We start from the raw sequence: 113,214 nt of genomic DNA on the forward strand, positions 1-113,214 counted from the left end.
CCCCAGCCTCGTCAGTCGCCGTCGCTTCGCTCCGGCGACTGACTCCCTCGCGCGTGCTGCTCGGCCGCGAGGCGGCCTCGCAGGCACGCGCCACCGCACCGCCGGTGATTTATAAATGGATGTGCGTTCGGTTCCCCGGCGAGCGCGTCGGGTACTCGCCCCGTTTATGTCGCTCGCGCCCGTGTTGATCGTATGCGAAACGTGGACGCCGCTGGGCTGGGGATCGGCGACGACCACCCACCCCGGATCATGGGCGTACTCAACGTCTCGGAGGAGTCGCCGTACGACCCCAGCGTGTACGACGACCCCGGCGAGGCCGCCACCTACGTCGACGAGGAGCTGATCGGCGAGGGCGCCGACATCGTCGACGTCGGGCTCGAATCGGCGAACAAGGACCTCGACGTACTCTCCGCCGAGCAGGAGTTGGATCGGCTCGACACCGCGATCGAGACGCTCGAATCGACCTCCGGCGACGCCGTCTGGTCGATCGAGACGCGCTACCACGAGGTGGCCGACGAGGCGATCTCGCGCGGCTTCGACATGGTCAACGACATCTGCGGGTTCGCGGACCCCGAGATGCCTCGCGTCTGCCGCGAACACGACGTGGCGGTGTCGAAGATGGCCTCGCCGCCCGACCTCGAACGGCCGGGGGCGATCGAGGACGTCGACGACATCTACGAGGCGCTCTCGATGAACGGCTTCACCGACAAGACGATCCTCGACCCCGCGTTCGGCGGCTGGTCCGAGGCCAAGACCCACGCGGACGACCGCGAGACGTTCCACCGCCTCAGGGAGTTCCGCGGGTACGGCCGCCCGCTGCTCGTCTCGATCAACCGCAAGAGCTTCCTCAAGACCGTCGCGGGGCGCAGCACCGAGGAGGCCCTCCCGGTCTCGCTCGCCGCCACGTCGATGGCGGTCGAGCGCGGCGCCCACGTGATCCGCACCCACGACGTGGCCGAGACCCGCGACGCCGCCCTGATCGGCGCCGAGTTCGCGCGGGACCGACACCGCTCGCGGGGTGAGTCCGGCACCGTCGAGATCGAGGAACTCGACGTGACGACGGTCGGCGAGGCCGAGCGCCACCTCGACCGGATCGGCGCGTCGGGGGCCCAGCAGGGCGACCGCGCCGTCGCCGGCAGCGCGGTCGTCCGCACCTACGAACTCTCCGGCCTCGACGAGGCGGCGGTCGGCGCCCTGCGCGCCGCGACCGCGCGCGGCGACGCGAGCGGCGCGGCGTTCGCGCTGGGCGACCCGGACCGCGCGGGGACCCCGTCGGCCCCCTCGGCGACCGACGGCGGCGCCGGCGGCTCGGCCGGTCCCGCGGGCGACGGATACCCCGACGACACCCCTGCGGGCGGCCGTCGCGGACTCCTGATCGGGACGCCCGCCGCGATCGAGTCCGTCAGGGAGTCCGTATCCGACGTCTCTGACCCGCTCGACGCCGCGCTCGCGGGGATCGATCACCACGTGAGTTAAGAGAAAGTTTATGCCCTCGTGTAAACAACCGATCGACCGGACGCCGGAGGGGCACGCGGGTAGGGGTACTCTGTGCCACTCCGGCCCATACCATAATTCGCCCGGCGAGCGGCGGCGCTGTCCTGTGCCCGGCGCGACGGCCTCACGGAGCGTGGTCCGGCCGTGAACTTCGCGACCTTCGAGCCCGTTTACGAGGCGATCCTCGCCGACTTCGGGTTCGACCGGGCGGCCGACGAGCGCGCCCGCGACGTCGCCGCCGACCTCGCGACGCCGTTCCCGCTCGACCGCCTCGGCGACTGGGAAGACGCGACGGTCGCCGTCGCGGGCGCGGCGCCGTGCCTCGCCGACGAGGTCGCGCTCGCCCGCGACGCCGACGTCGTCGTCGCGGCCTCGACCGCCGCCGACGTCCTCGCCGACCGCGGCGTCGCCGTCGACTGTATGGTGACCGACCTCGACAAGAACCCCGAGACGGCGGCCGAACTGACCCGCGATGGCGTCCCCGTCGCCGCCCACGCCCACGGCGACAACGTCCCGGCGGTCCGCGAGTGGCTCCCGCGCTTCGCCGACGACTGGACGCTGGCGACGACGCAGGCGGCCCCCGCCGGCCCGGTCCTGAACACGGGCGGGTTCACCGACGGCGACCGCGCCGCGTTCCTCGCCGACCACGTCGGGGCCGGCGAGCTCGTCTTCCCCGGCTGGGAGTTCGACGACCCCGCCGTCGACCCGCTGAAGGCGCGGAAGCTCGACTGGGCCGCCCGGCTGCTGCGCTGGCTCGAACGCCGTCGCGGCGAGCGGTTCGCGGTCTTGGACGGCCGGCGCGAGGCGGCCGACGCAGCGCTCGGGGAGAGTCTCGGAGACGACGGTTAACCGCGGGTCTCTTCGCGCTCGACTCGCGGCTCGGGGAAGAGTTCCTCGTCGTCGCGGTCGCCGATCCACTCCGCCAGCTGGACGAGCTGGTCGGTCGCGGCCTCGAACAATCGCTCGCTCTTCTCCGGAGTCACGTCGGTCGGGTCGCCGAACGCGCCGTTGGGGGAGTTGTCGACCGCGTCGTAGAACGTGCGGGCGCCGTGGACCATCGTGTCCGCGTCCTCGAGGTCGACGAGCCCGCCGTCGCGCGCGTCTTCGAGCCGGTCCTCGCGGACCAGCTCCGGCGCGAGGTGTGTGACCATCGCGGTCTCCTTGGGGCCCGCGTGGGGCCCGTTGCGCTCGAAGAGCTCGTCGACCAGCTCCGGGATCGACTCGTCCCACATCCACTCGACGGCGTAGGCCACCTCGTCCTCGTGGAGCCGGCGGCCGACCTCCCGGAGGTGCTGGACGTTGCCGCCGTGGGCGTTCACGAACACGACGCGGTCGATCCCGTGGTACGAGAGGTTCCGCGCGAACGACTCGACGTAGTCGCGGAACTCGGGCGGATCCACCCACATCGTCCCCGGGAACTGGCGGTGATGCGGACTGACGCCGACGTTGATCGTCGGCGTCCGGAACGCGTCGGAGCGGTCCGCGGCGGCCGTCGCCAACCCCTCGGCGATCAGGTGGTCGGTTGCGAGCGGGAGGTGCGGGCCGTGCTGTTCGGTCGAGCCGAGCGGGACGAGCGCGACGGAGCCGGGAGACAGCGCGTCGCCGAGTTCTGGCCACGTGTGGTCCGCGAGGTACATACTCCCGCCTCGCGCGCGACACGTATCAACCCCGCCGTCGCGGTCGGGTTCGCCGCCACCGTCCGGGAGCGGTTCGCCCGAGCGGCGGGCTCTCGCCCCGTGTCGACACCCTTTTTGTATCGTCCGGCCGAACGTTCGGGCATGTTCGGAGGCGGCGGCATGAATCCGCGGAAGATGAAACAGATGATGAAACAGATGGGGATCGACGTCGAGGAGCTCGACGCCGAGCGAGTCGTCATCGAGACGGCCGACGGCGACGACCTCGTCTTCGACGGCGCCCAGGTCACCAAGATGGACGCGCAGGGGCAGGAGACCTACCAGATCGTCGGCTCGCCCGACTCGGTAGCCGACGCGGGCGCCGGCGGCGGTAGCGCGGCCGCGGTCAAGGGCGGCGATGCGGACGCGGCGGCGATCGAAGCCGAGGACGACGGCGAAGACGAGGGTATTCCGGAGGAGGACGTGAAACTGGTCGCCCAGCAGGCGGGCGTCTCGAAGGAAGACGCACGCGAGGCGCTGGAGGCGGCCAACGGCGAGCCCGCGCGGGCGATCTCCGAGCTGCAGTGACGGACGCCGCGTACCTGCTCGTCCACGAGGACCGCGAGTACCTGCTGGAACCGGGCGAGGAGTTCGGCACCGACCTCGGCGTGATCGAGGTCCCGGAGGACGTCGCGGCCGGCGACGAGGTCGAGACCCACCTCGGCACCGTCTTCGAGGTCCGCGCGCTCCGGGGCCCCGACCTGTTCAACCACCTCGAACGCACCGGCGCCCCGATGATGCCGCGCGACGTGGGGCTCGTGATGGGCCACACCGGCGCGTTCGGCGGCGACCGCGTCCTCGACGCGGGCACCGGCACGGGCATCCTCGCGGCGTACCTCGGCCGGGCCGGCGCCTCAGTCACCACCTACGAGGTCGACGCCGAGTTCGCCGAGGTCGCCCGCGACAACATGGAGACCGCGGGCGTCGCCGACCGCGTCGAGGTCCGGACCGGCGACCTCACCGAAGAACTGGACGCGCTCGCCGGCGCGGAGCCGTTCGACGCGCTCACGCTCGACACCGGCGACGCCCCGGCGGTCGTCGAGCGCGCGGACGAGCTGCTCGCCCCCGGCGGCCGCCTCGCCGTCTACTCTCCCTTCGTCGAGGGGACCCGCGAGGCGGCGCTCGCGGCCCGCGACGCCGGCTTCGACGAGCTCGAGACGCTCGAAACGATCCAGCGCGAGATGGACTTCTCCGACCGCGGCTCCCGCCCCTCCACCGCCGGCGTGGGCCACACGGGGTACCTCGTGTTCGCGCGGGCGCCCTGAATCCGGCGCTCACGGCGCTTTCCCTTCGGTCGCTTTCCTTTCCGTCACTTTCCCTTCCGTCACGTTCTCTCTCCTGTGGCGCCCGCAGCGACCGGCGCAACGCTCATTCGGATCGCGGTCGTCACCGACGGATGTGACCGCGGACGACGCTGGAACTGAGGCCGACGCCGATACCGACGCCGAGGCCGGCAGCGACTGGTCCGCGCCGCAGAGCGACGGCGTCGGCGACCCGCGCGAGGTCGCCGACGTCCACCCGCGTCCCGACGACCCGCTCGCCGAGGCGGTCGAAACCGCGCTGGCGGGCCGGTCCGGGGTCGTCGCCGTCGGCGTGCCGATCCGGCTGCTCCCGGCGGTGCTCGCCGCTCGCGAGCGCACGTCCGGGGGCCCGTGGCGGATCGCGTGCCGCCCCGGCGTCGTCGACGCCCTCGGCCGAGCGCTCGTCCTCGGCACCGCGGTCGCCGAGGCGATCGAAGGCGACGAGATACGGGTCCGAACCGGCGATCACCTCGGTCACGGGACTGGGGGCACGCTATTCGCGAGCCCCGACCGGGCCGACGCCGTCGTCGGCCCTCGCGGGGACCGGACGCTGGCGACGACGGCGGTCGACCCCGATTCGGGAGCGGCCGACATCGATTCGGGAGCGGCCGACCCCGATTCCGCGTCGGTCGACGGCGCCCTCGCGACGGCCGAGTCGCGCTTCGCCGGCGCGACGGCCAAGCCGGTCGAGATGCCCTCGCGGACCAGACTGCTCGCCGCCGCGCGCGAGGTCCTCGACGACCGCTTCGCCGACGACTTGGCGACCGTGCTCGCGTCGCAGGACACCGGCGAGTTCGGCCGCACGACCGAGGTTTCGGACCGGACGCTGCTGGTCGCGCTCGCGGCGCGACACGACCTCCTTTTCCGGGACCTCCGGACGTGGGTCGGGACCGACGGCGTCGGCATCGCCCCGGCACAGGAGTTCACCGGTGACCGACAGGCGCTCGTCGACCGGGGCCTGATCGAGTCGATCAAGGTGCCGATGGGGCCGGGGCGGCCGATGCTCCGCCTCCGCGCGGTCGAGGACGCGCTGTTGCGTGCCCGGCCGGAGGAAGTGCCGAGCGTCCTCGAAGGGTGGTTCGCGTTGCCGACCGACCCGGATGGGCGGATCCGGGACGACGCGCGCCGCGAGGGACGGCGGCCGGTGTGGGAGCGGCGGCGGTCGTGACCCCCCGAGCCCGATTCGGCGTCGGGTCCCCCGGATCGGCGACACGTGGCAAGAACTAACTCGCGGCGGCGCCCCCACACGGACATGACGACGTTCTCCGACAGGGTCGAGCGGATCTCCATCAGCGGGATCCGCGAGGTGTTCGAGGCGGCCGGCGACGACGCGATCAACCTCGGGCTCGGCCAGCCCGACTTCCCCACGCCGGACCACGCTCGACAGGCCGCGGTCGACGCCATCGAGTCCGGGAAGGCGGACGCCTACACAGAGAACAAGGGCACTCGGTCGCTCCGGGAGGCGATCGCCGAGAAACACCGCGCCGACCAGGGGATCGACCTCGACCCCGGCAACGTCATCGCGACCGCGGGCGGCAGCGAGGCGCTCCACGTCGCCCTCGAAGCGCACGTCGACGCCGGCGACGAGGTGTTGATCCCGGACCCGGGGTTCGTCTCCTACGACGCGCTGACCAAGCTGACCGGCGGCGAGCCGGTCCCCGTGCCGCTCCGCGACGACCTCACGATCGACCCGGCCGCGATCGAGGCGGCGATCACCGAGGACACGGCGGCGTTCGTCGTGAACTCCCCCGGAAACCCCACGGGCGCGGTCTCTTCCGAGGAAGACGTGCGAGAGTTTGCCCGCATCGCCGACGAACACGACGTCCTCTGTATCTCCGATGAGGTGTACGAATACACCGTCTTCGACGGCGAACACTACTCGCCGATCGAGTTCGCAGAGTCGGACAACGTCGTGGTCGTCAACTCCGCCTCGAAGCTGTTCTCGATGACGGGCTGGCGGCTCGGCTGGGTGTACGGCGCCGACGAGCGCGTCGATCGAATGCTGCGCGTCCACCAGTACGCCCAGGCGTGCGCCTCCGCGCCGGCCCAGTACGCCGCCGAGGCCGCGCTCCGGGGCGACCGCGACGTGGTCGACGAGATGACCGCCTCCTTCGAGCGTCGCCGGGACATCTTACTGGACGGCTTCGACGAGATCGGAATCGACTTTCCGACGCCCCAGGGGGCGTTCTACGCGATGCCGCGAGTCCCGGACGGGTTCGTCGACGAGTGTCTCGACCGCGGCGTGGTCGTCGTCCCCGGCGAGGCGTTCGGCGAGGGCGGCGCCGGCCACGCGCGGATCTCGTACGCGACCGACGAGGAGCAGCTCCGCGAGGCGCTCGACGTGATGGCCGAGGCGTACGCGGCGGTCCGCTGAGCCGTCGGCGAGACGCTTCGACCGATCAGTCGTCTCCTTCGCCCGCTTAGTCGTCCTCTCCGCCCGCTCAGTTCTCTCCTCCACCCGAAATTCGGAGGTAGCGCTCGTAGTACTCGTCGCCGTACCGGATCATCTCCTCCTCGGTCTCGCCGACGCCGGCGTCTTTGCGGACGTTCCCGTCGATGTAGGGGCGCGCGTCGATCGCGCGGAGTAGTTCGACGTACTCCTCGGAGTAGGGGTGCGTCTCGGCGTACTCCGCCGCGTCCGCCTGCTCGACGATCCGCCGGGCCTCCGCGGAGAGCTCGTCCGACGCGACTCTGGGCCCGACGAACGTCGCCCGGAGGATCGCCTCCATCCGCTCGGAAGACTCGGCGACCGCCTCCGCTGTCGGCCGATAAACGGCCTCGTGAAACCGCTCTCGCTCGATTTCCACCCGATACGTGGTGTCCCGGTAGACGACGCGTTCGGGGCCGTCGTCGCCGAGCAGCGCGCTCTCCGCCCGGGCGGTCTCGTTGCGGTACGCGTAGCCGCCCCGCTGGACCAGCCCGACGGCGTATCCGCCCACGTTCCCGCGGGCCCGCGCCGCGAAGTGCGCGATCCGGACCGCCCGTTTATCGGCGTCGGGGAGGTCACCGTCCTCGCCGGCGTCGACCGCCGACTCAGTGTCGTCGTCCGTTGCGCTCGGATCGCTGTCGCCGTCGACCGCAAACAGGCGGAGGACGTGATACGTCTCGCCGACCTCGTCGACGACCACCGAGCCGAGCCGGTAGTAGGTCCCACCGTCGACGACGTACGCCGGGTCGTCCGGGGTCGCGAAGAACGGTTTGCGCCACTGGGTCGTGTACGATTCGCCGGCCATCGCGGCGTCGAGCGCCGCCCCGTCCCAGTTCTCGGGCGGGTCGTCGCGGCCGTGAACGTAGCGGTCGCGCAGCGACCCCTCGACACGCGAGAGCGAGAACCTGAGTTCCGATCCGCCGCCGCCCTCCGAGTCGCCGTCGACGCCTACCCCGAGACAGCCCGCAGCGGCGGCGACGCCGCCCGCAACCGCGCCGGCGAGGAGGCGACGGCGAGAGGGTGTGGGTTCGTCCATGCGGACAGTACAGACAGACGGCTGAAAGGTATTGTCGAAACGCAAACGATCCCTTGTGCGACGGCGACGCGGACCTTTCTGATGCCCGTCGAGAGCAAATAAAATTACTATAGGTAATTCCCCACCGCTGAAGAGTTTCCGCAAGTTATACCGTCGCCCGCGGAGTATCGCGCGGTAATGGACCGGAACATACAGGTCAGCCGCCTCGACCGGCAGGCGGTCGAGGACCAGGAGGTCGAGATCGTCGAGCGAAAGGGGATCGGTCACCCCGACTCCATCTGTGACGGCGTCGCGGAGTCGGTCTCGCGGGCCCTCTCGCAGCTCTACCTCGACCGCGTCGGCAAGGTGCTCCACTACAACACCGACGAGACGCAGCTGGTCGCCGGGCGCGCGGCCCCCGCGTTCGGCGGCGGCGAGGTCGTCGAGCCCATCTACATCCTCATCGTCGGCCGCGCCACGAAGGAGTACGACGGCGAACAGCTCCCGGTCGACTCGACCGCGCTGGCGGCCGCCCGCGACTACCTCTCCGAGGCGATCCCGGAGCTGGAGTACGGCACCGACGTCGTCGTCGACGTGAAACTCGGCGAGGGATCGGGCGACCTCCAGGACGTCTTCGGCGAGGAGACGCAGGAGGTCCCGATGGCCAACGACACCTCCTTCGGCGTCGGCCACGCGCCGCTCACCGAGACGGAGACCATCGTCCACGAGGCCGAGCGCGCGCTCAACACGACCTACCACGACGACCACCCCGAGCTCGGCCCCGACGTGAAGATCATGGGCAAACGCGAGGGCGACCGGATCGACATCACCGTCGCCGCCGCGATGGTCGACGCCTACGTCGACGGCCTCGGCGAGTACGACGACGCGGTCGAGAGCGTCCGCGGGTACGTCGACGACCTCGCCCGCGAGTACACGGACCGCGAGGTCAACGTCGACGTGAACACCGCCGACGACTACGACGAGGGCTCCGTCTACCTCACCGTCACCGGCACCTCCGCCGAGCAGGGCGACGACGGCTCGGTCGGGCGCGGCAACCGCGCGAACGGGCTCATCACGCCCAACCGCCCGATGTCGATGGAGGCGACCTCCGGCAAGAACCCCGTCAACCACATCGGGAAGATCTACAACCTCCTCTCGACCCGGGTCGCCGAGTCCGTCACGAGCGAGGTCGACGGCATCCGCGACCTTCAGGTCCGCCTACTCTCGCAGATCGGCCGCCCGATCGACGAGCCGCACGTCGCCGACGCGCAGATCGTCACGGAGGAGGGCGTCGAACTGGGCGACATTGAGGCGGATGTCCTCGACATCGTCGACCGCGAGCTGGCCGACGTGACCGACGTGACCCGCAGCGTCATCGAGGGCGACGTCTCGACGTTCTGAGCCGGGAACGCCGACCGCGACCGTCGCCGAGGACGCGCGACCGCAACGGATTTGCGCCGCCCGCTCCGAGGTGGGCGCATGACGCGGGTGTGTCTCCTCGGCGACCCCGACGTGGAGCTCTCCTACGAGCTGCTCTCCCGCGAGACGGCTCGCGACGCGCTCGCGACCTACGACATCGAGGAGCCGTTCGAGAACAGCGTCGCCGTCGACACCGTGAGCCTCGGCGCCGCCGTCTCCCTCCTCAACGACCTCGACTGGTACCTCGTCCGCTTCGTCGAGGAGGCGCTCGTGCTGGAGCCGTCCGTCGCCACCGACCAGTGGCTCTCCCGGGACCTCGCCCGCGAGGTCCGCGACGGCGACGTGCCCCCCGAGGAGACCGACCAGCGCCTGAAGGTGTTCGGCCTCGTCGACGGCCGCCCGGTCGAGCCCCTCTTCGTCCGACGGCGACAGGGCGAGACGCCCGAGTACGACCTCCGCGACGTCGACGAGACGGTCGTCGTCCGCGTGAGCGAGTCGGAGTTCTCCGGGTGAGCCGGCGTCGGCCGCCGCCCCGACCTCCCGACCCTCACTCGTCGACTTCCGCGAGGATCCGCGTTCGAATCGGGTCGACGTCGACCGGCGCCCACGCCTCCACGTCGTAGGTCACGTCGGCGAGCGTTTCCAGCCGCTCGGCGTCGCCCGCGTTTATCGCTTCGACCGCCTCCTCGCGGAGTTGCGCCAAGACCGCGTCCGCGAGCGTCTCGCGGTCGACCCCGCGGTCCGGCACGTCGAGGATGTGCGGGAGGTCCTCGGCGCCCTCCGGGAGCGTCGGGAACGCGGCCGGACCGACCGCGAGGGCGGTCCCGCCCTCGCCGGTCCCCGCCGCCGCGCGGTCTGTCCCTCCGTCGGTCGCGTCCGCGTCGCCGGAGAGCGCGCCGTCGGGAGCCGGCACGAGCGCGTACTCGGCGACCGCGAGGTCGATGGCGGCGTCGATGGCGTTCTCGTCGACCTCGGTCCGCTGTTTGAACGCCAGCTCGGAGAGCGCCCGCGAGAGCTCCGCGCGGGTGAGCCACCCGAACAGGTCGACGACGCCGGCGAGGTCGTCGCGCGCGGCGACGCTCGGGCCGTCCGCCATCTCAGTCCTCCCCCGGCGCCGGCTCCGCCTGCGCGTCCCCCGTCACCGAGCCGTCGATCCGGTCGCTCCCACGGACCGCGTCGAGGTCCTCGCGAGCGGCCGCCCGGACCTCGTCGGGGTCGACCCGGGCCGACTCCCACGCCGGGAGCCGGGTGTCGGGGCCGGGCTCGCCGAGCGCCTCGGCGTACGTCGCCACCTGCGAGCGCTCGTCGGGGGCGTCGTACGAGAGGCCGTTGAACGCGGCGTCGGTCGCGTAGCCGTCGACCAGCGTCTCCGCGGCCTCGCGGTACCCCTCGGCGAGCCCGTCGTAGTCGACGTCGACGCCGGCGTCCTCGACCGCGCGCAGCGTCGCCGCGCCGACTGCCCGGCTCATGTCGGCGAGGCCGGTCGGGCCCTCGACGGAGCGGTGGTCGTGCTCGTAGCTCCCCAGATCGACCTGCGCGCTGTCGGCGAAGCCGGCGTGGCCGAACGCCTCGCCGAGCGTCCCGACCTCCAGCCCCCAGCCGCGCTGGACGCGGAGCCGGGAGACGAGGTCGCTCGTCGCCGCGAACTCGCCGGCGAGGGCGTAGCGGAACGCGGAGAGGTACTCCAGAACGTCCGGCTCTCGACCGGGCGCGGCGTCGCCGAGCGCGCGGACGAGCGGCCGGAAGAACAGCCTGAACAACCGGCCGTACAGCGAGCCGTCCTCGACGCGGGCGTAGTACCCCTTCGAGAATCGGTACCCCTCACCCAACGGGAACAGCAGTCGGTTGACGAACGCCGGCGAGTAGGTCTTCGTGTCGGCGTCGTGGACGACGACGAACTCCTCGTCGAGCGCGCGGCCGAGGGCGAGCCACACGTCGCGGCCCTTGCCGCGGTCGCCGTCGAGCCCGCGCGCTTCGAGCAGCGAGGCGAGTTCGGGACCGTCGCACCACAGCGTCTCGACGTCGAGGTCGAACCCGTCGAGCCAGTCCGCGAACGGGCCGGCGCGGTCGGCCGACGCCCGGAGCGGGACGATCACCCGAGCGGGGTCGACCGTCTCCAGCGTGGAGAGCACGCGCTCGGCCGCGAGCGTCCCGTACTCGCGCTCGGTCATCGGCACGACGACCGCCGCTCGGTCCGTCGGGGCGTCGGGCCGGTGGTCGGTCAACGCGTGGAGGGTCGTCACGCGCTCCTGAACGTACTCCATTTACAAATTACACGGGAGCGACAACCAAAACAGGTGCGGTACCACACCCCTATGCCGGTCCCGGGCTGCGAGGTCGGGATCGGCGTCCGCGTCGTCGCCTCAGACGGTCCGGCTCGCGCCCGCCGCGCCCCCGGGAACGCGTCCGAACCGGTACAGCACGGCGTACGCCGCGACGAGGAGCGCAAGCCCCCCGGCGAGCCCGAGGAAGACGGCGTCGTACGTCGCGCCCGCTTCGATCGCTTCGCCAACGACCCACGAGCCGGCCGCCTGCGTGGACATCATCCCGGCGGAGAACATCGCGTACGCCGACGCGCGCGACTCGTCGGGCAGCGACGCGAGCAGGTAGGTGTCGCCCGCCGGGAACAGCATGTGAATGGCGAAGCCGACGACGACGCTCGCAGTGATCACCGCCGCCAGCCCCTCGGCGACGACCACGAGGACGACGCCGCCGACGAACGACGTGACGATGCCGAGCAGGTACGGGACGTGGGGGAGCCGGTCCGCGAGGTCGCCCGAGACGAGGAAGGCGGGCACGCCGGCCGCGAAGATCACCGTCAGGAGGTTCCGCGCGGTCGCCCGGGGGAGCCCCTTGTCGATCATGTACAGCTCGTAGAAGTTGAACAGGCCCTGCCAGACGAAGCTCGTCAGGCCCATCAGCACCACGCCTGCGAGGATCAGCTTCCACTCGCCGCGGGCGGCCGCGAGGAAGTCCGTGTCTCCCGCGCCGGCGTCCGGGAGGTCGGTCCGCTTCGCGAGCGCGACGAACAGGACCGTGCTGGCCGCCGCGGCGAGCGCGAGCGCGTAGAAGGCGTACCGCCAGTCGTACCACAGCGCGACGGTGACCGCGGGCGCGGCGATGACCGCGGAGAGCTGGCTGGCCATGCCGTGGACGCCCATCACGCGCCCGACGCGCTGCGGGAACAGCTCCGAGATGAACGGGTTCGCGGCGACGAAGTAGACCCCGGAGGCCAGGCCGACCGCGAAGGCGGCGACCATCAGCGCGAGGACGCCCGGCGCGAGGGCGACGCCGAGCGCGCCGGCGGTCAGCATCGCGCCGGAGACGACGATCACGCTGCGCCGCGTGAAGCGCGTGAGCGCCCAGCCGGCGGGGAGCCGCGGGGCGGCCGAGCCGAGCCACGCGAGCGTGACGATGAGCCCGGCGGTCCCCTCGCGGATCCCGAACGCGTCGATGAACTCGCCCACGAGGGGGGCGAACACGACCCGCGCGAAGTTGACGAGGAAGACCAGCGCGCAGAGCGATCCGAACAGCCTGGTCCGTGACACGGCGGCGCTTCTCCGCGCCCGGACACAAGCGTTGCGAAAGCGCCCCGACGCGCCCTCCAGAGACGGATCGCGGGGAACTACGCGTGGAGGTGCCCGCTTGCCGTCGATTTCGTTCGTCGCGTCAGACCGATGTCGTACGGGGTTTTTATCCGCCCCGCCCCCGAACGGCGGGGTATGAAATCCACGCGCAAGGGGCTCCGCGACGGCGACCTGATCAAGGACACCTACGAGCGGCTGAACTGCGCCGACTGCGAACAGGTGTTGAAAAAGGAGAACGACCCCGACGAGGTGTTCTCGGTCCGCATCTGCCCGGAGTGCGGCGCGCGGTTCAAGGAACTTCGCTGACGCCGTCCCGCTCCGTCGTCGCCCCTCCGTCCCACCCCGTCGTCGCCCCTCCGACTTCTCTCCGCCGTTGTCCCTCCGCTATCCTTTTCGCTTCTCCCGTGCGGTCGATTCGTCCGGGTTCGTCCGCCCTCGCTCATCCCTCGAACGAGTCCCTGACCGACTGCGTCACCGTGCGCGCCTCGACCGTGACCGCCTCGATCCACCGGTACGCGGTGTACGCCTCGACCGTCGACCGGGCGCTTCGGTCGCCCGCCGCGAGCGCCCCGTCCGGCTCCGCGAACAGCGGGAGGAACTCCGTCGCCAGCCACCGGTCCAGCGGGTTCTCGCTCTCCGCGAGCGACGCCGCCGACTCGACCGCCGCGCTCCGCGCCGCGCCGACCGCCCCCGGACCGTCGGGGAACATCGTCTCGCCGTCCTCGACGCGCGCGGCGACGTCGTCCAGCGCCCGGAGCCGCGTCCACGCGAGCGCGGTCCGGATCAGTCCGGTCGCCGGGTGGTCGGGCTCGTAGTCGCCGAACGCGACGGGGTCGAACCGCATGTCATCGAAGCTCCGGTAGACGGCGGTCGACAGCAGGGAGGCGCTCGGCGCGCCGCGCGCGACCGCCCGGCCGTCGACGAAGGCCTCCGTGCCCGGGTAGCGCCGGAGGTCCTCGACTCCCTCACCGTGGAGGTCGCGGAGCCGGTCGCCGACCGCGCGGCCGAGCCGGTTCATCTCGCGGCGGAGCGGTTCGGCGACCGACACCGGGTCGTCGAGCGAGGCGGCGTACCGGTTCCGGAGGTGCCGCCCCGCCTCGATCAGCGACTGGACGCGCTCGACGTCGCCGGCCCCCTCACCCGTCCGGAGCGGGTTCGCCCGGTCGGTCGGGCCGCTGCCGACCAGCGTCCGTCGCCTCGCCTCGTCGTACCAGCGCTCGATCGGGCCGTAGACCGCGGCGCCGGCCGGCGGATCCGCCGCCGGCCCCGGCAGTTCATCCAGCGTCTCGGACGCCCGTCGCCGCACCGTCCCGACGTCCGGAGCCACCGCAGTCGGGTCGCCCTCGACGGTCACGGCGGCCCACGTGCCGACGGCTGTCGCGGCGTGGCCGCGCGCGGCGGCGTAGCGCTCGGCCGCCCGCAGCGGCGGGAGCGACTTGCCGGGGCCCGGCAGCGCGTCGCGCGCCGCCGTCCGCTCCGTCACGATCTGTTCGCGGATCTCGCCGTTCGGGAGCCGCTCCGCGGTCAGCGGCTCCGGGACAGGGGAAAGCAGGCGGTCGACGCGGTCGGCGAACGCGCCCTCGACCGCGGGCTCGACGTCGACGGGGACGAGTCGCGGCGAGTCGGGGACCGGCTCGTCGAACTCGCGCGGAACCGCCTCCACGTCGAACGACGGCGGGTCGTCCCAGAACCGCGGCTCGCCCCGGCCCGAACAGCCGGCGAGGGACCCGAGCGCGACGGCGCCCGTGGCGGCGAGCGCGTCGCGCCGGGTGAGGCGCCGCGTCACGTGCCGTCACCCCCGTCGTCGTCCGCTCCGCTCAGGGCAGTGTCGTTCCCGGGCACTGTCGCATTCCCGTCGATCACGTCGTACTCGGTGTCCGTCGTCCGACACGGAGAGTGCCCGCTCGAACCGGACCCGGTGAGACGGTCGTCGAGCGCGGCCGGGAGCCGGAAGAGCAGCGCGAGGGCGACCCGCGCGTCCGCCTCGCAGGCCTCGTCGGGCGGGCGGAGCTCGCTGCAGTACTCGTACTCGACGCGCCCGGGCTGCCACGACACCGAGTGGATCACGAGTCGCTCACACGACCGGACGCCGGCCGGCGAGACGTACACGGTCTCCGCGTCGTAGTCGGTCTCGTCGAGGAAGGATCGGACCCGCTCGCGGTCCGCGTCGGAGACGGCCTCGGCGACCAACAGTTCGTCCGCTCGCTCGGCGCTCGTCACGAGTTCCCGACCGATTCGGTTCGGTTCGTTCTCGTCGTTCGCTTCGCTCCCGTCGAGGAGGACGCTCTCGCCGGTCGGATTGCGCGGCTTCACGACCGTCGGGTCGGTCTCCGCGCCTCGCGTCTGCGGCTGGACGGACTCCGCCTCCGGGCCGCTCGCGCCGGAACAGCCGGCGAGCGCGCCGACGACGCCGAGCGCCGCGCTGCCGAGGAGGGCTCGTCGAGTGGGGGTCATGAGACGATGTTGGACGGGTCCCGACAAACGCTTTCTGGCGTCCGGTCGCCGGTGCGCTCCTCCGTCGTCGCGGCCGCAGCCCCCCGGCGTCGCAGCCGTCGCCCGCGCTCACTCGAAGACGGCGTCGAACGCCGATGCGCCGAGCGGGTCGAAGGTGCCGGCTGCGACGTTCTCGCGGACGTGGTCGGGGTCGGTCGTCCCGACGAGCGAGGAGGTGACGCCGGGGGCGCTCCGCGCGAAGTTGAGCGCGCGCTGGGCCGTCGTCTCCCCCGCGAGCGTCGCGTCGACGTCGGCGGGGATGGCGCCCTCGACGGTCAGGTCCCCCTGCCCGACGCTCGCGCTCGTCACCACCGAGAGCCCGGCCTCGTGGGCGAATTCGAGGGTCGAAACGGGCCCGTCGGCGTCGGCGCCGGGCGGCGCGGGCTGGTTCCGCCGCGTGAAGGCGTCCGCCATCGCGACGTTGAACGGGAGCTGAATCGCCTCGAACCCGTGGCCGTCGTCGGGGCCGACCGCCTCGCCGGCGGCCTCGGCCCGGGCGAGGACCTCGGCGAGCGAGAGGGAGTCGTCGGCCTCCTCGGGGACGCGGAACGCGCTCCACGACGCGACGCCGTACGCGCCGATGTCGCCCGCGGTCCGCCGGCGTTCGAGGGCCTCGAACGCGTCTTCGAGGGCGTCGTACACCTCGTCCCGCGAGCGGGCGGCGAGTTGCGTCTCGGGGTTGTGGACGTAGAAGCAGTCGACGGCGTCGAGGCCGAGGCGCTCGAGCGAGCGGTCCAGCGACCACTCCAAGTACGCCGGCGTCATCGCGTGCGCGCCGTTCGCGAGGTCGTCGGGGGCGACGATCCCGGGTTCGACGAACCGCTCGCGGACGTACGCGCCGGGGTCGTCCGGGCGCTCGCCGTCGAACGGAGGGAAGCCGCCCTTCGTCGCGACGACCACCGACTCGCGGTCGACGGGCGCCGCCCGAAGCGCCTCGCCGACGACGCGCTCGGCGCGGCCGCAGCGGTAGTTGGCCGCGGTGTCGACGTGATTCACGCCCGACCGGAGCGCCAGTTCGATCGACTCGCGGGCCGCCTCGTCGACCGCGGGCGTCGGCTCGCCGAGGTACGTCCCGATTCCGACGCTGGAGACGACGCCGGGACCGAAGCGGCGGAAGTAGGTGCGCCCGAAGGCGTCGCCGAACCGGTCCCGGTACCCCCAGAGGGCCTCGCGAGTCGCCATGTGGTCGGGGTAGTCGGCTCGCGGATAAAAGTCGCGCGGGAGGTCGGGTCGCCGTCGACCGTACCGCCTCCACCGAGGGCCCCGTCAGTCGGAGGCGCGCAGTCCGTCGGCGGCGTTCCGATCAGTCGGTCGCGAGGAAGGTCCGCGTCGTGTCCCTGTCGCCGCGGACGACGTCGACCTCGTCGAGCCCCAGCGAGGCGAATACCTTGCGCCAGTCGCGGTAGTAGAGGGGCGTGTCGTCGTCGACGAAGTTCACGTCCGGGTCGGCCGGCGCCGACTCGACCGTCGGCTCCTCGATCTCGGCCGTGACGAGGACTTCGTCGGTGACCCGGGCGATCTCTCCGAAAACCGACTCGGCCTCGGGGGGGACGTGCTGGAGCGTCTCGACCGAGTACACCGCGTCGAACGCGCCGTCGTCGAACTCCCCGAGGACGTCCGTCAGGGAACCGCAGTGAAACGTCCCGGCGGCCGCGAGGTCGGGATACGTCTCTCGCATCGTCTCGAAGGCCCCGGGGTCGATGTCGATCCCGGATAGGTTCCCGAAGCCGTGCGCCGCGAGGTGTCGGAGGTGACGGCCAGAGCCGCAGCCGAGTTCGAGGACCCCGGCGTCGCGGTCGAGGTGCGCAGCGAGGGCCGCTCGGACCAGATCGCTCGTCTCGTTCGGCCCGCGGTAGGCGTAGTACGCCGGCGAGTACTCTCCCGCCCGGTCTCGCCACGCGTCTCGCACGGTGTCGGGGTCCACGGCTAACGACTCCGACAGCGAGGGATAACGCCGTCGAACGCCGCGCGGCGGCGCGGCGGTCCCGAACCCTCGGCGGTCGCGGACCGGGCACAGTTAATTGCCGGTGACTCGCATGGTTGTCTATGATAGACACGGAATACGACTACGTCGTCGTCGGGGGCGGATCGGCTGGCTGCGTCCTCGCGAACCGACTCACCGCGGATTCGGAGACGAGCGTCCTGCTCTTGGAAGCGGGCGCGCCCGACGACGACCGGAACATGCGGATCCCGGCGGGCTTCCCGGAACTGTTCGAGACCGACGCGGACTGGGAGTACCACACCGAGCCGCAGGACGGCTGTGCCGGTCGACGGCTCTACTGGCCGCGCGGCAAGACGCTCGGCGGGTGTTCCTCGATGAACGCGATGATCTACATCCGCGGCCACCCGTCGGACTACGACGACTGGGCGACCCTCGGCAACGACGGCTGGGGGTACGAGGCCATGCTGGAGTACTTCAAGCGGGCGGAGACGTTCACCCCCTCTGGGTCGCCGTACCACGGGACCGCCGGACCGCTCAACGTGACGGATCAGTCCTCGCCCCGGCCGGTCTCGCGGGCGTTCGTCGACGCCGCCGCGCAGGCTGGGTACGCCCGCAACGACGACTTCAACGGCGCGGCGCAGGCTGGGGTGGGGACGTACCACGTCACGCAGAAGAACGGGAAGCGCCACAGCGCGGCCGACGCGTACCTCAAGCCGGCGCTCGACCGGCCGAACCTCACCGCCGAGACCGGCGCGCGGGTGACCGAGGTGACCATCGAGGGCGGTCGCGCGGCGGGGGTTCGGTACAGGCAGGACGGGAACAGTCGGTCCGTCGAGGCCGCGGAGGAGGTCCTCCTCAGCGCCGGCGCGGTCAACTCCCCGCAGCTGCTCATGCTCTCTGGGATCGGTGACCCGGACCACCTCGCGGACCACGCTATCGACGTCGAAGTCGACTCGCCCGGGGTCGGCCGGAACCTCCGTGACCACCTGTTCGCGTTCACCGTCTACGAGACCGACGACGACGTCAGCACGCTGGACGACGCCGGCGGGCTGACGGACGTCCTGAACTGGTTCCTGCGCAAGCGTGGGAAGCTGACCTCCAACGTCGCCGAGTCCGGCGGGTTCGCCCGCAGCGACGCGGACGAGCCCCGGCCGGACCTGCAGTTCCACTTCGCTCCCTCGTACTTCATGGAACACGGCTTCGAGAACCCCGAGACCGGGCGCGGGCTGTCGATCGGCGCGACGCAACTGCGACCGGAGAGTCGGGGGCGCATCACGCTCGCCTCGGACGACCCGTTCGACGACCCGGTCATCGACCCGAACTACCTCGACGAGGAGGCCGATATCGACACGCTCGTCGAGGGAGTCAAGCGCGCCCGTGAGATCGCCCGGCAGGACGCGCTTTCGGAGTACGTCGGGCGGGAGGTGTGGCCCGGCGAGGACGCGCAGACCGACGAGGAGATCGCCAAGCACGTCCGTGACACGTGTCATACGGTGTACCACCCCGTCGGGACGTGTAAGATGGGCGACGACGAGGCGGCGGTCGTGGACGACGAGCTCCGGGTCCGCGGCGTCGAGGGGCTCCGGGTCGTCGACGCGAGCGTGATGCCGACGCTCGTCGGCGGGAACACGAACGCCCCGACGATAGCGGTCGCCGAGCGGGCGGCGGACCTGATCCGGGACGAGCGAGCGACGACCGTCGAGGGGCAGGCCTCGGCCGCCGGCGACTGAGCTGGCCGGCTTCGACCGGCGACTCCGTTCCGGGGCGCGCGATACGCCGACCGCGGCCCGCGGTCAGACGCCCGCACGACGCAACGACTATACGGACTCCGGGAGTCAGGTGTGACAATGGCCTCGCTCACCGACCACCTGGCGGACCTCGTCGCCGAGGTCGATGCCGCACTGCTGTTCTCTCCGACGAGCTCCTTCTACGAGCGGTTCGCGGACGACGGGAGCGAGGTCGTCGTCGTCGCGCCCGACAACGACGTCGACGCCGAGACGTTCGTCGATCTCCCGCTCCCCTTCGACAACGTGAAAGACCGGATCCGGTTCGGCATCGAGGGGGCGATGGACGCGGACCTCGTCTCCGAGGGCGACGAGGTCGCGTGCGTCGCCTCAGTGTTCGATGGCGGCTCGGACGCGGTGATCCGGGCGACCGTCGACCAGGGGGTCCACACCGGTATCTACGACCTGTTCGCCAACTCCCGGGCGGAGCCGAGCGTGATCCGCGACGTGTTCGAGGTCGCGATCGAACTCGGACAGAAGGGGCAGAAGGGGAAGCCGGTGGGCGCGCTGTTCGTCGTCGGCGACGCGGGGAAGGTGATGAACAAGTCGCGGCCGCTGTCGTACAACCCCTTCGAGAAGAGCCACGTCCACGTCGGCGACCCGATCGTGAACGTCATGCTCAAGGAATTCTCGCGGCTCGATGGCGCGTTCGTCGTCTCCGACTCCGGGAAGATCGTCTCGGCGTACCGCTACCTCGAACCCGCCGCCGAGGGGGTCGACATCCCGAAGGGGCTCGGCGCGCGCCACATGTCCGGGGCGGCGATCACCCGCGACACGAACTCGACCGCCATCGTCCTCTCCGAGTCCGACGGACTCGTCCGTGCGTTCAAGGCCGGCGAACTCGTCTTGGAGATCGATCCGGAGGAGTACTGACCCATGTCCGCGGCCCAGATCACCGTCCCCGAGTTCCTCGTGAACGTCCCGTACCGGATCTGGCTGGCGCTCGGCGTCCTCCTGCTGGGGCTCCTCTTGGCGTACCTCACCGGCGTGATAAACCGTCGACTGCTCCGGCGCGCCGGCGTCCCCGAGGTGATCGAGGGGACCGCCTTCGAGCGGACGGCCCGCGAGTTCGACACCTCCACGGTGCGGATCTTAGCGCAGCTTTCGAGCTACTTCATCGTCGCCGTCGCGGTCATCGTCGCGCTCACCGTCGCGGACGTGAACTACCTCGAACAGTTCTGGTCCGGGGTCGCCGCCTTCCTCCCGCGGCTGTTCGTCGCCGCCGTCGTCGTCATCGTCGGCGTCGTCGTCGGCGACAAGGCGGAGCTGCTCGTCGCCGAGCGCCTCCGGGGGATCAAGCTCCCCGAACTCGGCGTGCTCCCGACGGTCGTGAACTACAGCGTCGTCTACGTCGCCGCGCTCATCGCGCTCGGACAGGTGGGCGTCCAGACGCTCGCGCTCATCGTGCTGCTCGCGGCGTACGCGTTCGCGCTCGTGGTGTTCGCCGCGCTGGCGACGAAGGACCTCGTCGCGTCGGCCGCCGCCGGCGTCTTCCTCCTGCTCCGACAGCCGTACGGCATCGGCGAGGAGGTCCGTGTCGCCGGCGAGCGCGGCGTCGTTCAGGAGGTGGACCTCTTCGTCACTCACATCGAGACGGACGGCGAGGAACACGTCCTCCCGAACCACGTCGTGTTCCGCGAGGGGATCGTGCTGATCCGCGAGTAACGCCGCCCCTCTCACGCATCTCGAAATAAAAACGGACCCCCGTCACCCGTTCCCACGCTGTGAAAGTCATCGCCCCGCTATAACCCGCCGCGTCGCCAACGTCGAGACATGACCCCCGATACCGCGAACGTCGCCTGTGACGGCTGGGACGGTAGCGAGTGCGAGGGGACGCCCCACTGTCCGCCGCGCTGTCCGCGGTTCGTCGACAAGGTGGGCGCGCGCTGGACGATCCGCCCCGCGCTCGACGCGGACGAGCCGTTCCTCGCGGAGATGTACGAGCGGTTCGACCGCGCCGACCGTGCGCAGGGGCTTCCCCCGGTGAGCCGCAGCCGGTGCGCAGACTGGCTCCGGTCCATGCTGTCAGAGGGGAACAACGTCGTCGCCGAGCGGGACGGCGAACTCTTCGGCCACGCGATGTACACGCCGACGGACGCCGAAATCCCCGAACTCGCCGTCTTCGTCCACCCGAACGCGCAGGACCGGGGCGTCGGGACCGAGCTGTGCCGGCACGTCATCGCGAACGCCGCCGCGGCCGGCCGCGAGGGGATCGAACTCCACGTCGAGACCGGCAACCGCGTCGCCCGGAACGTCTACCGGACGGTCGGGTTCGAGGTCGTCGAGCGCCGCGGGGACCTCCGGATGCGGCTCGACCTCGACCAGCCGATCGCGACCGAGGTCCGCTGGCCGCCGCTCGCGCGAGAGGGGCCGACGGAGCCCGCGGTCGACCTCTCACCGGGGGACGGCGGGGCCGGGCGATCCCCCGCGGACGACTGATCCCCAGCGGTCACGCACCCTCTCCCGTCCTCACCGCAACCGTTAGGGCCCGCCGACCATAGGGTACCGTAACCGTGGACGACGCCATCGAGTGGCTACGGGACCGCCCCTTCTACGAGGGACAGATCGCCGACCATCGGCGGCTCCCGGCCCGGGACCCCGAGTTCGCCGACGTCGACCTCGAACCGCGGCTCGCCGACGCGCTCGCCGACCGCGGGATCGACCGGCTCTATCGACATCAGGCCGACGCGATCGAGGCGGTCCGCGACGGCGACGACGCCGTCCTCGCGACCGAGACGGCGAGCGGGAAGTCGCTCGCGTACACCGTCCCCGCGTTCGAGGCGGCGATGGATCACGGCGGGAGAACCCTGTACATCGGCCCGCAGAACGCGCTGATCGCCGATCAAGAGGAGTCGCTGTCCGAACTCGCGACCGACCTCGGCTTCGGCAGCCGGGTTTCGGTCGACTCGTACACCGGCCGGCTCTCGCGCTCGGAGAAGCGCGACGTGCGCGACCGCCGCCCGACCGTCCTCCTCTCGAACCCCGACATGCTCCACTACGCGCTGTTGCCGTACGCGGGGCGGCTCTGGGACTGGTTCTTCTCGTCGCTGGAGTACGTCGTGATCGACGAGGTCCACAGCTACCGCGGCGTGTTCGGCTCGCAGGTCGCGTTGACGCTGCGCCGGCTCGCGCGGACCTGCGAGCGGTTCGGCTCGTCGCCGCAGTTCGTCTGCTGTTCGGCGACGATCAACAACCCCGTCGACCACGTCGCGACCGTCACCGGCCGCGACTCGGACGGGATCGAACTCGTCGACGAGGACACGTCGGGGCGCGGGCCGCGCGACTGGGTGCTGTGGAACCCGCCCGAGTACGACGACGACTGGCAGGAGCGCGGCAGCGGCCGCCGGAAGTCGAGCCACACGGAGAGCAAGCGCCTCTTCGTCGACCTCGTGACGGCGGGCCAGCAGACGCTCGCGTTCACCCGGGCGCGACAGACCGCCGAGCAGTACGCGACCGATAGCGCGAGCGACCTCCGGGAGCGCGGCGAGCGCGACCTCGCGGGGAAGGTGGGCGCCTATCAGGCGGCGCTCACGGACGACCGCCGCCGCGAGATAGAGGCCGACCTCCACGCCGGCGACCTGCGCGGCGTCTGGTCGACGAGCGCCCTCGAACTCGGCGTCGACGTGGGCGGGCTCGACGCCGTAGTGCTCGACGGCTACCCCGGCACGCGGATGTCCGCCCACCAGCGCGCGGGACGGGCCGGCCGCGGCGACGACCCCGCCCTCGTGGTGATGGTCGGCGGCGAAGACCAGCTCGACCAGTACCTGATGCGCAACCCGAGCGACTTCTTCGACGCGCTGCCCGAGGACGCGATCTGCGACCCGGAGAACGGACAGCTCATGCCCGGCCACGTCGCCTGCGCGGCCGACGAGAACTGGCTCTCGCCCGAGGACGAGCGCTTCTTCGGCGACTCGTTCCCGAGCGTCGTCGCGGACCTGACCGACCAGGGCGTCCTGAACCGGCGCGAGGCCGCGGCGGGCACGCGCTGGGTCCACGCCGGCGGGTCGAGCCCGCAGCAGTCCGTGAACCTCCGGACCGCCGAGGAGCGGGAGATATCGCTGATCGAGCGGTCGAGCGGCGAGACGGTCGCCACGCTCGGCTTCGCCGACGCGCTCCGGGACGCCCATCCGGGCGCCATATACCACCAGCAGGGGCGCACCTACGAGGTGGTCGAACTGGACCTCGACCGCGACGTGGCCGAACTCCAGCAGTCGTGGGCGGACTACTACACGCAGGTGCGCTCCGACAAGGACATGGTCGTGAACGAGGACCTCGACGAGCGGGCGCTCTCGGCGCGCGCGGACGTGCCCGTCCGGTTCGCGGACGTCACGGTGACCGAGCAGATCACGGGGTTCGTCCGGAAGGACGCCGCGACCGGCGAGTCGCTCGGCGAGTCGACGCTGGACCTCCCTGAGACGACGCTGCGCACGAAGTCGCTGTACTTCCCCGTCCCCGCTGATGTCGAACGCGAGATGCGGCGCCTCGGCGACCCGCTCGACGACGACGACGCGGGCGACCCCCAAGTCAGCGCCGACGGCGGCGAGGTGCCGGACAGCGAATCGGACACGGACGACCCCACCGACGATGGGTCGGGCCCCGGGGGCGACGGCGAGCCGATCCCGGGCGGCGAGTACGCGTTCAACGGCGGCATCCACGCCGCCGAACACGGGATCATCTCGCTGTTCCCGTTCCACCTGCTCTGCGACCGCGCCGACGTCGGCGGCATCTCGACGCCGCACCACCCCCACACCGAGGGGCCGGCGGTGTTCGTCTACGACGGCTACCCGGGCGGCGTCGGGCTCACGCGCCGCGGCCACCGGCGGATCGAGGAGCTGATGACCCGGACGGCGCGGCTCATCGACACCTGCGACTGCGAGGGCGGCTGCCCGGCCTGCGTCCAGTCGCCGCACTGCGGCAACGGGAACGACCCCTTAGCGAAGGCGCCGGCCGTGCGACTGCTCGAATCGCTGACCGGGACCGACGCCTGACCCAAAGTGACTTCCCCCCGGCCGTCGACCGGTCTGTCGATGCGGCTCGACCTCGACGAGGCGGCTGACCCGGCAGCCCGCGCGATGGAGTGGCTCGTCCTCGGCGCGGCGTACTTCCTCCTCATTTTGTTCCTCATCGGGGTGTTCGACCTGTTCGTCTCGCTGTACCGGCTCCTCGTCGCGGGGAACTTCACCGACCCGGCCGAGGTCGTGGCACTCCTCGACAGCGTCCTCCTTCTGCTGATCATCGTCGAGGTCCACCGAACGATGGTGGCCTACGCGCGCGGCCAGCCCGTCCTCAGGATCGTCGTGAGCGCCGCGATCATCGCCGTCTCCCGGCGGGTGATCAGCTACCGGCTGGAGGACTACGGCTCGGGGGACGAGGCGCTGCTCGCGGCCGCGGCGCTCGGCGTCCTCGTCCTCGCGCTCACGGTCGGCTACTTCCTGCTCGACCGCGTGAGCGTTCCGGGGCGGCTGGAGCTCTGACGACTGGGCACGTCCGGAGGTCCGCGCGTCCCCCGCGGCGGTCCCGGTGGTTTCACGGTGGACGCGCCCGTGTCGATCCCATGGAGCTGTTCTGGCACCGACGGGACCTCAGAGTCGCGGACAACGTCGGCCTGGCGGCCGCGGCGGGGGCCGGCGGCGAGGACGCGAGCGGTGACGCCGACCGCGGGCCCGCCGCGCCCGTCTTCGTCTTCGATCCCGGGGTCCTCGACCACGCGAGCGACGTGCGGATCCGCCGCCTGCTCGACGGACTGGCCGCGCTGCGAGACGACTACCGCGAGCGCGGGAGCGACCTGCTCGTCGCGCGCGGCGACCCGGAGACCGTCCTCCCGGAGCTCGCGGCGGCGCTCGACGCCGAGCGCGTCGTCTGGAACCGCGACTACTCCGGGCTCGCGAGAGAGCGCGACGCCGGCGTCAGGCGCGCGCTCGACGCGGTCGACGTCGAGCGCGAGGCGCACCACGACGCGGTCCTCCACGACCCCGACGCGATCCGGACGAACGCCGGCGACCCCTACTCGGTGTACAGCTACTACTGGAAGAAGTGGACGGACCGCGCGAAGGACGACCCGGCGCCGACGCCGGGCGGCGAGGGCCTCGCCGACGCCGACCGACTGGCGGAGGCGGCCGACGCGATCACCGAGAGCGACGGAACCGACGCGACGCTCGCCGATGGCGGCGTCGACGAAGGGCCCGTCGCCGCGGCCGGCGACCTGCCGACGCCCGCGGACCTCGGCTTCGCGGAACCGGATGCGGATGTCGGGCCCGCGGGAACGGCCGCCGCCCGCGAGCGCCTCGACGAGTTCCTCGACGAGGCGGTGTTCGCCTACGAGGCCGAGCGCGACTACCCGGCCGAGGAGGCGACCTCCCGGCTCTCGGCGTTCTTCAAATACGGCGAGATCGGCGTCCGGGAGGCGTACGCGGCGACCGAAGAGGCCATGGTCGAGGCGGAGTCGGATTTGCGCCCCGAGGACGCGCCCGAACAGGTCGAGGAGTTCCAGCAGCAGCTCGCGTGGCGGGAGTTCTACACGCAGGTCCTCTTCCACAACCCCGAGGTGGTGGCGGCGAACTACAAGGAGTACGAGGAGGGGATCGACTGGCGCGACGACGGCGAGGAGATCGCGGCGTGGAAGCGGGGCGAGACGGGGTACCCCATCGTCGACGCCGGGATGCGCCAACTGCGCGAGGAGGCGTATATGCACAACCGCGTGCGGATGATCGTCGCCTCGTTCCTGACGAAGGACCTGCTCGCGGACTGGCGGCACGGCTACGACCACTTCCGGGGGCATCTGGCCGACCACGACACCGCGAACGACAACGGCGGCTGGCAGTGGGCGGCCTCCACGGGGACCGACGCCCAGCCCTACTTCCGCATCTTCAACCCGATGACGCAGGGGGAGCGCTACGACCCCGACGCCGAGTACATCACGGAGTACGTTCCGGAACTGCGCGGCGTCGACGCCGACCTGATCCACGAGTGGCACGAGCTCTCCCCCACCCAGCGCGCGAACGCCGCGCCGGAGTACCCGTCGCCGATCGTCGACCACTCCGAGCGCCGCGAGGCGGCGCTGGCGATGTACAAGCGGGCGCGCGGCGAGGATCCGGACGACTGACCGCGTCCGCCGGCAGCTGATCGCCTCAGACGGTTACTGGCCGCGTCCGACCGTTGGAGCCGAAAGCGAGTCCGTTCGGTCGAGAAAGTCAGTTCGACCGAGAAAACTCGCGCGGCGAGGGGGACTCAGTCGGCGACCGCGGCCACCATTCCCTGCTTGTAGTACCGCTGGAGGGTGACGAACAGGAGGATGGGGACGATCATCGTCAGCACCGAACCGGCGGCGACGAGCCCCCAATCGATCTGGAGGCGCCCCTTCATCAGGGGGAGTACCTGCGGCGCGAGCTGGTTCTCGCGGGACCGCATGAACACGAGGGGGAAGAAGAAGGAGTTCCACACCCACGTGAACTGGATGACGGCCACGGAGACGAGCGCCGGGGCCGAGTACGGCAACACGATGGACTTGAAGATCTGGTAGCGCGACGCGCCGTCGATCCGCGCCGCCTCCTCGAGCTCCTCGGGGAGCCCGAGGAGGAAGTTCCGGAGGAACATGACGACCCACCCCATCCCCCAGCCGATGTGGACGAGGATGAGCCCCATGTACGTGTCGAACAGGCCGGTCGTCCGCAGCGTGTTGTAGTTCCCCATCGCGACCAGTTCCGGCGGCGCGGCCATGACCACGATGAGCAGGAAGAACAGCGCCTTCTTCATCGGGAAGTCGAAGCGGGCGAACGGGTACGCGACCATCGTCCCGAGCAGCGTCACGGCGAGGACCGCGGGGATGGTGACGATCGCGGTGTTGTACATCGCCTGCCGCATCGGCCCGGACTGGAACGTCCACGCCTCGGCGTAGTTCTCGAAGGTGACGGTGAGCGTCTCGAAGTTCCACCAGCCCTGAATGATCTGGTCGAGCGGGCGGACGGAGGCCATGAACAGCCCGATAAGCGGGACGAGCCACAGCAGCGCGACGCCGATCGCGATCACGTACCGCAGCGCGCGCGCGCCGCTCGGAACCGCCGCGCGGAGGCGCTCGGGGAGGGGTCGGTCGGAGAGCGGTGCGGTCTCCGGCGGCTCGTGGTACACGCGCCCGCCGTCGGTCTGCGGCTCGCTGTCGGCGTCGGTCGGATCGTCTGCGTTGTGTGTGTCGGTCATTGTGGGTCAGTCCATTGACGCGATGTACCACGCCATCGGCAGCGCGATCACCAGTTCGATGAGCGCGACGACCATCGCTTTGCTGTACTCGATCGGGACCGAGAACGCGGCCTGGTACACCTCCAGCCCCAGTACCGAGAACGCCCCGCCCGGACCCCCGGACGGGCCGCCGGCCGCGTAGACGATGGCGAAGATCCGGATCACCCAGATCATGCTCATGATCACCACGACAGCCGTCACGGGCTTGACGAGCGGCCAGATGATGTCCTTGAACCGCCGGAACCGCCCCGCGCCGTCGACGCGGGCGGACTCCAGCAACGCCGGATCGATCCCCGCGAGCGCGGAACTGTACAACAGCATGCTGAATCCGGTCTGGACCCAGACGCCGCCGGCGACCAGCGCGTAGATCGCGATCTGCGGCTGTTGGACCCAGTTCCGGACCAGCGACTCCAGCCCGATAGCCCGGAGCAGCCCGTTGAAGATGCCGGCCTGCGGGTCGTAGACGAAGAGCAGGACGAGGCCGATCACGACGGTGGGCGTGGTGAACGCGAGGAACACCATCGAGCGGAGGATGCTCCGCCCCCGCAGGTCGGCGAAGAGCAGGGCGAGCCCGAGCCCGATCAGCGTGCTCAGCGGGACGTGGACCACCATCCAGATGACGTTCTGCGGCAGCGCCCCCATTGGGTACTGGAACGCGAGGAGGTTGTCCCAGTTGATGATCGCGTCGTCTTGGAACGTCGCGATCCACGTCTCGAACCCGGCGAACTGCCCGATCGTGAACCCGTCCCAGGTGAAGAGGCTCCCGACCGCCGAGTACAGCATCGGGCCGACGGAGAAGATGGCGAACAGCGTGAGTCCGGGGAGCATGAACACGAGGATCGCGGTGAGCTTCTCCCGGTCCACGTCGCGGTCGAGCCGGTCTTCGAGGTACGATCCGACAGACATGGTATCAGGCCACCAGTTCCCCGTCCTCGTCGTAGAGGTACGCGTCGGTCGGGTCGAACGTGAGGTGGACGTGATCCCCCGCCGCGGCGTCCGTCTTCGGGACCTTGACGTTCACCACGGAGCCGCCCACCTCGACGTTGACCAGCACGTACTCCCCGAGCGGTTCGACCGTCTTCACCGTCCCCGGCACCGTCCAGTCCGTGTCCGACGGTTCCGTCGACACGGCGATGTCCTCGGGACGGACCCCGACGGACACGGTCGTCGACGACGTCTCCGTCGGCAGGGGGAGGGTGTTGTCCTCGGAGAGCCGAACGATTCCGTCGCGGTTCTCGCCCTCGAAGAGGTTCATCGGGGGCGATCCGATGAACTTCGCGACCCACGTGGTGCGCGGTCGCGCGTACAGCTCCTCGGGGTCAGCGACCTGCCGGATCGTCCCGTCGTTCAACACGACGATCTTGTCGCCCATGCTCATCGCCTCCTCCTGGTTGTGCGTGACGTAGACGGTGGTGATCCCGAGCTCGTTCTGGATCCGCTTGAGCTCGGAGCGCATCTCCAGGCGGAGCTTCGCGTCGAGGTTACTGAGCGGCTCGTCGAGGAGGAAGACGGACGGCTCGCGGACGATCGCCCGCGCGAGCGAGGTCCGCTGACGCTGCCCGCCGGATATCTCGCCCGGGTCGCTCTCCATCTGGTCCTCGATGTGGAGCAGTTCGGCGACCTGCGCGACCCGCTCGTCGCGCTCCTCCGGCGGCACGCCCCTGACCTTCAGCGGGTACTCGATGTTCTCCCTGACGGTCATGTGGGGGTACAGCGCGTAGTTCTGGAACACCATCGCGACGTTGCGATCGGCGGGCGGGGTCCCGTCGACCCGGTCGTCGTCGAAGTAGATTTCCCCCTCTGACGGGTCCTCCAACCCCGCGATCATCCGGAGCGCGGTCGTCTTCCCGCAGCCGGACGGCCCCAGGAACACCACGAACTCCCCGTCGTCCACCTCCATGTCCAGCTTGTAGTTGGCGACCGTGTCACCCCCGTCGAAGTACTTGCTCACCGATCGCATGCTAATGCGGGTCATCGACTACCCGCCCGTATTCATTTATTACACTTATAATTAATCATAGAACATGGATAACAGGACGGCTGCCGCTGCGCGGTATCCGTTCTCTGCCCCGCTAATTCAATAATTACTTAGCGATCCTTTCACTACGTGGGGAAGATGAGTTCCGGTCTCTTCGACTACACAAATTTTCCGCAGATCTCCGGCGAGCTCTTCCGCACCGTCCAGCGTCGGGACCTCTTCGACGACGACAAGCGGTTCGTCGACGCCGAACCGCGCGTCTCCCCGGACCTCGTGGTCGAGCGGTACCTGACGGGACGCGACCGGCCCGACTTCGATCTGGAGTCGTTCGTCGAGGCCCACTTCCGGCTGCCGGAGCCGGTCGCCGCGGCCCCGGACCTCACCGCGTCGCGGTCGATGGAGGACCACGTCTCGTCGCTCTGGGGCGCGTTGACTCGGACGTTCGAGGACGCCGATTCGGCGGGGTCGACGCTGATCCCCCTCCCGAACCCGCACGTCGTGCCGGGCGGTCGCTTCCGCGAGATGTACTACTGGGACAGCTACTTCACCGCGGAGGGGCTGGCGGCGGCCGACCGGGCCGACCTGATCGCGGGGATGGTCGAGAACATCGCCTCGCTCGTGGACCGCTTCGGGTTCGTCCCGCTCGGGAACCGGGCGTACTACGACAGCCGGTCGCAGGTCCCGCTGCTCTACCGCATGCTCCGCGTGCTGGAGCGCGAGGAGGGGTTCGACGCGGTCGCGCCCCACGTCGAGGCGCTCCGGACGGAACACGAGTTCTGGATGGACGGCGCCGACCGCGTGGGCGAGGCCAACGGCCCCGCGGCGCACCGCCGCGTCCTCGGGCTCGGGGACGAGACGGTCCTCAACCGGTACTGGGACGACCGCGCCCGGCCGCGGCCGGAGTCGTACCACGAGGACCGACGGCTCGCCGAGCGCGTCAACGTCGACGACCGACCCGGGCTGTTCCGCGACGTCCGAGCGGCCTGCGAGTCCGGGTGGGACTTCAGCTCTCGCTGGCTCGCGGGCGACGACCTCACGACCATCCGGACGACGGAACTGGCCCCGGTCGACCTCAACGCCGTCCTCTTCGGCGTGGAGTCCGCCCTCGCGGAGTGGCTCCCGCGCGTCGGACGGAGCGAGGCCGGCGAGCGGTACGCCGACCTCGCGGCCGACCGCCGGGCGGCGATCAACCGGTACTGCTGGGACGCGGACGCCGGGTTCTACGTCGACTACTCGTGGCGCGACGACGAGCGGTCGGAGCGGCTCACCCTCGCGGCCGTCGCGCCGCTGTTCACCGGCGTCGCGACCGACGACCGGGCGGCGGCGGTCGCGGACCGGCTCCGCCGCGACTTCCTCCGGCCCGGCGGGCTGGTGACGACGCTCGAAGCCACCGGCGAGCAGTGGGACGCGCCGAGCGGCTGGGCCCCCCTCCACTGGATGGCCGTCACCGGCCTGCGCCGGTACGGCCACGACGACCTGGCCGACGAGATCGCCGGCCGCTGGGTCGACCTCGCGCGGAGTTCCTTCGAGGAGACCGGCCGCATGGCGGAGAAGTACGACGTCCGAACGGTGAGTGAAACGACCGACTTGGGCGAGTACGAGCCCCAGTACGGGTTCGGCTGGACGAACGGCGTCGTCACGGCGCTGTCCGCCAGACGGTAGGCTCCGAGCGGACGACGAACCGGCCGCGTCGCGGTTCTGAACGCTTATCCCCGACGACCGACTTCTACCGGGTATGAGCGACGACGACGCCGTCGATGTCGAGTCTCCCGACGACGCCGAGGGCGACGCGGCGAGAGCGAACGGCACGGCGGAGGCGACCGCCGAGGAAGCGAGCGGCGGGCCGGCCGCCGACTCCCGGCGGGACGAGGAGGCGCTCGCCGCGGCCGTCGCCGAACACGACGAGGCGCTCGCCCGGGAGGTCGCGGCGCTGGAGGCCGACCTCGCTGACACCCGAGCGGCACTCCGCGAGCGCGACGAGGAAGTCGACGAGCTGACGAGCAAGCTCGCCCGCGCGAAGGCGGACTTCAGCAACTACAAGGAACGCGCGAAGCGGAAGCAGGAGGAGATCCGCGAGCGCGCCTCCGAGGCGCTCGTCGAGCGCCTCACCCCGGTCCGGAACGACCTCCTGCGCGCCCTCGACCAGGACGAGGGGAGCGACCTCCGTCCCGGGGTCGAGTCGACGCTGGAGAAGTTCGACGACGTGCTCGCCGAGGAGGGCGTCGAGTCGATCGAGCCGGAGCCGGGCGAGGAGGTCGACCCCGCGCGCCATCAGGTGATGCTCCGCGTCGACAGCGATCGGCCCGAGGGAACGGTCCACGAGGTGTACGAGCCCGGCTACGAGATGGGCGACCGCGTGCTGAGCGAGGCGAAGGTGACCGTCAGCACCGGCGACGGGGAGTAGCGCGGCCAGCTTTTACGACCGGACCGCCGCTTCGTAGGCGTCCGCTAACTCGTCGAGCCCCGCGTTCGGCTCCGCCGCGTGCGGTACCGACAGCGGCGAGACCGACACCTCGCCGTCGACGACGGCCCGCCGGTCGGTCCCCACGGGGTCCGGCACGTCGCCGTCGTTCATCCGGCCCCAGATCGGGTCGGAGAAGCCCACGCGGCCGTCGCCGTTCCGCTCCGCGCGCAGCCCGTACCACGTCGAGGGCGTCGTGACGCGGAGCGGCGCGCGGTCCGCGTCCGCGATGGGCGCGTTGACGTTGAGGTAGTCCGCGCGGTCGAACACGCCCGCGCCGACCGCCTCGTCGATGATGAACCGGGTGGCGCGGACCGCGTGCGCGAAGTCTGGTCCCTCGAACTCGCGTTTCCACCAGTCGTCGCCGCCCGGCACGTACATCGACGTCGCCACCGCGGGCACGCCGAAGAACGACGCCTCGACCGCCGCGGAGACGGTTCCCGACCGGCCGAGCGTGTAGGCGCCGAGGTTCGCCCCCTCGTTACAGCCCGCGACGACCGCGTCGGCGTCGGGGACCAGCTCGTCGAGCCCCGCGACGACGCAGTCCACGGGGGTGCCGTCGACGACGTACCCGAGGTCGTGGTCTTCGACGCCGACGTCCTCGGAGAGCAGGCGGCCGACCGAGGACTGGTCGTCAGCCGGCGCGACGACTGTCACCGCGTACTCGGCCGCGAGCGCGTCGTACAGCGCGCGCAGCCCCGCGGCGTCGACGCCGTCGTCGTTGGTCAACAGGATCCGGTCGACGCTCATACCCGGATCACGGGCGAGTCGGGCAAAAGTCCACCGTCGGTCAGAGGCGCAACGGCAACGAAGCGGCGGGGAACGCCGAACCGAACGGAAAAGCACACATATCGCCGGACCGACCTGTCGGTATGGGATTCGGGGACACCGCGAAGAAGATCCAGACGCTCGCCGACCGCGCGGAGCGCACGTACAAGAAGATCAGCGAACTCCGCGAGGAGGTCGACGAGACGCAGGAGACGGTGATAGACACCTCCGAGCGCGTCAAGACGCTCGAAAACGAGATGGCCGAACAGCGCGCCGTCCTCGACGCCGTCGCCGAGGAGGTCGGCGTCGACTTGGAGCGCGTGAGCACCGAGGCGCACATCACGGACGCCGAGGAGTCGGCGGCCGCCGAGGGCGACGGCAGCGGCGCGGACACCGACGCCGCAGACGGCGCCTCGGACGACGCCACCGACGCCGCGTAGATCGCCGTCGCGTTCAGTCGTCGCTCGCCGCCGCGTCCGTCCGGGAGACGACCTCGGCCGGGACCCCCGCGACGGTCGCGCCCGGCGGCACGTCGTCCGCGACCAGCGAGTTCGCGGCGACGCGCGCGCCCTCGCCGATAGTGACGCCCGGGAGCACGACCGCCCCCGCGCCGATCATGGCCTCGTCCTCGACGACCACGTCGCCGAGCCGATACTCCTCGTGGAGGAACTCGTGGCACAGCAGCGTGGCGTCGTACCCGATTATCGCGTCGTCGCCGACGGTGATCCGCTCGGGCCAGAACACGTCCGGCGTCGACTCCAACCCCCACGCGACGCCCTCCCCGACCGTGACGCCGATCCGCCGCAGCAGCCAGTTCTTGAGCCGGAGGCTCGGACAGATCCGCGCGAGCACGATGACGACGTAGTTGCGGGCGACCGCGAGCGGCGACTTCGCGTCCGGCCACGACCACAGAGAGTTTCGCGGCCCCGGCGTCGCAAATCGGTCGAGGCGGTCGCTTCGGGACGGGTCCTCGGGCGTCGCGGCCGCGTCGTCGTCTGTCACGTCACGGCGTTCGGACGGCGGGGATAAAAGGGTCGCTCCGGATCGCCGATCGACCGACTGGGCCGGATCAGCTCCGCAGTTCGTCCATGTGGTCGATCCGGCGCTGAACGAGGTCCGCTGTGCCGATGTCGTGGCGGATCCGGACGCGGTCGCCCGCGGCGGCCAGCGCGTCCTCGGCCTGCGCCTCGGCGGCCGTAACGGAGTCGCCGCGGCCGACGACGGCGAACGCCCGCGAGGTGGTGGTGTACAGCCGACCGTCGCGCTCGTCGACGCTCGCGTAGTAGAGGAGGGCGTCGCCCGCGCTCTCCTCGTCGACGGCTATCTCCGCGCCCGCGTCCGGGTCGGTCGGGTAGCCGTCCGGCACCGCGTACTTACAGACGGTCGCCGCGCCCGAGAACTCGAGTTCCGGGAGCGAGTCGCCGTCGCGGGCGGCGGCGAGCACGTCGACGAACGGCGTGTCGAGGACGGGGAGCGTGTTCATGGCCTCCGGGTCGCCGAAGCGCGCGTTGAACTCCACCACCTTCGGTCCCTCGTCGGTGAGCATGAACTGGCCGTAGAGGACGCCCTTGTAGTCGGGGAGCGCGTCGACGACGGCGTCCAGCACGTCGACCGCGGCGTCGTAGTCGCCCTCGGTCATGAAGGGGAGCGAATAGCCGGTGTCGGTGTACGACCCCATCCCGCCGGTGTTCGGGCCCTCGTCGCCCTCGTAGGCGCGCTTGTGGTCCTGGACGGCGGGCGTCGTCCGCACGTCGCCGTTCGCGACGAACGCCTGAATCGTGAACTCCTCGCCGACGAGCCGCTCTTCGAGGACGACCCGGTCGTAGTCGACGTCGCGGAGATACGCCTTGGCCTCCTCCGCGGTCACCTGATCGCCGATCACTTTCACGCCCTTGCCGCCGGTGAGCCCGGCGGGCTTGACCGCCAGGTCGCCGTCGTACTCGTCGATGTACTCGCAGGCGGCCCCCATATCGTCGAACACGGCGTAGTCGGGACAGCCGGGGATCGCGTTCTCCTCCATGAATTCGCGCTGGTACGCCTTGTCCGTCTCCAGCCGGGCCTCCTCGGCCCGCGGGCCGAACGCGTAGACGCCGGCGTCGTCGAGCGCGTCCGCGACCCCGGCCTCCAGCGCCGATTCGGGGCCGATGACTGCGAGGTCCGCGCCGACCTCGGTCGCGTAGTCGGCGACCGCGGCGGCGTCGGTCTCCTCGATCGCCTCGAACCCGTCGGCGAGCCGTCGGATCCCCGGGTTCCGGACGCTCGCGCAGGCGTACAGCGCGCAGTCGTCCGCCACGGCGCGGGCGATCGCGTGTTCGCGGCCGCCGCCCCCCACCAGCAGTACGGTCTCCGTCATGTCCGACGGATATCCGCACGGTAGTGTAAACCTTACTCTCTGTCGAACTCGATATATGCGCGTTCGTGGGTATTCATGGGGTTGTGTCGGTGGCGGGAGCGGCGGGAGCGGCCGGAGCGGCGGGCGTTCGTCCCGGCCCGGACGCCTTTTGCCCCGCCGGGCCGAATCGGGGGTATGTCACAGCCGACCGAGCGGAACCGCCTCGACGGGGAGGCGAGTCCCTACCTCCAACAGCACGCGGACAACCCCGTCAACTGGCAGCCGTGGGGCGACGAGGCGTTCGAGCTCGCCCGCGAACACGACGTGCCGGTGTTCGTCTCCATCGGCTACTCCTCGTGCCACTGGTGTCACGTCATGGCCGAGGAGAGCTTCGAGGACGAGTCGGTCGCGGGCGTCGTGAACGACTCGTTCGTCCCGGTCAAGGTCGACCGCGAGGAGCGCCCGGACGTCGACAGCACGTTCATGACCGTCTGCCAGCTGGTCACGGGCGGCGGCGGGTGGCCGCTCTCGGCGTGGTGTACGCCCGAGGGGAAGCCGTTCTACGTCGGGACCTACTTCCCGCCCGAGCCGCGGCAGAACCACCCCGGCTTCCGGGGGCTCTGCGAGCGCATCGCCGACTCCTGGAGCGACCCCGAGCAGCGCGAGGAGATGAAGCGGCGCGCCGACCAGTGGACCCAGAGCGCGCGCGACGAACTGGAGTCCGTGCCGAACCCGGACACACCGGGATCGGACGGAGAAGCCGCCTCACCGCCCGGCGACGACCTGCTCGACACGGCCGCCGCCGCGGCGCTGCGCGGCTACGACGAGGAGTACGGCGGCTTCGGGGGCGGGGGCGCGAAGTTCCCGATGCCCGGCCGGATCGACCTCCTCATGCGGGCGTACGCCGGCCGCGGCCGCGACGCCCTCCTGTCGGCCGCGACGGGGACCCTCGACGGGATGGCGAACGGCGGGATGTACGACCAGATCGGCGGCGGGTTCCACCGCTACGCGGTCGACCGCCAGTGGACCGTCCCCCACTTCGAGAAGATGCTGTACGACAACGCCGAACTGCCGATGGCCTACCTCGACGGCTACCGGCTCTCGGGCGACCCCGCCTACGCCCGCGTCGCGGGCGAGTCGCTCGCGTTCCTCGACCGCGAACTCCGGCACGAGGGCGGTGCCTTCTTCAGCACGCTCGACGCGCGCAGCCGACCGCCCGAGAGTCGGCGAGACGGGAGCGATTCCGACGAGGGCGACGGAGAAGGGGACGTCGAGGGCGCCTTCTACGTCTGGACGCCCGAGGAGGTCGACGCCGTCCTCGACGAGCCGGCGGCGTCGCTGGCGAAGAAGCGGTACGGGATCCGGTCCGGCGGCAACTTCGAGCGCGGCACGACCGTCCCGACGCTCGCCGCGTCAGTCGAAGAGTTGGCCGCGGACCGCGATCTGTCGCCCGAGAAGGTTCGAGAGATCCTGACGGAGGCGCGGACGACGCTGTTCGACGCCCGGGAGTCGCGCCCGCGTCCCGCCCGCGACGAGAAGGTATTGGCCTCGTGGAACGGGCGGGCTATCTCCGCGTTCGCGAGGGCGGGGGACACCCTCGGCGAAGAGTACGCCGAGATCGCCCGCGAGGCGCTCGACTTCTGTCACGAGCGACTCTACGATGCCGAGAACGAGACCGGCGCCCTCGCCCGGCGCTGGCTCGACGGCGACGTTCGGGGCCCCGGATACCTCGACGACTACGCGTTCCTCGCGCGCGGCGCGCTCGACGTCTACGCCGCGACCGGGGACCCGGAGCCGCTCGGGTTCGCGCTGGAGTTGGCAGACGCGCTCGTCGACGAGTTCTACGACGCCGACGACGGGACGATCTACTTCACCCGAGACCTCGACGGAGAGGGGGCCGGAGGGGGGAGCCGGAACGCCGATTCCGGTCCCCTCATCGCGCGGCCGCAGGAGTTCACCGACCGGTCGACGCCGTCGAGCCTCGGGGTCGCGGCCGAGACGCTCGCGCTCCTCGACGGTTTCCGGACCGACGGGGAGTTCCGGGAGATCGCCGAGCGCGTCCTGACGACCCACGCCGACCGGATCCGCGGGAGCCCGCTCGAACACGCCTCGCTCGTGCGCGCCGCGGACGTCGTCGAGACCGGCGGTATCGAGGTGACGATCGCCGCCGACGAGGTGCCGGACGAATGGCGGGAGACGCTCGGCGAGCGGTACCTGCCAGGCGCCCTCGTCGCGCCGCGCCCGGCCACAGAAGACGGACTCGACGCGTGGCTCGACGCCCTCGGGATGGCCGAGGCGCCGCCGATCTGGGCGGACCGGGACGCGACGGACGGCGAACCGACCGCCTACGTCTGCGAGGGGTTCACCTGCTCGCCCCCGCGGACCGACCTCGATTCGGCGCTGGAGTGGCTTGAGACGCGGGACGCGTCGGCGTAACGACGTCGCCCCGGACCGCCTCGGCTCCCGGCCCGCGAATCCGGTCGGAAAGCCACCGCGTCGCAATTAAATATCCCCGTCACCTCGTTCCCTCCATGTACGACTTCGTCGTCGTGGGCGCGGGGCCGCCGGGCTCCCGGTTCGCCCGGCGCGCGGCCGAGGCCGGCCACGACGTCGTCGCCTTCGAGAAGGGGGCGGTCGGCGAGCCGCTCGCCTGCTCCGGACACGTCTCGGAGGACGTGTGGGAGTACGTCCCCGACGGCGCCCGCGACGCGCTCCTCCAGAACCTCGTGTACGGCGCTCGCTTCCACGTCGGCGGTCCGGGATCGACGGCGTATCCGTTCTACAAGCGAGAACCGGTGTCGAACGTGATCGACCGCGTCGGACTCGACCGGACGCTCGCCGACTGCGCCCGGGACGCGGGCGCCGACGTCCGAGAGGATCACACGGTCGTCGGTGTCGAGGAGCGCTCCGACCGGGTCGTCGTCGAAGTCAAGACCCCCGCGGGCGACGTGGAGCAGGTCGAGGCCCGGATGGTCGCCGGCTGCGACGGGCCGACCTCGAGGGTGCGCCGCGCGCTCGACCTCCCGGAGCCGGACGAGCTGCTCCACGGCGTCCTCGGGTTCGACGACGAGGCCGACGCGGGCGACTACGTCGACGTCCACCTCACCGCGCCGACGTTCTTCGAGTGGCGGATCCCCCGCGGCGACGCGGGCGTCGAGTACGGGCTGGCGGCGCCGCCGAGCGAGGACGTCTCGGGGATGTTCGACCGGCTCACGGTCGCGTACGGTGCGACGACCGACCGACGCTGCTCCGGGGCGATCCCGGTGGGGCCGCCGTCGCGGACGACGAGCGACCGCGGCTTCCTGATCGGCGACGCCGCCGCGCAGACGAAGCCGTTCACCGGCGGCGGCATCCTCTACGGGATGCGCGCGGCCGACGTCGCGGTCGAGACGATCGACCCGCGCGACCCGGCCACGCTCGCCGACTACGAGTCCGGGTGGCGCGACGAACTCGCCACGGAGATCCGGCTCGGGAAGGCGATCCGGCGGTGTTACTCGCTCCCCGAGCCGGTCCAGCGGGTTGGACTGCGGACGCTGTCGGGCGAGATCGGCGTCCACATGGACGAGCCGTCGTCGTTCTTCTCGCCGTCGAACCTGCGGGCGCTGTTCTCGCGGGGCGAACCGCCCGAGTGAGAGGGGACGCGCGACGGCGGTCGGTGAGAAAAGGGACGCGCGGTCGGTGACGCGGAGTTCTGGAACGCGGCGCTACTCCTCGACGATGTCCGCGAACGAGACGTTCTCGCGGACGCTCGTGATCTCGACGGTCGGCTCCTCGCCGGGTTCGGCGTCGGGGACGATGACGACGTAGCCGCGCTCGATCTTCGCGATCCCGTCGCCCTTGTCGCCGAGCGTCTCGATCGTCACGTCGCGGACCTCGCCCTCCGAGACGGGCGGGTCGGGCTGGACCGCGCCGGCGGCCCCGCGAGAGGTGGGACGCCGCCCGTCGTCGGACGGGGTACCGTCCGAGCCGGCGTCGGCGTCGGAGACGGACGCGTCGTCGTCGGACGCCGCCTCGCCGTCGGATTCGGCGCGGTCCAGGACGGCGATCCGATACGTTTCGCCGACGCTGACGCTTCCGTGTTCGATCTCCGAGGCGGGAACGGTGACGACGTAGTCATCGCCGCGGGACTCAACCCGCCCCGTGTACAGACACGCGAGAGAATCGGTGATTTCGACCATGGAGACCAGTAGCGCGTACGGGGATGAAAAGCCACCTGTTCGGGCGTCCGCCGTGCGAAGGTAAACGTTTACCCTGTTCCGAATGAATCACCCGGTCATGAGCCGAAACTATGAGTCGCTCCACGATCCGAACGCGGAGTACACGATGCGTGAGCTCTCCGCCGAGACGATGGAGACCACGGGGACGCGCGGCGGCGGCCGCGACGTCGAGATCACGGACGTCCAGACGACGATGGTCGACGGCAACTTCCCGTGGACGCTCGTCCGCGTGTACACCGACGCGGGCGTCGTCGGCACCGGCGAGGCGTACTGGGGCGCGGGCGTGCCCGAACTCATCGAGCGCATGAAGCCGTTCGTCATCGGCGAGAACCCGCTCGACATCGACCGCCTCTACGAACACCTCATCCAGAAGATGTCGGGCGAGGGCTCCGTCGAGGGCGTCACCGTCACGGCCATCTCCGGCATCGAGGTGGCGCTCCACGACGTGGCCGGCAAGATCCTCGACGTTCCCGCCTACCAGCTGCTCGGCGGCAAGTACCGGGACGAGATGCGCGTCTACTGCGACTGCCACACCGAGGAGGAGGCCGACCCCGAGGCGTGCGCCGACGAGGCCGAGCGCGTCGTCGACGAGCTCGGCTACGACGCCCTGAAGTTCGACCTCGACGTGCCCAGCGGATTCGAGAAGGACCGCGCGAACCGCCACCTCCGTCCCGGCGAGATCCGCCACAAGGCCGAGATCGTCGAGAAGGTCACCGAGCGCGTGAAGGATAAGGCCGACGTCTCCTTCGACTGCCACTGGACCTTCTCGGGCGGCTCGGCGAAGCGCCTCGCGGACGCCATCGAGGAGTACGACGTGTGGTGGCTCGAAGACCCCGTGCCGCCGGAGAACCTCGAAGTGCAAGAGGAGGTCACGAAGAACACGACCACGCCGATCACGGTCGGCGAGAACCGCTATCGCGTCACCGAACTGCGCCGCCTCATCGAGAACCAGGCGGTCGACATCGTCGCGCCCGACCTGCCGAAGGTCGGCGGCATGCGCGAGACCCGCAAGATCGCGGACGTGGCGAACCAGTACTACGTCCCGGTCGCGATGCACAACGTCGCCTCGCCGGTCGCGACGATGGCGGCGGCCCACGTCGGCACCTCGATCCCGAACTCGCTGGCGATCGAGTACCACTCCTACGAGCTCGGCTGGTGGGAGGACCTCGTCGAGGAGGACGTCATCGAGGACGGGTACATCGAGGTGCCGGAGAAGCCGGGCCTCGGCCTCACGCTCGATCTGGACACCGTCGAGGAGCACATGGTCGAAGGCGAGACCCTATTCGACGAGGCGTAAGCCTCGTCGTGCTCGACTGACGGAGTCAGGCGTTGTTTGATTGAGCGGAGCGAAATCAAACGCGAAAATCTCTGACTTTCGCAGTTCGACGAAGCGCAGCTTCGTCGGGCAAGCGAATCTTCGATTCGCGTTGTTCGATCCGGCGTAAGCCGAAGTCAAGCGCGGAGACTATTCGCTCATAACGGTCGACTGCCCGGCCGGCCCGATCAGGCCTCCGCGACGACCCCGTCGAGTCGAACCGGCTCCAGCCCGCGCCGGTCGAGTTCGGCCTCTATCTCCCGCATGCGGGCCGCGATCGCGTCCGGTTCGTGGCTGTCGGTTCCGACGGTCACACCGACCCCGGCGTCGAGGAGTCGGTCGAGGAATGCGGGCGCCGGGTGGAACTCCCCGTAGTCGTCGAGCAGCCGGCCGGCGTTGATCTCCGGGACGGTCCGCGAGTCGCGGAACGCCTCGGCGACCGCGGCATAGTGGTCCTCGGTCGCGAACCCGCGGAGGTGCGGGTTGCGCTCGATAAGGTCCGGGTGCGCGGCGATCGCGAACAGCTCCGATTCGACCAAGGCGACCAGCTTCTCGAAGTACCGATCGACCAGCTCCCGGCGCTCGGACTCCGGCTTGTCGGCGAAGTGCGAGCGCGTGTGGACGTTCGCGCCGTCGAGTTCGTGGACGCTGCCGACGGCGTAGTCGAAGCCGGCGTCGTCGAGGAACTCGGCGATCGCATCTTCGTGAGCGGGATCGTAGTCCATCTCGACGGCGTCGAACACGTCGATCGCGACGTCCTCGCGGACCGCCTCGATCGCCTCGCGGCGCCGCTCGTAGGTCAAGTCGAGGTTGAACCCGAGCGCGCGCTTGTAGCGCTGCGCGCTCGCATCCGGCGAGACGTTACAGTGGTCGGCGAACCCGATCCCGTCGAGCCCTGCGTCCGCGGCCGCGTCGACCATCCAGCGCAGGAACGCCCCGTCCGAGTAGTTCGTGTGGGCGTGGTGATCGTACACGCCCCTCTTTCGTCCCGGGTCGACTCGAAGGTTCGGGTCGCACGGAGAACCCACGCCGCGATCCGTCGACGTCCGCGGTACCGCGGGTCACCGCCCTTCGCCGACGAGCGCGTTCGCCGAGATGACGAGGAACGCGAGCCCCGACATGCCGGCGATGACCGCGAACGACGCCGCCCAGCCGAGCAGGTCCGCGACGAGTCCGACGCCGACGGAGCCGGCGGAGCCGATCACGGTGTAGACGGTCCGGATCAGTCCGAAGCCGGCCCCCCGCTCGGCGTCGCCGAGCGCGTCCATGAACCGGGGGTCGATGGCCGAGAAGAACGAGGAGCCGAGGCCGGCGAGGAACACGGCGACTCCGAGGCCAGCGAGGGCCGGCAGCGCGGGGAGCCCGACCGCGGTCGGGAGTTCGACGAGGTCGGGCAGCGCGACTAACCCGCCGAGCCCGAGCGCGCCGCCGAGGAGGGCCGCGGCGATGCTCGCGTCTCGGCCCAGTCGGTCGGAGAGCCGCCCGAGACCCACCTGCGCGCCGGCGCGGACGACGAAGAATGCGGAGAAGACGCCCCCGGCGAACGCGGGCGAGTACCCTCGAAGCTCGACGAGGAACGTCGGGAGGAAGGAGATGACGCCCTGCGCGACGTACGTGCCGAGCGTCGCCACGACGAGCGGGACGAGGACCTCGCGCCGCCCGACGAGTTCCAGCAGGGGGCCGATCCGGAGCCGCTCCGCCATCGGCTGGTCCGGGCGCCGCGGCTCGGTCGGCCGGACCCGCCGCGCGAAGAGGACGAAGATGGGCACGCCGACGAGCGCGGCCAGCGCGACCCCGGGACGCCAGCCGTAGCGTACGCCGACCCACGTCGCGGCGACCGGCGCGATCAGACCCGCGAGCGGGCCGCCGAGCGAGTGGATTCCGACCGCGGTGCCGAGGTCGTCGAACGTCCGCGAGAGCAGCGTCGTCGCCACGGCGTAGTGTAGTCCCGCCGCGAGCCCGAGCAGTACCGCCGCGAGGACGAACGCGGGGAAGACCGGCACGACGGCGAGCAGGAGGCTCATCGCCGTCGTCCCGCCGACCGCGACGAGGATCACGCGGCGCTCCCCGTAGCGGTCCGCGAGGATGCCGCTCGGGAACTGCGAGAGCCCGTAGGCGAACCACATGCCGGAGAGCGCGACCCCGACCGCCGTGTTCGAGACCCCGAAGTCGTCGATGATCAGGGGGACGACCGGGCTGATCGCCAGTCGGGCGAAGTACGTCACGAAGAAGGCGAGCATACACAGCGTCAACACCGTGTGGCGGTAGCGCCAGTTCATCCGGCTGTCACTGGCAAGTCATCGGAGCGGTCCGCGGTCAACCCTTACGGTTCCAGCAGAACGCCACCCGACGGGTGAGATCAGCGCACGGCCGCCGGATCGACGCGGCTGCCGACCCACAGGAGCGTGACGAGGAGCCCGGCGACGGACGCGGGCAGGAACCACTGAAACGCGGCGAGCAGTCCCGCAGACGCCTGGACGCCGATCACCGCGAGCAGCGTCGGGCCGCAGCAGGCGAACCCGGAGAGGATCCCGGGGACGCCCGCGACCGCGCCCGCGCCGGCCCCGATCCGGCACGCCGAGGGGCCGCGCCACGTCACGACGGAGACGGCTATCGTGACCCCCACGAGCGCCGCGAGCGCGAGGCCGAGGGCGGCGTTGACGGGGGCGAAGAGGTACTCGACGGGCCCGACCGACAGCAGGGCGACTGGCTCGTACTGGAACGGCGCGGCGCGCCGCGCCGCGAGCGCCACCGGGTCGTCGGCGACGACGAGGTCGAACCGGGGCGCCGAGGCGCCCGCGCGCCGGCCGAGGTGCCCGAGCCCGAGGTGGTACGCGACGAGGTAGCCGGCGGCGACGGCGGCGGCCGTCGCCCGACCGTCGCGGCGGCCGAGCGACGCGCGGACGGCGAACAGCGTGCGGCGGACCAGCCCGACGACCCGGGCGCGCGGCGACCCCGACGGCGCGGCGGCCTCAGCGGCCATAGCCCGCCCCCGTGTGCTCGCCGACGAACGCGGTGTCCGGGTAGAAGCCGAACCACGCGAACCACATCGCGTCGAACGCGAGGACCCGTTCGAGCGGCAGGTCCGCCGCGGCGACCCCGCCTTCGCCGTCGACGCGGTACCCGTCGTCGTCCGGTTCGACCACGGCGCCGTTCGGGTTTCGGTAGACGTAGCCGGTCGAAAGGCCCGGGTCGGCGACGGCGAGGACGCTCGCGTCTCCGTCGCCAACGGTCCCGGTCAGGACGCGCTCCGAGAGCAGCGTCGCCTTGTCGAACGCGACCGCGCCCGCGTCGGTCCGCGCGCCGAGGACGACCGACTTCGGGTGGCCCTCCTCCGCGGACGCGAGCGGCGGAAACATCGTCCCGTCCCGCGAGTAGTAGCCGTTCAGCGGCGCGTAGCTCCCGTACGGGTCGCTGTCGTAGCGGCGGACGTAGCCGGTCTCTTCGGTCATCGCGAGCGAGTCGGGGCGGCGCGCGGCCCACTCGCTCGCGGTCGTCCACACGACGCGGAACTCGTCTAAGGTCTCTCCGGTCATCGGACCGTCGACACCGGCGGCGAGCATCTGCGGCCACCAGCTGTCGGTGGCGCGGTCGTACATGACCAGGTTCGAGTTGACGAGCCGGCCCGACACCCCGAAGGTCGTGTCGCCGCGGCGGAACCCCTGGGCCGTCCCGGTGAGCGGACAGTACGTGACCGCGACCGGCTCGCCGCCGACCTCGTCGTTCACGATCTCGTGGTGCGAGAGGATCCGCCGGGGGTACGCCTTCGCCTCGCCGCCGCGGACGACGCCGAACACCGGCTCATCGTCTGCCAGATCCGCCTCCGAGATCGGTTCGAAGGTGGGGTCGTCGACGGAGGGGATCCCGTCCTTACCGACGCCGCCGTCGAGCGACTCCGAGGCGAGCGCGCCGGCCTCGTACGCGAGGAGGTAGTCGGCGTCGACGGTCGGCGGGGGACCGTCGCCGCCCGATTCTTCCTCGCTCGACTCCCGGTCGCTCCGGTCGGCCGTGCCCGTCGCTCGCCCACCGAGGCAGCCGGCGAGCGACGCGGCGCCGACCCCCGCGATACCGACGAGCGCCGCGCGACGGGTTCGCTTCATGTCGTCGTGTCCGGTTTCGAGCGTCTAAAGCCCGAAGCGCGGGTGTGAATTTCACGCACACCCGCGTTCGGAGAGAAAAAGGCCTCGTATGGGGGAGAAGGCTACTCGTGGCCGCTCGTCGATCGCTCCCGCAGCCTGTCGGCGATGGCCGCGCCCGCGGTCCGGGGGTCGGCCTCGCGGATCCGCACCGCGTCGCCGACGGCGACGCGCCCGGGTTCGACCACGTCACAGCAGAGGCCGCCGCGGTTCCGCAGCGCCGACGCGAGTCCGTCCTCGCCGGCGAGTTCCTCGACGCGTGCGCAGGGCGGGCGCCGACGAGTCGGGCGCAGGAGCGCGCCGCCGACCGCGACGGTCGCGTCGAGGAGCGCGTCCATCCCCGCGCCGAACCCGGAGACGACGACGTTCCGGCGATGGCGGCCGTCGCGCACGTCGATGCCGGTCTCTTCGCGGACCGCGGCGAGCGCCCCCGCGGCGACGAGGGTGACCGCGCAGCCGTCGAGTTGGAAGTGGCCGTCGCCGCTTCGGTAGCGGTCGCCCTCGACGCCGTCCGGCAGGATCTCGACGGCGTCGCGGCGGACGGGCGGCGCGCCGCCCTCGGGCGCCGTGACGAGCGCCTCGACCGCGCCGGTCGTCGAGTCGGGCTCGGCAGCGGAGTCGTCGTCGTTGTCGGACCCAGCGGGCGATCCGTCGGTCGGCATCACGGTCCCCCGAGGAGGTTCGACTCGTCGGGTTTCAGCCACTCGCGGTGCGCGTAGTAGAGGACGGCGACCGGCGGCGCGGGGAGCGCGACGAGCGCGTAGATCCACTTGAAAACCCCGAGGTCGACGACGCGCCGCTCGGCGAGCGAGAGCGCGTCGAGCAGGATGGTCGCGGTCGCCAGCGGCGCGAGCAGGTAGCCGTGCGCGAACGACACCGCGGCGCCGAGCGGCGTTTCGGGGGTCAGAAACGCCCAGTCGAGCGCGTACAGCAGCGTCCACGCCGCGACGGTCGCCGCGAGCGCGGCGAGCCACGGCCCGTCGAAGCGGCGGTCCGGGGCGCCGGATCGGTCGCCCGACTCCTCCTCCGACGCCGCCGATTCTGCGCGCGTGTTCACGTGCGAACTGCGCGCCGGACGCTAATCAACTCCCGGGTGGCCGCGGCGTTCACTCCTCGTCGAGTCCGCCGAAGGTGCCCGCGGTCAGGTAGCGCTCGCCGCTGTCCCAGAAGACGGTGACGACGAGCGGGTCCGCGCCCGCGAACTCCCCGCTCTCGCGGAGTTCGGCCGCCACGTCCTTCGCGGCGAGGTTCGACGCGCCCGACGACTGACCGACCAAGATTCCCTCTTCGCGGGCGAGCCGGCGGCACTCGGCCTCGGCGGCGTCGAGTTCCACGGTGTGGACCTCGTCGATCAGGTCGACGTCGAGGTTCGGCGCGACGAACCCCGGCCCCATCCCCTGGAAGCCGTCGACGCCCTGCTCCCCGCCGGAGAGGACGGCGTTGTCGGCGGGTTCGACCGCGTCGATCCGCACCTCCGGGAACGCCTCGCGCAGGCGGCGGCCGATGCCGGAGAGCGTGCCCCCGGTGCCGACGCCCGCGACGAGGGCGTCGACCGGCCGGTCGCCGACCTGATCGAGGATCTCCGGGCCGGTCGTCTCGTAGTGCGCGCGCGGGTTCGCGGGGTTTTCGAACTGGCGCAGCTGGACGGTGTTCGGGTCCGCTTCGAGTTCGTCCGCGCGGTCTTTCGCGTCCGAGATGTCGCCGTCGACGAGTTCGACGGTCGCGCCGTACGCCGTCATGACCTGCCGGCGCTCGATCGACTTCCCCTCGGGGATCACGAGCGTCACGTCGTAGCCGCGCACGGCGCCGACCATCGCCAGCCCGATGCCGGTGTTGCCGGAGGTGGGCTCGACGATGCGGTCGCCCGGCGCTATCTCGCCCGCCTCCTCGGCGGCCTCGATCATGTACCGCGCCGGGCGGTCCTTCGCCGAGCCGCCCGGGTTCCGGGACTCGACCTTCGCCGCCACGGTGGTTCCCGCGGGCGCGTCGACCCGCACCAGCGGCGAGCCGAGCGTCGACAGGATGTCGTCGTCCATTACCCCGTACGAGGCGGTCGCGACAAAAAGGCCTCGCGGACTCCGGCAAGGGATGTCGACCACGGGCGAGCTCGGGACCGGCCGTCCCGATATTCGGCGCTCCGAGCTGGTCGGCGGAATCGGTCATGGATACTCGGCGATCTCATCACGCCGCCAGTGCTCGTATGCGATGGGCTCTCAGATGGGATTTTTAATCGCTTGCTGACACGGCAGACCCATGGAAAGCGATGAATCTGTCGAGGAGTATATCGAGACGCTCGCGGGGAGACTCGACGGGTTCGAGCGGTCGACGACGACGGTGGACGACCAGCGTGTACCGGTGTTCCACGACCGTTCGCTGTCGCTCTCGAAGTTCGGATTGGTCGACACGGTGTTCGTGGTCGGCACCGCGGACGCAGCCTCTCAGGCGCGAGCGTTCAGCGAGGCCGCCTTCGAACACGGCCTCTCCCTGAAGTCGAAATTCCCGCGGGGATTGGGCGGCAACCTCGTCGTCTACCCGGTCGTCGTTAGCGAGACGGACCTCGCCGATTGGGTCCGACAGTACGGCCCGAAACACTGGTCGTCCTTCGAGTTTCCCGTCGTCGTCGACCCGACCGAGGGGACCGCCGACTACGACGAGTCGTCGCCGCTGTGGGGGGGGATCTATTACAAGGGGTTCAGGAAGACGGCCGAGACGACGATCAAACCGTAGGTCCGCGAACGGGCCGTCATCACGCACTGCCGGACTCGACGAGAGAGTTCCCGGCTTCCCGCGATCGCAACTCGGTCCCCCTTTGCCACCGACGCGCCGTTTACGTGTCTCGACGGCCTACCGAACGGTATGACGCTCGAAACCCTCGCGCCCGCCGGTGACCTCGACGCGGACGCGTTCGACGACTCCGTCGTAGAAGCGCTCGCGGCCGACGAGTACGTGTTCAAGCTGTGGGGCGGCGACTGGTGCGGCGACTGTCAGCGACAGCTGCCCGAGTTCGGCGCCGCGCTCGCGGCCGCCGGCGTCCCCGACGGCCGCATCCAGGCGTACCCGGTGACGAAGGGCCCGGACGGAAAGGAGGGTGAGCTGGTCGAGGCGTACGACATCGAACTGATCCCCACCGTCGTCGTCGAGTCGCCCGACGGCGAGGAACTCGCGCGGTTCGTCGAGGAGGAAGACAGCTCTATCGCGGAGTACCTGGCCGAGCGGCTCGCCGACGTCGAAGCGACAGCCTGAGCCGCCCTTTCTACCGCGGCCGCGCGGTCTCAGTCGTCTTCGGCGTTCACGTCGAACGCGTAGTAGAGGACGGCCATCGTAACGCCCATCGTGACCGCCTGAACCGTCGTCGAATCGTCGAAAATGACCCCGACCGCGAGCACCGACGCGGTGACGATCACTCCCGTGAGCAGGGCGTAGCGTAGGCGCGAGAGGCCGCGCACCCAGTCGTCGAGTCGTCGAGACAGCTCTCGGGGACCTGCCATACCCCCTCGTCCCGCGTCGCGGACAAGTGCCTTCGGATCGGTCGGCGACGGCCGCGGGGGCGAGCGCTCAAGTCGGTTCGGCGACGACCCGAAGTATGGCAAACGTCACGGTCTGGAACGAGTACCGGCACGAGCGCGAGAGCGACGTCGTCGCCGACGTCTACCCCGACGGAATCCACGCCGTCGTCGCGGACGCGCTGGAGGAGGGCGGCCACGAGGTCCGCACCGCGACCCTCGACGAGGGTCCCGAACACGGGCTCACCGAGGCCGTCCTCGACGACACCGACGTGCTCGTCTGGTGGGGCCACGCGGCTCACGACGAGGTCCGTGACGAAGTCGTCGACCGCGTTCACGAGCACGTTCTCGACGGAATGGGCCTCATGGTCCTCCACTCCGCGCACTACTCGAAGATCTTCAAGCGGCTGATGGGGACCAGCTGTTCGCTGAAGTGGCGCGAGGCCGCGGAGCGCGAGCGGCTCTGGACGATCGAGCCGAGCCACCCGATCGCCGACGGGATCGGCGAGACGATCGAACTCGCCGAGACCGAGATGTACGGCGAGCGGTTCGACGTGCCCGCCCCGGACACGCTCGTGTTCACGTCGTGGTTCGAGGGCGGCGAGACGTTCCGCTCCGGCTGTTGTTACCGCCGCGGGAGCGGGAAGGTGTTCTACTTCCGACCCGGCCACGAGACGTACCCGATCTACTACGACGAGGACGTTCGGCAGGTGCTGCGGAACGCGGTCGACTGGGCGGCGCCGGGCGACGGACCGACGCCCGAGTTCGGCAACGCGGATCCGATCGAGGATATCGACACGAGCGACGACCGTAGCGTTCACTGAGTGGAATCGTCGGTCGGGTACGCCGTCCGGTGAGAATGCCGCGAGCCGTCCGCACTCACCCCACGTCGCGAAGTCGCATGAACGCGTTCATCATCGCCGATTCGGCCTTCCTGAGGTGTTCGGACGCGGTGCTCGGCGAGGCGCCGATCCGATCGGCGACCTCCGAGACGGACGCCGCGCGCGGGGACTCGTAGTAGCCGCACTCGACGGCGGCCGCGACCGCGTCGAACTGCCGGTCGGTCAGCCCCGGGTCGAAGAGGTGCTGGCGCCAGTCGTACTCGCCGATCCGGAGGACCTCGCTTTCGATCCGGTCCGGGAGCGCGGCGAGCGCCTCCCGAAGCGGCCCGTGGTCCCCGAGGACGGTCAGCCTCGCGACGCCGTTCGGACGGAAGTCGATCGGCGGGACGACGACGATCCCGGTCCGCCGGAGCGAACCGAACATCGCGTCGTCGACGCCGTCGCGTCGTTGCGTGAGAAAGACGTAGTAGCCCGTCTCGTCGATCCGGGTGACCTCGAACTCCCGGATGCGGTCGACGGCGCGCAGCGCGTCGACGTACACGTCGATGTCCCCTTCCACGTAGAACAGGAAGGTGTCCGCGGTCTCGTCGAAGAGGCTGCCGTGAAGGAGCACGTCCCGACCGATGGCGTCCGACTCGTCGACCAGTCGGTGCATCGGATGTATGAGTTCCGGCGGGTACCGGAGTTCGAGGCGCAGGTACTTCACGCCGGACAATGACGACGGCGGTTTTATAAATATCCGTACTGAGCCGGCAGAAGCCTCGGGTCGTGCGCCCGCGTTGCTTCCGGTATGTCGACAGAGCTGCTGCGCGAGCGCGACGACGGGGAGACGGCGGACGCGTTTTCGTCGATCCGCGAGTTGGTCACGGCGCGCGAGACCCACGTGAACGCCCCCGCGGCCAGGATTCGACCCGACGCGGTGCAGGAGGCGCTCTCCACGCTGCGAGACGAGGCGGGGTACGACCACCTCGCCTGCGTCACCGCCCAGGAGTACGAAAACCGCTACGAGTCGGTCTACCACCTGCGTTCCTACGACGACCCGACCCGGGAACTCAGTGTCGTGGTCCCCGCCGACAAGGAGGACCCGGTCTCCGAGTCCGCCGCGTCCGTGTTCCGCACAGCGGACTGGCACGAGCGGGAGGCGTACGACCTCGTCGGGATCGAGTACGACGGTCACCCGGACCCCCGCCGGATCCTGTTGCCGGAGACGTGGCAGGGCCACCCGCTCTCCGCGGACTACGACAAAGATCAGCCGCAGATCGCCGCGCTCTCCGAGAACGAGCCGATCGAACCGGGGTCGTCGACCGCGACCGGCACCGACACCATGCTGCTCAACATCGGGCCGCACCACCCGGCGACCCACGGCGTCTTACACCTCCAAGTCACGCTCGACGGCGAGACGGTCGTCGGCGTGGAGCCCGACATCGGCTACATCCACCGCTGCGAGGAGCAGATGGCGCAGTCCGGGACGTACCGCCACCAGATCATGCCGTACCCCGACCGCTGGGACTGGGGCGGCGCGGGGCTGCTCAACGAGTGGGCGTACGCCCGCGTCGCCGAGGACCTCGCGGACATCGAGGTCCCCGAGTACGCGCAGGTGATCCGCACCATGAGCGCGGAGCTCAGCCGGATTCTCTCGCACATGCTGGCGATGGGCGCGTACGCGCTCGACGTGATCGGCGACTTCACGGCGACGTTCATGTACGCCATCCAGGAGCGCGAGCGCGTTCAGGACATCGTCGAGGACCTGACCGGCCAGCGGCTGATGTTCAACTACTTCCGGCTCGGCGGCGTCGCGTGGGACCTGCCCGAGCCCCGGGAAGCGTTCCTCAGGAGCATCCGGGAGTACCTCGACGGCCTCCCGCGCCGCATCGAGGAGTACCACGACCTCCTGACGCGGAACGAGATCCTCCAGCTCCGCACGGTGGACACGGGGACCCTCCCGCCGGAGGTCGCGAAGAGCTACGGCGCGACCGGCCCAGTCGTCCGCGGTTCGGGAGTCGAGTACGACATCCGCCGCGACGACCCGTACGGCTACTACGACGAACTCGACTGGGACGTGATCACCGAGGACGGGTGCGACAACTACAGTCGGCTGCTCGTCCGGATGCGCGAGGTCGAGGAGTCGGCAAAGATCATCGAGCAGTGCGTCGACCTGCTCGAAGACTGGCCCGAGGACGAGCGGACCGTTCAGGCGAACGTGCCGCGGACGATCCGGCCGGACGACGACGCTGAGATCTACCGCGCCGTCGAGGGCGCCAAGGGCGAACTCGGCATCTACATTCGCTCCGACGGGACGGACAAGCCCGCCCGGTTCAAGATCCGCGGGCCGTCGTTCTCGAACCTCCAGACGCTGCCGGAGATGGCCGAGGGGGAGTCGATACCGGACCTGATCGCCGCGCTCGGCAGTCTCGACACGATTATGGGAGAAGTCGATCGGTAATGCGGCGCGACGAGCCGGCGGCTCACAAGTGTAGGGCGACCGCCGCTACGGCGCGGACGTTGAAAGGCGGCCGCCTCGCGCGAACGCGAGACGACCGGTTGTGTCGCACGCCGGCGGCCGGTCGAGTAGGCGTCGGCCGCGGCCCTATATAAACCCTCGCTCACGGGGCCGCGAGGGGACGGTCGACGCGCCCCGTCAGTCCGGTCGGTGGACCTCGCCGTCGCGCGAGTCGGCGTCCTTCCGACGGACCGCGGCGGCCGCGTTGTTGGCGTCGTAGCCGAAGAACACGTCCTTCGCGTACGTCTCGGCGACCTCGGTCGCGTGGATCAGGTCGTCGACGTCGACGTCGACGGCGTACAGCTCCAGCGAGAACGGCGTCTCCGGCGGCGCGCCGTGGAGGTCGTAGTCGCCGCCGAGTCGCGAGCGGAACCCGCGGGCGATCGACTCCAGCCAGTAGGTCGTCGCGTACTCGGTGTCGTACAGCGGGACGACGAACTCGTCGACGTGGTCGGCGAGCCGGTCGAGGTCGAGGCCGGCCCGCTCGTAGAGGTGGTCGGGGTAGGGGTCTGGGTACAGCGTGAGCAGGAGCCGTCCCGGGATCAGCTCGGCCGCCTCCGCGACGAACTCGGTGATCACGTCCGCGCGCCAGTCGGCGAACTCGTCGCGGTCGCTCTCGGCGAACAGGCGCTCGCAGCGGTCGCAGTGACAGAACCCCTCCCGGGGGAACCCCACGTCGTCGAGGCGCACGTCCTCGTTCTCGGCGGCGCAGTCCGCGATGATCTCCAAGAGTCCCTCGCGGTACTCGGGGTGCGTCGGGCAGATGTACGCCCAGTCGAAGTAGTCGCGGTCGCGGGTCGCGGGCTCGCCGCGCTCGTCGACCGGGACGAGGTCGTCGTCCTCGCTCGCGGCCGCGTTGTCACCGAAACACGACACCATGTTCACGGCGTTCGGCAGGGGCTCGGCCGCCCGGCCGGTGACGTCTTTGACCTCGTAGAAGCCGAGGTCGAACGGCTCCATCGCGACCTCGTCGGCGTTGCGCGTGACGACCCCGTACATGGAGTCGGCTACGGGACTGGTCGGTAAAAACGGACGGTATCGCGGCGGTCGAACGCGGACGCGCTCGACGACGGGGTTCGGTTCGGCGCGCGACGCGGTTCGCGGAGGGCGCGAGCGAGGCGTCGCGTCGCTACTCGACTTCGACCGGCTGCTTGTCGCCGGCGAACAGGAAGTACGCGAGTGCGACCAGCGACAGGACCAGGACGAGCTTCAGTTTCTTGCTCATGTCTGATATATCGGGCGGCGGGCGCTAAAATCTACCGGAGCCCTCGTCGATCGCGGCCGGGCGTCCCCGTCGATCGCGGCCGGGCGGTCCCGCCGTCAGACGTCGATGTGCTCGGCGATGTCGGACCGGAGGATCGTCGCGCAGTAGTCGCAGCGCACGCCGTCGGCGACGACGTCGAAGCGGGTCTCGATCGGCTCGTCGGCGTTCGTGATGCAGTTGCGGTTCGGACAGGAGAGAACCCCCGTCACGCCCTCGGGGCGGGTGACGCGGTTCTTCTCGACGACCTCGAAGTCGCGGACGATGTTGATCGTCGCCTCGGGCGCGATGAGCGAGAGCACGTCGACCTCCGACTGCGACAGCTCCCGGTCTTCGACCTTCACGATGTCCTTGCGGCCGAGACGGTCGGAGGGGACGTTCATCCCGACGGAGACGCCGAACCCCTCGGCGCCGTCGATACCTAAGATCGCGAGGACGTTCAGCGCCTGTCCCGCCTCGACGTGGTCGATGACGGTGCCGTCGCGGATCTTCGAGACGCGCAGTTCGTGCTCGCTCATCGGTCCACCTCCGTCCCCTCGTCGCCGTCGGGGTTCGCGTTCTCCAAGAGGGTGTCGAGCAGCGCCATCCGCACTGGGATCCCGTTGTGCGCCTGTTCGAAGTAGCGCGCGTGGTCGGTGTCGTCCACGTCGGGCGCTATCTCGTCGACGCGCGGGAGCGGGTGCATCACGGTGAGGTCGTCGGCGGCGGCGTCGAGCGTCTCGGCGTCGATCCGGTACTCGCCCGCGACGCGGTGGTACTCGTTCTCGTCCGGGAACCGCTCCTTCTGGATCCGGGTGACGTACAGCACGTCGAGTTCGTCGATGATCGGGTCGAGCTCCTCGTGTTCGCGGATCTGCGCGCCCGTCTCGTGGAGGTCGAACCGGACCGACCGCGGGAGCCGCAGCGACTCGGGGCTGATGAAGTGTTGGTTGGCGTCGAACTCGGTCAGCGCGGCCGCCAGCGAGTGGACCGTCCGCCCGTACTTCAGGTCGCCCATGATCCCGATCGTGAGGTCGTCGAGCCCGTGGTCCTCGCGGATCGTGTGGAGGTCGAGGAGGGTCTGGGAGGGGTGCTGGCCCGCGCCGTCGCCCGCGTTGACCACGGGGACGTCGACGCGCTCGCCCGCCAGCGTCGCGGCGCCCTCGCTGGGATGACGGAGGACGAGGGCGTCCGCGTATCCCTCGATGACGCGGACGGTGTCCGAGAGCGACTCCCCCTTCGACACCGACGAGGAGTCGACATCGCCCATGTCGATGGTGTTCATTCCGAGGCGCTTGGCCGCGCTGTCGAAGCTCATCCGGGTGCGCGTGCTCGGCTCGAAGAAGCAGAGCGCGAGCACGCGCCCGGCGTGCCGGTCCGCGTAGGCGGCGGGGTCGTCGGCGACCGCCCGGGCTCGGTCGAGAACGGCCTCGATGTCATCCCGCGAGAGCTGGGTCGCGGTGATGAGGTGGTCCTGTCGCATCGTCTGAGATGGGACTCGGCAGTATCTTGAATCCCCCGGCTCGGCCGTCGAAACGGGTGTTCACGTCCGTGTCGATCCCCGAGACCGACGACTTCGAGATTCGTAGAACACGGGGACGGTTCGCACTCTCACCGGCCGCCGCTTCGTGGCCGCGCTTATAAACCGATTCGGACCCAACGAGCGGACATGTCCGAGAACGACCCGGCCGATCTGCTGCCGAACGACCGCGTGAAGCAGGCGGCCCTCGACGGCGACGTGACGCAACTCCACCGCGGAAACCGGTACGGCGAGGAGGGCGACAGCTTCGAGATCGACGGTGTCGCCTTCGAACTGGTTGAGGTCACCGAGCGTACGCTCGGCGACATGACCGACGCAGACGCGAAACGCGAGGGCTCCCCCTCGCTTGAGGCGTACAAGGAGCGGATGGTCCGCGCGCACGGCGGGAACTTCGACTGGGACGACGACGCCGACGTGGTCAGACACCGCTTCGAGCGCGTCGAGTAGGGCGCCGCCTCGCGCGGTCGGTACTCTCGCGAGTCCGGGTGCCGAACGTGTCATGCGATGTGCCTGTTTCCCATTATTTATAATGTGTGATACTGGATACGGCGTGTATGGCGGCAAGTGACGAGGCAGGTGTCATCGAGCGTATCGGATTCCGAATGTCTGAGGCCGTCGAACGGTGGATGCCGAGTCCGTTCGTCTTCGCCATCCTGTTGACGTATATCGTATACGTGGCCGGGCTGGTGACCACGAACTCCGGGCCGGTAGAACTGTTGGAGTTCTGGTACGGCGGCTTCTGGGCGTTCCTCGGCTTCTCGATGCAGATGGTACTCATCCTGATGACCGGGTTCGTCATCGCGTACCATCCGCGGGTCAACGCGATCCTCCAGCGACTCGCCGAGATTCCGAACTCCGGCGCGCAGGCCGCCGCGTTCGTCGGCTTCATTTCGATGTCGCTAGCGTGGGTTCACTGGGGGTTCAGCCTCATCATGGGCGCCATCTTCGCCCGCGAGATGGGAAAGGTCGCCCACCGGAAGGACATCAATATCCACTACCCCCTGCTGGCGGTCGCCGGCTACATGGGGCTCGGCCTGACGTGGCACTGGGGTATCTCCGGCTCGGCGCCGCTCCAGTTGACCGACGCGAACAACATCGGCGAGGGGACCGGGTTCGAGTTCCTGACCTCGACCGTCCCGGCCGCAGAGACCATCTTCCACCCGTACACGCTCACGCTCACCGTCCTCTCGATCCTCTTCGCGAGCGCCGTGCTGTACGTTCTCGCGCCGTCGGGCAGCCGCGCGAAGGGGATCACGGAGTACGTCGACGAGGCGGAACTGTTCGATGCGAGTGCTGACGGGGGCCGCGCAACTGACGACGCGGTCACCGATGGCGGCACCGACGCCGCCGAGGCCGCGGACCCGGTCGACGAACCGCCGGCGGCGGTCGACGACGTCCCCGCCGAGCGGCTGAACAACAGCCGGATCATCGGCGGGCTGGTCGCGCTGTCCGGCCTCGCCATCCTCGCGCTCCAGTTCGCCGGGCAGGGGCTCGGCGCGTTCACGCTGAACGCCGTCAACTTCGGCTTCCTCTTCGCCGGGCTGCTCATCTACCAGCGCCCGGCGTACTACCGCGACCGGTTCAACGACGCGGCCGGCGCGGCGGCCGGCATCGTCCTGCTGTTCCCCTTCTTCGCCGGGATTCAGGGGATCATGGCCGACTCCGGGCTGGCGCTATTGCTCGCCGAGGGGCTGCTCGAAGTGTCGACGGCGGCGACGTACCCCGTCGTCGCGTGGGTCGTCGGCTCCGTCGCGAACCTGTTCGTCCCCTCCGGCGGCGGCGAGTGGCTCGTCGTCGGCCCGTCGGTGCTACAGGCCGCGCAGGAGCTCGGCGTTCCCTACGGACAGGCCACCGTCGCGTACGCGGTCGGCGACGCGCACACGAACCTGCTCAACCCGTTCTGGGCGCTGCCGCTGCTCGCGATCACGAACGTGAAGGCCCGCGAGATGTTCGGCTACGCCATCGCGATGCTGATCGCGCTGATCCCGTTCCTCGCGATTGCGCTGTACGCGGTGCCGTACTGAGCGAGTAAGAGTCGCTTTTCAGTCGTCGTCCGCGGCCGCGCCGTCGCCGTCCGCCGCGGAGACCGCGGCGTCGTCCTCGATGCTCGGCGGGTACTTCCCGCGGTCGAGCTTCAGGTCGGACTGCGGGCGGGCCATACAGGTAAGCGCGAACTCCTCGGCCTCCTCGTCGGTGAGGCCGCGGGCCGCAGGCTGGGTCACCTCGCCCTCGACGATTTCGGCGGAACAGGCGAGACACATCCCGACCCGGCAGGAGTACTCCTGAGCGATCCCCTCATCGAAACAGGAACTGAGGATCGTCTCCGTGTCGGCCACCTCGATCGTCTCGCCGGTGCCGACGAACTCGACGGTGTACTCGGTCATGGCGCGGAATCCCCGCCGACCCGTCAAAAAGGGTTCCCCTCTATCGCGTCGCCGTCGCGGGGACGAAAGGAGACGGAGCGGACCTGGAACAGCATTGAAATTGATAAGAGAATAACTTGTACAGAGACCGATCAAAACGATCACGCTCGACGAGGAGGCCTACGAGCGACTCGAATCACACAAGCGAGAGGGGGAGTCTTTCTCCGACGTAGCGATGCGGATCGCCGGCAAACGGTCGTGGACGGAGGTCGCCGGGTTCCTTTCGGAAAGCGAGGCCGACGAACTCGAATCACTCGTTCGAGAGGGACGAAACCGTTCCGTTGACAAGCGTGATCGGCCAAGCGGCTAATCCACGAGGCGACCATCGCAACGACTAATCCCCCGCCGGACGCTTCCCGAGGTATGACCGGCAAGGCCACCGCGCGAGCCCACCCAATTCAGGGGCTCGTCAAGTACCACGGGATGCGCGACGAGGAACTGCGACTCCCGTACCACGACAGCATCAGCCTCTGTACCGCCCCGACCGCGACGACGACCACCGTCGAGTGGCAGCCCGACGCGAGCGAGGACGCGTACGTCATCGGCGGCGAGGAAGTCGACGGGCGCGCGGCCGAACGCATCGACATGGTCGTCGACCACGTCCGCGATCTGGCCGGCGTCGACGCCGCGGTTCGGCTGGAGAGCGAGAACTCCTTCCCGTCGAACATCGGCTTCGGCTCCTCATCGTCCGGGTTCGCGGCCGCCGCGCTCGCCCTCGTCGAGGCCGCGGGGCTCGACATGTCGCTGCCGGATGTCTCCACCGTCGCTCGACGGGGCTCCTCCTCCGCGGCCCGCGCCGTGACCGGCGCGTACTCGCGGCTCGACGCCGGGCTCAACGACGAGGACTGCCGCTCGTACCGTCTCGACGTGGGCGTGAGCGAGGACGGGTTCGACCCCGAGGAGGACCTCCGGATCGTCGCCGCCCACGTTCCCGCGTACAAGGAGACGGAGGAGGCGCACCGCGAGGCCGCCGCGAGCCACATGATGCAGGCGCGGACCGCGCACGTCCAAGACCAACTGGTCGAGATGACCGACGCGCTCCGCGACGGCGACTTCGACCGGATCTTCGAGACCGCGGAGCACGACTCCCTCTCCCTGACGGCCACGACGATGACCGGCCCCGCGGGCTGGGTGTACTGGCAGCCCGAGACGATCGCGGTGTTCAACGCGGTGCGCGAACTCCGCGAGGATGGCGTCCCCGTCTACTTCTCGACGGACACCGGGGCCTCGGTGTACGTGAACACGCTCGCCGATCACGTCGACGAGGTCGAGAGTCGCATCGCGGAGGTGGGTATCGACACGGACGTCTGGGAGGTCGGCGGCCCGGCGCGGGTCCTCGACGAGAGCGAGGCGCTTTTTTAACGAGACGAGCGGTGCGGCCGCGTCGCCGGCGGCTTCCGTGGCGACTTCGGCGACGGCCCCGAGATGACTCCGAACCGGATCTCTGACGAGACAAAAGAATACGCGATTCGGCCGTCTCAGTACGGCAGCACGCCGGTCGTGGTCCCGAGAAGCGACACGCCGATCGCGAGCACCTGCGCGACGAAGAACGCCTTCGAAGAGGCCCACCCGAAGTACAGCAGCGTCGCCATCGGGACCAGCCCGATGACCGACGGCCAGAGCCCCATGGTGAACAGGATCGCGAGGAAGCCCGTCGTCACGAGGATGAGCACGTCCATCCCGAGCGAGACGAGGTTGCGTCGGCGGAGCTCTTCGGGGTCGAACATCCGCGCCAGCGACCCGCGCCGGTCGCTTCGGTCGTCCGCGGTCGACGTCGACTCCATCGTCAGTTACTCAGCGTCTCCTGATGCGCGTCGTCGAGCGGCCCGACGATATCCTCGGTCGGGGTGTCGGGCGTGGCCCACAGGCCCTTGAGCACCGACCAGAACTCCTGCTGGAACGGGTTCCCGAGCGCGTCGTCGAGGTCCGGCACGACCGTCACTTCGGCGGCGAGGTCCGGCAGATTCGCCATCACTTCGATCTCGTAGGCGTCGTCCGGCACCTCGGTGTTGGAGGCGATGAACCCGCCGTCCTCGACCCACACCTGCTGCCCCTCGGCGGAGACGAACGAGCTCAGGGCGTCGCGCGCGGCGTCGACGTTGTCGGAGTATTTCGGCACGGTGAACCAGTTGACCGACGAGGAGATGCCGTCGGTACCGGGCAGCCGGAACACGCCGAGGTCCGACGGGTCCTCGACCGCGTCCTGCGCCGGCGTGAACGAGCCCATGAAGTACAGCGGGAGGCTGTTGTCCCAGAAGTACTCGTACTGAACGCCGAAGTCGCGGGTCTGGCTGAAGTACCCCTCCTCGTGGAGCATCTTGATCTCGTCGAACGCCGTCGCGACCCGGTCGTCGGTGAAGGAGGCGTCGCCGTCGATGAGCCCCTGCTGGAGCGACGCGCCGTCTTCCTGCCGCATGAAGAAGCCCTCGGTGAGGTCGCTGAGCGGCCAGCCCGTACCGTTCCCGGAGGCGACGGGGGCGTCGACGCCGTCGATCCCCGAGATGTCGTCGAGCAGGGTCATGAACTCGTCCCAGCTCTCGGGCTCGGAGAGGTCGTGTTCGTTGAAGAACGACTTCCGGTACCAGAAGCCGGGCTTGAGGTCCATCTTGAACGGCGCGGCGTACACCTCGCCGTCGACGGTGACCCGCGAGGGGTCGACCGCGAAGTTGTCGGCGTCCCACGCGTCGCCGACCGGCGCGAGGTGGCCGTTCTGGGCGTCCGAGATGATGCGCGCCGGCGAGGGCATCACGACGATGTCCGCGGAGGCGACGCCGGACTCGTAGTCCATCAGCGTGCCCGTGAGCAGGCTGTCGGTGTCGCGCGGGAAGTACTCCAAGCCCATGCCCGTCGACTCCTCCACGTAGTCCATCACCTTGCTGAACGACTCCTGCTCGCCGCCCGACCAGACGCCCGTGATCTCGAGGCTGTTGCTCCCGCCGTCGGAACCGTCCCCGCCGTCGCTGCCTTCTCCGCCGTCGCTGCCGTCCCCGCCGTCGCCGCCGTTACCGGAACAGCCCGCGAGCGCAACGCTCCCGAGTACCGACGCGGTGCCGGTCGTCTTCAGTACGCTCCGCCGCGTAGTACAGGATCGATCATCGGACATGTCGTCCCAACCCAGTTTGCCCACTTACTTCAAATTTGCTTATTAATTACCGCTATAGTTACTAACCACAACCGAACGGTCACGGAACGCGATCACGGTTATTTATGGGTGTATCGGGGGGTAATGGTGGATATGACGGACAGCGCCGACTCACCTTCCGACGCGTCGGACCGCCCGAATCTCGTCCTCGTTCACTGTCACGACCTCGGCCAGCACCTCGGCTGTTACGGCGCCGACGTCGACACGCCGAACATCGACGGGCTCGCGGCCGACGGCGCGCGGCTGGCGAACAGCTTCTGTACGGCCCCGCAGTGTTCGCCGAGCCGGTCCAGCATGGTGACGGGCACCTACCCGCACGAGAACGGCGTCATGGGACTCGCGCACATGGGCTGGGCGCTCGGCGACGACCGGGAGACCCTCCCGAAACGCCTCAAAGCGGCGGGGGACGAGACGGCCCTGCTCGGCTTCCAACACGAGGTCCCCGACGAGCCCGAGCGGCTCGGCTACGACCACGTCGACAGCGGGACGAAGCGCGCGCTGGAACTCGTCGACGTCGTCGACGACTTCTTCGCCGAGCGCGCCGACGCCGACGACCCATTCTTCGTCTCGATCGGCATCGAGGAGCCGCACCGCCCGTTCCGTCGGGAGTACCTTCCGGACGAGACGTACGACGCCTACGACCCGGACGAGGTCCCGCTCGACGACTTCGCGTACCTCCCGGACGCGCCCGGGGTCCGCGAGGACGTCGCCGACCTCCGGTCGGTGATCTCGGAGGTGCTTGACCCGGCGGTGGGTCGCTACCGCGAGTCGCTCGCGGACGCCGGGCTGGCCGAGGAGACGGTGTTCGTGTTCACCACCGACCACGGACTCGCGATCCCGCGCGCGAAAGGGACCTGTTACGACCCGGGAATCGAGACCGCGCTCGTGGTCCGCCAGCCGGGGGCCGTCGAGGGCGGCGAGGTCCACGAGTCGCTCGTCACCAACGCCGACTTCACGCCGACGATGCTGGACCTGCTCGGGATCGACCCGCCGACGGACCTCTCGGGGGAGTCGTTCGCGCCGCTGCTCCGGGGCGAGCCGCACGAGGGCCGCGACCGGATCTTCGCCGAGATGACGTGGCACGACCGCTACAACCCGATCCGCGCGATTCGGACGGAGCGGTACAAGTACGTTCGCAACTTCTCCGTGCTGCCGAAGGTGTTCGTCCCGATGGACGTCGCGCCGACGGCCTCGGGCCGCGAGGTCCACGAGGAGTTCCACGTCCCGCAGCGCCCGGCGGAGGAGCTGTACGACCTCGAAGCCGACCCCCACGAGTCGGAGAACCTCGCCTCGGACAAGAAGCCGTTCGAGCCGGCGGCCGAGGCGAGCGACCCCGACCCGGCCCACGCCGACGCCCTCGACCGACTGCGCGACGAACTGGAGGCGTGGATGGAGTCGACCGACGACCCCCTGCTCGACGGTCCCGTCCCGTACCCGGACGTGGAGTGAGGCGTCCGACGCGACGGGTCGGTGCGGCGCGAGGCGGACTCGGTGATTTTTAAACACCGAAGTAGTTAATCGATCGTCATGGACACCGAGGAACTCCTGGAGACGCTCCAGGCCGCGGACCTCTCTTACTATCAGGCGAACGCGTACGTCACGCTGCTGGAACTGGGGACCGCCTCCGCGACCGAGGTTGCGCAGGCCAGCGACGTGCCGGACGCGCGGATCTACGACGTGCTCCGCGACCTCGACGACTTCGGGTACGTGGAGCTGTACGAACAGGAGACGTTCCAAGCGCTGTCTCTTATACACATCTCNNNNCCCAGACGGTCAGCATCGTCAAGCGGTTCGACACCGTCCTCGAGGCGGCCCGGACGTTCGTCCGCGACGCCGACACCCAGATCCACGCGACGCTCACCCGCGACCAGTTCGACGCGCTTCGGGGCGACTTGGCCGACGCCCGCGACCGCGGCGTCACGGTCAACGTCACGATGCTCGCCCGCGACGGCGACGAGCCGCTCGACGACGCGGAGTACGAGGGCGCCGTGAGCGTCGCGCACCGACTCTCCCGGCCCGCGCCGTTCGTACTCACCTCCGACCTCCGCCGCACGGCGTTCGCGCCGAACCCCGCGGCGGTCGAGGACTACGGGCTCATCCTCCGCAACCGGTCGTTCACCTACGTCTTCTTCTGGCACTCCCTGCTCTTCATGTGGCTCCCCTCGCGCGTCGTCTACGAGGCCGACGCCGCGGGCCCGAAGCGGTACGCCGACATCCGGCAGTTCCTGCTCGAGAACCGCGAGCGGATCCGCGGGGACGACCCCCTCCACGTCGAGATCGAGGGACGCGAGACCGACAGCGATCGGTCCGTGACCATCTCCGGCGAGGTCGTCGACGCGGAACACCTCTCCGAGGGCGACGGCGACGGGGACCGCGCCCCGACCGTGATGGCGCTGACGGGCACCGCCTCTATGACCGTCGACGACGGGGAGACCCGGTGGACCGTCGGCGGGTGGGGCGCGACCTACGAGGACGTGGAGGCGAACCGGATCCGAGTGACGGGCGTCGGCGCCGAACTCGGCGCCGAGGCGGCGGAGTAACGGCGACGGGGCGATCGACGGCCCGTCGGCGTCGTCGGACGAGCGGATTTATGATCGCGGCGGTCAACGATCGTTTCAGCATGCCACCTCGACCCTCGACGTTCTCGATCGCCGGCCGAGACCCCGAGACCGACGCGGTCGGCGTCGCGGTCCAGTCGAAGTTCGTCAGCGTCGGCTCCGTGGTCCCGTTCGTCAGCGCGGACGCGGGCGCGGTCGCCACGCAGAGCTTCGCGAACGTCGCGTACGGCCCGGACGGACTCGACCTGCTTCGCGAGGCCACGCGCCCGCCGAGGCGATCGACCGGCTCACGGCCGCGGACGACGAGGCCGCCTCGCGACAGGTGGGCGTCGTCGGCGTCGACCCCGACGAGCCGCCCGCGGCGTTCACCGGCGAGGAGTGCCACGACCACGCCGGCGACCGGCAGGGAGACAACTACACCGTTCAGGAGAACATCCTGGAGAACGCCGAGACGCTCGACGCGATGGCCGAGACGTTCGAGGAGACCGACGGCGGGCTCCCCGAGCGCCTGATCGCCGCGCTTCACGCGGGCAACGAGGCGGGCGGCGACAAGCGCGGCGAGCAGGCCGCGGCGCTGTACGCCGCCAAGCCCGAGGGCGGCTACGACGGCGAGAACGACCGGTGGGTCGACGTGCGCGTCGACGACCACGAGCGCCCGATCGAGGAGCTGGAGCGCGTGTTCAAGATCTACGACGTGACGCTCCTCGAACGGGAGGCGCCCGACGAGACGCGGGAACTGACCGGCGAGACGGCGACCGCGGTTCAGTCGGCGCTCGCCGACCTCGGGTTCTACGAGGGTGAGCCGTCAGCCGAGTTCGACGGGGCGGCCCGCGTCGCGAACTCGGCCGTTCGGACCGAGCTCGGTCCGGGCCGGTCGACTTTTGCCCGTCCGCGACCGATCGGCCGGTCGACTTTTGCCCGTCCGCGACCGACCGGGACCATGTCCATCGAACCCGATACGGTCGCGGACCTCATCGAGGAGAACCTCCCGGACGCGGTCGCCAGCGTGACCGCGCCCCGGATCCACAACGACGAGGACGAGGACGCCCACTTCGCCGCGGTCGTCGTCTCGCCCGCGTTCGAGGGCGAGTCCCTCGTCGACCAGCACCAGCGCGTGTACGACGCGGTCGGCGACCACATGACGCGGTCCGTCCACGCCCTCGAGATCAAGACCTACACCCCCGAGGCGTACGCGGAACACGGTGACGGGAGCCTCGCCGCCGACCTCCGCGAGGCCGGGCTGTTCCCGGTCGACGGGGCCTGACCGCTCGGCTACGTCTCCGTCTCAAAGGACACCCTCCACCCGATCCTCCACGCCGATGCGATCAGAACTCGTTCGCGCCGTCCGCGGGATCCTCGCCGCGGTGTCGCTGTTGGCGTTCGTCGCGCTCTTCCTCGCCCTCCAAGCGCGGATCACCTCGCCGGCCGTCCTCGGTGGACTCGCCGCGCTCGGGACGGCGACGCTGCTGGCCGCCGCGGGCCGCTCGGGAGTCCGTCGGTTGCTCGGGCGCGGGGAGTCGGTCCCCGCGAACGGCGACGACCCGACCGCCGAGGGCGACGCGTGGCTCGACGAGTCCGCCGACGAGACGCCGTGGACCGACCGCGCCGACCGCGCCGCCCGTGACTCGGACTCCGACTGGGCGCTCGCGCGGCTCGACCCCGCGCTCGACGACGCGTGGAACCGGTGGTCGGACGCCGCGCTGACGGTCGGGCTGGCGGTCCTCGGCGTCGGGTCGCTCGCCCTGTTGGCCGCCTACCCGGGCGGGGACCCGCCGCTCGGGCTGGCCCTGCTTGGCGTGTTCGGCCTCAACGGGGCGCTCATGACGATCCCGTTTCTCTTCAAAGAGGACTGACGAAGGGCGTCCGATCAGCTGCTGTCGTCCGTCTCGGTTGTTTCTGACATCTCGTCCGTCTCGGCCGTCCCTGCCGAGGTCGACCCGCCGGACTCGTCCGCGGTGTCGTCGGCGCCGACGCTGCCCTGATTCGCGGCGCTGTCGCCGCCTGCGGGGTCGTCGCCCGCGACGCGGTCGGCGACCAGCTCGGCGAGCGGGTCGACCGTGACGGTCAGGCGGGCGACGAGGAACACGACGGGGACGAGCGCGACGAACAGGAAGGCGGCGTCGTACGCCCACGCGGCGCCGCTCAACACGGGCACCGCGACCCCGCCGAGCCCGCGGTACGCGACGAGGACGGCGCCGAAGACGACGAGCCAGTGGACCACGCCGCCCGCGTTCTCGACGATCCGGTCCGACCGGGCGTCGCCCTCGGCGTCGGCTCCAGCGAGCGCCAGCCGCGTCAGCAGCGCGAACTTCGGCGCGGCGTACAGAAGGATACCGGCCACCGCGAGCGCGACGACGGCCGTCGCGACGGCGGCGAACGTCACCGGGGCGAAGGGGACGAGCCGCTCGACGCCCGGTAGCATCGTGACGACGGCGAGGACGCCGACGACCGCCAGCGCGCCGATCAGGAGCTTGCTCGTCGACCGGACCGTGTCGCGGTCGAGCGCCGTTCCGATCGCTGCGTCGTTCGAGCTCATGTGCGCCCGACCGTTGCCGACGGACCGACATATAAGGCCCAAGCGTTTGCGCCGATTTTCGGCCGTTTTTCCCCATTTACTTCCCCGCCCCGTCATCGTCGTGTGTTATCAATTAATTCGGTACAAGTCCCCATATTCCCGCGCGCTGGCGGCTTCCAGTACCTTTTACAGCGTCTCGCGGGAAGGTCGACGCATGGGTGACGACTACCGCACGGAGGAGGACAGCCTCGGCGAGATGCAGGTGCCGGCCGACGCCTACTGGGGCGCACAGACCCAGCGCGCCGTCGAGAACTTCCCCGTCTCGGGGATCCCGATGAGCCGACGGTTCATCCGCGCGCTCGGCGTCGTGAAGAAGGCGGCCGCGCAGGCGAACCGGGACCTCGGCCTCCTCGACGACGACACCGCGGACGCCATCGTCGCCGCCGCCGACGAGGTGATCGCGGGCGAGCACGACGACCAGTTCCCGGTCGACGTGTTCCAGACCGGCTCGGGCACCTCCTCGAACATGAACGCCAACGAGGTGATCGCCAACCGCGCCGCCGAGATCGCTGGCGCGGAGATCGGCGACCGCGTCGTTCACCCCAACGACCACGTCAACTACGGCCAGTCGAGCAACGACGTGATCCCGACCGCGATGCACGTCGCCGCGCTCGAAGCCGTCGAGAAGGACCTCGTGCCGGCGCTGGAGACGCTCCACGCCGAACTGGAGGCCAAGGAGGCCGCGTTCGACGGCGTCGTCAAGACGGGCCGAACCCACCTCCAAGACGCGACGCCGATCCGCCTCGGACAGGAGTTCGGCGGCTACCGCACGCAGGTCTCGAAGGGGATCGAGCGCGCCGAGGGCGTCCAGTCGAACCTCCGCGAACTCGCCCTCGGCGGGACCGCGGTCGGGACCGGGCTCAACACCCACCCCGAGTTCCCCGAACTCGCCGCGGAGTACATCTCCGACGAGACCGGCACCGAGTTCCGCGAGGCGGAGAACCACTTCGAGGCGCAGGCCGCCCACGACGCGATGGCGGAGGGCCACGGCGCGCTCAAGACGATCGCCGGCAGCCTCAACAAGATGGCCAACGACCTGCGGCTGCTCGCCTCCGGCCCGCGCAACGGCCTCGGCGAGGTCGAGCAGCCGGAGAACCAGCCCGGCTCCTCGATCATGCCCGGGAAGATCAACCCGGTCGTCGCGGAGTCGGTCAATCAGGTCCACAAGCAGGTCGTCGGCAACGACGCCGCCGTCTCTGCCGGCGCCGCCCGCGGCGAGATCGACTTGAACCTCTACAAGCCCGTCATCGCGCACAACTTCCTCGAATCGGCGCAGCTGCTCTCGAACGTCGCCGCGACGTTCGGCGAGCGCTTCGTCGGGAAGCTGGAGGCCAACGAGGAGTACTGCGAGACGCGCGTCGAGCAGTCGATGGCGCTCGCGACCGCGCTGAACCCCGCGATCGGCTACGACAAGGCCTCGAAGGTCGCGAAGAAGGCGCTCGCCGAGGACAAGTCGGTCAAAGAGGTCGCCGTCAGCGAGGGGTACCTCACCGGGGACGAGGCCGCCGAGGTGCTCGACCCCGAGGCGATGACCCACCGCGTCATCCTCGGCGACGAGGACTGAACGCTCAGTTTTCCCCGTTTCGCCCGACTTCGTCGGGGGCGACCGTCCGCGCCGAATCGGAACCATTTAAGATGACGTCTGTCCCGATCCTACACGGATGAAACTTCACGAGTATCAAGCGAAGTCGCTCTTCGCGGACGCCGGGATCCCGGTTCCGGACTCCCGGCTCGCGACGAGCGTCGACGAGGCCCTCGACGCCGTCGACGAGATCGGCTACCCGGCCGCGGTCAAGGCGCAGGTCCACGTGGGGGGCCGCGGCAAGGCCGGCGGGATCAAGATCGCGACCGACCGCGAGGAGGCCGAGCAGTACGCCGAGGAGATCCTCGGGATGGACCTGAAGGGGTACACCGTCGATCAGGTCCTCGTCGAGGCGGGCGTCGACTTCGTCGACGAGCTGTACGTCGGCGTCACGATGGACCGCGGCGAGGGGAAGCCGGTCCTGATGGTGTCGACCGAGGGCGGCGTGAACATCGAGGAGGTCGCCGAGGAGAACCCCGACGCGATCGCGCGCGAACACGTCGACCCCGCGTTCGGGCTCCACCCGTACCAGGCCCGCAAGGTCGTTTACGAGGCCGGCGTCGACGCCGACGTCGCGCTCGACGTGGCCTCGATCCTCTCGACGCTGTACGACCTCTACGAGGAGAACGACGCCTCCGAGATCGAGGTCAACCCCGTGATGATCACGGGCGACCGCGACGTGGTCGCCGCCGACGCCGTGATGAACATCGACGAGGACGCGCTGTTCCGCCAGCCCGACCTCGCAGAGATGGCCGAGGCGTCCTACGAGGACGACCTCGAACGCAAGGCAGGCGAGTACGGCTTCGACTACGTCCGCCTCTCGGGCAACGTCGGCATCATCGGCAACGGCGCCGGCCTCGTGATGACGACGCTGGACCTCGTCGACTACTACGGCGGCGCGCCCGCCAACTTCCTCGACATCGGCGGCGGGGCGAAGGCCGAGCGCGTCACGCAGGCGCTCGACATGGTGTTCTCCGACGACAACGTCGACGCCGTCGTCTTCAACATCTTCGGCGGGATCACCCGCGGCGACGAGGTCGCCAAGGGGATCAACGAGGCCCTCGAAGGGTTCGACGAGATCCCCAAGAAGGTGGTCGTCCGGCTCGCCGGCACGAACGCCGAGGAGGGGATGGAGATCCTGAACACCGACCTCGTCGAGGTCGAGAAGACGCTGGAGGACGCGGTCCAGCGCGCGGTGAAGAACGCGGATGAGGTGACCCAATGAGCATTTTCGTCGACGACGACACCAGAGTGGTGGTCCAGGGGATCACCGGCGGGGAAGGGAAGTTCCACGCCGGCCAGATGATCGAGTACGGCACGAACGTCGTCGCGGGCGCGGTGCCCGGGAAGGGCGGGCAAGAAGTCGACGGCGTCCCCGTTTACGACACCGTCGACGAGGCCGTCGAGGCGGAGGACGCGGACGCCTCCGTCATCTTCGTGCCGCCGGCGTTCGCCGGCGACGCGATCTTCGAGTCGCTCGACACGGACCTCGACCTCGCGGTCGCGATCACCGAGGGGATCCCGACGCAGGACATGGCGAAGGTGAACAAGCGCTTGGGCGAGACCGACACCCGCCTCATCGGCCCGAACTGTCCCGGGATCATCACGCCCGGCGAGGCGAAACTCGGCATCCTCCCCGGCAACATCTTCTCCGAGGGGAACGTCGGCCTCGTCTCCCGCTCCGGCACGCTCACCTACCAGGTCGTCGACAACCTCACCGAGCGCGGGCTCGGCCAGTCGACCGCCATCGGTATCGGCGGCGACCCGATCATCGGCACGTCGTTCGTCGACGCCCTCGAGGCGTTCGAGGCCGACCCCGACACGGACGCCGTCGTGATGTGCGGCGAGATCGGCGGGGAAGACGAGGAGCAGGCCGCGAAGTTCATCGGCGAACACATGGACACGCCCGTCGCCGGCTTCATCGCCGGCCGCACGGCGCCCCCGGGCAAGCGGATGGGCCACGCGGGCGCCATCGTCTCCGGCTCCGGCACCGGCACGGCGCAGTCGAAGATCGACGCGCTCAACGACGCGGGCGTCCCCGTCGGCGACACCCCCGAGGAGGTCGCCGACCACGTCGAGGACTTCCTGTAGCGCTTCCCACCCCGCGCCGGCCGGCTTCGACCGTCGGTCTCGGCTCGGGCTCCGGTTTTCAATATCGGTAGCCGGAGCGAAAGCTAAAATTAGCGGTAAGGTAACACATACACATGAATTCGGGTCCCGACGACACGCCGCCCGACGCCGGCGCGGCTGAGAACGACGCGTCGGGACCGACCGACTGCGGCGCGAACCGCGTCCTGTTCGTCGACGACGAGCCGGGGGCGGCGGACCTCGCGGCCACCCACGTCGAGCGGCTCGTGGACGACATCGAGACGGTCACGTACATGTCACCGGACGCGGCGCTCGACGCGGTCCGGAGCGAGCGCGTCGACTGCGTCGTCAGCGACTTCGACATGCCGGGGGCCGACGGGCTCGAACTGCTCGGTTCGGTCCGCGAGATCGACCCGGGGATCCCCTTCGTGCTGTTCACCGGCAAGGGGAGCGAGGAGATAGCGAGCGACGCCATCTCGGCCGGCGTCACCGATTACCTCCAGAAGGGCGCGGGGCGGGACCGCTACGAGATGCTCGCCAACAGCGTCGCGAACGCGCTCGGCCGGCGCCGGGCGGAGCGCGACCTCCGCGAGGTGAACGCGAAGGTCACGGCGATCCACGAGTTCGCGCCGGAACTCTCGTCGGTGACCGACGTCGAGACGGTGTTCGACCGGACGGTCGACGCGGCCGAGGATATCCTGGAGTTCGACCGGTGCGTCACCGCCCGCCGACGCGGCGACAAAATCGTTCCCGTCGTCCTCTCCGAGAGCGTCACCGACGAGGAAGTGCGGACGTTCGAGGTCGGCGAGGGGGTCGTCGGGAACACGGTTGCGGAGCAAGAGACAATCGTGATCGACAACCTCAGCGTCGACCCCGCGGACCCGGACGAACTGGAAGACCCCTCCTCGCCGGGGCGGACGTCGACCGGGGACGAGCGCCGGACGGGATCAGAGGTGGCGGACCCGGTCGCCGACGACATCCGGTCGGCGATCAGCGTCCCGATCGGTCCGCACGGCGTGTTGCAAACCGTCTCCGACGGGTACGCCGCGTTCGACGAACGCGACGTCGAGTTCGCGGAGCTGCTGGCGGCCCACGCGGCCGACGCCATCGAGCAGATCGAGACGGAGAACGCGCTTCGTCGGGAGCGGGACCGACTGACGGCGCTGTTCCACGACCTCCCGCTGCCGGCGGTGCGGACCGTCGCGCACGGGGACGGCGAAGGTCGCCTCGACGCCACCAACGATGCGTTCGAGGAGCCGTTCGGGTACGACGCGGAAAGCGAGTACGAGGAGGTCCGCGGCGAGATCATTCCGGAGAGGGCCGACCGACTCGATCCGAAGCCGGTGCTCGAACGCGACGATCCCTCGCGCCTCGAGGTACGGCGCCGGACCACGGACGGACTTCGCGACTTCATCCCCAACGTCATCCCCGTCAAGCGGCCAGAAGAGACCGTCATCTACAGCGTCTACGCCGACATCGACGACCAGAAGCGCGTCGAGCGGACGCTGCGGCGACTCCACGCGACGACCCGGGAGATGTTCGGCGGCGAGGGCCGCGAGGACATCGCGACGGTGGCCACCCGCGCGGCGATCGACACCCTCGGGTTCCCAAGCAGCGGCGTCAGGCTGTACGACCCCGAGGCGAACGTCCTCCGGCCGACGGCGATAAGCGAGGAGGCGACCGCGGCGTTCGGCGAGCGACCGGCGTTCGGTCCGAGCGACGGCCGTCTCTGGGAGGCGTTCGACTCCGGCCAGCCGATCGTCGTCGACGACCTCGACGCGGTCGACACCACGATCGGGTACGGCGACCTCCGGAGCCTCCTCGCCGTGCCGCTCGGTGACCACGGCGTGATGCCGCTCGGGTCGGAGGAACCGAATTTCTTCGACGAGACCGACCTCCAGTTGGCCCGCGTCCTCGCCGCGAACGTCACTGTCGCGCTCGATCACGCCGAGCGGACCGAACAGCTCCGCGACCGCGACGCCGAGCTCCAGCGGGAGATCGACCGGCTGGAGAAGTTCGCGGGGCTCGTCTCCCACGACCTCCGGAACCCGCTCAACGTCGCCGCCGGTCGGACCGAGCTGTCCCGGTCGCTGACGGACGACGCCGCCGTCGTCGAGGAACTCGACCGAGTCGAGGATGCGCACGACCGGATGAGTCAGCTGATAGACGACCTCCTCGCGCTGGCGCGGCAGGGGCGGACGGTCGACGAGATCGAGTCCGTCCCGCTAGACGAGGCCGCTGAGCGCGCGTGGCGCACCGTCGACACCGGGGAGGCGACGCTCGACGTCGCCGAGGCGACGGCCGCGGTCGAGGCCGACACGGAGCGGCTCCGCACGCTGTTCGAGAACCTGTTTACCAATAGTGTCGAGCACGGCCGAGACGAGGATGACACCGCCGACGGACTCACCGTCTCCGTCGGGTCGCTTCCGGACGGGTTCTCCGTCGCCGACGACGGGGTCGGCTTCGACATCGACCCGGAGGAGGCGACGGAGTACGGCCGTTCGAGCGCGTCGAACGGGACGGGGTTCGGCCTCCCGATCGTGCGAGAGATCGCGGCCGCCCACGGCTGGGAGCTGTCGATCGGCGGCGACGACGGCGCGCGGTTCGAGTTCCGCCAGCGAAGTGGTATATAAAAACCGGGTTGGCGTGCGCAGTCGGCGCACAGGCGGGCCACGGTTATGCGCGGTTCGCCCCTGTAGATGACGTATGGACGAAGGAACTCGCGAGCTGCTCGAACCGCTCCCGCCGAGCGCCAAGCTAGTCTATTACGTGCTCGACGCCGAGGGTCGGTTCGACCAGACCGGCCTCGCCGAGGAGACCCGCCTCTCGACGCGCACCGTCCGGTTCGCAGTCGAGAAGCTCACCGAGGTCGGGCTCGTCGAGGAGGGGCTGTGCCCCCGCGACGCCCGCCGCTCCGTCTACCAAGCCGTCCCGCCGGCGGAGCGCGACCCCGTCGACGAGCCGGAGGCGACCGCCGAATCGGCCTCCGAGGCCGACGCGCCGACCGCCGCCGTCGCCGAAGACTGAGTCTGACGGTCGCCGGTCAGCCGCCCCGCCGAATCCACACTGACGCCCCGCTCCGACGCCCCGATCCGTCGCGCTTTTGCCCTCGGGACCGGTAGTGAGGGCACTCCGATGGCGACGTACCACATCGAAACCTACGGCTGTAGCTCGAACCGGGGAGAGAGCCGGGAGATCGAGCGCGCCCTCCGCGACGGGGGGCACCGCCCGGCCGACGGCCCGAAAGACGCGGACGTCGCCATCCTCAACACCTGTACCGTCGTCGAGAAGACCGAGCGGAACATGCTCCGCCGCGCCGAGGAGCTGTCCGAGACGACCGCCGAACTCGTCGTCACGGGCTGTATGGCCCTCGCGCAGGGCGAGATGTTCGCCGAGGCCGACGTCGACGCCGAGATCCTCCACTGGGACGAGGTCCCGACCTACGTGCTCAACGGCGAGTGCCCGACGGTCACGCCCGACGCCGAGCCGGTCCTCGACGGCGTCGTCGGCATCCTCCCCATCGCGCGCGGTTGTATGAGCAACTGTTCGTACTGTATCACCAAGTTCGCCACCGGTCGGGTCGACTCCCCCTCGGTCGAGGAGAACGTCGAGAAGGCCCGCGCGCTGGTCCACGCCGGCGCGAAGGAGATCCGCGTCACCGGGCAGGACACGGGCGTGTACGGCTGGGATAACGGCGACCGGAAGCTCCCCGAACTGCTCGACCGCATCTGCGACATCGACGGCGACTTCCGGGTCAGGCTGGGGATGGCGAACCCCGGCGGGATCCACGGCATCCACGAGGAGCTGGCCGACGTGTTCGCCGAGAACGAGGAGCTGTACGACTTCGTCCACGCGCCGGTCCAGTCCGGCTCCGACGACGTGCTCGAAGACATGCGGCGGCAGCACCGCGTCGAGAAGTTCCGCGAGGTCGTCGAGACCTTCGACGAACGGCTCGACCACTGGACGCTGTCGACCGACTTCATCGTCGGCTTCCCCACCGAGGACGAGGCCGACCACGAGCGCTCGATGGACCTGCTCGCGGAGGTCAGCCCCGAGAAGATCAACGTCACCCGCTTCTCGAAGCGGCCCGGGACCGACGCCGCCGACATGAAGGGCCTCGGCGGAACCGTCAAGAAGGAGCGCTCGAAGGCGATGTCCGAGCTGAAGATGGAGGTCGTCGGCGAGGCGTACGAGTCGATGGTCGGCGAGACGTTCGAGGTGCTCGTCGTCGAGGAGGGGACCGGCGACTCGGTCAAGTGCCGCGACGGCGCGTACCGACAGATCATCGTCCAGGGGGCGACCGACCGCGGCGTCGCGGTCGGCGACTTCCTCACCGTCGAGGTGACCGGCCACAACACGGTGTACGCGTTCGGCGACCCGGTCGACGAGGCGCGTTCCGACGCCGGCGGCGTCGACGGCGACTCGGTCGAGCGCGACGACCGGCCGGAGTCGACGGCGTCCTCGGCGTGACGACCGGTGAGTCTCTCGCCCGCGTCGAGGCGTCGCCGAGCCGACTCAGACGGACTCGTCCGGGCGCGGCCCCGCCGTCTCGGGATCCCCTGACCCCGCCCCGCTCGGATTCGACTCCGTCCACCCTCCCGTCCGGGCGACCTCCGACACCCAACCCGGCGAGCCGACCGGATCGGGCCGATCCGGGAGCCGGATCCTGACGACAGTGCCCCATGGCTCGTCGTCCGCGAACTCGACCGTTCCGCCCGGCCGGGTCACGGTCCAGTATATCAGCCACAGCCCGAGCCCCTCGGTGTGTTCCAGCGGCGTCTCCTCGGCGTTTCGGAGCGTCTCTCGTTCGATCTCCGGGATCCATCGGCCGGTGTCCGCGATCGAGAGGGTCGTCGCGTCGTCGTCCCGACCCACGTACACCGTGATCGCCACGTCGCCGTCGTTGTGTTCCACCGCGTTCCGCAGCGCCTCCTCCAGCGCGAGCGGGAGCGACGGGTGCGCCCGGACGACGTAGCTGTCCGGGAGCTCCGTCCGCACGGTGACGCCGGGCGCGTCCGCGGTCAACTGCGCCACTCGCTCCTCGACGACGGCGACGAGGTCGAACGACTGGAGCGCCTCGGTCCGCCAGATCGACGCGATCCGTCGGGTCCGCTCGCTCGTCTCGACGAGGTCTTCGAGGTGCGTCCGAACGATATCCGCCCGGTCCGCGACCTCCGCCTCGTCGTCCACGTATTCGATCCCGTCGAGGTAGCCGAGCGCGACCGACAGCTCGTTGCGGATGTTGTGTCGCAGCACCCGGTCGTTGATCGAGAGCAGGGTGGCGAGTTCCTGCGCCTCGGCGAGCTGTTCGTCGGCCTTCACCGCGTACGGCCCCGCCCGCGATCCGACCGCCGCGCCGAGGCACGCGGCGAACGAGAGCAGGAACGAGAGCTTGAACCCGTGGTGATCGAGCAGCCAGATGATCCAGACAATTCCCGCGAGCGCGGCGAACGAGAGGGCGGTCAGGGCGGCGATCCGAACCGCCCGCCACCGCCCAGAGACGGAAATTCCTCAGTCGGGAAGGTCGGACACCGTGTAGAAGACGAACCCGGATATCCCGAGCATCAGCGCCGACTCGAGGAGCGCGCCCACGTTTCCCCCTGAAGCCACAAGTGCCCTGCGCCGAGGTCGACACAGAGGACGCCGAGCGCAGCGAACCCGGCGCGCGGAGTGAGGGAGGTCATCGAACACCGTACTCCGACCGGACGTTTATGGCTTTCTCGGCGGACGGAGCGGTCCGGACGAGATCAGTCCCCCTCGTAGATCACCTCGACCTCGTCGGCGAACCGGTCTAAGATGTTCCGCCGCTTCTTCTTCATCGTCGGCGTGAGCAGGTCGTTCGCCTCGGTGAACTCCTCTTCGACGAGCCGGAACTGCTTGATCCGCTCGTACACCTCGAACTCCTCGTTTACTTGGTCAACCTCCTCCTGGATGCGGTCGCGAACGCGGTCGTCGCGGCAGACCGCGGCGCGCTCCTCGGGCAGGTCGACGCCGTCGGCCTCGGCCCACGCGGTCAGCTGTTCGAAGTTCGGGACGATGAGCGCCGAGACGAACTTCCGGCCGTCGCCGAGGACGACGCACTGCTCCACGAACTCGTTCGCGGCGAACCGGTCTTCGATCGGTCCGGGGGCGACGTTCTTCCCGGTCGAGAGCACGAGCAACTGTTTGGCCCGCTCGCGGAACGCGACGTAGCCGTCCGGGCGGAGCTGGACGATGTCGCCGGTGCGGAACCACGGCTCCCCGGCCGCGGCCGCCGCGTCGGTCGCGCCCTCGCCGACCCGCTCGTCCGGCGGGGTGCCGGCGGTCACGGCGTCTTCCGGGAGGTCGTCAGCGTCGACAAAGGCGTCCGCGGTCGCGTCCGGCCGGTTCCAGTACCCCTCCGTCACTTGGGGGCCGCGGACGAGCAGTTCGCCCACGTCGCCCGCCAGATCGGCGACCTCCTCGCCGACGACGCCGTCGTCGATCGCGATCTCGGTGTCGACGACCGGCGGTCCGATGGTCCCCACTTGGGGCCGCTCGGGCGGGTTGACGCAGATGACCGGGGATGTCTCCGTCAGGCCGTACCCCTCCAGGATCGGGAGGTCCATCGCGTGGTACAGCGCGCACAGCTCCGCCGACAGCGACCCGCCGCCCGAGATGAAGAAGTCGATGTTCCCCCCGATCGCCTCCCTGACCGACGAGAAGACGAGGCGGTCGGCGACCGCGCGCTTGGCGTCGAGCAGCGCGCCGGGGTCGTCGGCCTCGTGGTGGGCGCGGCCCACGTCGACCGCCCACTCGAAGATGCGCTCCTTCACCGACGACTCGCTCGCCTGCTCGCGGATCGCGTCGTACAGCTTCTCGTAGACGCGCGGGACGCTCGTGGTCGTCGTCGGCCGGACGAGCCCGAAGTCCTCGCGGAGCGTGTCGGGGCTCTCCGCGTACGCGACGGTGGCCCCCGCGGCGAACATCATGTAGTGGCCCGCCATCCGCTCGAAGACGTGCGCGAGCGGGAGGAACGATAGCGTCGTCGACTCGGCGGAGATACCGGGGGCGTCCGAGTCGCGGTCGGGTCGGTCGGCGAACCGCCGGTAACACTGCGAGACGTTGTCGCGGAAGTTCGCGTGCGTGAGCCGGACGCCCTTCGGCTTCCCGGTGGTCCCGGAGGTGTAGATGAGGCTGGCGAGGTCGTCGACGCCGACCCCGTCGAGCCACCCCTCGTAGGTCGCCTCGTCGAACGCGTCTTCCCCGAGGGCGTGGACATCGCCAAGTCCGTACACGTCGTCCGCGTCGCCGTCGAGGTCCTCCGCGTCCACGTCGTCGACGGTGACGATCGCGTCGAGGTCGTGTTCGAGGTCGCCGCGCACCGCCAGCACGTCCGCGAGCATCTCGCGGTTCTCGGCGACGACCACGGTCGCCTCGGGGTCCTCTAACAGGTACCGCAGTTGGCTCGGCGAGGAGGAGGCGTACACGGTCGTCACGACCGCCCCCGCGGACAGCGCCGCGAAGTCGGTCTGCGCCCACTCCATGCGGGTCTGCGAGTACATCGCCACCCGGGTGTCGCCGTCGACGCCCAGCTCGCGGAACCCCGCCGCGAGGTTGCGGACGATCCCGCGCATCTCGGCGTACGTCAGGTCGGTGTACCCGCCCGCGGGCGCCGGTTCGACGACGCCCTCGGCGACGAGCGACCGGTCGTAGATTCCCCCCTTGTACCGCTGCGCGATCCGGTCCGCGTGTCGCTCTGCGGTACGTTCGAACAGCTCTGGGAGCGTCTCCCGGGCGACCGCGTCGTCCGTGAACGCCCGTTCCGCCTCCTGCCAACTCATACACCCTCAGTTCCGCCCTACCGTCATAAACAATCCGGTAGTTTGGAGTTTCTCTCCCGCCGGGACGCTCCCGATCGGTCAGCGGCCGCCGGCGATCCGCCCGCCGACCCGGTCCTTGTCGGTGCGGATCCCGTCGGCGACCTCCGCGATCTGCGCGAGTACCGGGTAGCGCGGCCCGTCGACGGGGCCGTAGAGGTAGTCGTAAAACGGGCGCTCGCGGTCGGCGTCAAGCGATGTCTCGGGGGTCAGCGGCGGGTCGTCGAGCGAGCGCTGCCGATCGGCGGCGAGGTCGTCGCACTCCCGTTCGAGCTCCGACAGCCGGTTCCAGACGTCGATCGCCGCGTCCGTCTCCCGGCCGGACCGGATCCCGTCCAAGTGACCGAGCAGCCGTCGGCGACGGCGGTCGATCGACGACAGCGCCCCCTCTCGGTCGCTCAGCTCGTCGATCTCTTCGTCTATCGCGTCGGCGAGTCGGTCGCGCGCTCGGGCGGCGCGGCGACTCCGGTCGACGAGCGCCGACCGGGCGCCGCTGGACAGCCCCCCGTCAGACGCCAGCGCGGTCGCCGTGTCCGGTCCGAGTTCAGCGGCTAGGCTCTCCGCGGCCGACTCGTCGTACTCGGCCCGGTAGTGGGGCAGCGACAACACGGTGTCGTGGTACGCGGCCATCACCCGCCTGAGCGTGACGTTCTCGGCGGCCGGTCCGCCCCCGGGCCGCCGTCCGCCGCCGGCGCCGTCGATTCCGCGCAGCGCGCCGGCGGGCACGCCGGACGGCGTCGCGTCCGTCGCGACGGAGACGGTGTCGATCTGCGCGACCCGATCGGCGAACGACTCGAACGCGTCCCGCTCGTCGAGGACGCGGCGTCGCTCGCTGCGGCAGGCCGACTCGGCGTCGCGGACGTACGCGAACGCGAGCAGCGCGACCACGCCGGCCAGCGCGACCGCCGTGATCACTCCCGGCTCGGTCGCGACCGCCCACAGCTCGCACCAACCGGTCGAGCAGTTCGCACCCGTCACCCCCTGATCTGGAATCTGAAAGACCGCCGTCGAACCCGGATGAACGCTCATTGTATGCGTTAACACGGTACACACACAAAGCGTTTTGGGCCGTTCGGCCGCGTTCGGCGCGGTAGGCGGCGTTCGAGAGGGTATCGTGGTTCTCAGTTCGGTGCCCGCGCGGCTCCGCCGTGTCCCGATCCGTTCCGTGCGTCGTCGTCGGCGATCGGTCTGACGCCGTCGTCGGTGATCACGATCGGACGCCGTCGTCGGTGATCACGATCGGACGCCGTCGTCGGTGATCACGGTGTCGATCATCCCGATCGGGGTGGCGTCGTAGCTGGGGTTCTCGATCTCGACGTCCTCGACGGGCTCGCGCATCACCTCGACGGCGTCGCGGAACTCGTTCTCGAACCGGAACTCCTCGATGGTCTTCGCGCCCGAACCGACCGCGGTGACGGGGACGCCGAGTTCGCGGGCGGTCACCACGAGCGGGAACGTGCCGATCCGGTTGTAGTAGGTTCCGCCGGTGATACACGTGATGCCGAGCAGGACGCGGTCGCAGTCGCGGAGCGCGTACCCCATCGCGCTGTCGACGACCATGTGGACGTCGACCCGAGAGACCCCGGCCAGCACGCGCGCGGTCTTCCGGCCGAGGGTGCGCGGGCGCGCCTCGGTGACGTAGACGGTCAGGTGCGCACCGTCGCGCGCGGCGTTCTCGATCGCCTCCAGCACCGTGGTCGAGTAGTCGTGGACGAGCAGCGTGTCGCCGTCCTCGATGCGCTCGGCCGCGTTGGCCGCGGCCTCCCCCTTCGCCGTCTCGATGTCCTCGGTGACGCGGGCGATCACGTCCTCCAAGAGTTGTTTCGCGCCCTCGACGCTCGTCGCCTCGCCGACGATGGAGCGCTCCACGTCGCGCATCGCGTTGTGGAGCGCGGCGTGGGAGGGGTTCGACCGGCGCAACACGCCCGCGTTGTGTTCGAGGTCGCGCTCGAACTCGTCGACGGTCACGTACTCGCGGTCCAGCAGGTCCGCGAGCGACCGCGTCGCCTTCACGGCCACCGCCGACGTGCTGTGGGTCCGCATCGCCCGGATCTCGGCGACGGTCTCGTCGATCATGCCCGAACGGTCGACCGCGCCGGTAAAAGGGGTTCCGGGGACGAACCGGCGGCGAGGGGTCCCGCGGCACGTCGACGGACTACTCGAGGCCGATCCGGTCGACCGCCCGGGGCAGACAGCCGGCGTCCGGTTCGAGGTACGAGTAGTGGTCCGCGACCAGGTCGGTGACGCCGACGTCGGTGTAGTTGTCCGGCGTGGTCGCCGACTCGGCCGCTCCGCCGTGTCCGACCGCTCGGGTCCGGTCGGAGGCGCGGTACACCCAGCCGAGGACGCGGTCGTTCCGGCTGTGGAAGTTGTAGACCGGGGCGTCGAGCGCCGCGATCGCGGGCCCGTACCTCCCGCCGGTCCCGACGCTGTCGTGCGGGATCGCGCCGCCGAACAGCGACGCCGACGCGAGGACGTCCGTCCGGCTACGGTCTGCGAGTTCGCGGAGCGCCGCCCCGGTCACGCGGGCACCGAGCGAGTGCGCGAAAAGGTGGACCGGCCGCCCGTCCTCCTCCGCCCACGCCGTCAGCCAGTCGGCGAGCGGGACGGCGTTGTCGTCGGCGGTGCGCTTCGCCGGCCCCCAGTCGGCGTTCGACGACCACGAGTAGCCGACGACGGGGAGCGCGCCCGCGGCGTCGGGCGCTTCCGAGGCCGCCTCCAGCCCCAGCCGGGCGGCGTACGCTTGGTCGCGGGCCGACGCGGCGTCCGCGCCGAGCCCGTGGACGTACAGCACCACCGCGTCCGCCCCGCCGAACTCCCACGAGCCCGAGCGCGCAGTCGGATCGTCGTCGAGTCGGCCCCGAGTCGAGGCCATCGGCTGCGCCTCGGGGGCCTCGTACCCGCCGAAGTCGCCGGAGAGCGCGTTCGCGACGTAGAGCCCGCCGCCCCCGAGGAGGCTGACGCCGCCCGCGACGCCGTACAGGAGCCGGCGGCGCGTGACGAGGGCGCCCGCGTCGTCCGCGGATTCAGGTTCGCCGGGGTCGTCCGAAGTGGAGTCCGATGAGATACCGACACGTCGGTCCGAACGATCAAATAGCTGACGCGGCGGCGACGGCTGTTTATCGGTCGGTCCCGTACGAGGCGTATGAGCTACCCGGTCACGTACTACTGTCCGCACTGCGGGACGCTCGTCGCGCTCGAACGCGAGGGGTACCTCGCGGACAAGTCGGTGACGCCGTACCCGCTTGAGGGGTGGACGTACGTCGCGCCGACCGAGCCGTTCGACGCGGAGGAAGCGAAGGGCGGCGAAAGAGAAGATGGCGATGGAGAGGGCGACGAGGGAGGGGGCGGCGAGAGCGACGGCGACGCGGTCGACGCCGACGGCGTCAGGTTCGTCTGCGGCGAGAGCGACGGCGTCGAGTGGGACCCCCACGACGGCGTGCGCGGCACCGACGTCGGCGGGGACGAACCGTACCGGGAGCCGGACGCCGAGGGCGTCGGCTGCGGCGAGCCCTTCTACCTCTCGTTCGTTCGGTTCGAAGCGGGGAGAGAAATTGATCCGGCAGCAGCGGCGGAGCCCGTCGAGATCAACCCCGATCCGCGGCCGAGCGGCCCGCGCGGACCGGGCGGTCCCGGCGAGGCCGGCGGCCCGAGCGACTCAGACGGCGGCTTCTGGTGACTAATTGAGTAGTCGTTTATAAATCGTTCACAGTAGATCCGTGGCGAACACCGCCAAAGCCCCAGTCGCGAGGCGGGCGCACGCTCGCTGCGCTCCTCGGTCGCTCACGCCGTTCGCTCCCTGCGGTGCTTACGTCACCTGCGCCCGCCTCGCGACTGCCCCTTTGAGTCCCGCCCCGCACCGCACAGCGACCGCACCTCACGCCCCCCCAGCCTCGTCGGTGGTCCGGAGCGAAGCGGAGGACCACCGACTCCAGCGAGAATCGAAGATTCTCTGGCAGCCGGCGCGTAGCGCCGGCGACCTCGCGCGTGCGATTCGCGCCGCGCTGCGGCGCTCATCGGCACGCGCCACCGCCTCGTCATTTTATAAGTGGCTCACTCCGGATCTCCGGCGACCCGCCGAGTCGAACAGCCAAACCCCTTAAACGGGGAGCCAGTAGGTTCGCCCATGGAAAGCATCAATCGGACCGCGATCGAACTGGTCGACGAGGCGCTCGACTTCGCCGGCGAACTGGACGTCGTCGGCTACGAGCTGGACAACGGCGCCACCGTCGTCGACTTCGGAATCGACGCGGCCGGCGGGGTCGAGGCCGGACTGCTGCTCGCGGAGATCCAGACCGCCGGGCTGGCGAACCTCCAGACGCGGATGGGCGAACTCGCGGGCGCGCCGCGCCAGTACGTCGAGCTGTCGACCGATCACCCCGCGGTCGCCTTGCTCTGCTCGCAGAAGGCCGGCTGGGAGCTGACGACCGAGGGCGGCTTCGAGGGGCTCGGCTCCGGGCCGGCCCGCGCGCTCGTCGGCCGCGAGACCGAGTTCGAGCGGGTCGGCTACTACGACTCCTCCGAGTTCGCGACGCTGGCGATCGAGTCGACGACCTTGCCCGACGAGGAGGTGGCCGAGCAGGTCGCCGAGCTGGCCGAGGTCGACGCCGACGGCGTGTTCCTCCCGACGTTCGCCACCGGTTCGACCGCCGGATCCGTCACCACCGCGGCCCGCGCCGCCGAACTCGCCGTCTTCCGTCTGCTGGAGGTCGGCTACGAGCCCACGGACGTGCTCCACGCCTCGGGCTCGGCGCCGCTCGCGCCCCCGACCCGCGACGAGACCGAGGCGATGGGCCGGACAAACGACGCGCTCGCGTACGGCGGCGAGGTCCACCTCCAGGTCGCGCGCGACGACGACCGCTTCGGCGAGATCGTCTCGACCGCTAGCGAGGAGTACGGCACCCCATTCGTCGACGTGTTCGAGGACGCCGATTGGGACTTCTACGAGGTCCCGGAGAGCGTGTTCGCCCCGGCGCAGGTCACCGTCGACGTCGTCGACGGCCCCGTCTACACCGTCGGCGAGACGGACGAGGAACTGCTCGCGGAGTCGTTCGGTTACCGCTGAAACCCGGACAGACGCGGACCTCACGCACCAGTGCGACTCAAACCCGTCCCCGAACCCCCGGCTGACTTCGACGCGCTCCGCGAGTACCAGCGCGCGGTGCCGCTCGTCCCCGGCGACACCGACGACTGCTGTGCCCGACTCCGTCGCCGGTGTGACCTCCCCGACCGACAGACCGCGAACGACTGGCTCGCGTTCCTGCGCGCGCTCGGCCTCATCGAGGAGACCTCGCGGGGGTTCGTCCGGACCGACGTCGAGCCGACTCCCGAACGCGTCCGGGAAGGGCTCCGCGATGGCGTCCTCCTCGTCCCCGAGGCGCTCGCGGCGCTGCGGGACGCCTCCCCCGACGACCCGCTGACCCCGGACGACCTCTTCGCGGCCACTCGCGACCGGGTTCCCCGCCACGACAGGGCCCGAAATCCCGACTGGGAGGCCGCGTGGCGGAACCGCGCGGCCCGGCTGCTGGGGTGGCTCGCGCTCGTCGACCTCGCCGCGCCCGTCGCCGGTGACCCGGGGGGCTCGGAGGTGGCCGCTTACGTCGCCGGCGACGGGCTCTGACCTCGCCGTCGGGGTGACTCCGCCGGCCCGTCGCCCTCGCAACAAGCCTTTTACTCGGTGCCGGAGAGGGAGGCACATGGGACGCTCCGACGAGCGCACGGTCCGCTACGAGCCGACGAGCGTCAAGGACCTGCTCGTCGAGATGAAGGACACCGCGGAGCTGCTCATCGACCTGTCGTACTCGGCGGTCCTCCACGGGAGCCCGACGGTCGCCCACGAGGTCGTCGAGCTCGAACACCGGATGGACGTGCTCCAGATGCGCGCCCGGATGAGTCTGATGCTCGCCGCGCGCAACCCGAACGAGGCGGAGACGCTCGCGCCCGTTCTCGGCGTCATCGCGGCCGCCGACAAGGTCGCCGACGCCGCGGGCGACATCGCGAAGATCGTCACCGAGGAGATCGGCCTCCCCGAGGCGATGCGCGGCGCGCTCTCGGCGGGCGTGGAGACGCTCGTCCGCGGGACCGTGGTCGCCGACTCCCCGTACGCCGGCCGGACGCTCGACGACATCGACCTCGAATCGGTGACCGGTGTCCGCGTCATCGCGGTCCGCCGCGACGAGGACTGGATCCTCAATCCCGGGCCGACCACCCGGCTGAAGGCGGGAGACGTGACGCTGCTTCGCGGCCCCGAGGCCGGCGTCGCGACGGCCTACCCCGAGCTGAGCGGGGAGCCGTACGAGCCGGAGCCAGAGGCCGAGCCCGCGATCGACGACCTCGAACGCGCGGTCGACTCGATCGTGTTGATGAAGAACCTCTCCGAACTCGCCGTCGACCTCGCGTACGGCTCGGTCCTCTTCGACAACGAGGAGCTGGCGGAGGAGGTGAGCAACCTCGAGATCGAAGTGGACGCGCTCCAGTCCCGGTTCGAGGCGTGGACGCTCCGGGCCGCCGCCGAGGCCGACGACCCGGTGTCGCTGCGCGGGCTCATCCATCTCGGCGTCGCGACCGAGGAGATTTCCGACGCCGCGCTCGCGATCACTGAGGGGGTCCGCCGCGACCTCGACGTCCACCCGGTCGTGGAGATGGCGGTGCAGGAGTCCGACGAGATCATCACCCGCACCGTCGTCGGCGCGGGGAGCGACCTCGACGGGACCGACGTCGTCGACGGCGTGCCCGCGACGGACATCTCGACGAGCGTCCTCGCGATCCGGCGTACGGGCGACGAGTGGCTGGTCGGGCCCGACATCGACACCAGCCTCCGCGGCGGCGACGTGATCATCTCGAAGGGGACCCGCACCTCCGCCGAGGAGTTCGATGCCCTCGCGGCGTGAGGCGGACGGGGAGGGTTCGACCGCGGACGGGGATCCGAGTTCGGGCGAGGATCCGGACCCCACCGCCCTCGCGCTGGCCTACTACGACGCGCTCGACGCCGGCGAGTACGACCGGCTGGCGTCGCTCCTCGCTCCCGACTTCATCCAGCGGCGCCCCGATCGGACTTTCGAGGGACGCGACCGCTTCGTCGCGTTCATGCGCGACGAGCGGCCGAACACCGACACGACGCACGTCGTCGAACGGGTGTACCCCGCCGGTCACGGCGTTGCGGTCCGCGGCCGACTGCTCGACGCAGACGGCGTGGAACTGTTCGCGTTCGTCGACGTCTTCTCGGTCGACGCGGGGCGGCTGACCGCGCTGGAGACGTACGCGGCCGAGTCGTAGGGCGGTTCGACGCGGGGCGACGAGCCTGCCGACCCGACGCCTACCACGCGGCGCGCAACACGCCGAGGACCCCCTCCGCGGTCGCGTCGAGGTCGGCGGGGGCGCGCTCCATCGGCGGGTCCTCGGCGACGAACTCGGCGATCGCCGGCAGGTCCTCCTCGTCGGTCTCCGGCAGGTCTCGGAGTCTGGTGGGGACGTCGAGCGCGTCGCGGACCCCGGCGACGGCCGCGACCACGTCCTCGGCGATCGCGTCGTCGTCGCGGCCGTCGGTCCGTACCCCCAGTCCGGCCGCGAGCGCCCGCCGGCTCGCGTCGACCTCGTCGAAGAGGTACGCCAGCGCGTGCGGGGCGATCACGGCGTGGATCGCGCCCTGCTGGATGTCGTACCGGCGGGCGAACCCGTGGCCGAACGCGTGGAGTACGTTGATCTTGCGGCCGAGCTGGACGAGCAGCGCTCCCACGACCGCGCGGTCCGTCGCTTCTTCTCCGCCCGGCCGGTCGCCGGCCACGCGGGGGAGCGCGTCCGAGAGAAGTCGAAGCCCGTGGACCGCCGCCGCGTCGCTCACCGGGTCGGCATCGCGGGCGTACGGGGTCTCGATCCCCTTGTTGAAGCCGTTCATCGCCGATCCTGCCAGCACCGAGGGCGGCGTCGTCTCGAACAGCGCCGGGTCGGCCACGTCCGCGATCGGCCACGCGCCGCTCCCGCTGACGTTCACCGGCTGGTCGGTCGGGGACTCGTCGGCCGCGAACACCTCCAGCGACCCGCCGGTGGAGACGTCGGCGCCCGCGAACGTCGTCGGCACGACGACGAACGGGACGGCAGGGTCGCTCGCCGGGGCGAGATCGCCGAGCGCGTCCCCGCCCGCCTCCGCGTCGGCGCGGAGTTCGTCGATGTCTCGGCCGTCGGCCGCGAGCAGCGTCGCCTGTCTGGCGACGTCGAGGCTGGCGCCGCCGCCGACCCCGACGAGGACGTCCGCGCCGACCTCGGCTCTCGCGTCGAGCAGGTCGTAGGCGGTCTCGACCCGCTTGTCGGGGGTGGTCCCGTCGAAGACGCCGGCGAGTCGGTCGCCGAGCCCCTCCCGGACTGGGTCCATCAGCGCGTCGTTCGCGCCCGTGTTCGAGCCGCAGACGACCAAGGCGTCGTCGAGGTCGCGCTCGCCGAGCCAGCCGCCGAGGTCGGCGATCCGCCCTCGACCGTACCGGATCTCGCAGCCGCGGTGGACGTGTTCGAAGGAGTCCGCGATCGGTAGCATCTGGGAGGAGTACGCGGGGGCGCGGCTTGTAGCTGTGGGAAGCGTACCCACGCGTCGCCTTCGCCGTCCGCACACGACGAACTGGGCTTCCGGTCCGCACAACGACGTAGCACGCTCTCACGCGCGCGGGCGTGCGCCGGCTTTATAACCCGACAGCGATTAGCGATGGTAAGTTCCTATGTCAGAGCAGAGCGAATACGGAGCCGGCCAAATACAGGTCCTTGAGGGCCTACAGGCCGTCCGTAAGCGACCGGCGATGTACATCGGGTCCACGGACGGTCGGGGGCTCCACCATCTCGTCTACGAGGTCGTCGACAACTCCATCGACGAGGCCCTCGCGGGCCACTGCGAGGAGATCGAAGTGCGGATCCACGACGACGGCTCCGTCTCCGTCAGCGACGACGGCCGCGGTATCCCCGTCGACACCCACGAGGAGTACGACCGGCCGGCGCTGGAGGTCATCCTGACCGTCCTCCACGCGGGGGGGAAGTTCGACTCCAAGTCGTATCAGGTCTCCGGCGGCCTCCACGGGGTCGGCGTCAGCGTCGTCAACGCGCTCTCCCAGCGGCTGGAGGTCGAGGTCAAACGCGACGGCGGCGTCTTCCGCCACCGGTTCGCCGGCGGCGAGCCCGCCGAGGACGGCTTCGAGCGCGTCCGCGACATGGACGCCGACGAGTCGACCGGGACGGAGATCCGCTTCTGGCCCGACGAGGAGATATTCGAGACGACCGACTTCCAGACCTCCACGCTCGCCAACCGGCTCCGCGAGCTCGCCTTCCTCAACTCCGGCGTCGAGATCCGGCTCGTCGACGACCGCGACGACACCGAGGAGACGTTCAAGTACGACGGCGGCATCCGCGAGTTCGTCGCCTACCTCAACGAGACGCGCTCGCCGATCCACGAGGAGGTCATCTACTTCGAGGGTGAGACCGACGGCGTCCACGTCGAGGTCGCGATGCAGGCGACCGAGGAGCTCCAGGGTTCCGTCCACGCGTTCGCGAACAACATCAACACCCGCGAGGGCGGCACGCACCTCACCGGGTTCAAGACCGCGCTGACGCGCACCGTCAACGACTACGCCAACGAGCACGGCCTCGTCGACGACCTCGACGCCAACCTCAAGGGCGAGGACGTCCGGGAGGGGCTCACGGCCGTCGTCTCGGTGAAACACCCCGACCCGCAGTTCGAGGGGCAGACGAAGACGAAGCTCGGCAACAGCGAGGTCCGCGGCGTCGTCGAGTCCGCCACCCACGAGAAGCTCGGCACCTTCTTCGAGGAGAATCCGGACACGGCCGAGAAGGTCGTCCACAAGGCCGCCGAGGCCGCCCGCGCCCGGAAGGCCGCGAAGAAGGCCGAGGAGCTCACGCGCCGGAAGTCGGCGCTTGAGTCGACCGCGCTCCCCGGCAAGTTAGCGGACTGTCAGACCCGCGACCCGACGGAGGCGGAGCTGTTCGTGGTCGAGGGCGACTCCGCGGGCGGCTCGGCCAAGCAGGGCCGGAACCGCGAGAACCAGGCGATCCTCCCCCTCAAGGGGAAGATCCTCAACGTCGAGAAACACCGGCTCGACCGCATCCTCGAGAACGACGAGATCCGCGCGCTGATCACCGCCATCGGCGCGGGCATCGGCGAGGAGTTCGACATCGACGACGTCCGGTACAACAAGATCATCCTGATGACGGACGCCGACGTCGACGGCGCCCACATCCGGACGCTGCTCCTCACGCTGCTGTACCGCCACATGAAACCCCTGCTCGAAGCGGGCTACGTGTACGCGGCCCAGCCGCCCCTCTACCGCGTCCGCTACCGCGGGAACACGTACGACGCGATGACCGAGGCGGAGCGCGACCGCATCGTCGAGGAGGAGTGCGACGGCAACCCGACGCAGGTCCAGCGGTTCAAGGGCCTCGGCGAGATGAACCCCGACCAGCTGTGGGACACCACGATGGACCCGGAGAACCGCCGGCTCAAGCGGATCACCATCGACGACGCGGCCGCGGCGGACCGGATGTTCAACGTGCTGATGGGTGACGCGGTCGAGCCGCGCAAGCAGTTCATCAAAGAGCACGCGACCGAGGCGGAGTGGGTGGACATATGAGCTCCGAGACCCCCGACGCCGACCCCGGCGACGTCCGCGCCGCGCAGGTGACGAACGCCCGCATCGAAGACGAGATGGAGCAGTCGTACATCGACTACGCGATGAGCGTCATCGCGGGTCGCGCGCTCCCAGACGTTCGCGACGGGCTCAAGCCCGTCCACCGTCGGATCCTCTTCGCGATGAACGAGGCGGGCGTGACGAGCAACTCCGCGCACCGCAAGTCCTCCTCCGTCGTCGGCGAGACGATGGGCGACTACCACCCGCACGGCGACAGCGCCATCTACGACACGCTCGCGCGGATGGCGCAGGACTTCTCGATGCGCTACCCGCTCGTCGACGGGCAGGGGAACTTCGGCTCCGTCGACGGCGACCCGCCGGCCGCGATGCGCTACACGGAGGCGCGGATGTCCCCCATCGCGGAGGAGCTGATGGCGGACATCGAGCGCGACACCGTCGACTTCCAGGCGAACTACGACGACCGCCTCGAAGAGCCGGCGGTGTTGCCCGCGGCGTTCCCGAACCTGCTCGTCAACGGCTCGTCGGGCATCGCCGTCGGGATGTCGACGAACATCCCGCCGCACAACCTCGGCGAGGTGATAGACGCCACCGTCGAGCTGATCGAGACGCCCGACGCGAGCGTCGAGGACCTGATGGAACACGTCAAGGGGCCGGACTTCCCGACCGGCGCGAACATCGTCGGGCGGAACGCGGTTCACAAGGCGTACAAGACGGGCCGCGGGCGGGTCCGCGTCCGCGCCGACTTCGACGTCCACGAGGAGGAGGGTCGGATCGTCATCAACGAACTCCCCTTCCAGCAGAACAAGTCGCGGCTCGTCGAGCGCATCGCCGAGGACGTCAACGAGGGCGCGATCGAGGGGATCCGCGACCTCCGCGACGAGTCCGACCGCGACGGGATCCGGATCGTCGTCGAGCTCAAGCGCGACGCGATGGCGGAGGTTGTCAAGAACCAGCTGCTGGAGAGCCACCTCGAACGCACCTTCGGCGTCATCAACCTCGCCCTCGTCGACGGCTCGCCGCAGGTGCTGGACCTCAAGCAGACGCTCGAACACTACGTCGAACACCGGCGCGAGGTCGTCCGTCGGCGCTCCGAACACGAGCTGGCCGAGCGCGAGGACCGCGCGCACATCCTCGAAGGGCGCCTCAAGGCGCTCGACAACGTCGACAGCGTCGTCGAGACGATTCAGGACTCCGACGACCGCGACGCCGCGAAGGCCGCGCTGGAGTCGACGTTCGACTTCACCGAGGCGCAGGCGGCCCACATCGTCCGGATGCAGCTCGGCTCGCTCACGTCGATGGAAACGGCCGAGATCGAAGAGGAGTACGAGGAGGTGAAAGCGCGGATCGAGCGGCTGGAGACGATCCTCTCGGACCCCGACGAGCTCGACCAGGTGATCGTCGACGAGCTACGGGAGATCAAAGCCGAGTACGACGACGAGCGCCGCACGAGCTTCATCGAGGACGCGGGCGACGTGACCCACGAGGACCTCATCCCCGAGGAGGAGTGCGTCGTCGTGATGAGCGAGGACGACTACATCAAGCGGATGCCGCTCGACGAGTTCCGCGCGCAGAACCGCGGCGGCAAGGGGATCATCGGCACCGGGCTCAAGGAGGGCGACCGCGTCTCTTCGGTGTTCGCGGCCAACTCCCACGACTACCTCCTCGCCTTCACGAACCGCGGCCAGATCTACGAGCTGAAGACCTACGAGATCCCGGAGATGTCCCGCACGGCGCGCGGGAAGTCCGCGGTCAACCTCCTCGACCTCGACGACGGCGAGGAGATCGAGTCGGTCGTCAACACGGACGACCTCGACGACGACGAGTTCCTCACGATGGTCACCCGCGACGGCTACATCAAGCGGACCGCCGTCGACGAGTTCGGCAACATCCGGTCGACCGGTATCCGCGCGATCCGGCTGGAGGACGGCGACGAGCTCGTCGACGTCGAGGTGACCGACGGCGAGACGGACATCGTCATCGGCAGTCGGAACGGGATGGCGATCCGCTTCGACGAGTCGGACGCCCGGGCGATGGGGCGCACGGCCCGCGGCGTGATCGGCATCGACCTCCGCGAGGGCGACGCCGTCGCCGGCGTCGCCGCCATCGACGACGAGTACCACAACTGGGTGCTCACCGTCACCGAGAACGGCTACGGGAAGCGTTCGGACCTCGACGAGTACCGCCTCCAGTCCCGTAACGGGAAGGGACTGATAGACATCAAGACCGGCGACCGCAACGGCGAGGTCGTCGCCATCGAGGCGGTCACCCACGGCGACCACCTCGTCGCGATGAGCGGGGCCGGCCAGATCATGCGGACCCGCGTCGAGGAGATATCGACGGTGAGCCGCAACACGAAGGGCGTCATCGTGATGAACCTCGACCCCGACGACGAGGTCGCGTCCGTCGACATCGTCCCCGAGTCGGTCCACGCCGTCGCGAACGACCGCGCCGAGACGGACGACGAGTAACGCTCCGTCGGTTTCTTCCTCTCGCTATCGACGCCCGCGTGTCAGCAGTTGAACTCCCGCTGCGACCAGCGACCCATATGGAACGACGCGAACTCCTCGCGACGAGCGCCGGCGCCATCGCGGCCGCGACCGATGGCTGTCTCGGCTTGCGCGACGCCGAGCCGGGGCGGCTCGACATGACGGTGCAAAACCCCGGCGACGACCCGGCCGACGTGGACGTGGTCGTCGAGGGGGGCGACGGGACGTCGTACGCCGAGGAGTCCGACCGCGTCGAGGTCGCGGGCGAGTGCGTCGACCCGCGGTCGGTTCTTCAGGAAAGTTACTTACTGTCGCCGCGAAAACCCCCGGACGAGATGGACGAGTACGAGGGGATAGACGAGGTCGTACACGAGCCGAGCGAGGCGTTCGCGGAGTCGACGAACGTCGCCGCGTTCATGCGCGAGTACGGGATCGACGACTACGAGGAACTCATCGAGCGTACCACCTCGGACGTCGCGGGCGAGCCCGAATCCGGCGTCGACTGGTTCTGGGACGAGATCGTCGACTACCTCGACATCGAGTTCTACAGCGACTACGACGCCGTCCGAGACGACGCCGACGGGCCACAGTTCTCCGACTGGTACCCGGGCGGCGAGGTCAACGTGGCCCACAACGTCGTCGACCGCCACGCCGCTGTCGACTCGCCCAATCGGAACCGCGTCGCGCTGATCTGGGAGGGGGAACCCGGCGACGTCCGCGAGATCACCTTCCACGAACTCCGGCGACAGAGCGACCGCGTCGCGAACTACCTGACCGAGGCGGGGATCGAGACCGGCGACACCGTCGGGCTGTACATGCCGATGGTGCCCGAGGTCGTCGCGATCCTCTACGGCTGTCTCAAGATCGGCGCGATCGCGGTGCCGATCTTCTCCGGGTTCGGCCGGGAGGCGACCGCGACGCGGCTCGACGACGCGGAGCCCTCGGTGCTGTTCACCGGCGACGGGTTCTACCGGCGCGGCGACGAGGTCCGGCTGAAAGAGACCGCCGATACGGCGATCGCGGACGCCGGCCACGTCGAGGAGGTGGTGGTGTACGATCGGCTCGGGGCGACTCCGGTGGGTGATTCTGCGGATCCGGTCCCGTGGAACGACGACCGCGACCGGACGTGGGACGAGGCGGTCGGCTCGCAGCCGTCGACGTACGAGACGAAGCGCCTCCCGAGCGATCAGGAGTCGATGCTACTGTACTCGTCCGGCACCACCGGCGAGCCGAAGGGGATCGTCCACACTCATGCGGGCGTCCTCACGCAGTGCGCGAAGGAAATCCACTTCGGCTTCGACCAGAAGGCCGCCGACCGGTTCTTTTGGGTCTCCGACATCGGCTGGATGATGGGCCCGTGGACGCTGATCGGCAACCACGCGTTCGGCGGCACGGTGGTGATGTACGAGGGCGCGCCCGACCACCCCGACCCCGACCGCTTCTGGGAGATGATCGACCGACACGGGATCACGCAGTTCGGCATCTCGCCGACCGCGATCCGCGCGCTCCGCAAGCACGGAGATGAGTGGGTCGACGGCCACGACCTCTCCTCGCTCCGGATCTTGGGCTCCACCGGCGAGCCGTGGGACCCCGAGTCGTGGCGCTGGTTCTATGACGCGGTCGGCGGCGGCGAGTGTCCCATCGTCAACATCTCCGGCGGCACCGAGATCTGCGGCTGCTTCCTGATGCCGATGCCGAACCAATCCCTCAAGCCCTGTACCCTCGGTGGGCCCGGACTCGGGATGGACATCGACATCGTCGACGAGACCGGCGAGTCGGTGATGGACTCGGGGCAACGCGGCTACCTCGTCGCGCGCGACTCCTGTCCCTCGATGACGAAGTCGCTGTGGTCGGGCGACGAGCGGTACCTCGACGAGTACTGGTCGACGTGGCCCGACCTGTGGGACCACGGCGACTTCGCGCAGAAGGACGAGGACGGCTTCTGGTTCCTCCACGGCCGCGCCGACGACGCGCTCAACGTCGCGGGGCGGAAGGTCGGCCCGGCCGAGATCGAGGGCGTCCTCATCGACCACGACGCCGTCAACCAGGCCGCCGCGGTCGGCGTGCCCGACGACACCACCGGCACCGCGGTCGTCGCGTACGTCGTCCTCGAACCGGGCGTGGACCCGAGCGACGACCTCCGCGAGGAGCTCCGGGCGCTGGTTGGGGACGAACACGGCAAGCCGTTCCGCCCGCGCGAACTGCTGTTCGTCGACGCGTTCCCGAAGACGCAGTCGGGGAAGATCATCCGGCGCGCGATCGAGTCGGTGTACAACGACGAGGACCCGGGCGACCTCTCGTCGATGGAGAACCCGGAGGCGCTGGAGGCGCTGCGCGACCCCGCCTGAGCGCTTCGAACGGTTCCGTCCGCCTCGTCACCTCAGGCGGTCGCGTCCGCTACCGCCTCGGCGAGCGCGTCGTAGTCCGGCTCCCGTCCGGCGTTCTCCGCGAGCCAGCGGTACGTCACGGTCCCGTCCGCGTCGATCACGAAGACGGCGCGCTGCGCGACGGTCTCGACGCCGTAGTGTTCGAAGTCCTCGATCACGTCGTACGCCGCTATCGCGCGGTGGTCCGGGTCGCCCACGAGCGCGAACGGCAGGTCGTACTGGACGCGGTACGCGCCGAGCGCGTGCGGCAGGTCGGTGCTCACGCCGAATAGGGTACAGTCGTCGCGGTCGAACCCGTCGCGCAGCGCCTCCATCTCGTCGGTACAGGTGTTCGAGAAGGCGGCGGGGAAGAAGGCGAGCACGACCGGTTCGTCGCCGAGGTGATCGGCGAGTTCGAACGGCTCGATGTCGCCGTCAACGAGCGATCCGGTGAAGTCGGGGGCGTCGTCGCCGACGTCTGGCATACCGGACCCTCGTCGGCCGCGCGTATCACCGTTTCGACGGCGGAACCCGGGCGGGATCCGAGCCATCGCCCACCGAATTCGGCGGCAACCGGTGGCTCCTCGTCGAGCGATCCGGGGGGAATCAAGTGGGTCGACGACGAACGCCCGTCGATGTCCCGCCCTCCACGCGGCCCCTCCCGTCGACGGACGGTACTGCTCGCTTCGGCAGCGTCGCTGACGGCGCTGTCGGGCTGTCTCACCGGCGACCGCGAGACGGATCCCCGTTCACGAACGGTGCTCCGGCTCGACGAGGCCTCGCCGGTCGGCGTCTCGAACGAGTTTAGCACGCCGGTCGACGCCGTCGGGCACGCGGGACGGGGCGCCGTCAGGACCGCGATCGGCGGCGGAGAAGGCACCGTGGACGGATACTACGGGCCCGACGTCTCGGCGCCGTACGTCGTCACCGACGACGCCGAGTACTACCGGATCGCGACGGAGACGGTCCGAGCCGTCGCGGCGCCGGGCTACGCGTACACGGTGGAAGTCGAGCCCCTCGACTCGTTTTTCTTCGGTCCCCCGTCGAGCGCGTCGTTCGCGGACCTGCCGGATCGCGATCGGGACGCCGTCCGCGACGCGATCGGAGACGCGTCGCTCGTCCACGCGCCGCATTACACGCCGTTCGGGGTCACCTTCGCGTACGCGTCCGCCGAGCGGCGGGAGCGTTCCCGATTCGTGCCCGAGAACGACGGGCAACGGGTCGCGTGGGACGGCGAACTGCTCCGGTTCTCGTTCGACGAAGAGCGGTCGGTCGAGGTGCGGACCGTCGCCGTCAGCGCCGACCGCGTCGCCTCGTCGCAGCGCGACTTCCGCGAGACCGTCGGTGAGGCGCGCGGCCGCTCGCTCGACGACCCGACCGGGGACCAGCAGGAAGTCCTCGACGCGGCGATCGACTCCGAGTACGCGGAGGTCCCTCCACACTCCGACGCGTTCGCGGCCGTTATCGACGCCGTCTCGACGGACGACGGAGTCGTACCGCTCGTCCGCTACGACGGCGACTGGTACTTCGCGCAGCTCGCTCGCCCCGACTGATCCGCTCGCCTCGTCGCGGCCGCGCGACGATCCGACGAGGCAAAAAGACTATAGTCGCCACAGGGCTACAGCGGAATAGAGATGATAAGTGCGACACCACTGATCGGCGGCATTCCGGCGGGGCCGGAGCTCCTCATCATCCTGCTCGTGCTGGTCCTGCTGTTCGGCGCGAACAAGATCCCGAAGCTCGCCCGGTCGACCGGCCAGGCGATGGGAGAGTTCAAGAAGGGCCGCGAACAGGTCGAAGAGGAACTGAAAGACATGCAAGACGGCGAGACGGCGGACTCGACGCTCGACGACGAGGACGACGACCTCGACGAGCTCGACGAGCTCGAGACCGAGACCGACAAGGAAACCAGCGCGTAAGCCGGCCCCTCCGCCGACCGATCCCAGCCGTCCCGTTTTCTCCACCCGTTCTGGGCGCGTGGCCTAGCGGACAGGGCGAGAGGTTCCTAACCTCTCGATCGCGGGTTCGAATCCCGTCGCGCCCGTGACTTCGCTCCGCTCCGTCACGGGCGCGACTGGCTCCACGCTCGCTCACTGCGTTCGCTCGCGTGGATCCCGCCGCGCCCTCGCGGAGCAATTCGCCTTCTCGCTTCTGACCACTCGAACGCGTCTCACTCCGATTCTTCGCCGAGTCGCGGGAACGAGTGCGACGCGAGCGCGACCGATCCGACCGCGATGGCGAGCGTCGCGGCCGCCAACCCGAGGCCGGGCTCGTACAGCAGCGGCGGGTGGTAACCGAACCCGTAGTCGACGACGGCGTTCGCGACGCCGAGCGCGAGCGCCGTCGCGAGCGCGCCGCGAGTGGTCCGACCGAACGCAGGGAACAGCAGCGCGAGCCCCACGAACAACAGGTGGGTGCCGATCACGCCCCAGTAGTAGATCCAAGCGTCGGGCGCGGCGACGTACTCGCCGAACGCGAGGTTAAGCGAGACGAGCGGCCAGACGCCGAACTGGACCAGCCAGACGAACGCGAGCGTGTGGAGGTACGCCAGTCCTCGCGACGCGGGGGCCTCCGCGACGACGTCGCCGCCGCGTCGCACGGTCCTGACGAGAGTCACGAGGACGATACCCCCGAGCGCGACGGCGACCGCCGAGTCCGCGTACAGCGGCCAGAGCGCGACCGGCACCTCACCAGCGGTCGGCGCGTAGTACCCGATCCCCACCGCGAGCATGAACGCAGTGAACGCGCAGACGGCGGCGAGGCTCCGCGGCGTCCCGAGCAGTTCCTCGGCGATCGCCGCCCTGACCCGCCGCCTGACCGCCGGTCGGCGGAGTCGTCGAAGTCGACGGAGTCGCTCGGCCCGTGACACGGTCACCGATCGGTGCGCAGGGGTCTAAAATCCGCCCGTCGCGGACGATTATCAATCGCGGTGTTTTGCGAGACACCTTTTTCAACGGATGCGCCGTTCCTCAGACCATGGCCAACGAGGACGCCGAGCGGTCCGCCCCCCGATCCGGTCCCGAGGGCGATCGATCGGCGTCCGACGCGGTAGAGGCGGACGCGGAGGACGTGACGGACGCGGAGGACGTGACGGACGCGGAGGACGTGACGGACGCAGAGGATGCGGGTGCGGCGGCGGACGCGGACGCAACCGAATCGGACGCGGACACAACTGAACCGGACGCGGACACAACCGAATCGGACGCAGAACCGGTGGAAGGACCCGAGACAGACGTTCCCGACGACGGGACGTCCGAACTCCCGCTGTCCGGCGAGCGGGACGGAACGAGCGACGGCGAACCGGTCGTCACCGATCGGTACACTTGGCGATCGCTGCTCGCGGAGCGGGGACGCGAGGACGCCGCGGAGCGGGTGTACGCCGACGTGCCGGACGCGCCGGTCGTCCCGGCGGACGCCGTCGCGCTCCACCGGCCGAACGGCGTCGACCGGGTCGTTCGCGCCCCGGGCGTCGACGAGCCCTTCGAAGCGGACGGCGAGACTGACGTCCCCGGTCACGGTACCCCTGAACGGGGCACGCTCGTGGTCGGCACCGACGCCGTCGTCCTCGACGGCGCCGCCGTCGTGCCGACCGGTGAACGTCGGGCGGCACCCCCGGCGACCGGTGAGGGCGACGAAGGCGGGGACGACGATGCCGAGTCGGACCAGGTCGAATCGGAGACTGACGGGGACGAACCGGAACCGGACCAGAGTGAACCGGAGCCGGAAGAAGCCGAGACGGAACCGGAAAGCAACGAGACTGAGCCGGACCACGGCGTCTCCGGCGTCGTCGTCGCGTCCGGCGAGGACGTCGAGTCCGTGCCGTCGCGCGCGCCGACGCCGGAGGAGTGGGATCGCGTCGACTTCGATCCGGCGGCGCTCCTCGGGTTCGCCCCGAGCGAGACGGAGTACCGGTTCCGCGCGGCCGCCGCGGTCGGCGATGTCCTCTGGGACATGTGCGCGGCCCGGTACGACCCCTACTCGGTCCCCGTGTTGAAAGGGTACTACACGTGGGACGACTACCGCGAGGAGTTCTTCCTCGACGAGGACGGGAACCCGCCGACCGAGGAGAACGAGGAGGGCGAGGAGGAGCCGCTCTCGTTCACGCACGAGGACAAGACCGAGGCGCTCGGCTTCGACCCGGACCGAACGGAGGAACTGCTCGGCGCGGGCGGCGAGGCCGCGGCCGACCTCGCCGACCTCGTCGACGAGCGGACCGTGGACGTCAACCCGGAGGTCGACGAGGACGCGTTCTTTTCGACCGACGAGGGTCACACCACGCTGACGAACCGGTACGACCTGGAGAAGGCGGTGCCGATGCCGAAGAAGACCCACTTCCGCGAGGAGGAGCGCTACTGGGTGAACAAGCCGTACGCGTTCGTCATCGTCTTTCGGTCGCGGAAAGAGAACGAGGCGAAGTACTACGCCGTCCAGCCGTACCGGACGGAGATCGAGACGGACCTCACGGAGTTCCTGACCGGCAAGCTCCGGACGTCGATCAAGTACGCGGACGAGTCGATCGCGGGCGGCGACGAGGCGTTCCGCGAGGAGGTGATAGTCGAGGAGGCGCGCACGCTGCTCGACCGCTACGGGCTCTACGAGGACGACGGCGAGGAGCGGGGGATCGCGGACGCGCTGGTCGACCGGTTCGGCGTCGACCCGACGGAGGGGATCGCCGGCCGGATCGCGGAGTCGCTGGGGTACGAGCCGCCGATCGAGTCGCCCGACGACCCGCCGAAGATCAGCGCCCGGCCGGAGCCCGCGGTGCTCGCGGAGGACTCGCGGACGCTCTCCGCCCACCATGTCGAGAAGCTGCTGTACTACCTCAAGCGCGACTTCGTCGGCTACGAGCGGATCGACCCGATCAAGTACGACATCAACGTCGAGGACATCTCCTGTGACGGGTACGACTCCCCCGTCTTCGTCTACCACTCCGAGTACGAGCAGATCATCACCAACGTCTACCACGGCACCGACGAGCTGGACGACTTCGTCGTGAAGCTCGCACAGCGCTCCGGGAAGGGGATCTCGAAGCGCCGGCCGCAGGTGGACGCCACGCTCCCGGACGGCTCGCGCGCCCAGCTCACGCTCGGCCGCGAGGTGTCCGACCACGGGACCAACTACACGATCCGCCAGTTCAACGACGTTCCCTTCACCCCGATCGACCTGATCAACTGGAAGACGTTCTCGCTCGACGAAATGGCGTTCCTCTGGCTCTCCATCGAGAACCACAAGAGTCTGATCTTCGCGGGCGGCACCGCGTCCGGGAAGACGACGAGCCTGAACGCCGTCTCGCTGTTCATCCCCTCGAACGCGAAGATCGTCTCCATCGAGGACACCCGCGAGGTGGAGCTGCCCCAGCGCAACTGGATCGCCTCCGTCACGCGTCCTTCCTTCTCCGACGACGACAAGGGCGACATCGACGAGTTCGACCTGCTGGAGGCCGCGCTCCGCCAGCGTCCCGACTACATCGTGATGGGCGAGATCCGCGGCGAGGAGGGCCGCACCGCCTTCCAGGTGATGTCGACCGGCCACACCACCTACACCACGTTCCACGCCGACTCCGTCGGCGAGGTGCTCAAGCGGTTCACCACCGACCCGATCAACGTCTCGAAGACGATGTTCACGGCGCTCGATCTGGTCTCCATCCAGACGTCGACCCGCGTTCAGGGGAAGAAGGTACGCCGGAACAAGTCGATCACCGAGATCAACCACTACGACGCCGAGAACGACGAGATCAACGTTCAGGACGTGTTCCAGTGGCAGGCGGAGACGGACGAGTTCCTCCAGATGGGCGACTCGAACACCCTCGAAGACATCATGTTCGACCGCGGCTGGAGCCGGGCGACCCTCGACGAAGAGCTGCGCAAGCGACGGGTCGTGCTGGCGTACCTCATCGACCGCGGGCTCAACAGCTACGCGCAGGTGGCGGCGACGTTCCAGGCGTTCATCAACGACCCGGAGACGGTCCTCGCGCTGATGGCCAACGACGAGCTGGAGCGCTCGCTGGAGGACCTCCGCGAGATGGAGTCCGTGCTGATCAACGTCGACCGCGAGAAGGAGGAGCTGGTCCCCCGCCCGACGCCCGACGACGACGGCGAGACGGAGGCCGCGGAGATACTCGACGCGGCGGAGGACCTCTTCGAGACGTACCGCGGCGAGGTGCCCGACTCGGTCGCCGACGCGCTCTTGGAGATGACCCACGCCGCCGACGTCGAGGCCGCCCCGGCGGGCGACCGCGAGGCGCTCGCCGAGACGGCCCGCGAGGCGGACGCGGCGTCCGGGAGCGCGGCCGGCCCGGAGGCGGCGACGGGGGGCGAGCCCGCCGCCGCGGACGCCGATGCGCCCGACGCTTCCGCGGCCGAAGCTGGCCGGTCTGGCGTCCAGTCACCGGACCCCGCACACGGCGACTTCGAGGGCGTCTCCGAGGCGGCGGAGACGCCCGCGGGCGACGGATCTGGCGATCAAGACCGGATCGATTTCGAGGAGCCGTTCGACGAGGGGGTCGACGTACTCGCGGCGCCCGAGGGGGGGCCGGAGAGCGGCGCAGCGCCCGATACCGACGCGCCCCCCGACCCTGACGCGGAACCGGCCCCCGACGTGAGCAGGGGATTCAGCGCGGCGGACCCCGTCGCCGACGAGGCCTCCGGCGAGGTCGACGACGAGGGATCGGCCGGGGCCGACGGAGAGATCAACGAGGGGAACGACACCGAGGAGACGGACGAGGCTGACGACGGATCGGCCGAAGAGATCGACGACTGGGGGTTCGACGCCGTCGAGCCCGCGGAGGACGGGTGACCCCATGCCCGCCGTGAGGGCCGCGCCGTGAGCCTCGACGTGGACGCGGGCGACGGCGGCGTCGACACGAACGTCCTCGCGGAGCTGTGTTACCCGGTCTTCGAGCTCTTGTTCGACCCCGAAGGTGACCTCGTCGCGGACGTCGAGCGCAAGCTGGCGGAGGCGCGGATGCCCGACCAGGTCGAGATGTACGTCTCGCTGGCGCTGGCGGTCGGACTGATAGTCGGCGGGGCGCTGTGGGCGCTCGGCACCTTGGTCGGCTACGGCGTGTTCTCGCTCGGTCTGATAGCTCCGGAGGCGCTCTCGCTCGGCATGCCGGCGCCGACGCCCGCGATCAAGGAGCTGCTCCGTTCGCTCGTGGTGCCCACGGCGGTGCTACTCAGCGGGCTGATCTTCGGCTCGATCGGGTTCGCGATCGGGTTCGGCGGCCTCGTCGCGGTCCCGTACTCGCGGGCCTCCGCGCGGAAGCGGGAGATCAACCTCCTGCTCGCGGACTCCGTGTCGTTCATGTACGCGCTCTCCGTCGGCGGGCTCAACCAGCTCGAGATCCTGCGCGCGATGGCGACCGCCGAGGACACGTACGGCGAGGTGTCCCGCGAGTTCCAGAGCATCGTCAACGAGACGGAGTACTTCGGCACCGACTACCGGAACGCGATCCGCCAGCAGTCGATGGAGACCCCCTCCGACGAGCTCTCGCAGTTCCTCGCGGACATGCTCTCCATCGTCAACTCCGGCGGCGACATGGAGAGCTTCCTGAAGGACAAAAAAGAGAAACACCTCCGCACGTCGAAACAGGAGCGCGAGATGACCTTGGAGACCTTGGAGCTGTTCGGCGAGATGTACATGACGCTCTCGCTGTTCCCGCTCCTCCTCATCATCATCCTCGTCATCATGGGGATGATGGGCGAGGCCGACGACCGGCTGCTGTACGCGACCGTCTACCTGCTCATTCCCCTCGTCGGCGCCGGCTTCCTCGTGTTGGTCTCGACGGTGAAACAGGACGAGCCCGGCGACGGCTACCTCCAGCCCGACGGCGGGAGCGAACGGCTCCGACAGACGAGCCAAGAGGGGCTCCTCCACTTCGGGCTCGTGGAGGCGTTCGTCGGGAGCTTCGGCGTCTTCGACCGCATCCGCGACCGCGAGGGGACCCACAAGACGATGGAGATACTCTCCGCGCCGCACCTCTTCCTCCGCGAAAACCCGCTGTACACTCTCGCGTTGACCGTGCCTGCGGCGCTCGCGCTCGTCGGCATCGCGGTCGCGTCCGGGTCGGCGCCGACGACGTTCGACGGGTGGGTCGCCCGCCCGGTGTGGTCGGCGTTCGTCTGGCTCTACGTGCCGCTGTACGTCGTGTTGATCCCGCTGGGGATCTTCTACGAGTGGCACCAGCGCTCGCGCCGGGCGGTGACCGGGAAGCTCTCCGAGACGCTGCGGAAGCTCTCCTCGGCGAACGACACCGGCCAGACGCTGCTCGAATCCGTGCGCACGGTCTCCGAGACGTCGACCGGAAAGCTCGCTGACGAGTTCGAGGTGATCCACGCGAAGGTGAACTACGGGATGAGCCTGCGGGACGCCCTCGTGGAGTTCAACAACTCGTACGCGGTCCCGCGGCTCGCGCGGACGGTGAAGCTGATCACGGAGGCGCAGGAGGCCTCCTCCCAGATCACGGACGTCCTGACGACGGCCGCGCAGGCCTCCGAGAACCAGGACGACATCGAACGCGAGCGGAAGTCCCGGACCCGGATGCAGGTCGCGATCATCGTGATGACGTACATCACGCTGCTCGGCGTGATGGCCATCCTCCAGACGCAGTTCATCGACGTGATGGGCGACTTGGTCTCACAGAGCGACGGCGGTGGGGGAGCTGGATTCGGCGGCGGCGGGGGCGGCGTCGACCCCGATGTCCTCTCCATGCTGTTCTTCCACGCGGTGACGATCCAAGCGATCCTCTCGGGGTTCATCAGCGGCTACATCCGCGACGCGGAGCTGATCTCCGGCGTGAAGTTCGCCGTGATCCTGATGACGCTGGCGCTGGGGGTGTGGATCTATGTCGGATGACCGCGCGCAGACGGTCCTCGACTTCGTCGTCGGGATGTCGGTGTTCCTCGTCGCGGTCGGGTTCACCTTCGCGTTCGTCCCGTCTCTGTTGGAACCCTACGCCGTCGGCGAGGGGGCGACGGTCATCGTCGCCGAGCGCGGCGCGGCGCGGCTGGCGGAGTCGTCGCTCGCCGCGACCGGCTCGACCGCGACGCTGTCGCACGCCTGTACGCTCGCGTTCTTCGACGGCGGTGACTCGCCGGACACGCTCGGCGAAGGAGACTGCGCGTGGACGGCGAACGCCGACGACCTTCACGCGGAACTCGGCGTCGACGACCTGCGCGGACTCAACCTCACCGTCACGCAGCGCGGGACCGTCGCGTCGCTCAACGCGACCGGCGACAACGTCTCCATGCGCGCCGGGCCCGCGCCGCCGAGCGGGACGAGCGTCTCGGCCGCGAGCCGCATCGTCACGCTCGACGACCCCGAAGACCCGCGGGGACCGGAACCCTACCGGCTCACGCTGCGGGTGTGGTGAGATGTTCGTCGAACACCTCCCCGACGACCGGGGACAGGCGCACACCTTAGAGGCGTTCACGGCGGCGCTGCTCCTGGTCACCGGGCTCATCTTCGCGACGCAAGCGACGGCGGTCACGCCCCTCTCCGCGAGTACGTCGAACCAGCACGTCGAGAATCAGGCGGCGATTGCCGCACAGGACGTGCTGTCGACGGCAGGGGAGAGCGGTGACCTCCGGGCGGCGCTTCTGTACTACGACGAGGACGGATTCGTCAACGCGAGCGACGACGGTACCTACACGGGCGTCCCGCCGGAATCACACCCGCTCCACGACCCGTTGACCGAGGCGTTCGGCGACCGCCAGATCGCCTTCGACATCGAGGTGTCATACCCCGAGGACGGCGGTAACCGGACGGGAGACACTACGATGGTCAACATGGGGTCGCCGAGCGACAACGCGGCGACGGCGACCGCGCGCGTGGCGCTGTACGGCGACGACCGGTTCGGCGACGGCGCCGACAGCAGAGCGCTCGCGGAGAACGGCTCCGCGTCGTACTTCGCGCCGCCGGTCGACGAGGCGCGTCCGGAGGTACTGTACACGGTCGTGGAGGTGCGAATCACCGCATGGCAGATGTGAGTCTCCCCCGCCTCGGCGACCGCGAGGGCGCCGAGCGCGACGAGGACCGAGCCCAGATCATCCTGATAACCGGGCTGACGCTCGCGGTCCTCTTCGTCGCGGTCGTGCTCCTGTTGAACACCGTTATCTACACGGAGAACCTCGCGACCCGCGGCGCCGACGCTGGCGGCGCGGAGGCGATCGAGTTCCGCGACGGCGCGGTCGAGGACCTCGAGGGGATCATGTCCCGCGAACACCGGAACGTGAGCGACGGGAACGCCCGCAACGGCTTCAACGCGAGCGCGAGGACGTACGCCCGAGCCGTCGCGGACTTCCGCGCCCGCGACGGGGTGATAGCCGACGTAAACGTCACGAGGTTGGATCCGGGATACTTCGTCTACCAGAACGAGACGGACGCCGGCCTCCGCAACATGACGGACCGTAACGGCGCGGACGGCTGGACCGTCGCGGCGGGAGTCAACCGAACCCGTGACTACCGACTGACACTGAATTCCACGTCCCTCTCGGACGACGTGGACGACGCGTTCACCGTGGTGGCCGACGGCCCGGACGGGAACTGGTCGCTGACGGTGTCGAACGGGACCGCCGGCGCGATCAACGTGACGGTGAACAACGGGTCCGGAGACGTTCCGCGGACGTTCTCCCACACGGGGGCGAACGTGACGGTCGACCTGACTGCCGGGACGGTGGGTGACGAACGGTTTCCCCACCTCGACTGGGCCGAGAACGTCGAGAACGACGGTGAGTACGCCATCCGATATCGGAACGGCGACAGAGCGACCGGGACGTACGAGTTCGTCGTCGAGGACGCCGACGAGAGTACCTCCACGAACGTCTCGTCACGGCCGTACGTCGTCGAGGGAGTCTACGGCGTCAAGGTCGAGATACTCCACCGAACCCCAGAGCTGATGTACAGAGACGTAGTTCGGCTCGCGCCGGGTGAGTCCGATGCGTAACGGTCCCGGCGGGACGGACCGCGCCGTGTCGGTCACGGTCGGCTACGTCATGACGCTCGCCATCTCGACGCTGCTGCTCTCGGGGCTGTTCGTCGCCGGCGGCTCGTTCGTCGAGACGCAGCGCGAGCGCGCGGCGCAGGGCGAACTCACGGTCGTCGGCGAGCGGATCGCGGCCGACTTGGGGACCGTCGATCGGCTCGTCGCGAGCGCGGAGTCGCCCGAGAACCTCACGGCCAACCGGTCGGTGACGCTCCCGAACCGTGTCGCGGGGACCGGGTATCGGGTACGGGTGAGCGCGAACGGTACCGAGGGGACGATCGCGCTCGAAAGCGAACAGACCGACGCGACGGTCGAGGTCCCGTTCCGCACGAGAAAGAACGTCACGGTCGCGAACGCGACCGTCGACGGCGGTGACCTCCGGATCTGGTGGGATCGTGACGCCGACGGCGGCGACGGCGCAGTGGTGGTGAGGGGGCGATGAGCGGTCTCGGCGGCCGCGCCGCCCTTCGAAACGACGACCGCGGCGTCAGCGAGACCGTCGGGTTCGTGTTGGTGTTCGCGCTGATCACGACGACCATCGCGGTCACGCTCACCGTCGGACTCGGGGGCTTGGAGGACGTACAGCTCGCCGAGCGCGACAACAACGTCGAGCGCGCCTTCGACGTCCTCCACGACAGCTTCAACGACCTCGGTCGGGACGGTGTGCCGAGCCGGGCCACCGAGATCCGACTCGGTGGGGGTAGGATCGCGTTCACGAGCGACTCCTCGTATGCGATACGCAACGCGACGGGGGCGGTAATCGAGAATTCGACGACCGCGATCACCTACTTCGGCGCCGGAGACACTCGGATCCGGTACGAACACGGCGCGGTTATTCGGTCCGACGGTGAGGGGAGCATCATGCTTCACGAACCGGACCTCCTGTTCGGTGAGACGACGCTGATCAGGTTCGTCGACGTGAACTCGCACGGGAGCGACGGCGTCGCGGGCGACGGGACCGTCCTCGTCCGAGCCAGCTTGACCGGCGACCGCACCGCTACGGAAGTGACGGACGACGTGACGATTCAGGTCCGAGGTCCGACGGCCGACGCTTGGGCGCGGTACTTCGAGTCCCGACGCGACGGTTCCGGTCGGATCGATTCGGTCAATCTCACGGGCGACGAACTGACGGTCAACGTGAGCGTCTCCGGTGGGGACCGGCTCGTCGTCCACCGGACCGGCACCCGCGTCGAGTTCTCGGACTGAGTTGGTGGAACGGGGTTTGCGCGACCGACCGGAATCAGTCCGAGTCGATGACCACGCGGTGCGTGGAGACGTGGAGGTGACTCACCACGGGGACCGAGTCGCCTTCGAACGGTTTGCTGTCTCGGAGGGCTTCATCGTAGTGAAGCCGTAGTCTCCCTTCGTCGAACTCGAACGTATCCGCCGTGAACGACCCTTTGAACGTCATTGAATCCTCGAGAATCAGACGGCTTTCCGGTGCGTACAGCACGCCGGTGAAGTGGACACGGTCATCATCGCCGTCGACATCGACCACGCCCCCGCTCGAATACAGCCAGAGGTTTTCGGTCCGGTCCCGATACGCCGTAACGTTCGCTCCGTCGTCGAGGGTTACGTCACCGGTGTTGTACACGTCGAGGCGCGTTGTGTTCTGCGCGGTCGTTATCGACCCCGCATCGCCACCCGCGCCGTCGGTCTGGAGGGTGATCTCTCCATCGACGTAGAGGTTCGCGCGGCCGCCACCGATCGCCCGAACGGTACTCGTTCCGCTAACGTCCAGATCACCGTCTGCCAGTACGTTGACTTCTCCTCCGTCGGTATCGAGCACGAGTGATCCCCCGTCCTCGACGTCGAGATTCCCGGAGATGTTGAGCGTCGCTCCGCTTTCGACGGTGAGCGTGTTCCCGTCCGACACTTCGAGACTGTCGGTGACATGCGTGTTCGCGGTCACGTTCTCAGTCCCACCGCCGAAGGTGAACTCGTCCGTCTCGCTATCCATGTCTGTATCCCCTACCCCGTCTATTCGCTGCCTGATGGCTCCGGACACGGGATTCAGGCTGACGAAGTCGACGTTGGTCCGGGTCTCTCCGCTAACGTTTACTTTCTTTCTGAACTGTCCCGAGGGGAAATCGTCCGCTCCCATGAGCAGATCGCCGCGAATCCGGATCTCCTCCATTCTGCCGATCCCACCCTCACCTCTTCCGAACCCACCGTTGGTCCGGAATATCGCATTGTCATTGATGTTACCCGGACCGTACACACCGGAACTAGAATTGTAGCTGTCGGCGTCGATCCGTCTGATTCCGCCCGCGGCGATGTCCGCGCCGCCGACGGCGGAGGCACTCGTGCTGAGCGTCGGGTGAACGGTCTCCGTCCGGAGTCTGACCTCGACCGTATCCGTCGACAACCGCGTGACGTTCGCACCGGTTCTGGATTCGAAGAAGCGTTCCCATCCCTCGGCGTATTCGCTTTCGACGGTGATAGTGACGTTCCCGCCCAGAAGCGGGTTCGAGAGGTTCTCCGACTCGAACAGCCCGGCGGACCGTTCGGTACCTTTCTCTATAGTCGCCGAGTCCGTGAGGCGCTCCTCGCCAGTGACGGTCACCAGCGGGAGCGTGAGCGTGTCACCTCGGTAGTGGAACTCCGGCGGCGAGACCATCCACGCGCTGTCCGCGTTCGCGCGCCAGACCCCGCCACCCTGATACGCGACCACGTCGTCGCCGCGCTCGTAGACGATCGCTCCGAGGGTTGTCTCGTTCGTGTACGTCCCGCCTTCGGTCTCGACCTCGATCGCCATCTTTCCAGCTCCGTCATCGACACGTAGATCTCCGCGGCTGCCGCCGAACGAGACCCGCTGACTCGGCGACCCGCCGTGCGCGACGAGGCTCGCCTTGGAGTCGACCTGCGTCATCGCCCCCTCGACGCGCTGGAGGTCCGCGGTGCGCTGAGTGTCGTCGAGCGCGGCGCCGCCGAGCGCGACCGTGGTGCCGACGACCGCCACGGTCAGCCCCAACAGCAGCACCGTGCCGAGCACCTCGCTCTGGGCGCGCTCGGCCGCGGCTCCGCGCTCACCTCCCTTCATGCGGGCCCGTAAGTCTGGGCCGCTGATAAACGTGGACACCCGCGTATCAGTCGCGATAGCCCTGATCGACAGGGACCGCCCCCCCACCGGAGCGGTCCGACGGCGGCCCCCGCGGACGGGAGATATATCTCGCCGGCGTCCCTTCGGGCATCCGTGACCGAGCGACTCTACCTCGCGGACGACACGGTGACGGCGTTCGAGGCGACCGTCGAGCGCGTCCTCTCGGATCCGGACCGGCTCGTCCTCGACCGGACCCACTTCTATCCGACTGGCGGCGGGCAGCCGCACGACACCGGGACGATCCGGGTCGCCGACGGCGACGGAGACGCCCGCTGGCGCGTCGTCGACGTCGAGATGCGAGACACGGTGTACCACGAGGTCGAACCGATCGGCGGGGTGGGAGGCGCGGGCGACGGCGCGAGCGACGCGGACGACGCACCGGCCCTCCCGGAGCCGGGAATCAAGGTCGCCTGCGAAGTCGACGCCGAGCGCCGGGCGGCGCACTCGCGGTACCACACCGCACAGCACCTGCTGTCGGCGCTGCTGCTCGACGAGTTCGACGCGCGGACGACGGGAAACCAGCTGTATGCCGACCGCGCGCGCCTCGACGCCGAGTACGACCGGTTCACGGACGACGACCTCGACCGGATCGAGTCGCGGCTCAACGAACTCGTCGCCGACGGCCGCGCGGTGTCGAGCGACACGATGGACCGCGAGACCGCGGAGGCGACGCTGGACACCGACCGGACGCGGATCGACCTGCTCCCCGACTCGATCGAGGAGCTCCGGATCGTCGAAATCGCCGGCGCGGACGCCGGAGACGAGCCGTACGACCGCACCGCCTGCGCCGGGACGCACGTCGCGAACACGGCCGATATCGGGGAGGTCGTCGTCACCGGCCGAGAGACGAAGGGCCCCGACGAGGAGCGCGTCCGGTTCGCGCTCGCCGAACACGTCGACGCGGACTGACGGGCGCGTCGGCGCCGCGAGTGGGCGTCCGGTCCTCGCCAGTGATCCCGTCGTTTAAATACGATCCGCGGTAGGTTCGGGCATGAAGTTCTGCGACGAGTGCGGCTCCATGATGAAGTCCGGCGAGGGCGAAGACCACTGGGTGTGCGATTCCTGCGGCCACGAGATCGGACGCGACGACGGGGACGACGAGTGGACGACCCAGTCGCAGGTCGAGTCCGAGATCGTCGACGTGAGCGACGCGGAGGACAAGGGGCTCCCGACGACGACGGCGCAGTGCCCCGAGTGCGACAACGACCGGGCGTACTGGTACATGCAACAGATCCGCGCGGCCGACGAGTCCGAGACTCGGTTCTTCGTCTGTACCGAGTGCGAACACAAGTGGCGCGAAGACGACCACTGAACCCGTTCTCGTCCCCACCGGCTCTCCTCCGGCCGCCAGTCTCACCCCTCTCCCGTCGGCAGTTCGAATTCTCTCCCGTCGCCCGTCCGTTTTATTCCCGTCCGGAGTGACGCGGGACCATGGAACCGCCGGTCGTCCCCCGCGACCGCCTCGACGGTTGGACGCTCGTCGCGGAGACGACGGAGCGCCCCTTCGAGGCCGGCCCGGTCTCGGTCACGGCCGGGACGACGCGCTACGAACGCGAGACCCCGCCCCCGCGCCCCTTCTTTTTCGCGAGCCGACTCCGGATCTCGCCGGACGCCGGAGCGAACCCCGCCCTGACCCGACTCGTCGAGTCGCGGGCCCGCGACGGGTTCCGCGACCGCCTCGCCGACCGAGACATCAGCGACCTCGCGCGCCGCGACGAGCGACGCCTCGACCTCGACGACCCGGACGCGTCGCCCGCGACGCTCACCGTGTTCCATGGCCGCTGTGTGGTCGACGGGGAACGGGTCCCCGTGGAGGCACTGCTCGCGGTGTGGGAGGCCGGCGAGTACCTGCTCGCGGGCGGCGCCTACCCGACCGGCAACGGCTTCGAGGCGACCCGGCAGGACGTACTGGCGCTGGTCCGCGGCGTTCGGCCGCCGGACGCCGCCGCCGCCGAGCGCTCGGAGTAACCGGTCAGCAGTCGACCGCGCCGGCGCTCGAATCGATCGGCGAGCCGTCGTCCTCGTAATCTGCGTCGCCGACGGCGCCGGCGAACATCGGGAGCTGGAACTCGTAGGTGTACAGCACGTCGAACGCCGCGAACGGGTCGAGTCCGTCCGCGATCGCCTTCCGGGCGGTCAGTCTGACACCGGCGCCGAGCGTCACGATCGGCTCGCCGTCGAGCCGGCCGGCCGTTTCGATCCCGAACTCGTTGCCCGCACCGGGGTCGGTCAGCACGGAGAGGTGGATCACCGTCTCCATCGTCGCGCCACCCTCGCCGTCGTCGCCGCCGTCGCCGATCGATATCCGGTACCCGGTCCCGGTGAAACACCGCGTGATCGGGGGGACCTCGCTCCGGTTCGCGTCGACGCCGGGCCCCGCGGTCGCGGGACCGGTCGCACCCTCGTCGACGGACGCGGGCGCGACCGTTTTCGATGCCGCGGTCTGGCCCGCGACCGTGCCGGCACCGAGGCTCGCGGCGACGAGCAGCAGCGCGAGCGCGAGAGCGCGGACGCGAGTTTTCGACGAACGAGTCATCAGCCTCCCGTTCGTTCGGCCGGGTTAAATCACCGCGGTCGGCGGTATCAGTCGAGAGAATCGTCGCCGAGCAGTCCCTCGACGAGCAGCTCCGCGGACGCGACGTTCGTCGCCAGCGGCACGTCCTTCACGTCGCAGACCCGCAGCAGCGCCGAGATGTCGGGCTCGTGGGCCTGCGCGGTCAGCGGATCGCGGAGGAAGACGACCCCGTCGATGCGGTCGCTCGCGATCATCGCGCCGATCTGGAGGTCGCCGCCGAACGGCCCCGATGCCTGTCGGTCCACGGAGAGGCCCGTGGCCTCCGCGATGCGTTTTCCGGTCGTGCCGGTGGTCACCAGCTCGCACTTGTCGAGGACGTCGGTGTACGACTCGACGAACGCGACCATCTCGTCTTTCAGCTCGTCGTGCGCGATGAGCGCGATGCGCATACGGAGGGGTCACGGCGGCGTCGCTTAAGTACTGGCTTCGGCGCAGCGGTCGCCCGGCTCACCCGTCACTCGGTCGGTGCGGGGTCATCGCCCGCACCGCCGCTCCTCTCGGCCGCGCTGCCTCCCCCCGCTCCGCCGTCGCCCGCGTCCGCACTGCCGCTCGCTTCGCGCCGGTCGAACCGTCCGAGCGCGACCCGGCGGAGCGTGCCGGGGCTGTGGCGGCGGATCACCCACACCGCGCTGGCGGCGAAGACGGCGACCCCGAGCGTCACCAGCGACGTCCCGGCGAGCGCCGGTCCCCGGAGTCCGCCCGCGAGCGTCGTCCCCGAGGCGCCCGCGAGGAGGTCTGCGGCCACGACGAGCGCGGTCCCGACGGACAGCAGCGTCCCGTCGGCGGCCGCGAGCCGGTCGTCGTAGAGGTCGTCGATCATCGGCACCGCCTCGAAGCCGAGCCGGTCGCTGTACCGCTCGACCCAGACGCCGAACGGGACGATGTGGTACAGCGTGCCGACGATCACGAACCCGACGACGCCGAGGAGAAGGAGGGGCGCGCTGCCGGGCCCGCCGAGGACGTGGTCCGGGGCGGTCGGCGACCGGAGCCACGCGGGCGCGGCGGTCGCGACCCACGCCGCGAGCGCGACGACGGCGTACCGGGAGTGCATCGGCGTGCGCTCGACGCGCATCTCGTAGAGCCGACGGGCGAGGACGACGGCGAACCCCAGCGCAGCGAGCAGGATCAGGGCCGCGCCGACGCGGGCGAGGGCGGTCGCCCCGACCAGTCGTCCGCCCGCGAGCGCGACGACGCCGACGGGGTGGCCGACCTCCTCGACCGCGCGGAGGCGGTGGTCGACCCCGTGAAGCTCCGTCTGCGTGAACATCGTGCCGAGCCGGTACAGCGCGCCGTAGACGGTGGTCAGCACCGCGCCGAAGACGGCGAGGGTGACGTGGGCGCCGCGGACGCCGGCGTGCGAGACGCCGGAGTCGGCGAGGAGCCCGGCGCCGAGATCCGCCGCGAGCAGGACGCCGAGTCCGGTGAGGGCGACGAAGAAGCCGAGCGCGGCGACGAAGTGGCGCTCGGTCACGTCGAAGTCGTCGACGGTCGCGAGCGTCCGACCGAGGTTGTAGACGAACGCCCAGAAGCCGAGGAGCATGACGGCGCCGAACCCCGCGAGCCAGGGGAGCCGGCCCAGCGCGAGCGCGGTCGCGAAGCCGACCAGTCCTCCGACGACCAGCGCGAGCTGGGCGCTCGCGAGTCGCCGCGAGTGGAGCGTCGTCCCCGACCACACCGGGGCGAACTGCGTCATCGCGCCCATGATCGTCACGCAGACCCACCCGACGAGGAACAGGTGGACGTGGACGAGGCCGCCGAGTCCCGGCATCGCGTCGACGACCAGCCCGACCCCGACGAGCAGGGCGGCGCCGAGGAGGCCGAGCCCGACGAGGAAGTGCCGGAGCGGGACCGTCATGGGCGGTCCCTGTGCCGTGTCGATACCGCCCGGAACTGCCCCCATGTTCGAACCGTCGGACGCCGGCACCCTCCGACTGTCCCCGAAGATGTTCGCGGGCTCACCACGGAACGAGGCGGTCTTAAGGTCGTCCGGTAACGAGGGCTTCCCATGTTACGCGAGCGAGACACCGCGCCGTCCGGCGTCCGGAACCCCCGCGGCGCCGCGGAGGTGTCGTAGATGGGCGGGGAAGCGGCGGACGGCCGAACGACGGCCGAGCGAACGACTGAGGACCGGACGACCGCGGGACGAGCGATCGGCGTCGATGTCGGCGGGACGTTCACCGACGTGGCGCTCTCGCTCGACGGCGACCTCGTTACCGCGAAGGTGCCGAGTACCGCAGACCAGAGCGAAGGCGTCGCGGCGGGCATCGAGAAGGCCTGCGAGGCGGCCGGGATCGACCCCGGAAGCGTGACCGAGTTCTCCCACGCGATGACCGTCTCCGTCAACGCGCTTCTGGAGGGCGACGGCGCGCGGACCGCCCTCGTGACGACCGAGGGGTTCCGCGACGTGCTGGAGATCGGCCGACAGACCCGGCCGTCGCTGTACGACCTCGACGCCGAGAAGCCGGCGCCGCTGGTCCCCAGACGCCGCCGGTTCGAGGTCCCCGAGCGCGCAACGGTCGACGGGATCGAGGAGTCCGTCGACGACGCGGAGATCGAATCGCTCGTCGGCGACCTCCGCGACGCGGACGTCGAGTCCGTCGCGGTCTGCCTGCTCCACGCCTACGCGCACCCCGAGAACGAGGCCCGTCTCGCGGACGCGCTGCGCGACGCGCTCGACGTTCCGGTGTCGGCCTCCCACGAGGTGCTCCCGGAGTTCCGCGAGTACGAGCGGACCTCGACGACCGTCGTCGACGCGTACGTGCGCCCGGCGATCGACGGGTACGTCGGCCGCCTGACGGAGCGCGCGCGGGAGTTGGGCCTCCCGCAACCGCAGATCATGCAGGCAAACGGCGGCGTCACCGACGCCGAGACTGTCAGGCGGAACGCCGTGACGACCGTCCTCTCCGGGCCCGCGGCCGGCGTCGTGGGCGCGAGCGCGACGGCGGCGACCGACGCCGACCGCGACGGGCTGATCACCTTCGACATGGGCGGCACCTCCAGCGACGTGAGCCTCGTCCGCGACGGCGAGGTCGAGCGGACCACGGAGTCGGCCATCGCCGACCGACCGATCGGCACCCCGATGGTCGACGTCGAGACGGTCGGCGCCGGCGGGGGGTCGATCGCGTGGGTCGACGCCGGCGGCGCGCTCCGGATCGGCCCGCGCTCGGCCGGCGCCGACCCCGGGCCCGCCTGCTACGGGAAGGGCGGCACGGAGCCGACCGTGACGGACGCGAACCTCGTGTTGGGGTACGTCGGCGCGGACACGGACCTCGGCGGCGACCTGTCGCTCGACGCGGCGGCCGCGCGCGACGCGCTCGCCGCCCTCGCCGACGAGGCCGGGATGGCGGGGCCGGTCGCGGCCGCGCTCGGCGTCCACCGCGTCGCGAACGCCGACATGACCCGCGCGATCCGCTCGGTCACCGTCGAGCGCGGCCACGACCCCCGGCAGTTCGGCCTCGTCGCGTTCGGCGGCGCCGGCCCGATGCACGCGGTCCAGATCGCCGACGGCCTCGACGTGGAACGCGTCGTCGTCCCGCACGCGTCGGGCGTCCTGTCGGCGTACGGCCTCCTCGCGGCCGACGAGACGCGCGACGCCGTGCGGACGCGACAGGCCCCCCTCGCGGCAGTCGACCCCGAGGCGGTCGACGCGCTCTACGGGGAGCTGGCCGACGGCCTGCTGGACGAGGTCAGCGACCCGGACGCCGCGCGCGTCGAGTACGCCGCGGACCTGCGGTACGCCGGGCAGAGCTTCGAACTCACCGTCGACGTCGAGCGCCCGTTCGACCCCGCGGCCGCCGGCGAGCGCTTCGCGGCGGCCCACGACTCGGCGTACGGCTACCGCGCGGACGAGCCCGTCGAACTGGTGAACTGCCGCGCGACGGCGACCGTCCCACGGAGCGCGCCGGCGATCGAATCCGTCGGCGCTCCCGGCGCGGAGCCGCGGACCACCCGCGAGGCGGTGTTCCCCGACGGGGCCCGCGAGACTCCCGTCTACGACCGCGATCGGTTCCAGGCCGACGGCGCTGTCGAGGGGCCCGTCGTTGTCGAGGGCCCGGAGAGCACGGTCGTCGTCCCGCCGGCGTGGGGCGTTCGGCTACGCGGCGACGGCGCGCTGGTCGCGGAGGTGAGCGACGCGTGAGCGACGGGAACACGGACGCCGCGACCGACGCGGACATCGACCCGGTCTCGCTGGAGATCCTCCGGAACCAACTGGAGAGCGTCGCGAGCGAGATGGGCCACGTGCTGATCCGCGGGGCGTACTCGCCGAACATCAAGGAACGACAGGACTGCTCGACGGCGCTGTTCGACGCCGAAGGACGGATGCTCGCGCAAGCCGAACACATCCCGGTCCACCTCGGCGCGATGCCGGACGCGGTCGGTGTCGTCCTCGAAAAGGACCCGAAGCCGGGGGACGTGTTCGTCGTCAACGACCCGTTCGCCGGCGGGACGCACCTCCCGGACGTGACGCTCGTCTCGACGATCGCGCCCGACGACGAGATCGTCGGCTACGCCGTGTCGCGCGCGCACCACGCCGACGTCGGGGGGAGCGCGCCGGGGAGCATGCCGCCCGGCGCGCGAGAGATATACGAGGAGGGGCTCCGGCTCCCGGCGGTCCGGCTCGTCGACGGCGGCGAGCCGAACGAGTCCGTCCGGGACC

The 113,214-nt window shown here is 70.1% G+C and carries 105 protein-coding genes, 1 tRNA gene and 3 pseudogenes (1 of these 109 only partly in view); 65 read left to right on the forward strand and 44 right to left on the reverse strand.

Annotated features, from left to right (window positions below):
* Positions 1–192: 192 nt before the first annotated feature.
* The gene (folP, locus tag C463_RS06725; protein ID WP_008442276.1) at positions 193–1,476 is read left to right on the forward strand and encodes a dihydropteroate synthase; all 1,284 of its coding nucleotides are present in this window, start codon (positions 193–195) and stop codon (positions 1,474–1,476) included.
* A 162-nt stretch (positions 1,477–1,638) separates the two neighbouring features.
* Complete coding sequence (locus C463_RS06730) at positions 1,639–2,343, forward strand: 6-hydroxymethylpterin diphosphokinase MptE-like protein (protein ID WP_008442279.1); 705 nt, start codon at positions 1,639–1,641, stop codon at positions 2,341–2,343.
* Here C463_RS06730 and C463_RS06735 read toward each other — a convergent pair.
* Complete coding sequence (locus C463_RS06735; RefSeq protein WP_008442281.1) at positions 2,340–3,131, reverse strand: creatininase family protein; 792 nt, start codon at positions 3,129–3,131, stop codon at positions 2,340–2,342. The genes C463_RS06730 and C463_RS06735 overlap by 4 nt on opposite strands.
* A gap of 141 nt (positions 3,132–3,272) precedes the next feature.
* Here C463_RS06735 and C463_RS06740 point away from each other — a divergent pair, with 141 nt between their 5' ends.
* The 4 genes from C463_RS06740 to C463_RS06755 all read left to right on the forward strand — a co-directional run bounded on the left by C463_RS06740 (position 3,273) and on the right by C463_RS06755 (position 6,842).
* The gene (locus C463_RS06740; RefSeq protein ID WP_008442283.1) at positions 3,273–3,695 is read left to right on the forward strand and encodes a nascent polypeptide-associated complex protein; all 423 of its coding nucleotides are present in this window, start codon (positions 3,273–3,275) and stop codon (positions 3,693–3,695) included.
* Positions 3,692–4,432 (forward strand): tRNA (adenine-N1)-methyltransferase, encoded by a 741-nt coding sequence (locus C463_RS06745; protein ID WP_008442284.1) that lies wholly within the window; start codon positions 3,692–3,694, stop codon positions 4,430–4,432. Before C463_RS06740 ends, C463_RS06745 begins: the two co-directional genes overlap by 4 nt.
* A 133-nt stretch (positions 4,433–4,565) precedes the next feature.
* On the forward strand, positions 4,566–5,636 hold the full coding sequence (locus C463_RS06750; RefSeq protein WP_008442285.1) for a transcriptional regulator TbsP domain-containing protein: 1,071 nt from the start codon (positions 4,566–4,568) through the stop codon (positions 5,634–5,636).
* A gap of 84 nt (positions 5,637–5,720) precedes the next feature.
* Positions 5,721–6,842 carry a pyridoxal phosphate-dependent aminotransferase gene (locus C463_RS06755; protein WP_008442286.1) on the forward strand — a complete coding sequence of 374 codons (1,122 nt, stop codon included), beginning with the start codon at positions 5,721–5,723 and terminating at the stop codon, positions 6,840–6,842.
* A 67-nt stretch (positions 6,843–6,909) separates the two neighbouring features.
* Here the strand turns inward: C463_RS06755 and C463_RS06760 are convergent, their stop codons facing one another.
* Positions 6,910–7,932, reverse strand: coding sequence for a hypothetical protein (locus tag C463_RS06760; RefSeq protein ID WP_008442287.1), 1,023 nt, complete (start codon positions 7,930–7,932; stop codon positions 6,910–6,912).
* A 177-nt stretch (positions 7,933–8,109) separates the two neighbouring features.
* On the opposite strand from C463_RS06760, the gene C463_RS06765 reads away from it, so the two are divergent.
* Both C463_RS06765 and C463_RS06770 read left to right on the forward strand, forming a co-directional pair.
* Complete coding sequence (locus C463_RS06765) at positions 8,110–9,312, forward strand: methionine adenosyltransferase (protein WP_008442289.1); 1,203 nt, start codon at positions 8,110–8,112, stop codon at positions 9,310–9,312.
* 78 nt (positions 9,313–9,390) lie between these two features.
* Entirely contained in the window at positions 9,391–9,843 is a 453-nt protein-coding gene (locus tag C463_RS06770; protein ID WP_008442291.1) for a DUF5804 family protein, read from the forward strand.
* A 34-nt stretch (positions 9,844–9,877) separates the two neighbouring features.
* Here C463_RS06770 and C463_RS06775 read toward each other — a convergent pair whose 3' ends face one another.
* From C463_RS06775 to C463_RS06785, 3 genes are all read right to left on the reverse strand, one after another.
* Entirely contained in the window at positions 9,878–10,426 is a 549-nt protein-coding gene (locus C463_RS06775) for a DUF7109 family protein (RefSeq protein WP_008442292.1), read from the reverse strand.
* Between the two features lies 1 nt (position 10,427).
* Positions 10,428–11,594, reverse strand: coding sequence for a glycosyltransferase-like protein (locus C463_RS06780; protein WP_008442293.1), 1,167 nt, complete (start codon positions 11,592–11,594; stop codon positions 10,428–10,430).
* Positions 11,595–11,693: 99 nt separating this feature from the next.
* Entirely contained in the window at positions 11,694–12,878 is a 1,185-nt protein-coding gene (locus C463_RS06785) for an MFS transporter (RefSeq protein ID WP_008442294.1), read from the reverse strand.
* 174 nt (positions 12,879–13,052) lie between these two features.
* Between C463_RS06785 and C463_RS19170 the strand changes: the two genes are divergently transcribed.
* Entirely contained in the window at positions 13,053–13,223 is a 171-nt protein-coding gene (locus tag C463_RS19170; protein WP_008442295.1) for an HVO_0758 family zinc finger protein, read from the forward strand.
* Positions 13,224–13,356: 133 nt separating this feature from the next.
* On the opposite strand, the gene C463_RS06790 is transcribed toward C463_RS19170, so the two are convergent.
* From C463_RS06790 to C463_RS06805, 4 genes are all read right to left on the reverse strand, one after another.
* A complete protein-coding gene (locus tag C463_RS06790; protein WP_008442296.1) occupies positions 13,357–14,703 on the reverse strand; it encodes a hypothetical protein in 1,347 nt (448 codons plus the stop codon).
* Entirely contained in the window at positions 14,700–15,371 is a 672-nt protein-coding gene (locus C463_RS06795; RefSeq protein WP_008442298.1) for a hypothetical protein, read from the reverse strand. The genes C463_RS06790 and C463_RS06795 overlap by 4 nt, the downstream gene beginning before the upstream one ends.
* 108 nt (positions 15,372–15,479) lie before the next feature.
* A complete protein-coding gene (locus tag C463_RS06800) occupies positions 15,480–16,592 on the reverse strand; it encodes an aldo/keto reductase (RefSeq protein WP_008442299.1) in 1,113 nt (370 codons plus the stop codon).
* A gap of 121 nt (positions 16,593–16,713) precedes the next feature.
* Entirely contained in the window at positions 16,714–17,334 is a 621-nt protein-coding gene (locus C463_RS06805; protein WP_008442300.1) for a class I SAM-dependent methyltransferase, read from the reverse strand.
* A 122-nt stretch (positions 17,335–17,456) separates the two neighbouring features.
* Between C463_RS06805 and C463_RS06810 the strand changes: the two genes are divergently transcribed.
* From C463_RS06810 to C463_RS06840, 7 genes are all read left to right on the forward strand, one after another.
* Positions 17,457–19,082 (forward strand): GMC family oxidoreductase, encoded by a 1,626-nt coding sequence (locus tag C463_RS06810; RefSeq protein WP_008442301.1) that lies wholly within the window; start codon positions 17,457–17,459, stop codon positions 19,080–19,082.
* Between the two features lie 117 nt (positions 19,083–19,199).
* Entirely contained in the window at positions 19,200–20,009 is an 810-nt protein-coding gene (gene dacZ, locus C463_RS06815) for a diadenylate cyclase DacZ (RefSeq protein ID WP_008442302.1), read from the forward strand.
* Between the two features lie 3 nt (positions 20,010–20,012).
* Positions 20,013–20,801 (forward strand): mechanosensitive ion channel domain-containing protein, encoded by a 789-nt coding sequence (locus C463_RS06820; RefSeq protein WP_008442303.1) that lies wholly within the window; start codon positions 20,013–20,015, stop codon positions 20,799–20,801.
* 108 nt (positions 20,802–20,909) lie between these two features.
* Positions 20,910–21,575, forward strand: a complete 666-nt coding sequence (locus tag C463_RS06825) for a GNAT family N-acetyltransferase (protein WP_008442304.1) — start codon at positions 20,910–20,912, stop codon at positions 21,573–21,575.
* A 74-nt stretch (positions 21,576–21,649) separates the two neighbouring features.
* The gene (locus C463_RS06830; RefSeq protein ID WP_008442305.1) at positions 21,650–24,124 is read left to right on the forward strand and encodes a DEAD/DEAH box helicase; all 2,475 of its coding nucleotides are present in this window, start codon (positions 21,650–21,652) and stop codon (positions 24,122–24,124) included.
* Positions 24,125–24,163: 39 nt separating this feature from the next.
* Positions 24,164–24,610 (forward strand): phosphate-starvation-inducible PsiE family protein, encoded by a 447-nt coding sequence (locus C463_RS06835; RefSeq protein WP_008442307.1) that lies wholly within the window; start codon positions 24,164–24,166, stop codon positions 24,608–24,610.
* A gap of 80 nt (positions 24,611–24,690) precedes the next feature.
* Positions 24,691–26,238, forward strand: coding sequence for a cryptochrome/photolyase family protein (locus tag C463_RS06840; RefSeq protein ID WP_008442309.1), 1,548 nt, complete (start codon positions 24,691–24,693; stop codon positions 26,236–26,238).
* A 125-nt stretch (positions 26,239–26,363) separates the two neighbouring features.
* Here the strand turns inward: C463_RS06840 and C463_RS06845 are convergent, their stop codons facing one another.
* From C463_RS06845 to C463_RS06855, 3 genes are read right to left on the reverse strand one after another with little or no spacing between them, the layout of a single operon-like run.
* Entirely contained in the window at positions 26,364–27,329 is a 966-nt protein-coding gene (locus C463_RS06845; RefSeq protein ID WP_008442310.1) for a carbohydrate ABC transporter permease, read from the reverse strand.
* 6 nt (positions 27,330–27,335) lie between these two features.
* Positions 27,336–28,274, reverse strand: coding sequence for a carbohydrate ABC transporter permease (locus C463_RS06850; protein WP_008442312.1), 939 nt, complete (start codon positions 28,272–28,274; stop codon positions 27,336–27,338).
* A gap of 4 nt (positions 28,275–28,278) precedes the next feature.
* The gene (locus C463_RS06855; RefSeq protein WP_008442314.1) at positions 28,279–29,328 is read right to left on the reverse strand and encodes an ABC transporter ATP-binding protein; all 1,050 of its coding nucleotides are present in this window, start codon (positions 29,326–29,328) and stop codon (positions 28,279–28,281) included.
* 156 nt (positions 29,329–29,484) lie between these two features.
* Between C463_RS06855 and C463_RS06860 the strand changes: the two genes are divergently transcribed.
* Positions 29,485–31,008, forward strand: coding sequence for a trehalase family glycosidase (locus C463_RS06860; protein ID WP_008442316.1), 1,524 nt, complete (start codon positions 29,485–29,487; stop codon positions 31,006–31,008).
* A 73-nt stretch (positions 31,009–31,081) separates the two neighbouring features.
* On the forward strand, positions 31,082–31,750 hold the full coding sequence (locus C463_RS06865) for a nucleotide exchange factor GrpE (RefSeq protein WP_008442317.1): 669 nt from the start codon (positions 31,082–31,084) through the stop codon (positions 31,748–31,750).
* Between the two features lie 12 nt (positions 31,751–31,762).
* Here the strand turns inward: C463_RS06865 and surE are convergent, their stop codons facing one another.
* Positions 31,763–32,557 carry a 5'/3'-nucleotidase SurE gene (gene surE, locus C463_RS06870; RefSeq protein WP_008442319.1) on the reverse strand — a complete coding sequence of 265 codons (795 nt, stop codon included), beginning with the start codon at positions 32,555–32,557 and terminating at the stop codon, positions 31,763–31,765.
* A gap of 122 nt (positions 32,558–32,679) precedes the next feature.
* On the opposite strand from surE, the gene C463_RS06875 reads away from it, so the two are divergent.
* Positions 32,680–33,015, forward strand: coding sequence for a DUF5798 family protein (locus tag C463_RS06875; RefSeq protein ID WP_008442320.1), 336 nt, complete (start codon positions 32,680–32,682; stop codon positions 33,013–33,015).
* 13 nt (positions 33,016–33,028) lie between these two features.
* Here C463_RS06875 and C463_RS19905 read toward each other — a convergent pair whose 3' ends face one another.
* The gene (locus C463_RS19905) at positions 33,029–33,577 is read right to left on the reverse strand and encodes an acyltransferase (protein ID WP_008442321.1); all 549 of its coding nucleotides are present in this window, start codon (positions 33,575–33,577) and stop codon (positions 33,029–33,031) included.
* Positions 33,578–33,644: 67 nt separating this feature from the next.
* Positions 33,645–34,928: a phosphoribosylamine--glycine ligase gene (gene purD, locus C463_RS06885; RefSeq protein WP_008442322.1), complete on the reverse strand. Its 1,284-nt coding sequence runs from the start codon at positions 34,926–34,928 to the stop codon at positions 33,645–33,647.
* 174 nt (positions 34,929–35,102) lie between these two features.
* Here purD and C463_RS06890 point away from each other — a divergent pair, with 174 nt between their 5' ends.
* Both C463_RS06890 and C463_RS06895 read left to right on the forward strand, forming a co-directional pair.
* Positions 35,103–37,343: a thioredoxin domain-containing protein gene (locus C463_RS06890; protein ID WP_008442323.1), complete on the forward strand. Its 2,241-nt coding sequence runs from the start codon at positions 35,103–35,105 to the stop codon at positions 37,341–37,343.
* Between the two features lie 95 nt (positions 37,344–37,438).
* Entirely contained in the window at positions 37,439–38,539 is a 1,101-nt protein-coding gene (locus C463_RS06895; RefSeq protein WP_008442324.1) for a geranylgeranyl reductase family protein, read from the forward strand.
* 72 nt (positions 38,540–38,611) lie between these two features.
* On the opposite strand, the gene C463_RS06900 is transcribed toward C463_RS06895, so the two are convergent.
* Positions 38,612–39,085, reverse strand: coding sequence for a TRAM domain-containing protein (locus tag C463_RS06900; protein ID WP_008442326.1), 474 nt, complete (start codon positions 39,083–39,085; stop codon positions 38,612–38,614).
* 97 nt (positions 39,086–39,182) lie between these two features.
* Here C463_RS06900 and C463_RS06905 point away from each other — a divergent pair, with 97 nt between their 5' ends.
* Positions 39,183–40,421: a mandelate racemase/muconate lactonizing enzyme family protein gene (locus tag C463_RS06905; RefSeq protein WP_008442328.1), complete on the forward strand. Its 1,239-nt coding sequence runs from the start codon at positions 39,183–39,185 to the stop codon at positions 40,419–40,421.
* 206 nt (positions 40,422–40,627) lie between these two features.
* Here C463_RS06905 and C463_RS06910 read toward each other — a convergent pair whose 3' ends face one another.
* The 7 genes from C463_RS06910 to C463_RS06940 all read right to left on the reverse strand — a co-directional run bounded on the left by C463_RS06910 (position 40,628) and on the right by C463_RS06940 (position 46,611).
* Entirely contained in the window at positions 40,628–41,413 is a 786-nt protein-coding gene (locus tag C463_RS06910) for a PHP domain-containing protein (RefSeq protein ID WP_008442330.1), read from the reverse strand.
* Positions 41,414–41,500: 87 nt separating this feature from the next.
* Complete coding sequence (locus C463_RS06915) at positions 41,501–42,718, reverse strand: MFS transporter (protein WP_008442331.1); 1,218 nt, start codon at positions 42,716–42,718, stop codon at positions 41,501–41,503.
* A gap of 80 nt (positions 42,719–42,798) precedes the next feature.
* Positions 42,799–43,422: a hypothetical protein gene (locus C463_RS06920; RefSeq protein WP_008442334.1), complete on the reverse strand. Its 624-nt coding sequence runs from the start codon at positions 43,420–43,422 to the stop codon at positions 42,799–42,801.
* Positions 43,412–44,539 carry a DUF3179 domain-containing protein gene (locus C463_RS06925; RefSeq protein WP_008442337.1) on the reverse strand — a complete coding sequence of 376 codons (1,128 nt, stop codon included), beginning with the start codon at positions 44,537–44,539 and terminating at the stop codon, positions 43,412–43,414. Before C463_RS06925 ends, C463_RS06920 begins: the two co-directional genes overlap by 11 nt.
* A 101-nt stretch (positions 44,540–44,640) precedes the next feature.
* Complete coding sequence (locus C463_RS06930) at positions 44,641–45,237, reverse strand: MOSC domain-containing protein (RefSeq protein WP_008442339.1); 597 nt, start codon at positions 45,235–45,237, stop codon at positions 44,641–44,643.
* Entirely contained in the window at positions 45,237–45,632 is a 396-nt protein-coding gene (locus C463_RS06935; RefSeq protein ID WP_008442340.1) for a hypothetical protein, read from the reverse strand. Before C463_RS06935 ends, C463_RS06930 begins: the two co-directional genes overlap by 1 nt.
* 49 nt (positions 45,633–45,681) lie before the next feature.
* Positions 45,682–46,611, reverse strand: coding sequence for a PLP-dependent cysteine synthase family protein (locus C463_RS06940; protein WP_008442341.1), 930 nt, complete (start codon positions 46,609–46,611; stop codon positions 45,682–45,684).
* Between the two features lie 217 nt (positions 46,612–46,828).
* Here C463_RS06940 and C463_RS06945 point away from each other — a divergent pair, with 217 nt between their 5' ends.
* Both C463_RS06945 and C463_RS06950 read left to right on the forward strand, forming a co-directional pair.
* Entirely contained in the window at positions 46,829–47,302 is a 474-nt protein-coding gene (locus C463_RS06945; RefSeq protein WP_008442342.1) for a hypothetical protein, read from the forward strand.
* Positions 47,303–47,431: 129 nt separating this feature from the next.
* The gene (locus tag C463_RS06950; RefSeq protein WP_008442343.1) at positions 47,432–47,818 is read left to right on the forward strand and encodes a TlpA family protein disulfide reductase; all 387 of its coding nucleotides are present in this window, start codon (positions 47,432–47,434) and stop codon (positions 47,816–47,818) included.
* 29 nt (positions 47,819–47,847) lie between these two features.
* Here the strand turns inward: C463_RS06950 and C463_RS06955 are convergent, their stop codons facing one another.
* On the reverse strand, positions 47,848–48,063 hold the full coding sequence (locus C463_RS06955) for a hypothetical protein (protein WP_049905654.1): 216 nt from the start codon (positions 48,061–48,063) through the stop codon (positions 47,848–47,850).
* A gap of 95 nt (positions 48,064–48,158) precedes the next feature.
* Between C463_RS06955 and C463_RS06960 the strand changes: the two genes are divergently transcribed.
* Positions 48,159–48,902, forward strand: coding sequence for a ThuA domain-containing protein (locus C463_RS06960; RefSeq protein ID WP_008442344.1), 744 nt, complete (start codon positions 48,159–48,161; stop codon positions 48,900–48,902).
* 55 nt (positions 48,903–48,957) lie between these two features.
* Here the strand turns inward: C463_RS06960 and C463_RS06965 are convergent, their stop codons facing one another.
* Positions 48,958–49,626 carry a helix-turn-helix domain-containing protein gene (locus tag C463_RS06965; protein WP_008442345.1) on the reverse strand — a complete coding sequence of 223 codons (669 nt, stop codon included), beginning with the start codon at positions 49,624–49,626 and terminating at the stop codon, positions 48,958–48,960.
* 84 nt (positions 49,627–49,710) lie between these two features.
* Here C463_RS06965 and C463_RS06970 point away from each other — a divergent pair, with 84 nt between their 5' ends.
* Positions 49,711–51,363, forward strand: coding sequence for an NADH-quinone oxidoreductase subunit D (locus C463_RS06970; RefSeq protein ID WP_008442346.1), 1,653 nt, complete (start codon positions 49,711–49,713; stop codon positions 51,361–51,363).
* A 195-nt stretch (positions 51,364–51,558) separates the two neighbouring features.
* Here the strand turns inward: C463_RS06970 and C463_RS06975 are convergent, their stop codons facing one another.
* From C463_RS06975 to pyrB, 3 genes are all read right to left on the reverse strand, one after another.
* On the reverse strand, positions 51,559–52,419 hold the full coding sequence (locus C463_RS06975) for a hypothetical protein (RefSeq protein WP_008442347.1): 861 nt from the start codon (positions 52,417–52,419) through the stop codon (positions 51,559–51,561).
* A gap of 321 nt (positions 52,420–52,740) precedes the next feature.
* Positions 52,741–53,199, reverse strand: a complete 459-nt coding sequence (gene pyrI / locus C463_RS06980) for an aspartate carbamoyltransferase regulatory subunit (protein ID WP_008442348.1) — start codon at positions 53,197–53,199, stop codon at positions 52,741–52,743.
* Entirely contained in the window at positions 53,196–54,143 is a 948-nt protein-coding gene (gene pyrB, locus C463_RS06985) for an aspartate carbamoyltransferase (protein WP_008442349.1), read from the reverse strand. The genes pyrI and pyrB overlap by 4 nt, the downstream gene beginning before the upstream one ends.
* 186 nt (positions 54,144–54,329) lie before the next feature.
* Here pyrB and C463_RS06990 point away from each other — a divergent pair, with 186 nt between their 5' ends.
* The gene (locus tag C463_RS06990) at positions 54,330–54,647 is read left to right on the forward strand and encodes an ASCH domain-containing protein (protein WP_008442350.1); all 318 of its coding nucleotides are present in this window, start codon (positions 54,330–54,332) and stop codon (positions 54,645–54,647) included.
* A gap of 107 nt (positions 54,648–54,754) precedes the next feature.
* Positions 54,755–56,224, forward strand: coding sequence for a short-chain fatty acid transporter (locus C463_RS06995; protein ID WP_080510787.1), 1,470 nt, complete (start codon positions 54,755–54,757; stop codon positions 56,222–56,224).
* Positions 56,225–56,242: 18 nt separating this feature from the next.
* Here C463_RS06995 and C463_RS07000 read toward each other — a convergent pair whose 3' ends face one another.
* Positions 56,243–56,584: a 2Fe-2S iron-sulfur cluster-binding protein gene (locus C463_RS07000; protein ID WP_008442353.1), complete on the reverse strand. Its 342-nt coding sequence runs from the start codon at positions 56,582–56,584 to the stop codon at positions 56,243–56,245.
* A gap of 130 nt (positions 56,585–56,714) precedes the next feature.
* Here C463_RS07000 and C463_RS17605 point away from each other — a divergent pair, with 130 nt between their 5' ends.
* Positions 56,715–56,933 (forward strand): antitoxin VapB family protein, encoded by a 219-nt coding sequence (locus C463_RS17605; RefSeq protein ID WP_080510788.1) that lies wholly within the window; start codon positions 56,715–56,717, stop codon positions 56,931–56,933.
* Positions 56,934–56,986: 53 nt separating this feature from the next.
* Positions 56,987–57,985 carry a phosphomevalonate decarboxylase MvaD gene (mvaD, locus tag C463_RS07005; protein WP_008442357.1) on the forward strand — a complete coding sequence of 333 codons (999 nt, stop codon included), beginning with the start codon at positions 56,987–56,989 and terminating at the stop codon, positions 57,983–57,985.
* Between the two features lie 116 nt (positions 57,986–58,101).
* Here mvaD and C463_RS07010 read toward each other — a convergent pair whose 3' ends face one another.
* Positions 58,102–58,407 (reverse strand): hypothetical protein, encoded by a 306-nt coding sequence (locus C463_RS07010; RefSeq protein ID WP_008442359.1) that lies wholly within the window; start codon positions 58,405–58,407, stop codon positions 58,102–58,104.
* 2 nt (positions 58,408–58,409) lie between these two features.
* The gene (locus tag C463_RS07015; RefSeq protein WP_008442362.1) at positions 58,410–59,726 is read right to left on the reverse strand and encodes an ABC transporter substrate-binding protein; all 1,317 of its coding nucleotides are present in this window, start codon (positions 59,724–59,726) and stop codon (positions 58,410–58,412) included.
* Positions 59,727–59,858: 132 nt separating this feature from the next.
* Here C463_RS07015 and C463_RS07020 point away from each other — a divergent pair, with 132 nt between their 5' ends.
* The 6 genes and pseudogenes from C463_RS07020 (at position 59,859) to C463_RS07035 (ending at position 64,176) form a co-directional block, all read left to right on the forward strand.
* Positions 59,859–61,214 carry a sulfatase family protein gene (locus C463_RS07020; protein WP_008442364.1) on the forward strand — a complete coding sequence of 452 codons (1,356 nt, stop codon included), beginning with the start codon at positions 59,859–59,861 and terminating at the stop codon, positions 61,212–61,214.
* A gap of 78 nt (positions 61,215–61,292) precedes the next feature.
* Positions 61,293–61,430: pseudogene (locus C463_RS19615) on the forward strand (helix-turn-helix domain-containing protein); the annotation flags it as partial.
* A gap of 113 nt (positions 61,431–61,543) precedes the next feature.
* On the forward strand, positions 61,544–62,305 hold the full coding sequence (locus C463_RS07025) for a TrmB family transcriptional regulator sugar-binding domain-containing protein (RefSeq protein WP_239638864.1): 762 nt from the start codon (positions 61,544–61,546) through the stop codon (positions 62,303–62,305).
* 80 nt (positions 62,306–62,385) lie between these two features.
* Positions 62,386–63,176, forward strand: a pseudogene (locus C463_RS07030) (DUF1028 domain-containing protein); the annotation flags it as partial.
* A gap of 183 nt (positions 63,177–63,359) precedes the next feature.
* Positions 63,360–63,587, forward strand: a pseudogene (locus C463_RS17610) (BolA/IbaG family iron-sulfur metabolism protein); the annotation flags it as partial.
* A 55-nt stretch (positions 63,588–63,642) separates the two neighbouring features.
* Positions 63,643–64,176 carry a hypothetical protein gene (locus tag C463_RS07035; protein WP_008442366.1) on the forward strand — a complete coding sequence of 178 codons (534 nt, stop codon included), beginning with the start codon at positions 63,643–63,645 and terminating at the stop codon, positions 64,174–64,176.
* 14 nt (positions 64,177–64,190) lie between these two features.
* Here C463_RS07035 and C463_RS07040 read toward each other — a convergent pair whose 3' ends face one another.
* A complete protein-coding gene (locus C463_RS07040) occupies positions 64,191–64,859 on the reverse strand; it encodes a hypothetical protein (protein ID WP_008442368.1) in 669 nt (222 codons plus the stop codon).
* Between the two features lie 193 nt (positions 64,860–65,052).
* On the opposite strand from C463_RS07040, the gene C463_RS07045 reads away from it, so the two are divergent.
* The 6 genes from C463_RS07045 to C463_RS07070 all read left to right on the forward strand — a co-directional run bounded on the left by C463_RS07045 (position 65,053) and on the right by C463_RS07070 (position 73,038).
* Positions 65,053–66,462, forward strand: a complete 1,410-nt coding sequence (locus C463_RS07045) for a class II fumarate hydratase (RefSeq protein ID WP_008442370.1) — start codon at positions 65,053–65,055, stop codon at positions 66,460–66,462.
* A 97-nt stretch (positions 66,463–66,559) separates the two neighbouring features.
* Positions 66,560–67,705 carry an ADP-forming succinate--CoA ligase subunit beta gene (gene sucC, locus C463_RS07050; protein ID WP_008442371.1) on the forward strand — a complete coding sequence of 382 codons (1,146 nt, stop codon included), beginning with the start codon at positions 66,560–66,562 and terminating at the stop codon, positions 67,703–67,705.
* The gene (gene sucD / locus C463_RS07055) at positions 67,702–68,571 is read left to right on the forward strand and encodes a succinate--CoA ligase subunit alpha (protein ID WP_008442373.1); all 870 of its coding nucleotides are present in this window, start codon (positions 67,702–67,704) and stop codon (positions 68,569–68,571) included. Before sucC ends, sucD begins: the two co-directional genes overlap by 4 nt.
* 113 nt (positions 68,572–68,684) lie before the next feature.
* Positions 68,685–71,201, forward strand: a complete 2,517-nt coding sequence (locus C463_RS07060; RefSeq protein ID WP_008442374.1) for a hybrid sensor histidine kinase/response regulator — start codon at positions 68,685–68,687, stop codon at positions 71,199–71,201.
* 73 nt (positions 71,202–71,274) lie between these two features.
* Positions 71,275–71,595, forward strand: a complete 321-nt coding sequence (locus tag C463_RS07065) for a hypothetical protein (protein WP_008442375.1) — start codon at positions 71,275–71,277, stop codon at positions 71,593–71,595.
* A 108-nt stretch (positions 71,596–71,703) separates the two neighbouring features.
* Positions 71,704–73,038, forward strand: a complete 1,335-nt coding sequence (locus tag C463_RS07070; RefSeq protein ID WP_008442376.1) for a tRNA (N(6)-L-threonylcarbamoyladenosine(37)-C(2))-methylthiotransferase — start codon at positions 71,704–71,706, stop codon at positions 73,036–73,038.
* A 45-nt stretch (positions 73,039–73,083) separates the two neighbouring features.
* Here C463_RS07070 and C463_RS07075 read toward each other — a convergent pair whose 3' ends face one another.
* The 5 genes from C463_RS07075 to C463_RS07095 form a co-directional block, all read right to left on the reverse strand.
* Positions 73,084–73,890 (reverse strand): sensor histidine kinase, encoded by an 807-nt coding sequence (locus C463_RS07075; protein WP_008442377.1) that lies wholly within the window; start codon positions 73,888–73,890, stop codon positions 73,084–73,086.
* Positions 73,891–74,315: 425 nt separating this feature from the next.
* Entirely contained in the window at positions 74,316–76,370 is a 2,055-nt protein-coding gene (locus C463_RS07080; protein ID WP_008442378.1) for an AMP-dependent synthetase/ligase, read from the reverse strand.
* 78 nt (positions 76,371–76,448) lie between these two features.
* On the reverse strand, positions 76,449–77,435 hold the full coding sequence (locus C463_RS07085; RefSeq protein ID WP_008442379.1) for a DUF7260 family protein: 987 nt from the start codon (positions 77,433–77,435) through the stop codon (positions 76,449–76,451).
* 204 nt (positions 77,436–77,639) lie between these two features.
* Positions 77,640–78,482, reverse strand: a complete 843-nt coding sequence (locus C463_RS07090; protein WP_008442380.1) for a translation initiation factor eIF-2B — start codon at positions 78,480–78,482, stop codon at positions 77,640–77,642.
* Between the two features lie 79 nt (positions 78,483–78,561).
* Complete coding sequence (locus C463_RS07095; RefSeq protein WP_008442382.1) at positions 78,562–79,281, reverse strand: DUF726 domain-containing protein; 720 nt, start codon at positions 79,279–79,281, stop codon at positions 78,562–78,564.
* Positions 79,282–79,551: 270 nt separating this feature from the next.
* Here C463_RS07095 and C463_RS07100 point away from each other — a divergent pair, with 270 nt between their 5' ends.
* The 5 genes from C463_RS07100 to C463_RS07120 all read left to right on the forward strand — a co-directional run bounded on the left by C463_RS07100 (position 79,552) and on the right by C463_RS07120 (position 83,681).
* A complete protein-coding gene (locus C463_RS07100) occupies positions 79,552–80,085 on the forward strand; it encodes a hypothetical protein (RefSeq protein ID WP_008442383.1) in 534 nt (177 codons plus the stop codon).
* Between the two features lie 447 nt (positions 80,086–80,532).
* Entirely contained in the window at positions 80,533–81,471 is a 939-nt protein-coding gene (mch, locus tag C463_RS07105; protein ID WP_008442384.1) for a methenyltetrahydromethanopterin cyclohydrolase, read from the forward strand.
* A gap of 30 nt (positions 81,472–81,501) precedes the next feature.
* Positions 81,502–82,026 carry a hypothetical protein gene (locus C463_RS07110; RefSeq protein ID WP_008442385.1) on the forward strand — a complete coding sequence of 175 codons (525 nt, stop codon included), beginning with the start codon at positions 81,502–81,504 and terminating at the stop codon, positions 82,024–82,026.
* Positions 82,027–82,102: 76 nt separating this feature from the next.
* Entirely contained in the window at positions 82,103–83,296 is a 1,194-nt protein-coding gene (locus C463_RS07115; protein ID WP_008442386.1) for a potassium channel family protein, read from the forward strand.
* A complete protein-coding gene (locus C463_RS07120; RefSeq protein ID WP_008442387.1) occupies positions 83,280–83,681 on the forward strand; it encodes a nuclear transport factor 2 family protein in 402 nt (133 codons plus the stop codon). Before C463_RS07115 ends, C463_RS07120 begins: the two co-directional genes overlap by 17 nt.
* 40 nt (positions 83,682–83,721) lie before the next feature.
* Here C463_RS07120 and C463_RS07125 read toward each other — a convergent pair whose 3' ends face one another.
* Positions 83,722–84,933 (reverse strand): iron-containing alcohol dehydrogenase family protein, encoded by a 1,212-nt coding sequence (locus C463_RS07125; protein ID WP_008442388.1) that lies wholly within the window; start codon positions 84,931–84,933, stop codon positions 83,722–83,724.
* A gap of 178 nt (positions 84,934–85,111) precedes the next feature.
* On the opposite strand from C463_RS07125, the gene gyrB reads away from it, so the two are divergent.
* From gyrB to C463_RS07140, 3 genes are all read left to right on the forward strand, one after another.
* On the forward strand, positions 85,112–87,028 hold the full coding sequence (gene gyrB, locus C463_RS07130; protein WP_008442389.1) for a DNA topoisomerase (ATP-hydrolyzing) subunit B: 1,917 nt from the start codon (positions 85,112–85,114) through the stop codon (positions 87,026–87,028).
* A complete protein-coding gene (gyrA, locus tag C463_RS07135) occupies positions 87,025–89,514 on the forward strand; it encodes a DNA gyrase subunit A (RefSeq protein WP_008442390.1) in 2,490 nt (829 codons plus the stop codon). Before gyrB ends, gyrA begins: the two co-directional genes overlap by 4 nt.
* A gap of 353 nt (positions 89,515–89,867) precedes the next feature.
* Complete coding sequence (locus C463_RS07140) at positions 89,868–91,880, forward strand: AMP-binding protein (protein WP_008442391.1); 2,013 nt, start codon at positions 89,868–89,870, stop codon at positions 91,878–91,880.
* Positions 91,881–91,912: 32 nt separating this feature from the next.
* Here C463_RS07140 and C463_RS07145 read toward each other — a convergent pair whose 3' ends face one another.
* Complete coding sequence (locus C463_RS07145; protein ID WP_008442392.1) at positions 91,913–92,383, reverse strand: redoxin domain-containing protein; 471 nt, start codon at positions 92,381–92,383, stop codon at positions 91,913–91,915.
* Positions 92,384–92,533: 150 nt separating this feature from the next.
* Here C463_RS07145 and C463_RS07150 point away from each other — a divergent pair, with 150 nt between their 5' ends.
* From C463_RS07150 to C463_RS07160, 3 genes are all read left to right on the forward strand, one after another.
* A complete protein-coding gene (locus C463_RS07150) occupies positions 92,534–93,451 on the forward strand; it encodes a hypothetical protein (protein ID WP_049905655.1) in 918 nt (305 codons plus the stop codon).
* Positions 93,452–93,532: 81 nt separating this feature from the next.
* Complete coding sequence (locus C463_RS07155; RefSeq protein WP_008442394.1) at positions 93,533–93,817, forward strand: Sec-independent protein translocase subunit TatA/TatB; 285 nt, start codon at positions 93,533–93,535, stop codon at positions 93,815–93,817.
* A gap of 52 nt (positions 93,818–93,869) precedes the next feature.
* Positions 93,870–93,942 (forward strand) — tRNA-Arg (locus C463_RS07160).
* Positions 93,943–94,068: 126 nt separating this feature from the next.
* Here C463_RS07160 and C463_RS07165 read toward each other — a convergent pair.
* A complete protein-coding gene (locus tag C463_RS07165; RefSeq protein WP_049905656.1) occupies positions 94,069–94,767 on the reverse strand; it encodes a DUF1405 domain-containing protein in 699 nt (232 codons plus the stop codon).
* A gap of 107 nt (positions 94,768–94,874) precedes the next feature.
* On the opposite strand from C463_RS07165, the gene C463_RS07170 reads away from it, so the two are divergent.
* The 7 genes from C463_RS07170 to C463_RS07200 are packed head-to-tail and all read left to right on the forward strand — an operon-like array spanning position 94,875 to position 104,085.
* Entirely contained in the window at positions 94,875–98,693 is a 3,819-nt protein-coding gene (locus tag C463_RS07170; RefSeq protein WP_008442397.1) for a type II/IV secretion system ATPase subunit, read from the forward strand.
* A gap of 27 nt (positions 98,694–98,720) precedes the next feature.
* On the forward strand, positions 98,721–100,751 hold the full coding sequence (locus C463_RS07175; RefSeq protein WP_008442399.1) for a type II secretion system F family protein: 2,031 nt from the start codon (positions 98,721–98,723) through the stop codon (positions 100,749–100,751).
* Positions 100,741–101,268, forward strand: coding sequence for a DUF7287 family protein (locus C463_RS07180; RefSeq protein ID WP_008442400.1), 528 nt, complete (start codon positions 100,741–100,743; stop codon positions 101,266–101,268). The genes C463_RS07175 and C463_RS07180 overlap by 11 nt, the downstream gene beginning before the upstream one ends.
* Before the next feature lies 1 nt (position 101,269).
* Positions 101,270–101,884 (forward strand): DUF7288 family protein, encoded by a 615-nt coding sequence (locus C463_RS07185; protein ID WP_008442401.1) that lies wholly within the window; start codon positions 101,270–101,272, stop codon positions 101,882–101,884.
* A complete protein-coding gene (locus tag C463_RS07190) occupies positions 101,872–102,840 on the forward strand; it encodes a DUF7261 family protein (protein ID WP_080510789.1) in 969 nt (322 codons plus the stop codon). The genes C463_RS07185 and C463_RS07190 overlap by 13 nt, the downstream gene beginning before the upstream one ends.
* A complete protein-coding gene (locus tag C463_RS07195; RefSeq protein WP_008442403.1) occupies positions 102,833–103,321 on the forward strand; it encodes a DUF7266 family protein in 489 nt (162 codons plus the stop codon). The genes C463_RS07190 and C463_RS07195 overlap by 8 nt, the downstream gene beginning before the upstream one ends.
* The gene (locus C463_RS07200; RefSeq protein ID WP_008442404.1) at positions 103,318–104,085 is read left to right on the forward strand and encodes a DUF7289 family protein; all 768 of its coding nucleotides are present in this window, start codon (positions 103,318–103,320) and stop codon (positions 104,083–104,085) included. Before C463_RS07195 ends, C463_RS07200 begins: the two co-directional genes overlap by 4 nt.
* Positions 104,086–104,119: 34 nt before the next feature.
* On the opposite strand, the gene C463_RS07205 is transcribed toward C463_RS07200, so the two are convergent.
* Positions 104,120–105,922, reverse strand: a complete 1,803-nt coding sequence (locus tag C463_RS07205; RefSeq protein ID WP_008442405.1) for a DUF7289 family protein — start codon at positions 105,920–105,922, stop codon at positions 104,120–104,122.
* 153 nt (positions 105,923–106,075) lie between these two features.
* Between C463_RS07205 and C463_RS07210 the strand changes: the two genes are divergently transcribed.
* The 3 genes from C463_RS07210 (at position 106,076) to C463_RS07220 (ending at position 107,950) form a co-directional block, all read left to right on the forward strand.
* A complete protein-coding gene (locus C463_RS07210; RefSeq protein WP_008442406.1) occupies positions 106,076–106,891 on the forward strand; it encodes an alanyl-tRNA editing protein in 816 nt (271 codons plus the stop codon).
* Between the two features lie 82 nt (positions 106,892–106,973).
* Complete coding sequence (locus C463_RS07215) at positions 106,974–107,294, forward strand: transcription factor S (RefSeq protein WP_008442407.1); 321 nt, start codon at positions 106,974–106,976, stop codon at positions 107,292–107,294.
* Between the two features lie 119 nt (positions 107,295–107,413).
* Positions 107,414–107,950: a DUF6517 family protein gene (locus C463_RS07220; RefSeq protein ID WP_008442409.1), complete on the forward strand. Its 537-nt coding sequence runs from the start codon at positions 107,414–107,416 to the stop codon at positions 107,948–107,950.
* A gap of 4 nt (positions 107,951–107,954) precedes the next feature.
* On the opposite strand, the gene C463_RS07225 is transcribed toward C463_RS07220, so the two are convergent.
* The 3 genes from C463_RS07225 to C463_RS07235 form a co-directional block, all read right to left on the reverse strand.
* Positions 107,955–108,518, reverse strand: coding sequence for a DUF7332 family protein (locus C463_RS07225; RefSeq protein ID WP_008442411.1), 564 nt, complete (start codon positions 108,516–108,518; stop codon positions 107,955–107,957).
* 47 nt (positions 108,519–108,565) lie between these two features.
* The gene (locus tag C463_RS07230; protein ID WP_008442413.1) at positions 108,566–108,946 is read right to left on the reverse strand and encodes a methylglyoxal synthase; all 381 of its coding nucleotides are present in this window, start codon (positions 108,944–108,946) and stop codon (positions 108,566–108,568) included.
* Positions 108,947–109,011: 65 nt separating this feature from the next.
* Positions 109,012–110,412, reverse strand: a complete 1,401-nt coding sequence (locus C463_RS07235; protein WP_008442415.1) for a hypothetical protein — start codon at positions 110,410–110,412, stop codon at positions 109,012–109,014.
* Positions 110,413–110,631: 219 nt separating this feature from the next.
* On the opposite strand from C463_RS07235, the gene C463_RS07240 reads away from it, so the two are divergent.
* Positions 110,632–112,695, forward strand: a complete 2,064-nt coding sequence (locus tag C463_RS07240) for a hydantoinase/oxoprolinase family protein (RefSeq protein ID WP_008442423.1) — start codon at positions 110,632–110,634, stop codon at positions 112,693–112,695.
* Positions 112,692–113,214 carry the beginning of a hydantoinase B/oxoprolinase family protein gene (locus tag C463_RS07245; protein WP_008442425.1) on the forward strand. It continues 1,100 nt past the right edge of the window, so the window shows 523 of its 1,623 coding nt (coding positions 1–523); the start codon lies at positions 112,692–112,694; its stop codon lies off the right edge, out of view. The genes C463_RS07240 and C463_RS07245 overlap by 4 nt, the downstream gene beginning before the upstream one ends.

The sequence above is a fragment of the Halorubrum californiense DSM 19288 genome (genome assembly GCF_000336875.1).
Lineage (GTDB): Archaea > Halobacteriota > Halobacteria > Halobacteriales > Haloferacaceae > Halorubrum > Halorubrum californiense.

What these genes read in the sequence shown, in the direction of transcription:
- folP (WP_008442276.1), top strand. Translation starts at nt 193, where the DNA reads ATGCGAAACGTGGACGCCGCTGGGCTGGGGATCGGCGACGACCACCCA.
- C463_RS06735 (WP_008442281.1), bottom strand. Translation starts at nt 3,131, where the DNA reads ATGTACCTCGCGGACCACACGTGGCCAGAACTCGGCGACGCGCTGTCT.
- C463_RS06740 (WP_008442283.1), top strand. Translation starts at nt 3,273, where the DNA reads ATGTTCGGAGGCGGCGGCATGAATCCGCGGAAGATGAAACAGATGATG.
- C463_RS06755 (WP_008442286.1), top strand. Translation starts at nt 5,721, where the DNA reads ATGACGACGTTCTCCGACAGGGTCGAGCGGATCTCCATCAGCGGGATC.
- C463_RS06760 (WP_008442287.1), bottom strand. Translation starts at nt 7,932, where the DNA reads ATGGACGAACCCACACCCTCTCGCCGTCGCCTCCTCGCCGGCGCGGTT.
- C463_RS06765 (WP_008442289.1), top strand. Translation starts at nt 8,110, where the DNA reads ATGGACCGGAACATACAGGTCAGCCGCCTCGACCGGCAGGCGGTCGAG.
- C463_RS06770 (WP_008442291.1), top strand. Translation starts at nt 9,391, where the DNA reads ATGACGCGGGTGTGTCTCCTCGGCGACCCCGACGTGGAGCTCTCCTAC.
- C463_RS06775 (WP_008442292.1), bottom strand. Translation starts at nt 10,426, where the DNA reads ATGGCGGACGGCCCGAGCGTCGCCGCGCGCGACGACCTCGCCGGCGTC.
- C463_RS06780 (WP_008442293.1), bottom strand. Translation starts at nt 11,594, where the DNA reads ATGGAGTACGTTCAGGAGCGCGTGACGACCCTCCACGCGTTGACCGAC.
- C463_RS19170 (WP_008442295.1), top strand. Translation starts at nt 13,053, where the DNA reads ATGAAATCCACGCGCAAGGGGCTCCGCGACGGCGACCTGATCAAGGAC.
- C463_RS06795 (WP_008442298.1), bottom strand. Translation starts at nt 15,371, where the DNA reads ATGACCCCCACTCGACGAGCCCTCCTCGGCAGCGCGGCGCTCGGCGTC.
- C463_RS06800 (WP_008442299.1), bottom strand. Translation starts at nt 16,592, where the DNA reads ATGGCGACTCGCGAGGCCCTCTGGGGGTACCGGGACCGGTTCGGCGAC.
- C463_RS06810 (WP_008442301.1), top strand. Translation starts at nt 17,457, where the DNA reads ATGATAGACACGGAATACGACTACGTCGTCGTCGGGGGCGGATCGGCT.
- dacZ (WP_008442302.1), top strand. Translation starts at nt 19,200, where the DNA reads ATGGCCTCGCTCACCGACCACCTGGCGGACCTCGTCGCCGAGGTCGAT.
- C463_RS06820 (WP_008442303.1), top strand. Translation starts at nt 20,013, where the DNA reads ATGTCCGCGGCCCAGATCACCGTCCCCGAGTTCCTCGTGAACGTCCCG.
- C463_RS06825 (WP_008442304.1), top strand. Translation starts at nt 20,910, where the DNA reads ATGACCCCCGATACCGCGAACGTCGCCTGTGACGGCTGGGACGGTAGC.
- C463_RS06835 (WP_008442307.1), top strand. Translation starts at nt 24,164, where the DNA reads ATGCGGCTCGACCTCGACGAGGCGGCTGACCCGGCAGCCCGCGCGATG.
- C463_RS06840 (WP_008442309.1), top strand. Translation starts at nt 24,691, where the DNA reads ATGGAGCTGTTCTGGCACCGACGGGACCTCAGAGTCGCGGACAACGTC.
- C463_RS06845 (WP_008442310.1), bottom strand. Translation starts at nt 27,329, where the DNA reads ATGACCGACACACACAACGCAGACGATCCGACCGACGCCGACAGCGAG.
- C463_RS06850 (WP_008442312.1), bottom strand. Translation starts at nt 28,274, where the DNA reads ATGTCTGTCGGATCGTACCTCGAAGACCGGCTCGACCGCGACGTGGAC.
- C463_RS06855 (WP_008442314.1), bottom strand. Translation starts at nt 29,328, where the DNA reads ATGCGATCGGTGAGCAAGTACTTCGACGGGGGTGACACGGTCGCCAAC.
- C463_RS06860 (WP_008442316.1), top strand. Translation starts at nt 29,485, where the DNA reads ATGAGTTCCGGTCTCTTCGACTACACAAATTTTCCGCAGATCTCCGGC.
- C463_RS06865 (WP_008442317.1), top strand. Translation starts at nt 31,082, where the DNA reads ATGAGCGACGACGACGCCGTCGATGTCGAGTCTCCCGACGACGCCGAG.
- surE (WP_008442319.1), bottom strand. Translation starts at nt 32,557, where the DNA reads ATGAGCGTCGACCGGATCCTGTTGACCAACGACGACGGCGTCGACGCC.
- C463_RS06875 (WP_008442320.1), top strand. Translation starts at nt 32,680, where the DNA reads ATGGGATTCGGGGACACCGCGAAGAAGATCCAGACGCTCGCCGACCGC.
- purD (WP_008442322.1), bottom strand. Translation starts at nt 34,928, where the DNA reads ATGACGGAGACCGTACTGCTGGTGGGGGGCGGCGGCCGCGAACACGCG.
- C463_RS06890 (WP_008442323.1), top strand. Translation starts at nt 35,103, where the DNA reads ATGTCACAGCCGACCGAGCGGAACCGCCTCGACGGGGAGGCGAGTCCC.
- C463_RS06895 (WP_008442324.1), top strand. Translation starts at nt 37,439, where the DNA reads ATGTACGACTTCGTCGTCGTGGGCGCGGGGCCGCCGGGCTCCCGGTTC.
- C463_RS06900 (WP_008442326.1), bottom strand. Translation starts at nt 39,085, where the DNA reads ATGGTCGAAATCACCGATTCTCTCGCGTGTCTGTACACGGGGCGGGTT.
- C463_RS06905 (WP_008442328.1), top strand. Translation starts at nt 39,183, where the DNA reads ATGAGCCGAAACTATGAGTCGCTCCACGATCCGAACGCGGAGTACACG.
- C463_RS06915 (WP_008442331.1), bottom strand. Translation starts at nt 42,718, where the DNA reads ATGAACTGGCGCTACCGCCACACGGTGTTGACGCTGTGTATGCTCGCC.
- C463_RS06920 (WP_008442334.1), bottom strand. Translation starts at nt 43,422, where the DNA reads ATGGCCGCTGAGGCCGCCGCGCCGTCGGGGTCGCCGCGCGCCCGGGTC.
- C463_RS06925 (WP_008442337.1), bottom strand. Translation starts at nt 44,539, where the DNA reads ATGAAGCGAACCCGTCGCGCGGCGCTCGTCGGTATCGCGGGGGTCGGC.
- C463_RS06930 (WP_008442339.1), bottom strand. Translation starts at nt 45,237, where the DNA reads ATGCCGACCGACGGATCGCCCGCTGGGTCCGACAACGACGACGACTCC.
- C463_RS06940 (WP_008442341.1), bottom strand. Translation starts at nt 46,611, where the DNA reads ATGGACGACGACATCCTGTCGACGCTCGGCTCGCCGCTGGTGCGGGTC.
- C463_RS06945 (WP_008442342.1), top strand. Translation starts at nt 46,829, where the DNA reads ATGGAAAGCGATGAATCTGTCGAGGAGTATATCGAGACGCTCGCGGGG.
- C463_RS06950 (WP_008442343.1), top strand. Translation starts at nt 47,432, where the DNA reads ATGACGCTCGAAACCCTCGCGCCCGCCGGTGACCTCGACGCGGACGCG.
- C463_RS06955 (WP_049905654.1), bottom strand. Translation starts at nt 48,063, where the DNA reads ATGGCAGGTCCCCGAGAGCTGTCTCGACGACTCGACGACTGGGTGCGC.
- C463_RS06960 (WP_008442344.1), top strand. Translation starts at nt 48,159, where the DNA reads ATGGCAAACGTCACGGTCTGGAACGAGTACCGGCACGAGCGCGAGAGC.
- C463_RS06970 (WP_008442346.1), top strand. Translation starts at nt 49,711, where the DNA reads ATGTCGACAGAGCTGCTGCGCGAGCGCGACGACGGGGAGACGGCGGAC.
- C463_RS06975 (WP_008442347.1), bottom strand. Translation starts at nt 52,419, where the DNA reads ATGTACGGGGTCGTCACGCGCAACGCCGACGAGGTCGCGATGGAGCCG.
- pyrI (WP_008442348.1), bottom strand. Translation starts at nt 53,199, where the DNA reads ATGAGCGAGCACGAACTGCGCGTCTCGAAGATCCGCGACGGCACCGTC.
- pyrB (WP_008442349.1), bottom strand. Translation starts at nt 54,143, where the DNA reads ATGCGACAGGACCACCTCATCACCGCGACCCAGCTCTCGCGGGATGAC.
- C463_RS06990 (WP_008442350.1), top strand. Translation starts at nt 54,330, where the DNA reads ATGTCCGAGAACGACCCGGCCGATCTGCTGCCGAACGACCGCGTGAAG.
- C463_RS06995 (WP_080510787.1), top strand. Translation starts at nt 54,755, where the DNA reads ATGGCGGCAAGTGACGAGGCAGGTGTCATCGAGCGTATCGGATTCCGA.
- C463_RS07000 (WP_008442353.1), bottom strand. Translation starts at nt 56,584, where the DNA reads ATGACCGAGTACACCGTCGAGTTCGTCGGCACCGGCGAGACGATCGAG.
- mvaD (WP_008442357.1), top strand. Translation starts at nt 56,987, where the DNA reads ATGACCGGCAAGGCCACCGCGCGAGCCCACCCAATTCAGGGGCTCGTC.
- C463_RS07010 (WP_008442359.1), bottom strand. Translation starts at nt 58,407, where the DNA reads ATGGAGTCGACGTCGACCGCGGACGACCGAAGCGACCGGCGCGGGTCG.
- C463_RS07015 (WP_008442362.1), bottom strand. Translation starts at nt 59,726, where the DNA reads ATGTCCGATGATCGATCCTGTACTACGCGGCGGAGCGTACTGAAGACG.
- C463_RS07020 (WP_008442364.1), top strand. Translation starts at nt 59,859, where the DNA reads ATGACGGACAGCGCCGACTCACCTTCCGACGCGTCGGACCGCCCGAAT.
- C463_RS07035 (WP_008442366.1), top strand. Translation starts at nt 63,643, where the DNA reads ATGCGATCAGAACTCGTTCGCGCCGTCCGCGGGATCCTCGCCGCGGTG.
- C463_RS07040 (WP_008442368.1), bottom strand. Translation starts at nt 64,859, where the DNA reads ATGAGCTCGAACGACGCAGCGATCGGAACGGCGCTCGACCGCGACACG.
- C463_RS07045 (WP_008442370.1), top strand. Translation starts at nt 65,053, where the DNA reads ATGGGTGACGACTACCGCACGGAGGAGGACAGCCTCGGCGAGATGCAG.
- sucC (WP_008442371.1), top strand. Translation starts at nt 66,560, where the DNA reads ATGAAACTTCACGAGTATCAAGCGAAGTCGCTCTTCGCGGACGCCGGG.
- sucD (WP_008442373.1), top strand. Translation starts at nt 67,702, where the DNA reads ATGAGCATTTTCGTCGACGACGACACCAGAGTGGTGGTCCAGGGGATC.
- C463_RS07060 (WP_008442374.1), top strand. Translation starts at nt 68,685, where the DNA reads ATGAATTCGGGTCCCGACGACACGCCGCCCGACGCCGGCGCGGCTGAG.
- C463_RS07065 (WP_008442375.1), top strand. Translation starts at nt 71,275, where the DNA reads ATGGACGAAGGAACTCGCGAGCTGCTCGAACCGCTCCCGCCGAGCGCC.
- C463_RS07070 (WP_008442376.1), top strand. Translation starts at nt 71,704, where the DNA reads ATGGCGACGTACCACATCGAAACCTACGGCTGTAGCTCGAACCGGGGA.
- C463_RS07080 (WP_008442378.1), bottom strand. Translation starts at nt 76,370, where the DNA reads ATGAGTTGGCAGGAGGCGGAACGGGCGTTCACGGACGACGCGGTCGCC.
- C463_RS07085 (WP_008442379.1), bottom strand. Translation starts at nt 77,435, where the DNA reads ATGAGCGTTCATCCGGGTTCGACGGCGGTCTTTCAGATTCCAGATCAG.
- C463_RS07090 (WP_008442380.1), bottom strand. Translation starts at nt 78,482, where the DNA reads ATGATCGACGAGACCGTCGCCGAGATCCGGGCGATGCGGACCCACAGC.
- C463_RS07095 (WP_008442382.1), bottom strand. Translation starts at nt 79,281, where the DNA reads ATGGCCTCGACTCGGGGCCGACTCGACGACGATCCGACTGCGCGCTCG.
- C463_RS07100 (WP_008442383.1), top strand. Translation starts at nt 79,552, where the DNA reads ATGAGCTACCCGGTCACGTACTACTGTCCGCACTGCGGGACGCTCGTC.
- mch (WP_008442384.1), top strand. Translation starts at nt 80,533, where the DNA reads ATGGAAAGCATCAATCGGACCGCGATCGAACTGGTCGACGAGGCGCTC.
- C463_RS07115 (WP_008442386.1), top strand. Translation starts at nt 82,103, where the DNA reads ATGGGACGCTCCGACGAGCGCACGGTCCGCTACGAGCCGACGAGCGTC.
- C463_RS07120 (WP_008442387.1), top strand. Translation starts at nt 83,280, where the DNA reads ATGCCCTCGCGGCGTGAGGCGGACGGGGAGGGTTCGACCGCGGACGGG.
- C463_RS07125 (WP_008442388.1), bottom strand. Translation starts at nt 84,933, where the DNA reads ATGCTACCGATCGCGGACTCCTTCGAACACGTCCACCGCGGCTGCGAG.
- gyrB (WP_008442389.1), top strand. Translation starts at nt 85,112, where the DNA reads ATGTCAGAGCAGAGCGAATACGGAGCCGGCCAAATACAGGTCCTTGAG.
- gyrA (WP_008442390.1), top strand. Translation starts at nt 87,025, where the DNA reads ATGAGCTCCGAGACCCCCGACGCCGACCCCGGCGACGTCCGCGCCGCG.
- C463_RS07140 (WP_008442391.1), top strand. Translation starts at nt 89,868, where the DNA reads ATGGACGAGTACGAGGGGATAGACGAGGTCGTACACGAGCCGAGCGAG.
- C463_RS07145 (WP_008442392.1), bottom strand. Translation starts at nt 92,383, where the DNA reads ATGCCAGACGTCGGCGACGACGCCCCCGACTTCACCGGATCGCTCGTT.
- C463_RS07150 (WP_049905655.1), top strand. Translation starts at nt 92,534, where the DNA reads ATGTCCCGCCCTCCACGCGGCCCCTCCCGTCGACGGACGGTACTGCTC.
- C463_RS07155 (WP_008442394.1), top strand. Translation starts at nt 93,533, where the DNA reads ATGATAAGTGCGACACCACTGATCGGCGGCATTCCGGCGGGGCCGGAG.
- C463_RS07170 (WP_008442397.1), top strand. Translation starts at nt 94,875, where the DNA reads ATGGCCAACGAGGACGCCGAGCGGTCCGCCCCCCGATCCGGTCCCGAG.
- C463_RS07180 (WP_008442400.1), top strand. Translation starts at nt 100,741, where the DNA reads ATGTCGGATGACCGCGCGCAGACGGTCCTCGACTTCGTCGTCGGGATG.
- C463_RS07185 (WP_008442401.1), top strand. Translation starts at nt 101,270, where the DNA reads ATGTTCGTCGAACACCTCCCCGACGACCGGGGACAGGCGCACACCTTA.
- C463_RS07190 (WP_080510789.1), top strand. Translation starts at nt 101,872, where the DNA reads ATGGCAGATGTGAGTCTCCCCCGCCTCGGCGACCGCGAGGGCGCCGAG.
- C463_RS07195 (WP_008442403.1), top strand. Translation starts at nt 102,833, where the DNA reads ATGCGTAACGGTCCCGGCGGGACGGACCGCGCCGTGTCGGTCACGGTC.
- C463_RS07200 (WP_008442404.1), top strand. Translation starts at nt 103,318, where the DNA reads ATGAGCGGTCTCGGCGGCCGCGCCGCCCTTCGAAACGACGACCGCGGC.
- C463_RS07205 (WP_008442405.1), bottom strand. Translation starts at nt 105,922, where the DNA reads ATGAAGGGAGGTGAGCGCGGAGCCGCGGCCGAGCGCGCCCAGAGCGAG.
- C463_RS07215 (WP_008442407.1), top strand. Translation starts at nt 106,974, where the DNA reads ATGAAGTTCTGCGACGAGTGCGGCTCCATGATGAAGTCCGGCGAGGGC.
- C463_RS07220 (WP_008442409.1), top strand. Translation starts at nt 107,414, where the DNA reads ATGGAACCGCCGGTCGTCCCCCGCGACCGCCTCGACGGTTGGACGCTC.
- C463_RS07225 (WP_008442411.1), bottom strand. Translation starts at nt 108,518, where the DNA reads ATGACTCGTTCGTCGAAAACTCGCGTCCGCGCTCTCGCGCTCGCGCTG.
- C463_RS07230 (WP_008442413.1), bottom strand. Translation starts at nt 108,946, where the DNA reads ATGCGCATCGCGCTCATCGCGCACGACGAGCTGAAAGACGAGATGGTC.
- C463_RS07235 (WP_008442415.1), bottom strand. Translation starts at nt 110,412, where the DNA reads ATGACGGTCCCGCTCCGGCACTTCCTCGTCGGGCTCGGCCTCCTCGGC.
- C463_RS07240 (WP_008442423.1), top strand. Translation starts at nt 110,632, where the DNA reads ATGGGCGGGGAAGCGGCGGACGGCCGAACGACGGCCGAGCGAACGACT.